Origin of the sequence: Streptomyces natalensis ATCC 27448 (assembly GCF_000935125.1) — a bacterium.
Taxonomy (GTDB): Bacteria; Actinomycetota; Actinomycetes; order Streptomycetales; family Streptomycetaceae; genus Streptomyces; species Streptomyces natalensis.
Genome location: NZ_JRKI01000010.1, coordinates 115,343 through 230,685 on the forward strand (window position 1 = coordinate 115,343; position 115,343 = coordinate 230,685).

At 71.5% G+C, this 115,343-nt stretch carries 100 protein-coding genes and 2 riboswitches (2 of these 102 running past the window's edge); of the genes, 67 read left to right on the top strand and 33 right to left on the bottom strand.

The window, feature by feature from the left end:
* The 4 genes from ctaC to SNA_RS08925 form a co-directional block, all read left to right on the top strand.
* Positions 1 to 498, top strand: partial view of an aa3-type cytochrome oxidase subunit II gene (gene ctaC, locus SNA_RS08910; RefSeq protein WP_030070034.1) — the 3' portion only. 465 nt of this gene lie to the left of the window's left edge; the window shows 498 of its 963 coding nt (coding positions 466-963); the start codon falls outside the window, past its left edge; the stop codon is at positions 496 to 498.
* Positions 495 to 2,228, top strand: a complete 1,734-nt coding sequence (gene ctaD, locus SNA_RS08915; protein ID WP_030070036.1) for an aa3-type cytochrome oxidase subunit I — start codon at positions 495 to 497, stop codon at positions 2,226 to 2,228. The genes ctaC and ctaD overlap by 4 nt, the downstream gene beginning before the upstream one ends.
* On the top strand, positions 2,225 to 2,623 hold the full coding sequence (locus SNA_RS08920) for a cytochrome c oxidase subunit 4 (protein WP_030070038.1): 399 nt from the start codon (positions 2,225 to 2,227) through the stop codon (positions 2,621 to 2,623). The genes ctaD and SNA_RS08920 overlap by 4 nt, the downstream gene beginning before the upstream one ends.
* A 168-nt stretch (positions 2,624 to 2,791) precedes the next feature.
* Positions 2,792 to 4,069 (top strand): L,D-transpeptidase, encoded by a 1,278-nt coding sequence (locus SNA_RS08925; RefSeq protein WP_198535004.1) that lies wholly within the window; start codon positions 2,792 to 2,794, stop codon positions 4,067 to 4,069.
* 41 nt (positions 4,070 to 4,110) lie between these two features.
* Here SNA_RS08925 and SNA_RS08930 read toward each other — a convergent pair whose 3' ends face one another.
* Positions 4,111 to 4,512, bottom strand: a complete 402-nt coding sequence (locus tag SNA_RS08930; protein ID WP_044364231.1) for a DNA-binding transcriptional response regulator — start codon at positions 4,510 to 4,512, stop codon at positions 4,111 to 4,113.
* A gap of 271 nt (positions 4,513 to 4,783) precedes the next feature.
* Between SNA_RS08930 and ctaE the strand changes: the two genes are divergently transcribed.
* From ctaE to SNA_RS08960, 6 genes are all read left to right on the top strand, one after another.
* The gene (ctaE, locus tag SNA_RS08935; protein WP_030070045.1) at positions 4,784 to 5,404 is read left to right on the top strand and encodes an aa3-type cytochrome oxidase subunit III; all 621 of its coding nucleotides are present in this window, start codon (positions 4,784 to 4,786) and stop codon (positions 5,402 to 5,404) included.
* A 91-nt stretch (positions 5,405 to 5,495) separates the two neighbouring features.
* Complete coding sequence (gene qcrC / locus SNA_RS08940) at positions 5,496 to 6,305, top strand: cytochrome bc1 complex diheme cytochrome c subunit (protein WP_030070047.1); 810 nt, start codon at positions 5,496 to 5,498, stop codon at positions 6,303 to 6,305.
* Complete coding sequence (gene qcrA, locus SNA_RS08945) at positions 6,302 to 7,363, top strand: cytochrome bc1 complex Rieske iron-sulfur subunit (protein ID WP_030070049.1); 1,062 nt, start codon at positions 6,302 to 6,304, stop codon at positions 7,361 to 7,363. The genes qcrC and qcrA overlap by 4 nt, the downstream gene beginning before the upstream one ends.
* The gene (gene qcrB, locus SNA_RS08950; RefSeq protein ID WP_030070051.1) at positions 7,360 to 8,997 is read left to right on the top strand and encodes a cytochrome bc1 complex cytochrome b subunit; all 1,638 of its coding nucleotides are present in this window, start codon (positions 7,360 to 7,362) and stop codon (positions 8,995 to 8,997) included. The genes qcrA and qcrB overlap by 4 nt, the downstream gene beginning before the upstream one ends.
* A gap of 173 nt (positions 8,998 to 9,170) precedes the next feature.
* Positions 9,171 to 10,235, top strand: a complete 1,065-nt coding sequence (gene trpD / locus SNA_RS08955; protein WP_030070053.1) for an anthranilate phosphoribosyltransferase — start codon at positions 9,171 to 9,173, stop codon at positions 10,233 to 10,235.
* 128 nt (positions 10,236 to 10,363) lie between these two features.
* A riboswitch (SAM riboswitch) is annotated at positions 10,364 to 10,481 on the top strand.
* A gap of 193 nt (positions 10,482 to 10,674) precedes the next feature.
* The gene (locus tag SNA_RS08960) at positions 10,675 to 12,045 is read left to right on the top strand and encodes an aminotransferase class V-fold PLP-dependent enzyme (RefSeq protein ID WP_044364233.1); all 1,371 of its coding nucleotides are present in this window, start codon (positions 10,675 to 10,677) and stop codon (positions 12,043 to 12,045) included.
* Positions 12,046 to 12,462: 417 nt separating this feature from the next.
* On the opposite strand, the gene SNA_RS08965 is transcribed toward SNA_RS08960, so the two are convergent.
* A complete protein-coding gene (locus SNA_RS08965) occupies positions 12,463 to 12,744 on the bottom strand; it encodes an Lrp/AsnC family transcriptional regulator (protein WP_030073164.1) in 282 nt (93 codons plus the stop codon).
* Positions 12,741 to 13,433 (bottom strand): rhomboid family intramembrane serine protease, encoded by a 693-nt coding sequence (locus SNA_RS08970; protein WP_030073166.1) that lies wholly within the window; start codon positions 13,431 to 13,433, stop codon positions 12,741 to 12,743. The genes SNA_RS08965 and SNA_RS08970 overlap by 4 nt, the downstream gene beginning before the upstream one ends.
* 238 nt (positions 13,434 to 13,671) lie before the next feature.
* On the opposite strand from SNA_RS08970, the gene SNA_RS08975 reads away from it, so the two are divergent.
* The 6 genes from SNA_RS08975 to SNA_RS09000 all read left to right on the top strand — a co-directional run bounded on the left by SNA_RS08975 (position 13,672) and on the right by SNA_RS09000 (position 20,793).
* Complete coding sequence (locus SNA_RS08975) at positions 13,672 to 13,911, top strand: hypothetical protein (RefSeq protein ID WP_030073167.1); 240 nt, start codon at positions 13,672 to 13,674, stop codon at positions 13,909 to 13,911.
* A gap of 18 nt (positions 13,912 to 13,929) precedes the next feature.
* Complete coding sequence (locus tag SNA_RS08980; RefSeq protein WP_030073169.1) at positions 13,930 to 15,303, top strand: NYN domain-containing protein; 1,374 nt, start codon at positions 13,930 to 13,932, stop codon at positions 15,301 to 15,303.
* A gap of 318 nt (positions 15,304 to 15,621) precedes the next feature.
* Positions 15,622 to 16,647, top strand: coding sequence for a C40 family peptidase (locus SNA_RS08985; RefSeq protein WP_030073170.1), 1,026 nt, complete (start codon positions 15,622 to 15,624; stop codon positions 16,645 to 16,647).
* Between the two features lie 261 nt (positions 16,648 to 16,908).
* Positions 16,909 to 17,982 carry a C40 family peptidase gene (locus SNA_RS08990; RefSeq protein WP_044364235.1) on the top strand — a complete coding sequence of 358 codons (1,074 nt, stop codon included), beginning with the start codon at positions 16,909 to 16,911 and terminating at the stop codon, positions 17,980 to 17,982.
* 164 nt (positions 17,983 to 18,146) lie between these two features.
* Positions 18,147 to 19,532, top strand: a complete 1,386-nt coding sequence (locus SNA_RS08995) for a hypothetical protein (RefSeq protein ID WP_044364236.1) — start codon at positions 18,147 to 18,149, stop codon at positions 19,530 to 19,532.
* A 118-nt stretch (positions 19,533 to 19,650) separates the two neighbouring features.
* Positions 19,651 to 20,793, top strand: a complete 1,143-nt coding sequence (locus tag SNA_RS09000; protein ID WP_030073175.1) for a glycosyltransferase family 4 protein — start codon at positions 19,651 to 19,653, stop codon at positions 20,791 to 20,793.
* A 400-nt stretch (positions 20,794 to 21,193) separates the two neighbouring features.
* On the opposite strand, the gene SNA_RS09005 is transcribed toward SNA_RS09000, so the two are convergent.
* Positions 21,194 to 22,990, bottom strand: coding sequence for an AMP-dependent synthetase/ligase (locus SNA_RS09005; RefSeq protein WP_044364238.1), 1,797 nt, complete (start codon positions 22,988 to 22,990; stop codon positions 21,194 to 21,196).
* 292 nt (positions 22,991 to 23,282) lie between these two features.
* On the opposite strand from SNA_RS09005, the gene SNA_RS09010 reads away from it, so the two are divergent.
* The 6 genes from SNA_RS09010 (at position 23,283) to SNA_RS09035 (ending at position 28,298) form a co-directional block, all read left to right on the top strand.
* Positions 23,283 to 24,059: a metallophosphoesterase family protein gene (locus tag SNA_RS09010; RefSeq protein WP_030071645.1), complete on the top strand. Its 777-nt coding sequence runs from the start codon at positions 23,283 to 23,285 to the stop codon at positions 24,057 to 24,059.
* Between the two features lie 168 nt (positions 24,060 to 24,227).
* Positions 24,228 to 24,707, top strand: a complete 480-nt coding sequence (locus SNA_RS09015; RefSeq protein WP_030071647.1) for an SRPBCC family protein — start codon at positions 24,228 to 24,230, stop codon at positions 24,705 to 24,707.
* Positions 24,708 to 24,709: 2 nt separating this feature from the next.
* Positions 24,710 to 25,924 carry an ArsA family ATPase gene (locus tag SNA_RS09020; protein ID WP_044364240.1) on the top strand — a complete coding sequence of 405 codons (1,215 nt, stop codon included), beginning with the start codon at positions 24,710 to 24,712 and terminating at the stop codon, positions 25,922 to 25,924.
* 63 nt (positions 25,925 to 25,987) lie between these two features.
* Positions 25,988 to 26,464: a DUF5304 domain-containing protein gene (locus SNA_RS09025; protein WP_044364243.1), complete on the top strand. Its 477-nt coding sequence runs from the start codon at positions 25,988 to 25,990 to the stop codon at positions 26,462 to 26,464.
* A 98-nt stretch (positions 26,465 to 26,562) separates the two neighbouring features.
* The gene (locus tag SNA_RS09030) at positions 26,563 to 27,504 is read left to right on the top strand and encodes an ROK family glucokinase (RefSeq protein ID WP_030071656.1); all 942 of its coding nucleotides are present in this window, start codon (positions 26,563 to 26,565) and stop codon (positions 27,502 to 27,504) included.
* Between the two features lie 74 nt (positions 27,505 to 27,578).
* Positions 27,579 to 28,298: an endonuclease/exonuclease/phosphatase family protein gene (locus SNA_RS09035; protein WP_044364332.1), complete on the top strand. Its 720-nt coding sequence runs from the start codon at positions 27,579 to 27,581 to the stop codon at positions 28,296 to 28,298.
* Between the two features lie 16 nt (positions 28,299 to 28,314).
* Here the strand turns inward: SNA_RS09035 and SNA_RS09040 are convergent, their stop codons facing one another.
* Entirely contained in the window at positions 28,315 to 28,887 is a 573-nt protein-coding gene (locus SNA_RS09040; RefSeq protein WP_030071659.1) for a hypothetical protein, read from the bottom strand.
* Positions 28,874 to 29,671: an alpha/beta hydrolase gene (locus tag SNA_RS09045; protein WP_030071661.1), complete on the bottom strand. Its 798-nt coding sequence runs from the start codon at positions 29,669 to 29,671 to the stop codon at positions 28,874 to 28,876. Before SNA_RS09045 ends, SNA_RS09040 begins: the two co-directional genes overlap by 14 nt.
* Positions 29,672 to 29,914: 243 nt before the next feature.
* Here SNA_RS09045 and SNA_RS09050 point away from each other — a divergent pair, with 243 nt between their 5' ends.
* From SNA_RS09050 to SNA_RS09070, 5 genes are all read left to right on the top strand, one after another.
* Positions 29,915 to 30,682: a lysophospholipid acyltransferase family protein gene (locus SNA_RS09050; RefSeq protein WP_030071662.1), complete on the top strand. Its 768-nt coding sequence runs from the start codon at positions 29,915 to 29,917 to the stop codon at positions 30,680 to 30,682.
* Between the two features lie 29 nt (positions 30,683 to 30,711).
* Complete coding sequence (macS, locus tag SNA_RS09055) at positions 30,712 to 31,986, top strand: MacS family sensor histidine kinase (RefSeq protein WP_078969781.1); 1,275 nt, start codon at positions 30,712 to 30,714, stop codon at positions 31,984 to 31,986.
* Between the two features lie 32 nt (positions 31,987 to 32,018).
* Positions 32,019 to 32,663, top strand: a complete 645-nt coding sequence (locus SNA_RS09060; protein ID WP_044364333.1) for a response regulator — start codon at positions 32,019 to 32,021, stop codon at positions 32,661 to 32,663.
* Between the two features lie 210 nt (positions 32,664 to 32,873).
* The gene (locus SNA_RS09065; RefSeq protein ID WP_030071666.1) at positions 32,874 to 33,902 is read left to right on the top strand and encodes a 6-phosphofructokinase; all 1,029 of its coding nucleotides are present in this window, start codon (positions 32,874 to 32,876) and stop codon (positions 33,900 to 33,902) included.
* A gap of 153 nt (positions 33,903 to 34,055) precedes the next feature.
* Complete coding sequence (locus SNA_RS09070) at positions 34,056 to 35,072, top strand: 2-hydroxyacid dehydrogenase (protein WP_030071668.1); 1,017 nt, start codon at positions 34,056 to 34,058, stop codon at positions 35,070 to 35,072.
* Here the strand turns inward: SNA_RS09070 and SNA_RS09075 are convergent.
* Positions 35,038 to 37,029 (bottom strand): anthranilate synthase family protein, encoded by a 1,992-nt coding sequence (locus SNA_RS09075; protein WP_078969782.1) that lies wholly within the window; start codon positions 37,027 to 37,029, stop codon positions 35,038 to 35,040. The genes SNA_RS09070 and SNA_RS09075 overlap by 35 nt on opposite strands.
* A 305-nt stretch (positions 37,030 to 37,334) precedes the next feature.
* Here SNA_RS09075 and SNA_RS09080 point away from each other — a divergent pair, with 305 nt between their 5' ends.
* Together SNA_RS09080 and SNA_RS09085 are read left to right on the top strand one after the other, a co-directional pair.
* Complete coding sequence (locus tag SNA_RS09080; protein WP_198535012.1) at positions 37,335 to 38,678, top strand: class II 3-deoxy-7-phosphoheptulonate synthase; 1,344 nt, start codon at positions 37,335 to 37,337, stop codon at positions 38,676 to 38,678.
* 171 nt (positions 38,679 to 38,849) lie between these two features.
* The gene (locus SNA_RS09085) at positions 38,850 to 39,131 is read left to right on the top strand and encodes a (2Fe-2S)-binding protein (protein WP_044364248.1); all 282 of its coding nucleotides are present in this window, start codon (positions 38,850 to 38,852) and stop codon (positions 39,129 to 39,131) included.
* Positions 39,132 to 39,176: 45 nt separating this feature from the next.
* On the opposite strand, the gene bfr is transcribed toward SNA_RS09085, so the two are convergent.
* On the bottom strand, positions 39,177 to 39,653 hold the full coding sequence (gene bfr / locus SNA_RS09090; protein ID WP_030071678.1) for a bacterioferritin: 477 nt from the start codon (positions 39,651 to 39,653) through the stop codon (positions 39,177 to 39,179).
* Between the two features lie 155 nt (positions 39,654 to 39,808).
* Between bfr and SNA_RS09095 the strand changes: the two genes are divergently transcribed.
* Positions 39,809 to 40,432: a sulfite oxidase-like oxidoreductase gene (locus SNA_RS09095; RefSeq protein ID WP_030071679.1), complete on the top strand. Its 624-nt coding sequence runs from the start codon at positions 39,809 to 39,811 to the stop codon at positions 40,430 to 40,432.
* Between the two features lie 14 nt (positions 40,433 to 40,446).
* On the opposite strand, the gene SNA_RS09100 is transcribed toward SNA_RS09095, so the two are convergent.
* The 5 genes from SNA_RS09100 to thiO form a co-directional block, all read right to left on the bottom strand.
* On the bottom strand, positions 40,447 to 41,346 hold the full coding sequence (locus SNA_RS09100) for a deoxyribonuclease IV (RefSeq protein WP_030071681.1): 900 nt from the start codon (positions 41,344 to 41,346) through the stop codon (positions 40,447 to 40,449).
* Positions 41,347 to 41,414: 68 nt separating this feature from the next.
* Positions 41,415 to 43,358 (bottom strand): Stk1 family PASTA domain-containing Ser/Thr kinase, encoded by a 1,944-nt coding sequence (pknB, locus tag SNA_RS09105; protein WP_044364249.1) that lies wholly within the window; start codon positions 43,356 to 43,358, stop codon positions 41,415 to 41,417.
* A gap of 459 nt (positions 43,359 to 43,817) precedes the next feature.
* A complete protein-coding gene (locus SNA_RS09110) occupies positions 43,818 to 44,654 on the bottom strand; it encodes a thiazole synthase (RefSeq protein WP_044364251.1) in 837 nt (278 codons plus the stop codon).
* Positions 44,655 to 44,663: 9 nt separating this feature from the next.
* Positions 44,664 to 44,888 (bottom strand): sulfur carrier protein ThiS, encoded by a 225-nt coding sequence (gene thiS, locus SNA_RS09115; protein WP_030074050.1) that lies wholly within the window; start codon positions 44,886 to 44,888, stop codon positions 44,664 to 44,666.
* 64 nt (positions 44,889 to 44,952) lie between these two features.
* The gene (gene thiO / locus SNA_RS09120; protein WP_198535005.1) at positions 44,953 to 46,170 is read right to left on the bottom strand and encodes a glycine oxidase ThiO; all 1,218 of its coding nucleotides are present in this window, start codon (positions 46,168 to 46,170) and stop codon (positions 44,953 to 44,955) included.
* Positions 46,168 to 46,280: riboswitch (TPP riboswitch) on the bottom strand. (Overlaps the previous gene by 3 nt.)
* A 307-nt stretch (positions 46,281 to 46,587) precedes the next feature.
* On the opposite strand from thiO, the gene SNA_RS09125 reads away from it, so the two are divergent.
* The 5 genes from SNA_RS09125 (at position 46,588) to SNA_RS09145 (ending at position 51,355) form a co-directional block, all read left to right on the top strand.
* The gene (locus SNA_RS09125) at positions 46,588 to 47,829 is read left to right on the top strand and encodes an NAD(P)/FAD-dependent oxidoreductase (RefSeq protein ID WP_030068162.1); all 1,242 of its coding nucleotides are present in this window, start codon (positions 46,588 to 46,590) and stop codon (positions 47,827 to 47,829) included.
* Positions 47,830 to 47,943: 114 nt separating this feature from the next.
* Positions 47,944 to 48,309: an Rv2175c family DNA-binding protein gene (locus tag SNA_RS09130; protein ID WP_030068163.1), complete on the top strand. Its 366-nt coding sequence runs from the start codon at positions 47,944 to 47,946 to the stop codon at positions 48,307 to 48,309.
* Between the two features lie 83 nt (positions 48,310 to 48,392).
* Positions 48,393 to 49,043 carry a thiamine phosphate synthase gene (gene thiE / locus SNA_RS09135; RefSeq protein ID WP_030068164.1) on the top strand — a complete coding sequence of 217 codons (651 nt, stop codon included), beginning with the start codon at positions 48,393 to 48,395 and terminating at the stop codon, positions 49,041 to 49,043.
* A gap of 148 nt (positions 49,044 to 49,191) precedes the next feature.
* Complete coding sequence (metF, locus tag SNA_RS09140) at positions 49,192 to 50,109, top strand: methylenetetrahydrofolate reductase [NAD(P)H] (protein WP_030068165.1); 918 nt, start codon at positions 49,192 to 49,194, stop codon at positions 50,107 to 50,109.
* Between the two features lie 37 nt (positions 50,110 to 50,146).
* Positions 50,147 to 51,355 (top strand): hypothetical protein, encoded by a 1,209-nt coding sequence (locus SNA_RS09145; protein ID WP_030068167.1) that lies wholly within the window; start codon positions 50,147 to 50,149, stop codon positions 51,353 to 51,355.
* A 53-nt stretch (positions 51,356 to 51,408) separates the two neighbouring features.
* Here the strand turns inward: SNA_RS09145 and SNA_RS09150 are convergent, their stop codons facing one another.
* From SNA_RS09150 to SNA_RS09170, 5 genes are all read right to left on the bottom strand, one after another.
* Entirely contained in the window at positions 51,409 to 52,914 is a 1,506-nt protein-coding gene (locus tag SNA_RS09150; protein WP_198535006.1) for a phytoene desaturase family protein, read from the bottom strand.
* Positions 52,915 to 52,924: 10 nt separating this feature from the next.
* Complete coding sequence (locus SNA_RS09155) at positions 52,925 to 53,542, bottom strand: DUF4126 domain-containing protein (protein WP_044364255.1); 618 nt, start codon at positions 53,540 to 53,542, stop codon at positions 52,925 to 52,927.
* Positions 53,543 to 53,910: 368 nt separating this feature from the next.
* Positions 53,911 to 54,525: a TetR/AcrR family transcriptional regulator gene (locus tag SNA_RS09160; RefSeq protein WP_030068173.1), complete on the bottom strand. Its 615-nt coding sequence runs from the start codon at positions 54,523 to 54,525 to the stop codon at positions 53,911 to 53,913.
* A gap of 35 nt (positions 54,526 to 54,560) precedes the next feature.
* Positions 54,561 to 56,768, bottom strand: a complete 2,208-nt coding sequence (locus SNA_RS09165) for a YhgE/Pip domain-containing protein (protein WP_030068174.1) — start codon at positions 56,766 to 56,768, stop codon at positions 54,561 to 54,563.
* On the bottom strand, positions 56,740 to 57,639 hold the full coding sequence (locus SNA_RS09170; RefSeq protein WP_044364257.1) for an ATP-binding cassette domain-containing protein: 900 nt from the start codon (positions 57,637 to 57,639) through the stop codon (positions 56,740 to 56,742). The genes SNA_RS09165 and SNA_RS09170 overlap by 29 nt, the downstream gene beginning before the upstream one ends.
* Before the next feature lie 260 nt (positions 57,640 to 57,899).
* Here SNA_RS09170 and SNA_RS09175 point away from each other — a divergent pair, with 260 nt between their 5' ends.
* From SNA_RS09175 to SNA_RS09185, 3 genes are all read left to right on the top strand, one after another.
* Positions 57,900 to 58,430, top strand: coding sequence for an SAV_6107 family HEPN domain-containing protein (locus tag SNA_RS09175; protein ID WP_044364258.1), 531 nt, complete (start codon positions 57,900 to 57,902; stop codon positions 58,428 to 58,430).
* A gap of 260 nt (positions 58,431 to 58,690) precedes the next feature.
* On the top strand, positions 58,691 to 59,446 hold the full coding sequence (locus SNA_RS09180) for a methyltransferase (protein ID WP_030068180.1): 756 nt from the start codon (positions 58,691 to 58,693) through the stop codon (positions 59,444 to 59,446).
* A gap of 308 nt (positions 59,447 to 59,754) precedes the next feature.
* On the top strand, positions 59,755 to 60,147 hold the full coding sequence (locus SNA_RS09185; protein WP_030068181.1) for a DUF3040 domain-containing protein: 393 nt from the start codon (positions 59,755 to 59,757) through the stop codon (positions 60,145 to 60,147).
* A 298-nt stretch (positions 60,148 to 60,445) separates the two neighbouring features.
* On the opposite strand, the gene SNA_RS09190 is transcribed toward SNA_RS09185, so the two are convergent.
* From SNA_RS09190 to SNA_RS09205, 4 genes are all read right to left on the bottom strand, one after another.
* Positions 60,446 to 62,857, bottom strand: coding sequence for a transglutaminase TgpA family protein (locus SNA_RS09190; protein WP_044364259.1), 2,412 nt, complete (start codon positions 62,855 to 62,857; stop codon positions 60,446 to 60,448).
* Positions 62,858 to 62,974: 117 nt separating this feature from the next.
* Positions 62,975 to 64,351 (bottom strand): DUF58 domain-containing protein, encoded by a 1,377-nt coding sequence (locus SNA_RS09195; protein WP_044364260.1) that lies wholly within the window; start codon positions 64,349 to 64,351, stop codon positions 62,975 to 62,977.
* Positions 64,351 to 65,373 carry an AAA family ATPase gene (locus SNA_RS09200; protein ID WP_044364262.1) on the bottom strand — a complete coding sequence of 341 codons (1,023 nt, stop codon included), beginning with the start codon at positions 65,371 to 65,373 and terminating at the stop codon, positions 64,351 to 64,353. Before SNA_RS09200 ends, SNA_RS09195 begins: the two co-directional genes overlap by 1 nt.
* A 154-nt stretch (positions 65,374 to 65,527) precedes the next feature.
* Positions 65,528 to 66,127, bottom strand: a complete 600-nt coding sequence (locus tag SNA_RS09205) for a beta-class carbonic anhydrase (protein ID WP_030068191.1) — start codon at positions 66,125 to 66,127, stop codon at positions 65,528 to 65,530.
* 418 nt (positions 66,128 to 66,545) lie between these two features.
* Here SNA_RS09205 and rsmH point away from each other — a divergent pair, with 418 nt between their 5' ends.
* From rsmH to SNA_RS09285, 16 genes are all read left to right on the top strand, one after another.
* Entirely contained in the window at positions 66,546 to 67,511 is a 966-nt protein-coding gene (gene rsmH, locus SNA_RS09210) for a 16S rRNA (cytosine(1402)-N(4))-methyltransferase RsmH (protein ID WP_078969783.1), read from the top strand.
* The gene (gene ftsL / locus SNA_RS09215) at positions 67,508 to 68,050 is read left to right on the top strand and encodes a cell division protein FtsL (RefSeq protein ID WP_030068193.1); all 543 of its coding nucleotides are present in this window, start codon (positions 67,508 to 67,510) and stop codon (positions 68,048 to 68,050) included. The genes rsmH and ftsL overlap by 4 nt, the downstream gene beginning before the upstream one ends.
* Positions 68,051 to 68,058: 8 nt before the next feature.
* On the top strand, positions 68,059 to 70,098 hold the full coding sequence (locus SNA_RS09220) for a peptidoglycan D,D-transpeptidase FtsI family protein (protein ID WP_044364338.1): 2,040 nt from the start codon (positions 68,059 to 68,061) through the stop codon (positions 70,096 to 70,098).
* An 18-nt stretch (positions 70,099 to 70,116) separates the two neighbouring features.
* Positions 70,117 to 71,946, top strand: coding sequence for a Mur ligase family protein (locus SNA_RS09225; protein WP_044364265.1), 1,830 nt, complete (start codon positions 70,117 to 70,119; stop codon positions 71,944 to 71,946).
* A 62-nt stretch (positions 71,947 to 72,008) separates the two neighbouring features.
* Positions 72,009 to 73,442 carry a UDP-N-acetylmuramoyl-tripeptide--D-alanyl-D-alanine ligase gene (locus SNA_RS09230; protein ID WP_030068198.1) on the top strand — a complete coding sequence of 478 codons (1,434 nt, stop codon included), beginning with the start codon at positions 72,009 to 72,011 and terminating at the stop codon, positions 73,440 to 73,442.
* Between the two features lie 5 nt (positions 73,443 to 73,447).
* On the top strand, positions 73,448 to 74,512 hold the full coding sequence (gene mraY / locus SNA_RS09235; RefSeq protein WP_030068199.1) for a phospho-N-acetylmuramoyl-pentapeptide-transferase: 1,065 nt from the start codon (positions 73,448 to 73,450) through the stop codon (positions 74,510 to 74,512).
* A 2-nt stretch (positions 74,513 to 74,514) separates the two neighbouring features.
* The gene (gene murD / locus SNA_RS09240) at positions 74,515 to 75,948 is read left to right on the top strand and encodes a UDP-N-acetylmuramoyl-L-alanine--D-glutamate ligase (RefSeq protein WP_030068200.1); all 1,434 of its coding nucleotides are present in this window, start codon (positions 74,515 to 74,517) and stop codon (positions 75,946 to 75,948) included.
* 56 nt (positions 75,949 to 76,004) lie between these two features.
* Positions 76,005 to 77,354, top strand: coding sequence for a putative lipid II flippase FtsW (gene ftsW, locus SNA_RS09245; protein WP_030068201.1), 1,350 nt, complete (start codon positions 76,005 to 76,007; stop codon positions 77,352 to 77,354).
* 6 nt (positions 77,355 to 77,360) lie between these two features.
* Positions 77,361 to 78,452 carry an undecaprenyldiphospho-muramoylpentapeptide beta-N-acetylglucosaminyltransferase gene (murG, locus tag SNA_RS09250; protein ID WP_030068202.1) on the top strand — a complete coding sequence of 364 codons (1,092 nt, stop codon included), beginning with the start codon at positions 77,361 to 77,363 and terminating at the stop codon, positions 78,450 to 78,452.
* Positions 78,453 to 78,474: 22 nt separating this feature from the next.
* Positions 78,475 to 79,287, top strand: a complete 813-nt coding sequence (locus tag SNA_RS09255; protein ID WP_030068203.1) for a cell division protein FtsQ/DivIB — start codon at positions 78,475 to 78,477, stop codon at positions 79,285 to 79,287.
* Between the two features lie 283 nt (positions 79,288 to 79,570).
* Positions 79,571 to 80,806, top strand: coding sequence for a cell division protein FtsZ (gene ftsZ / locus SNA_RS09260; protein ID WP_044364267.1), 1,236 nt, complete (start codon positions 79,571 to 79,573; stop codon positions 80,804 to 80,806).
* Between the two features lie 13 nt (positions 80,807 to 80,819).
* Positions 80,820 to 81,578, top strand: coding sequence for a peptidoglycan editing factor PgeF (gene pgeF / locus SNA_RS09265; RefSeq protein WP_030068207.1), 759 nt, complete (start codon positions 80,820 to 80,822; stop codon positions 81,576 to 81,578).
* A gap of 3 nt (positions 81,579 to 81,581) precedes the next feature.
* Positions 81,582 to 82,304 carry a YggS family pyridoxal phosphate-dependent enzyme gene (locus SNA_RS09270; protein WP_030068208.1) on the top strand — a complete coding sequence of 241 codons (723 nt, stop codon included), beginning with the start codon at positions 81,582 to 81,584 and terminating at the stop codon, positions 82,302 to 82,304.
* Between the two features lie 130 nt (positions 82,305 to 82,434).
* A complete protein-coding gene (locus SNA_RS09275; protein ID WP_030068210.1) occupies positions 82,435 to 83,055 on the top strand; it encodes a cell division protein SepF in 621 nt (206 codons plus the stop codon).
* A 67-nt stretch (positions 83,056 to 83,122) separates the two neighbouring features.
* A complete protein-coding gene (locus SNA_RS09280) occupies positions 83,123 to 83,416 on the top strand; it encodes a YggT family protein (RefSeq protein WP_044364269.1) in 294 nt (97 codons plus the stop codon).
* A gap of 49 nt (positions 83,417 to 83,465) precedes the next feature.
* Positions 83,466 to 84,584, top strand: a complete 1,119-nt coding sequence (locus tag SNA_RS09285) for a DivIVA domain-containing protein (RefSeq protein ID WP_030068212.1) — start codon at positions 83,466 to 83,468, stop codon at positions 84,582 to 84,584.
* Between the two features lie 226 nt (positions 84,585 to 84,810).
* Here the strand turns inward: SNA_RS09285 and ileS are convergent, their stop codons facing one another.
* Complete coding sequence (ileS, locus tag SNA_RS09290) at positions 84,811 to 87,954, bottom strand: isoleucine--tRNA ligase (RefSeq protein ID WP_030068213.1); 3,144 nt, start codon at positions 87,952 to 87,954, stop codon at positions 84,811 to 84,813.
* Positions 87,955 to 88,505: 551 nt separating this feature from the next.
* On the opposite strand from ileS, the gene SNA_RS09295 reads away from it, so the two are divergent.
* The 4 genes from SNA_RS09295 to SNA_RS09310 all read left to right on the top strand — a co-directional run bounded on the left by SNA_RS09295 (position 88,506) and on the right by SNA_RS09310 (position 92,844).
* A complete protein-coding gene (locus tag SNA_RS09295) occupies positions 88,506 to 89,264 on the top strand; it encodes a TraR/DksA family transcriptional regulator (RefSeq protein WP_044364272.1) in 759 nt (252 codons plus the stop codon).
* Between the two features lie 150 nt (positions 89,265 to 89,414).
* Positions 89,415 to 90,017, top strand: coding sequence for a signal peptidase II (gene lspA, locus SNA_RS09300; RefSeq protein ID WP_030068215.1), 603 nt, complete (start codon positions 89,415 to 89,417; stop codon positions 90,015 to 90,017).
* A 165-nt stretch (positions 90,018 to 90,182) separates the two neighbouring features.
* Positions 90,183 to 91,124, top strand: coding sequence for an RluA family pseudouridine synthase (locus SNA_RS09305; protein ID WP_044364339.1), 942 nt, complete (start codon positions 90,183 to 90,185; stop codon positions 91,122 to 91,124).
* Positions 91,125 to 91,248: 124 nt separating this feature from the next.
* A complete protein-coding gene (locus tag SNA_RS09310; protein ID WP_030068216.1) occupies positions 91,249 to 92,844 on the top strand; it encodes a Na+/H+ antiporter in 1,596 nt (531 codons plus the stop codon).
* 20 nt (positions 92,845 to 92,864) lie between these two features.
* Here the strand turns inward: SNA_RS09310 and SNA_RS09315 are convergent, their stop codons facing one another.
* Positions 92,865 to 93,950 (bottom strand): mechanosensitive ion channel family protein, encoded by a 1,086-nt coding sequence (locus SNA_RS09315; protein ID WP_030068217.1) that lies wholly within the window; start codon positions 93,948 to 93,950, stop codon positions 92,865 to 92,867.
* A gap of 101 nt (positions 93,951 to 94,051) precedes the next feature.
* On the opposite strand from SNA_RS09315, the gene SNA_RS09320 reads away from it, so the two are divergent.
* Complete coding sequence (locus SNA_RS09320) at positions 94,052 to 94,657, top strand: dienelactone hydrolase family protein (protein ID WP_030068218.1); 606 nt, start codon at positions 94,052 to 94,054, stop codon at positions 94,655 to 94,657.
* Between the two features lie 4 nt (positions 94,658 to 94,661).
* Here SNA_RS09320 and SNA_RS09325 read toward each other — a convergent pair whose 3' ends face one another.
* The 5 genes from SNA_RS09325 to SNA_RS09345 all read right to left on the bottom strand — a co-directional run bounded on the left by SNA_RS09325 (position 94,662) and on the right by SNA_RS09345 (position 100,804).
* A complete protein-coding gene (locus tag SNA_RS09325) occupies positions 94,662 to 96,305 on the bottom strand; it encodes an alkaline phosphatase D family protein (protein ID WP_030068219.1) in 1,644 nt (547 codons plus the stop codon).
* Between the two features lie 133 nt (positions 96,306 to 96,438).
* Positions 96,439 to 97,383, bottom strand: a complete 945-nt coding sequence (locus tag SNA_RS09330; protein WP_044364273.1) for a thioredoxin domain-containing protein — start codon at positions 97,381 to 97,383, stop codon at positions 96,439 to 96,441.
* A gap of 254 nt (positions 97,384 to 97,637) precedes the next feature.
* Positions 97,638 to 98,492: a thioredoxin domain-containing protein gene (locus SNA_RS09335; RefSeq protein WP_030068221.1), complete on the bottom strand. Its 855-nt coding sequence runs from the start codon at positions 98,490 to 98,492 to the stop codon at positions 97,638 to 97,640.
* A 108-nt stretch (positions 98,493 to 98,600) separates the two neighbouring features.
* Positions 98,601 to 99,254 carry a hypothetical protein gene (locus tag SNA_RS09340; protein ID WP_030068222.1) on the bottom strand — a complete coding sequence of 218 codons (654 nt, stop codon included), beginning with the start codon at positions 99,252 to 99,254 and terminating at the stop codon, positions 98,601 to 98,603.
* Between the two features lie 215 nt (positions 99,255 to 99,469).
* Positions 99,470 to 100,804: a DUF2252 domain-containing protein gene (locus SNA_RS09345; RefSeq protein WP_044364274.1), complete on the bottom strand. Its 1,335-nt coding sequence runs from the start codon at positions 100,802 to 100,804 to the stop codon at positions 99,470 to 99,472.
* A 224-nt stretch (positions 100,805 to 101,028) separates the two neighbouring features.
* On the opposite strand from SNA_RS09345, the gene dnaE reads away from it, so the two are divergent.
* On the top strand, positions 101,029 to 104,574 hold the full coding sequence (gene dnaE, locus SNA_RS09350; RefSeq protein WP_030068223.1) for a DNA polymerase III subunit alpha: 3,546 nt from the start codon (positions 101,029 to 101,031) through the stop codon (positions 104,572 to 104,574).
* Positions 104,575 to 104,661: 87 nt separating this feature from the next.
* Here the strand turns inward: dnaE and SNA_RS43125 are convergent, their stop codons facing one another.
* Entirely contained in the window at positions 104,662 to 104,832 is a 171-nt protein-coding gene (locus tag SNA_RS43125; protein WP_198535007.1) for a hypothetical protein, read from the bottom strand.
* Positions 104,833 to 105,128: 296 nt separating this feature from the next.
* Here SNA_RS43125 and SNA_RS09355 point away from each other — a divergent pair, with 296 nt between their 5' ends.
* The 4 genes from SNA_RS09355 (at position 105,129) to SNA_RS09370 (ending at position 109,299) form a co-directional block, all read left to right on the top strand.
* Positions 105,129 to 106,436, top strand: coding sequence for an NYN domain-containing protein (locus SNA_RS09355; RefSeq protein ID WP_044364275.1), 1,308 nt, complete (start codon positions 105,129 to 105,131; stop codon positions 106,434 to 106,436).
* Between the two features lie 61 nt (positions 106,437 to 106,497).
* Positions 106,498 to 107,508, top strand: coding sequence for an ABC transporter ATP-binding protein (locus SNA_RS09360; RefSeq protein WP_420823462.1), 1,011 nt, complete (start codon positions 106,498 to 106,500; stop codon positions 107,506 to 107,508).
* Positions 107,509 to 107,524: 16 nt separating this feature from the next.
* Positions 107,525 to 108,430 carry an ABC transporter permease gene (locus SNA_RS09365; protein WP_078969784.1) on the top strand — a complete coding sequence of 302 codons (906 nt, stop codon included), beginning with the start codon at positions 107,525 to 107,527 and terminating at the stop codon, positions 108,428 to 108,430.
* Positions 108,431 to 108,522: 92 nt separating this feature from the next.
* Positions 108,523 to 109,299 carry an ABC transporter permease gene (locus tag SNA_RS09370; protein ID WP_078969785.1) on the top strand — a complete coding sequence of 259 codons (777 nt, stop codon included), beginning with the start codon at positions 108,523 to 108,525 and terminating at the stop codon, positions 109,297 to 109,299.
* 41 nt (positions 109,300 to 109,340) lie between these two features.
* On the opposite strand, the gene ybaK is transcribed toward SNA_RS09370, so the two are convergent.
* The 3 genes from ybaK to SNA_RS09385 form a co-directional block, all read right to left on the bottom strand.
* Positions 109,341 to 109,838 carry a Cys-tRNA(Pro) deacylase gene (gene ybaK / locus SNA_RS09375; RefSeq protein WP_030068230.1) on the bottom strand — a complete coding sequence of 166 codons (498 nt, stop codon included), beginning with the start codon at positions 109,836 to 109,838 and terminating at the stop codon, positions 109,341 to 109,343.
* 84 nt (positions 109,839 to 109,922) lie between these two features.
* Positions 109,923 to 110,669, bottom strand: a complete 747-nt coding sequence (locus SNA_RS09380) for an LON peptidase substrate-binding domain-containing protein (protein ID WP_030068231.1) — start codon at positions 110,667 to 110,669, stop codon at positions 109,923 to 109,925.
* Between the two features lie 125 nt (positions 110,670 to 110,794).
* The gene (locus tag SNA_RS09385) at positions 110,795 to 112,396 is read right to left on the bottom strand and encodes a hypothetical protein (protein WP_044364276.1); all 1,602 of its coding nucleotides are present in this window, start codon (positions 112,394 to 112,396) and stop codon (positions 110,795 to 110,797) included.
* 246 nt (positions 112,397 to 112,642) lie between these two features.
* On the opposite strand from SNA_RS09385, the gene hisD reads away from it, so the two are divergent.
* The 3 genes in view from hisD to hisB are tightly spaced (at most 8 nt apart) and all read left to right on the top strand, a layout consistent with a single transcriptional unit that may run on beyond the window.
* On the top strand, positions 112,643 to 113,989 hold the full coding sequence (gene hisD / locus SNA_RS09390) for a histidinol dehydrogenase (protein WP_030068234.1): 1,347 nt from the start codon (positions 112,643 to 112,645) through the stop codon (positions 113,987 to 113,989).
* 8 nt (positions 113,990 to 113,997) lie between these two features.
* Complete coding sequence (locus SNA_RS09395) at positions 113,998 to 115,104, top strand: histidinol-phosphate transaminase (protein ID WP_420823464.1); 1,107 nt, start codon at positions 113,998 to 114,000, stop codon at positions 115,102 to 115,104.
* Positions 115,101 to 115,343, top strand: the 5' end (the start) of a protein-coding gene (gene hisB / locus SNA_RS09400) for an imidazoleglycerol-phosphate dehydratase HisB (RefSeq protein ID WP_030068236.1). 351 nt of this gene lie beyond the right edge of the window; the window shows 243 of its 594 coding nt (coding positions 1-243); the start codon lies at positions 115,101 to 115,103; the stop codon falls past the right edge of the window. The genes SNA_RS09395 and hisB overlap by 4 nt, the downstream gene beginning before the upstream one ends.

Below are 115,343 nucleotides of genomic sequence, written 5' to 3' on the forward strand. Positions count from 1 at the left end.
AACGTGGACGGCAACAACAAGACCACCGGGATCAATTCTCCCGAACTCTCTGCCATCCCGGACAAGTGGAAGAAGTCCGCTCCGGCCGGTGCCGAGGGCGTCTACGACACGGGCAACCCGGCGACGAAGAACCCGCAGACCGGCAACCCGGGCCCGACCCTGTGGCTGCCGAAGGGCGAGACGGTTCAGTTCGTCCTCACGTCGCGTGACGTCATCCACTCCTTCTGGGTGATCCCGTTCCTGATGAAGCAGGACGTGATCCCGGGCCACACCAACGTCTTCGAGGTGACCCCCAACAAGGAGGGCACCTTCATGGGCAAGTGCGCCGAGCTGTGCGGCGTCGACCACTCCCGGATGCTCTTCAACGTCAAGGTCGTCTCCCCGGCTAAGTACCGGGAGCACCTGAAGGACCTGGCGAAGAAGGGCCAGACCGGATACCTGCCGTCGGGCATCAAGCAGACGGATCACGCCAGGAATGCGGAGACGAAGAACACGTGAGCATCCTCAACGAACCTCAGGGTGCCGCCGCCGAGACGGCTCCGGCAGCACCGCCCGTACGCAAGAAGCAACCGGGTATCGCCGCGGTCAAGTGGCTCACCACCACCGACCACAAGACCATCGGCACGATGTACCTGGTCACGTCGTTCGCGTTCTTCTGCGTCGGCGGCCTGATGGCGCTGCTCATGCGCGCCGAGCTGGCCCGCCCCGGTGAGCAGATCATGACGAACGAGCAGTTCAACCAGGCGTTCACCATGCATGGCACGATCATGCTGCTGATGTTCGCCACCCCGCTGTTCGCCGGTTTCGCGAACTGGATCATGCCGCTCCAGATCGGCGCGCCCGACGTGGCGTTCCCGCGGCTGAACATGTTCGCCTACTGGCTCTACCTCTTCGGCTCGCTGATCGCGGTGGCCGGCTTCCTCACCCCGCAGGGTGCGGCCGACTTCGGCTGGTTCGCCTACTCCCCGCTGTCGGACGCGGTCCGCTCGCCGGGCGTCGGCGCCGATATGTGGATCATGGGTCTGGCCTTCTCCGGCTTCGGCACCATCCTCGGTTCGGTCAACTTCATCACCACGATCATCTGCATGCGTGCGCCTGGCATGACGATGTTCCGGATGCCGATCTTCGTGTGGAACGTGCTGCTGACCGGTGTGCTGGTCCTGCTGGCCTTCCCGGTCCTGGCCGCCGCGCTGTTCGCCCTGGAGGCGGACCGTAAATTCGGTGCCCATGTATTCGATGCCGCAAATGGCGGCGCATTGCTCTGGCAGCATCTTTTCTGGTTCTTCGGGCATCCCGAGGTCTATATCATCGCCCTGCCGTTCTTCGGCATCATTTCCGAGGTCATTCCGGTGTTCTCCCGGAAGCCGATGTTCGGTTACATCGGTCTGATTGCGGCGACGATTTCGATTGCCGGTCTTTCGGTCACGGTGTGGGCGCACCACATGTATGTGACCGGCGGTGTGCTGCTGCCGTTCTTCTCCTTCATGACGTTCCTGATCGCGGTCCCGACCGGTGTGAAGTTCTTCAACTGGATCGGCACGATGTGGAAGGGCTCACTGTCCTTCGAGACGCCGATGCTGTGGACGATCGGCTTCCTGATCACCTTCACCTTCGGTGGTCTGACCGGTGTCATCCTGGCCTCGCCGCCGATGGACTTCCACGTCTCCGACTCGTACTTCGTCGTGGCGCACTTCCACTACGTCGTCTTCGGCACGGTCGTCTTCGCGATGTTCGCCGGCTTCCACTTCTGGTGGCCGAAGTTCACCGGCAAGATGCTGGACGAGCGCCTCGGCAAGATCACGTTCTGGACGCTGTTCATCGGCTTCCACGGCACGTTCCTCGTCCAGCACTGGCTGGGCGCCGAGGGCATGCCGCGCCGGTACGCCGACTACCTGGCGGCCGACGGCTTCACCACGCTGAACACCATCTCGACGATCAGCTCGTTCCTGCTGGGCCTGTCGATCCTGCCGTTCTTCTACAACATCTGGAAGACCGCCAAGTACGGCAAGAAGGTCGAGGTCGACGACCCCTGGGGCTACGGCCGTTCGCTGGAGTGGGCGACCTCCTGCCCGCCGCCGCGGCACAACTTCCTCACCCTGCCGCGTATTCGCTCCGAATCCCCGGCGTTCGACCTGCACCACCCGGAGATCGCGGCCCTCGACGCGCTGCACAACGGTCACGGCGCGGATGACAAGTCCCTCGCCGGCGGCAAGGAGGCGGGCAAGTGAAGATCCAGGGCAAGATGTTCATCTGGCTGAGTGTCTTCATCCTCGCCATGGCGGTCGTCTATGGCGTGTGGTCGAAGGAGCCGGCCGGTACCACCGCGCTCTTCCTGGCGTTCGGCCTGTGCATCATGGTCGGCTACTACCTGGCCTTCACGGCCCGGCGGGTCGACGCGGGTGCCCAGGACAACGAGCACGCCGAGGTCTCGGACGACGCCGGTGAGGTGGGCTTCTTCAGCCCGCACAGCTGGCAGCCGCTCTCCCTGGCCGTCGGTGGCGCGCTCGCCTTCATGGGCGTCGTCTTCGGCTGGTGGCTGCTGTACTTCTCCGCCCCGGTGATCCTGGTGGGTCTCTTCGGCTGGGTCTTCGAGTACTACCACGGCGAGAACCGCACCCAGTAGGACGCGGACACGCCGTACACGGCGGGCCCGGACACCCGATCAGGTGTCCGGGCCCGCCGTCGTTTCCGGCGTGGCGGCTTGCCTTTCGGGTCAAGAATGTCTCCCGCGCGCACCCCGTTTGCAGTCATCCAGCGCGCCGCAAGAGGTGGTTCTTCATATTTTTGGGGCATGAGTACCAGACCTCGAACCCGGACGGTGCTGAGCTGCGGCCTCCTGATAGTGCCCCTTGCGGTGAGCGCCACCGCCTGCGGGGACTCGACGTCGCAGCCGCTCTCCGCCAAGCCCTACGACGCGGCCGACCAGATCACGGCCAACACCCCGGACGGCAAGCAGAAAGCGGACCCCGACAAGCCGCTTGAGGTCTCCGTCAAGGGTGACGAGGCGCGGATCACGGACGTGACCGCCACCGACTCCTCCGGCCGCTACATCCGCGGCGAACTCAGCGCCGACGGCAGGCGCTGGAGAACCACCGTGCCACTGGCCGCCGGCACCCGCTACACGGTGCAGGTCAGCACCGAGAACGAGGACGGCGCCCCCGGCCGCAAAACCCTCGTCGTCCACACCACGGACAACAACGACGACCGACTGCGCGTCACCTTCGGCCCCGACACCGGCGAATACGGCGTCGGCCAGCCCGTCACCGCCGAACTCAGCAGGGACGTGACCGACCCCAAGCAGCGGGCCGTCGTCGAAAGCGCCCTGAAGGTGGACTCCATCCCGCGGGTCGAGGGCACCTGGCACTGGATCGACGGCAGGAAACTGCACTTCCGCCCCAAGGACTACTGGCCCGCGCACGCCACCATCGCCGTCCACAGCAACCTGGCCGGCCTCAAGATCGCCCGGGGGCTCTACGGCGGCCCCGCCAAGCCCGTCCGGCTCACCACGGGCGACGCGGTGGAGGCCATCACCGACGCCGCCGCCCACCGGATGACGGTGCTGCGCAACGGTGAGGAGATCAACACCATCCCCGTCACCACCGGCAAGCCCGGCTTCTCCACCCGCAACGGCGTCAAGGTCGTCCTCGGCAAGGAGAGCTTCGTACGGATGCGCTCCTCCACCGTCGGCATCTCCGCCGGGAGTTCGGACTCCTACAACCTGCCGGTCTACTGGGCCACCCGGGTGACCTGGAGCGGCGAGTACGTGCACGCCGCCCCCTGGTCCGTCGGCTCGCAGGGCGCCGCCAACGTCAGCCACGGCTGCACCGGCATGTCCACCGGCAACGCCCGGTGGTTCTTCAACCACGTCCGCGTCGGCGACATCGTCAAGGTCGTCAACAGCTCCGGCGACACCATGACCCCGTTCGACAACGGCTTCGGCGACTGGAACATGCCCTGGAAGGAATGGCGGGCCGGCAGCGCCCTGAAGACCAAGGGCTCCAGCACCACAGGAGCCGCCGAGCGCCGGCCGGACTCCTCCGCCGACGCCCGGCTCCGCCCCGAGCTGTGAAGGCTCCCCAGCGGCCGCACAGCCGCTCGTGGGGCGCCGGCTCAGACCTGGACGAGTGCCCTGCGGCGCAGCAGCGAGGCCAGGGCGTCCGCGAACGCCACCGGGTCGAGGGGATGGGTCACGGCCGCGTCCGCGCGGCTCCAGGTGGCCAGCCAGGCGTCCTGCGGGCGGCCGATGAGCAGCAGGACGGGCGGGCACCGGAAGATCTCGTCCTTGATCTGCCGGCACACGCCCATCCCGCCCGCGGGCGCGGTCTCGCCGTCCAGGACGCAGACGTCGATCCCGCCCTGCTCCAGGGCCGCCAGGACGGCCGGAGCGGTGGCGCACTCCAGGATCTCGATCTGGGGGACATCGGCGGCGGGCCGCCGGCCGGCCGCCAGCCGGACCTGCTCGCGGGTGTGGGCGTTGTCGCTGTAGACCAGGACCGTGGCGGTCGGCTGCATCGTTCCTCCAGCTTGTCGGCGGGCCGGCTTCGGGGTCGATCGTTGCGCGGATGCTACTCCCGTACCAGGTGCCCGCAGGAGGGTTCGTACCGCTTCGCGCGCTGACCGATGCGGCGTCAGGACCGCTGCGCGGACGGCCCGGCGGGCCCGGGGCGACCGGCCGCGTCCCCCCTTCGGGCGACCGCCGCGACGACCCCCGCGAGCAGGCCGTACGGCCTTGACACACCGAACGGCACCCCCCGGAGTGAGGGCGGGATAAGCGACCGACATAATGTCGGTCGTGGCGACAGCAACGACAGTAGAAACCGGGCACGCGCACCCGTCGGTCAATCGGCCGAACCTCACCAGCGTCGGAACCATCATCTGGCTGAGTTCCGAGCTGATGTTCTTCGCGGCCCTCTTCGCGATGTACTTCACCCTTCGATCGGTGACCGGCGAGGCGTATTGGAAGGAATCGGCCAGTGCGCTGAATCTTCCGTTCTCCGCGACCAACACCACGATCCTGGTGCTCAGCTCCCTGACCTGCCAGCTCGGCGTATTCGCCGCCGAGCGCGGTGACGTCAAAAAGCTCCGCGCGTGGTTCGTGGTCACCTTCGTCATGGGTGCGACCTTCATCGGCGGTCAGGTCTTCGAATACACCGAACTGGTCAAGCACGAGGGCCTCTCGCTCTCGTCCGGCCCGTACGGCTCGGTGTTCTACCTGACCACCGGCTTCCACGGACTGCACGTGACGGGCGGACTCATCGCCTTCCTGCTGGTCCTGGGCAGGACGTACGCGGCCAAGAGGTTCACCCACACGCAGGCCACCGCGGCCATCGTCGTGTCCTACTACTGGCACTTCGTCGATGTCGTCTGGATCGGCCTCTTCGCCACGATCTACCTGATCCGGTAACTGATCCGGTAACCGGTCCCCGACCGGATACGCATTACCGACAGACATAGCCAAAGCATCGACGCAGAAGATCCTGACACCGGGGTAATCCGTGAAAAAGCTCTCCGCACGACGGCGCCATCCACTGGCGGCGCTCGTCGTCCTACTCTTCGCGCTGGCGGTCACTGGGGGGCTGTACGCCGCGTTCGCGCCGGCGGACAAGGCTCAGGCCGATGACACCGCCCAGTCCCTTGCCATCAAGGAGGGCAAGAAGCTCTTCGCCGTGGGCTGCGCCAGCTGCCACGGCACCGGCGGTCAGGGCACCTCCGACGGCCCCAGCCTGGTGGGCGTCGGTGCCGCAGCCGTCGACTTCCAGGTCGGCACCGGCCGTATGCCCGCCCAGCAGCCCGGCGCCCAGGTGCCGCGGAAGCGGAACATCTACACCAACGCCCAGATCGACCAGCTCGCGGCCTACGTCGCGTCGCTGGGCGCCGGCCCCACCGTGCCGGACAAGCAGCAGTACAGCGCGGCCGGCGCGGACGTCGCCAAGGGCGGCGAGCTGTTCCGTACGAACTGCGCCCAGTGCCACAACTTCACCGGCAAGGGCGGCGCGCTGACCAACGGCAAGTTCGCACCGACCCTTGAGGGCGTGGACCCCAAGCACATCTACGAGGCCATGGAAACCGGCCCGCAGAACATGCCCTCCTTCGGCGACGGCTCCCTGTCGAAGGAAAACAAGAAGGACATCGTCGCGTACCTCGGCGCCGTCAACGGCGATGAGTCGGCGAGCCCCGGCGGCCTGGAACTCGGCGGTCTCGGTCCGGTCACTGAGGGTCTCTTCGGCTACATCTTCGGCCTGGGCGCGCTGATCGCAGTCGCCATCTGGGTCGCAGCCCGGACTACGAAGGCCAAGAAGTCATGAGTGAGACTGGACGACACGAAGACGTGCCAGAAGAAACCCTTCCCGAGCGGGAGACGGCGCACGAAGGCGCGGTGGCGACGGCGGAGAACCCGTTCGCCGACCCCGGTCTGCCCGAGCACGAGCACCGCGCGCAGGACATCGACGAGCGGGCCGCCAAGCGCTCCGAGAACACCGTCGCCCTGCTGTTCCTGGTGTCGATGCTGGCCACGGTCGGCTTCATCGCCTCGTACGTGACGATCCCGATCGACAAGATCGTCTACATCTGGCCGATCGGCCACATCAGCGGCCTGAACTTCGCGCTGGGCCTCACCCTCGGTGTCGCGCTCTTCTGCATCGGCGCCGGCGCGGTCCACTGGGCCCGCACCCTGATGTCGGACGTGGAGGTCGCCGACGACCGCCACCCCATCGAGGCCGCCCCCGAGGTCAAGGCCAAAGTCCTGGCGGACTTCAAGCTGGGCGCCGAGGAGTCGCAGTTCGGCCGGCGCAAGCTGATCCGCAACACCCTGTTCGGTGCCATGGCGATGGTCCCGCTCTCCGGTGTCGTACTGCTGCGTGACCTCGGCCCGCTGCCCGGGACCAAGCTGCGCACCACGAACTGGAAGAAGGGCGTCCGCCTCGTCAACCAGTCCACCAACCTTCCGCTGCGTCCCGAGGACATCGCGGTCGGCTCCCTGACCTTCGCCAAGCCCGAGGGCCTGGAGGAGGACCAGGAGGACTTCAACGAGAAGATCGCCAAGGACGCCCTGATGCTCGTGCGGATCCAGCCGCAGGACATCAAGGACAAGGACGAACTGTCCTGGTCGCACGAGGGCATCGTGGCCTTCTCGAAGATCTGCACCCACGTGGGCTGCCCCATCAGCCTCTACGAGCAGCAGACCCACCACGTGCTCTGCCCCTGCCACCAGTCGACGTTCGACCTCTCTGACGGCGGCAAGGTGATCTTCGGTCCCGCCGGGCACGCCCTGCCGCAGCTGCACATCACGGAGAAGGACGGTTTCCTGGAGGCCGCGAGCGGCTTCGGTGAGCCCGTCGGCCCGAGCTTCTGGGAGCGCGGATGAGTAACGAGACAAGCGCGACCACCACGCGCCGCGGCCCTGCGCCGCGGGGCGAGCGGATCGCCGACTGGGCGGACGGCCGGCTGGGCATCTACAGCCTCGCCAAGGCCAATATGCGCAAGATCTTCCCGGACCACTGGTCCTTCATGCTGGGTGAGGTCGCGCTCTACAGCTTTGTCATCATCATCCTGACCGGTGTCTATCTGACGCTGTTCTTCCACCCGAGCATGGCCGAGGTGACCTACCACGGTTCCTATGTGCCCATGCAGGGAATCCGGATGACCCAGGCCTTCGAGTCGACGCTGGACATCAGCTTCGACGTCCGCGGCGGCCTGCTCATCCGTCAGATCCACCACTGGGCCGCGCTGGTCTTCCTGGCCGCGATGATGGTCCACATGATGCGGGTGTTCTTCACCGGCGCCTTCCGCAAGCCGCGCGAGGTCAACTGGCTGTTCGGCTTCCTGCTGTTCGTGCTGGGCATGTTCACCGGCTTCACCGGCTACTCGCTCCCCGACGACCTGCTCTCCGGCACCGGCGTGCGGTTCATCGAGGGCGTCATCCTGGCGATCCCGCTGGTCGGCTCGTACCTCCAGATGTTCATCTTCGGCGGCGAGTTCCCCGGCCACGACATCATCGCGCGGTTCTACACGGTCCACGTGCTGCTGCTGCCCGGCATCATGCTCGGCCTGCTGGTCGCGCACCTGATCCTGGTCTTCTACCACAAGCACACGCAGTTCCCGGGCGCCGGAAAGACCAACGAGAACGTCGTCGGCATGCCCCTGCTGCCGGTCTACATGGCCAAGGCCGGAGGCTTCTTCTTCCTGGTCTTCGGTGTGATCTCGGTGATCGCCGCGATCGCCAGCATCAACCCCGTGTGGGCCATAGGGCCGTACCGGCCGGACCAGGTCTCCACTGGTGCGCAGCCGGACTGGTACATGGGCTTCGCCGAGGGTCTGGTCCGTGTCATGCCGGGCTGGGAGTGGAACTTCTGGGGCCACACCGTCAACTTCGGTGTGCTGATCCCGATCGTGATCTTCCCCCTGGTCCTGGTCGCCATCGCCGTCTACCCGTTCGTCGAGTCCTGGGTACGGGGCGACAAGCGCGAGCACCACATCCTGGACCGCCCGCGCAACGTTCCCACCCGCACCGGCTTCGGTGTGGCCTGGCTGGTCGCGTACTTCGTGATGCTGATCGGCGGCGGCAACGACCTGTGGGCGACGCACTTCCACCTGTCGATCAACTCGATCACCTGGTTCGTCCGGATCGCGTTCTTCGTCGGGCCGGTGCTGGCCTTCATCGCCACCAAGCGGGTCTGCATGGGCCTCCAGCGCCGCGACAAGGACAAGGTGCTGCACGGCCGCGAGTCCGGCATCATCAAGCGCCTGCCGCACGGTGAGTTCATCGAGGTCCACGAGCCGCTCGACCAGGAGAAGCTGCACATGCTCACCCAGCATGAGCAGCCCGAGCCCTACGAGCTGGGCCCGGAGGTCGACGAGAACGGCGTCCGCCGCAAGTTCACCCGCGGGCAGAAGCTGCGCGCGAAGCTCTCCAAGGGCTACTACGGCGAGGACAACGTCATCCCCAAGCCGACCGTCGAGGAGTACAAGGAGATCACCAGCGGCCACGGCCACCACTGATCACCGCAGCGCCTTGAGGCGCAGGTAGTACGCCACCCAGAGGGCCCCGTCCGTCCCCCAAGCTCTCGACTTCGCTCGAGCAGGGGGGACCCCCACCGGACGGGGCCCTCCGGCGTGCCCCGGGCTCGATAGGGTGAACGGCAGAGGCACCAGACAAACCAGGAGCGTGGACCATGAACGTTGTGACCCCGGTGGGCGGCGACAGCGTGGCGGCCCACACCTGGCCGGCCATCCTCAACGCCCTGCTGGACGGCCGTGACCTCGCCGCCGACGACACCGCCTGGGTGATGGACAGGATCATGCGGGGCGAGGCCAGCGACGCCCAGATCGCCGGCTTCGCGGTGGCGCTGCGGGCCAAGGGCGAGACCGTCGCCGAGATCTCCGGGCTCGTGCGCACCATGTACGCGCACGCCCGGCTGATCGAGGTGCCCGGCCCCAGCGTGGACATCGTCGGCACCGGCGGCGACGGCGCCAAGACCGTCAACATCTCCACGATGTCCTCGATCGTGGTGGCCGGCACCGGCGCCAAGGTCGTCAAACACGGCAGCCGCGCCGCGTCCTCGGCCAGCGGCGCCTCCGACGTCCTCGAAAAGCTCGGCGTCAATCTCGACCTCAGCCCCCGGCGGGTCACCGAGGTCGCCGAGGAGGCGGGCATCACCTTCTGCTTCGCGGTGAAGTTCCACCCCGCGCTGCGCCATGTCGCCAACGCCCGCGCCCAGCTCGGCATCCGCACCACCTTCAATGTGCTGGGCCCGCTGACCAACCCCGCCCGCGTACGGGCCCAGGCCACCGGCGTCGCCGACGCCCGGATGGCGCCGATCCTGGCCGGGGTGCTCGCCGAGCGCGGCTCCTCGGCGCTGGTCTTCCGCGGCGACGACGGGCTGGACGAGCTGACCACCACCGCCACCTCGCGGGTGTGGGTGGTCCGCGACGGCACGGTCCGCGAGGAGGGCTTCGACCCCCGCGACGTGGGCATCGGCCTCGTCCCGGTGGAGGCCCTGCGCGGCGCCGACGCCTCGTACAACGCGGACGTGGCCCGCCGTCTGCTGGACGGCGAGACCGGCCCGGTGCGCGAGGCGGTCCTGCTCAATGCGGCGGCGGCCCTGGTGGCGCTGCATCCGTCCGGGGCGCCGCTGACGGAGCAGATCCGGGCCGGCATCGAGAAGGCCGCCGCGGCCATCGACTCGGGCGCGGCCAAACGGGCCCTGGAGCGGTGGGTGGCGGCCAGCAACGCCTGAGGCGCCGTGCGCCGGCCGTGACGCCCGAGCCGTGACGCACGGCCGTCACGCAGAGTGTGACGCAAGCCCCTGTCCGGTATCCGGACCGGGGCTTGCGCGCGCATTGCCGTATGGCATGATGCAGCTCAGGTCACGAGTGACAGCGATGTAGGCCCCGGCCCGCTGTCCGGCAACCCTCCGTCCGTGGCGGGGTGCCCCGGGTGATGACCAGGCCGCAGGCAGCGAGGTCTGCGGCAAGCGCGGATCCCTCGCCAGGGATCCTGGTCCTCGAGGGAGCCCTTCCGTGATGCAGCGAATGCGATAGGGGCCTACGGCCCCGCTTCTCCGCCTCTTCCTCTTCAACCGCTGCGGCCGTTCTGCGTGCGCCTCTGTGCACCTCCGCCGGCGCCTCCGCGTACCCGTCCGCAGCGAATTCGCTTACCTCTCACGGGAGTTCGCCATGTCTGTCTCCGCCGTTGCCGCCGACCGTTCCGTTTGTGCCCCGCTGCCGGTTCTGGGCCGAGATGTCCTCGTCCCGCTGGTGACCGGCGGCGAGGCCGTCTACGCCGCGCTCGACTACGCCGCCAGCGCCCCCGCCCTCCAGCGCGTCTGGGACGACGTCGCCGCCTACGCCCCGTACTACGGCAGCGTCCACCGCGGCGCCGGATACCTCTCGCAGCTGTCCACCGACCTCTTCGAGAACAGCCGCACGACCATCGCGGACTTCCTCGGCTGCCGCGCCGACGACCAGGTGGTCTTCACCCGCTCCACCACCGACTCGCTCAACCTCCTCGCCGCCGTACTCCCGCAGGGCACCCGGGTGTTCGTCTTCGAGACCGAGCACCACGCCTCCCTGCTGCCGTGGGAGCAGCGCGCCGGCGTCGAGGTCACCTACCTCAACGCACCGCGGACGCACGGCGAGGCCGTCGACACCCTGGAGAAGGCGCTGGCCGAGCGCGAGCCCTGCGGCCCGGCGCTGGTGTGCGTGACCGGCGCCTCCAACGTGACCGGCGAGCTGTGGCCCGTCCGGGAACTGGCCGCCGCGGCCCATGCGCACGGAGCCCGGATCGTCCTGGACGCCGCTCAGCTCGCCCCGCACCACCCCCTGGACATCGCCGAACTGGACGTCGACTGGGTCGCCTTCTCCGGCCACAAGCTCTACGCGCCGTTCGGCGCCGGGGTGCTGGCCGGGCGCGCCGACTGGCTGCGGTCGGCCGACCCGTACCTGGCGGGCGGCGGCGCCAGCCGCAAGGTCTCGCGGCGTACGGACGGCGGCGTGGACGTCGAATGGCACACCACCGCGGCCCGCCACGAGGCCGGTTCGCCGAACGTCATCGGCGCCTATGCCATCGCCTCCGCCTGCCAGGCCCTGACCGAGGCCGGGTTCGACACCCTGGTCGCCCGCGAGCGGGAGCTGATCGCCAAGGTTCGTGCGGGGCTGGCCGAGGTCCCCGAGGTCAAGGTCCTCTCCCTCTTCGGCGACGACGCCCCGCGGGTGGGCGTGCTCTCCTTCGTCGTGGACGGCTGGAACAGCTCCCACTTCGCCGCCGCCCTCTCCGCCGAGTACGGCATCGGCGTCCGCGACGGCCTCTTCTGCGCCCACCCCCTCGTCCGCACGCTCCTCGGCAGCGAGCCCCAGGACCCGGGCGAATGCGGCGCCCCTGAGGCGGCCCCCGGCGAGCGCTCCCTCAACGCCATCCGCGTCAGTTTCGGCGCGGGCACGCCGGACGAACACGTCGACCGCTTCGTCCGGGCGGTGAAGGAACTGGTGACGGACGGCGCGCGGTGGAACTACCGGACGGAGGACGGGCGTTGCGTGCCCGCCGCGTAGCGGGGTTTTCTCCCCACGTTTTCGGCCATCCCGCCGCGGTTTCTTCTCGCCGTTGCGCCTGCGGCGGGCGTGGGTTGTACGGGTGCGGTGCCACGCCTCCGGACTTCGTCCTGCGGCGCGGCCCCTCCCGTGGGTGGGGGGAAGGGGCCGGTGGGGGCGTGCGTCGTCTGTCCGTTTCCGTATGACTCGACGGACATGCGGCACCCGACCGCCCACGTGTACCCCCACTGTTTTTCTCCCACCCCCAACGGGGAGGGGCCGGGCCGCAGGACGAAGTTCGGAGGCCCGGTCCCGCAGCCGAACAGCCCCGCGCAAGCGGCAACGCCCGCCGCAGGCGCAACGGCGGGAAAGCCACAACGTCGGCCCAGGCAAAGCGCAGCGGACGGGCGGGACAGCCGAAGACGTGGGGAGAAGACGCTACGCGTCTAGGCCAATAGAGAACGCGGCCTCAAGGTCATGCTGCGAATACGTGCGGAACGCAATGTGCGTCTCCGTGGACGCGACCCCGGGAATCTTGCTGATGCGGCCGGGGATGACGTCGGCCAGATCGTCGTGCTTCGCCACGCGAACCATCGCGATCAGGTCGTGCGCGCCGGTGACGGAGTAGACCTCGCTGACGCCTTCCAGCGCGGCGATCTTCTCGGCGATCTCCGGGATCTGGTCCACGCTGGTCTTGATGAGCACGATCGACGTGATCACGGCTGGCTCTCTCCCTCGGTCGCCGGTTCGCTTCCCGGTTCGTTCCCCCTGGTGGACCCCACACTATCCCTCCCGTAGCGGGCCCATGCGTACAGGAAGCCGAGGGCGAAGCCGACGACATGGGCGAGGTAGGCGACGCCGGGACCGCGCGGGTCGTCCTGGGCGGACTGCCACTGGAGGACGAACCAGAAGAGCAGCACGATCCAGGCGGGGAAGCGCAGGGGGAGGAAGAAGAGGAAGGGGAAGACGCTGGTGACGCGGGCCCTGGGGAAGAGGTAGAGGAAGGCGCCGAGGACGCCGGAGATCGAGCCGGAGGCGCCGACCAGGGTCTGCGGGGAGCCCGCGTGTGCGGCCGCGTAGCCGAACAGGGCCAGATAGCCGACGATGAGGTAGAAGGCGGTGAAGGCGAACCGCCCCATCCGCGTTTCCGTCATCCCGCCGAAGACATACAAGAACAGCAGGTTGCCGAGCAGATGCAGCCAGCCGCCGTGGATGAACAGCGCGGTCAGCGGGGTGAGCAGGGCGTGCGGTGAGCCGCTCCACAGGTCGAGCGGGATCACGCCCCAGCGCGCGAAATACGCGGTCTGCGCCTGGGCCAGCGCCTGGCCGTGACCGTACATCTGGTTCAGTCCGGAGGCCGGGCCGACCACGAAGATCACGCAGCACAGCGCGATCAGGACATTCGTCATCCGCGAGAAAACCGCCGCCAGGGAGCGGACGGGATGCGGTGGCCGGGGGATACCCGGGAACAGGGACGGCGCCGTCATGAAGTGATCATGGCTTAATGCGGGCATTCGGGACAGAGTGCCTCGCCGCGTCCCGCCTCCTGGGCGGGGCCCGCACCGGCCCCCCGTCAGGCCGTAGGGTTGCAGTCAGTACCTTGCGTAACCTTGCGCACTTTCGCAGCCCGAAAGAGAGGACGGCATGATGGGTGTTCCCATGCCGACGGTCGAGACCCGGTGGCGCTGCACGCTCTGCGGCAATCTCACCAGGTTCGATGTCACCCGCCGGTCCAAGGTGGTGGAGTACGTGCACCTGGATCTGGCCGGGGAGCCGAAGGTGGAGGAGCGCGAGGTGCTCAGTGAGAGCATCGAGTCCGTGCGCTGCCGCTGGTGCAACGCGGTCGACCAGATCGAGCTGGTGGACCGGCCGGGCGCGAGCGCCTGAGATCGGAGCGAGCAAGCCGTGGTGGAGCGTCCGGAAAGGGAGCAGGGAGCGGCGTACGCCGACGCATCCGAGGGTGCCGTCGACGACGTGCTCGACCGTCCGCTGCCCGAGGGCGTACGGCGCCGGGTCGTGGCGCTCACCGCGGAGTCCTTCGGCGCGCTGACCGTCACCGAACTGCCACCCCCCTTGCGGCAGTACGCCCGTTTCACCCCGACTCGTCGCGCCAAGTTCGCGGGGAATGCGATGGCCGCGGCGCTGGAGAGCGATGCGGTCTTCCGGCAGCGGATCGCGGGCAAGCTGCGCGAGGCCCAGCCGGAGCTGGCCGCGGCGCTGGAGGACGGCACCCCGCCCGCGGCCGCCGATCCGCTCGATGTCGCGGCGGCCGCTTATGTGCTGCGCCCCGAGGGCTGGGTCAAGCTCGTCGCGGCGGCCGGCGAGGAGGCGCAGCGGGCGCGTGCCGAGCGGGCCGGCGAGGAGGCCGAGCGGGAGCTGGCGCGGCTGCGCGAGGAGCTGGCTCAGGTACGCGGCGAGGCGCGCGGCGACGTCGAGCGGGTACGGGCGGATCTGGACGCGGCCCGTAAGGAGAACGAGTCGCTCCAGCGCAAACTGCGCAGTGCGCTCAGCGATGTCAAACGCGGCGAGGCGGCGGTGCGCAAGGCCGATGCCGCGCTGGAGGCGGTGCGTTCCCGGAGCGCGACCGAAAAAGCCCTTGCGGACAGCGAGCTGCGTCGGCTCAAGGCCCGTATCGCCGAGGCCGAATCGGCGCTGGAGGCCAGCCGGCGGGCCGCCCGCGAGGGCCGTAGCGTCGAGGACATGCGGGTGCGCCTGCTGCTGGACACGGTGCTGGACGCCGCCCAGGGCCTGCGCCGCGAACTGGCCCTGCCGCCCGCCAGCATCCACCCCGCGGACACCGTCGAGGCGGTCGCCCCGGGCCGGATGACGCCCAAGGACATCGCGACCCGGGCGCTGTCGGAGATGGACCCGGCGCTGCTCGACCAGCTCCTGGCGCTGCCGCAGGCGCATTTGGTGGTGGACGGCTACAACGTGACCAAAACCGGCTATCCGACCATGCCGCTGGACAAGCAGCGGCTGCGGCTGCTGGGCGGGCTCGCGGTGCTGGCCGCGCAGACCGGTGCCGAGATGACCTGTGTCTTCGACGGTGCGGAGCTGGCGGCGCCGGTGCTGCTCGCGCCGCCGCGCGGGGTGCGGGTGCTGTTCAGCAAACCGGGCGTGACGGCCGATGAATTGATCCGCCAGCTGGTACGGGCCGAGCCGCCCGGCCGCCCGGTCGTCGTGGTCTCCACCGACCGGGAGGTGGCCGACGGCGTCGCCAAGGCGGGCGCCCGTCCGGTGGCATCGGCCCTGCTGCTCAAGCGACTTGCCCGGACCTGACGGTTTTGCACCCTCCGGTGCCCATCCCGCCCGGAAAATCGCTTGCGTTCCTCCCACCTTCCGTATCGCAGCGTCAAATGGCGCTTACTGCCTGTGTGATGTTGGTAAAGGATGGGGATGGTGGCGCAGTTTTTTCCCGTGGGGATTTGAAGCGATCACAACTCGGTTACTAAGGTCGGGCACCGAACCTTCATATTGGTGATCATCCAACCGGGGTGGTCAGTGAAGGTACCGCCGAGTCCGCGGCGTTCGCGCGGAGCCGGGGCTTTGTCCCCCCACTTCCCGGTAGGCGGCTGGAGGAAGAAGGAGCTCGCCCCCGTGGCGTCCCACCGTCGACCCAAGCAGCCGAGCCGTACGCGCGTCACCGTGCTCACCGCGACCGCGGCAGCGGCCGTCGCCCTCTCCTCGCAGGCCGCCCAGGCCACGCCCAAGCAGGACAAGAAGGACGTCAAGGCCCAGGTCGACAAGCTCTACGCGCAGGCGGAGCAGGCCACCGAGAAGTACGACGGGGCCAAGGAAGACCAGAACAAGCTCCAAAAAGAGGTGGACCGCCTCCAGGACAAGGTCGCCCGCGGCCAGGAGGAGCTCAACACCCTCCGCAAGAGCGTGGGCGCCGTCGCCTCCGGCCAGTACCGCAGCGGCAGCATCGACCCCTCGGTCCAGCTCTTCCTCTCCGGAGACCCGGACACCTACCTGGACAAGGCCTCCACCCTCGACCAGCTCAGCGGCCACCAGGCCCAGGAGCTGAAGACCATCGCGGACAAGATGCGTCAGCTCGCCCAGGAGCGCGCCGAGGCCGCGGCCAAGATCAAGGACCTCTCCGAGACCCGTAAGGCGCTCGGTGCGAAGAAGGACGAGATCCAGGCCAAGCTCAACAAGGCGCAGCAGCTGCTGAACTCCATGACCGCCAAGGAGAAGGCGGCCATGGAGGCGGCGCAGCAGCGCGCCAACCGCGACAACAGCCGGGCCGACCTCGGCAACGACGCGCCCGCCTCGCCGCGCGGTGCGGCCGCCCTGTCCGCCGCCCAGTCCAAGATCGGCTCGCCCTACGTCTGGGGCGCCACCGGCCCGTCCTCCTTCGACTGCTCGGGCCTGACCTCCTGGGCGTACCAGCAGGCCGGCCAGACGATTCCGCGCACTTCCCAGGAGCAGGCCAACGCCGGTACCCGGATCGGCTCGGAGAGCGCCCTCAAGCCCGGCGACCTGGTGCTCTTCTTCGGCGACCTGCACCACATCGGCCTCTACGCGGGCAACGGCATGGTGCTGCACGCCCCGCACACGGGCGCCTCGGTGCGCTACGAGTCGATCAACAACATGCCGTTCCAGTTCGGAGTGCGGGTCTGACGTACGGGCCCTGCCGTCCGAACGGGCCCAACCTCCCGCCCGAACGGGCGAATTGCGGCCCCCGCCGCTGACTTCCCGCCCCGCCGGTGACCTGCACAGTCACCGGCGGGGCGGCGTTGTGGGGACGGCAACGGGTCTTTGGCCGCCGCCTACCGGCGCGGTTACTGTCCTGCCCTCGCGGCCGCGAGGCACCGTCCGCCCTCCCGGGCGGCAGCGGCCGCGAGCAGGGGGGAGACCCCCGCCGGAAGGAGTGCGCCACCCGTGGGCTCCCATCGCCGTACCTCCCAGGCAGGTCCCGCCACCCGCACCGGTGTCACCGTCGTCTCGGCGGCCCTGGCCACCGCTGCGGCCGCACTGTCGGGCACACCGGCCTCGGCCGACCCCGTCGAACGGCCCGCCACTGGCCGGGACGCGGCCGCCGCCCGGCTCGGCACGCTCTTCGAACAGGCCGAGCGGGCCACCGAGAAGTTCAACGGCGTCGCCGAGGCCACCCGCGCACTGCGCGCGGAGGTGGCCCGCCTCCAGGACCGCACCGCCCGCGCCCAGCAACGCGTCAACCGGCTGCGCACCCGGCTCGGCGCCCTGGCCGCCGCCCAGTACCGCGGCGGCGGCATCGACCCCACGGTGCGGCTGCTGCTGTCCGAACGCCCCGACAGCTTCCTGGAGAAGGCCGCCGCGCTCGACCGGATCACCAGCAGCCAGGCCGGTGAGCTGCGCGAGCTGCGGGCCGCGCAGCGGGAGCTGGAGCAGCAGCGCCGGGTGACCGCGGCGAAGCTGGCGGACCTGGTGGCCGGGCGCCGCAACGTGGCCCGTCACAAGAAGGACGTCCGGCGCCGGCTGACCGCCGCCCGGAAGCTGTTCCATGCGCTGCCGCCGGGCGCCCGCGCGGCCTTCGACCGGACCTCGCGCGGCGACGGCCGTGACCCGATGCTGCCCGGGCTCGCCGACCTCTCCGGTCTGTCCGGCCTGCCCGACGCCGCCGCGGCCTCCGGACGGGCCGCGGCGGCCGTCGCCGCGGCCCGCGCCGCCGTCGGCTCCCCGTACGCCTGGGGCAGCAGCGGCCCCGGCTCCTTCGACTGCTCCGGACTCACCCAATGGGCCTACGGGCACGCCGGAGTCTTTCTGCCGCGCACCTCACAGGGCCAGCGCGGCGCCGGCCGGCAGGTGCCGGTGTCCCAGATGCAGCCCGGTGACCTGGTCATCTACCGCTCCGACGCCAGTCATGTCGGGATGTACGTGGGGGACGGAAAGGTCGTCCACGCGCCCTATCCCGGCGCCCGGGTGCGCTACGACCCGGTCGGCATGATGCCGGTCGCCGCCATCACCAGGCCGTGAGAACCCGCCGGGGAACGGGCGGAGAACCCGCCGGGGAAGGTACGGGAAACCGGTGGGGAACGGGGCGCGAACCGGCGGCGGCCCGGACGGCGGCCCGCGCGGATGCGGCCTGATCGGCCGCCCAGCGTTTTTGCGCCGCGCGGGCCGCACTTACGATCAGCGGCATGTCACGTCAGCGGGCGGGACGGCGCCGGCCGTCGCGGACCGGGGCGGCAACCCGTGCCGTCCCGCTCCTCGCGCTGCTCGTCCCGCTGGGCGGCTGCGCGCCCCAGGCCCCGCCGGGCGACCGCTACCCCGGCATCCAGCAGATGCTCGACGCCCGCGCCCGCGCCGTCCGCCACGGCGACACCGCCGCCCTCCTGGCCACCGTCGACCCGTCCGCCACGGCCTTCCGCGCCCGCCAGCGCCGGCTGATCGCCAACCTCGCGGCGGTCCCCGTCACCGACTGGCGCTACGAGCTGCTCTCCACCGACGCCTTCGCCCTCCCGGGCGGCCCCCGCGGCCGGATGGCGGCCAAGGTGCGGCTGAGCTACCGCCTGCGGGGCTATGACACCGCACCGGTCACCTCCCTCCAGTACCTCACCCTGACCGAACGTGCCGGCCGCTGGCGGATCTCCGGCGACACCGACGGCGCCGCCGTGGGCCGGCCCGGCACCCGTCAGCTGTGGGACCAGGGCCCGGTACGGGTGGTGCGCGGCCGGCACAGCCTGGTGCTGGGCGGCGCCGGGGACCCGGCGCGGCTGCGCGATCTGGCGAACCAGGTGGACGAGGCGGTACCGGCCGTCTCCGACGCCTGGAAGGGCCGGTGGTCGGGCACGGTGGTGGTGGAGGCCCCGGACACCGTCGGCCAGATGGCACAGCTGCTGGGCAGCGGCGACGGCGACGGGTACACGGGCATCGCGGCCGTCACCACCGGGGAGGCCGGCGCCTCCGCGACCGCGCCCGCGGACCGGGTGATCGTCAACCCCGAGGCGTACCAGGAGCTCAACGCCCTCGGCCGGGAGGTCGTCCTCACCCACGAGACCACCCATGTCGCCACCCGTACGGTCACCACCGCGGCCACCCCGCTCTGGCTCTCCGAGGGCTTCGCCGACTGGGTCGCCTACCGCGACGTCCCCGACAAGGCGGCCACCACCGCCCCCGAGCTCTCGCACGCGGTCGCCGACGGCAAGACCCCCGACAGCCTGCCCACCGACGAGGACTTCGGCTTCCAGGCCGGCGCGGACCGGCTGGCGAAGGCGTACGAGGGCGGCTGGCTGGCGTGCCGGATGATCGCCGACAAGTGGGGCGAGGCCAGGCTGCTCGCCTTCTACCGGGCCGCGGGCCGCACCGGGACCGAGAGCGCCTCGGGACGCCTGGGGCCGCCCCTGGAGGCCCTCCAGGCCGCCCACCACCCCCGCCCGCACCGTTCGCCCGGCTCGGCCCCCGCCCACGACCGCCGCCCGGAGCGGGCCGAGCGGCTGGACCGGGCGATGCGGGACCAACTGGGCGTCGGGCTGGCGGAGTTCACGCGGGAGTGGCGGGAGTACGTCGAGGGGCAGCTGCGGTGAGCGGCGGGCGGCCGCTCCCGGGGGCGGCGGTGGCGCTCGCCGCCGGGCGGCGAGGCGGTACTGTCGGCCGGAACCGGCCTGCCGTGGCCGCGCCCGCGACCCCGCCGAAAGACCCACCGTGCACAAGACCCTGATCGTCACCAACGACTTTCCGCCGAGGCCCGGCGGCATCCAGGCCTTCCTGCACAGCATGGCACTGCGCCTGGACCCCTCCCAGGTCGTCGTCTACGCCTCGACCTGGAAGCACACCGAGGAGGGCCGCGCGGCCACCGCCGCCTTCGACGCCGAGCAGCCGTTCACGGTGGTCCGCGACCGTACGACCATGCTCCTGCCGACGCCCCGGGTCACCCGCCGCGCCACCGCCCTGCTGCGCGAACACGGCTGTTCCTCCGTGTGGTTCGGCGCGGCCGCGCCGCTGGGCCTGATGGCCCCGGCCCTGCGGGCCGCCGGCGCCCGCCGCATCGTGGCGACCACGCACGGCCACGAGGCGGGCTGGGCGCAGCTCCCCGCCGCCCGGCAGCTGCTGCGCCGTATCGGCGAGGGCACCGACACCCTGACGTACCTGGGCGAATACACCCGTTCCCGGATCGCCGCCGCGCTCACGCCCGCGGCCGCCGCCCGTATGGTCCAACTCCCGCCCGGGGTCGACGAGAAGACCTTCCACCCCGACTCGGGCGGTGCGGCGGTACGGGCCCGCCTCGGCCTCACCGACCGCCCGGTGATCGTCTGCGTCTCCCGGCTCGTCCCGCGCAAGGGCCAGGACACCCTCATCGAGGCGATGCCCGCGGTGCTCGCCGCGGTCCCGGACGCGGTCCTGCTGATCGTCGGCGGCGGCCCCTACGAGCCGGACCTACGCGCGTTGGCCCAGGCGAAGGGCGTCGCCGGCTCCGTACGCTTCACCGGCGCCGTCCCCTGGGAGGACCTGCCCGCCCACTTCGGCGCCGGCGACGTCTTCGCCATGCCCTGCCGCACGCGCCGCGGCGGCCTCGACGTGGAGGGCCTGGGCATCGTCTACCTGGAGGCGTCCGCCACGGGCCTGCCGGTCGTCGCGGGCGACTCAGGGGGCGCCCCCGACGCCGTTCTCGATGGCGAGACGGGATGGGTGGTCCCGGGGGGTTCCCCGACCCCCACGGCCGAGCGGCTCGTTGCCCTGCTTCAGGATCCCGCCCTGCGCCGGCGGATGGGTGCGCGGGGGCGCGCCTGGGTGGAGGAGCGGTGGCGCTGGGACCTGCTCGCCGAGCGGCTGAAGCGGTTGCTTTAGCGCCCCACGTTTTCGGCTTCCCCGCCCGTCCGCTGCGCTTTGCCTTGGCCGACGGTTTGGCTTTCCCTCCGTAGCGCCTGCGGCGGGCGTTGCCGCTTGCGCGGGGCTGTTCGGCAGCGGGACCGGGCCTCCGAACTTCGTCCTGCGGCCCGGCCCCTCCCCGTTGGGGGTGGAGAAAAACCAGTGGGGGTGCACGTAGTCGATACGCGCACCCCCACCGGCCTTTTCACCCCCACTCACGGGAGGGGTCGCGCCGCAGGACGAAGTCCGGAGGCGTGGCACCGCACCCGTACAAACCCACGCCCGCCGCAGGCGCAACGGCGAGAGACTCCTACGGCGGGAAAGCCGAAAAAGTGGGGCCCAGGCAAAGCGCAGCGGACGGGTGGGGAGAAACCCCGCGCTACGCGCGGTATAGCGACTCGATTTCCTCCGCGAAGTCCTTCGCCACGACGTTCCGCTTCAGCTTCAGGGACGGGGTCACATGCCCCGACTCCTCCGTGAACTGCGTCGGCAGGATGCGGAACTTTCGGACCGACTCGGCCTTCGAGACGGCCGCGTTGCCGTCGTCCACCGCGCGCTGGACGGCGGCCAGCAGCTCGGGGTCCTCGGCGATGTCGGCCGGGGCGACATCGCCCCGGTGGCCGTGTTCCTCGGCCCAGCGGGGGAGGAACTCCTCGTCGAGGGTGATCAGCGCGCCGATGAAGGGGCGGCCGTCGCCGACGACCATGCACTCGGCGATCAGGGCGTGGGCGCGGATACGGTCCTCGATGACCGCCGGGGCGACGTTCTTGCCGCCCGCGGTGACCAGGATTTCCTTCTTGCGGCCGGTGATGGCGAGGTAGCCGTCCTCGTCGAGGGTGCCGATGTCGCCGGTGTGGAACCAGCCGTCGGAGAGGGCCTCTTTCGTGGCGGTGGGGTTGTTCCAGTACTCGGTGAAGAGGTGCTCGCCGTGCAGGAGGACCTCACCGTCGTCGGCGATCCGGACGACGGAGCCGGGCAGCGGCTGGCCGACCGTGCCGATCTTCTGGCGGTCCCAGGGGTTGAAGGCGGTGGCCGCACAGGACTCCGTCAGGCCGTAGCCCTCCAGGGCGGTGAAGCCGATGCCGCGGTAGAAGTGGCCCAGGCGCTCGCCGAGCGGGGCGCCGCCCGAGATGGCGTGGGTGGCGCGGCCGCCGAGGACGCCGCGGAGCTTGCCGTAGACGACGCGGTCGAAGACCTTGTACTTGAGCTTGAGGCCGAGCGAGGGGCCGCCCGCGCTGTCCAGCGCCCGGCTGTACTCGATCGCGGTGTCGGCCGCCTTGTCGAAGATCTTGCCCTTGCCGTCGGCCTGCGCCTTGGCGCGCGCCGAGTTGTAGACCTTCTCGAAGACGCGGGGGACGCCGAGGATCATGGTCGGCTTGAAGGACGCCAGATCGTCGGTGAGGTTCTTGATGTCCGGGGCGTGGCCGAGGCGGATGGGGGCCATCAGCGCGGCCACCTGCACCATGCGGCCGAAGACGTGCGCGATGGGCAGGAAGAGCAGGACGGACGCCTCGCCCGTACGGAACAGGGGGCGCAGGCGCTCGACGATGTTGCCGCACTCGGCGAAGAAGCTGCGGTGGCTGAGCACACAGCCCTTGGGGCGGCCGGTGGTGCCGGAGGTGTAGACGATGGTGGCGGGCGAGTCCGCATCGGCCATCGCGCTGCGCTCGTCGACCTGTTCGTCGGTGATGTCCTCGCCCGCGGCCCGCAGCCGGGAGACCGCATCCCGTTCGATCTGCCAGATGTTCTCCAGGTCCGGCAGCCGGTCGCGGACGGCCTCCACGGTGGCCTCATGCGCCGGGGACTCCACCAGACAGGCCACCGCGCCCGAGTCGCCGAGGATCCACTGGATCTGCTCGGCGGAGCTGGTCTCGTACACCGGGACGGTGATCGCGCCGGCGCTCCAGATCGCGAAGTCCAGCAGCGTCCACTCGTAGCGGGTGCGCGACATCAGGCCGACCCGGTCGCCGGGCTTGACGCCCGAGGCCATCAGGCCTTTGGCGACGGCGCGGACCTCGGCGAGGAAGGCGGTGGCGGTGACGTCCTGCCACCGGCCGTTCACCTTGCGTCCAATGACGGCAACATCCGGGTGCTGCGCGGCATTTCGGCGGATGAGATCCGTCAGATTGCCGTCGGCAGGGACCTCGTACAGGGCCGGAAGGCTGAACTCGCGCAAGGTGCTGCTCCTCATTGGCGCCGGTGCCACGACGCTGTGTGAACACCGGTTGCGGTCCATGATCTGCGGGGGAGTGGACTGCCCGGACGTTACCCACCGGTATCGCTTTTGGGATAGGGGGTTACGGCCAGATGTTTGATGCGTCACACGCTTTACAAGGGGATTACGACACGCCTTACGACACGCCTGGGGACTGCTCCGCGCAGACTAGTCCAGCACGATGCCGACCCGAAAGTAACCCCAGGTCGCGACCGCCCTCCCGGCATCTGCCCCGGGCATCTAGGGTGGCGCCATGCGTGTGCATGTGGTCAGTGACGTCCATGGCAACAGCAGCGGTCTGGCCGCCGCGGGAGAGGGTGCCGACGCCCTGGTCTGCCTCGGTGACCTGGTGCTCTTCCTCGATTACGCCGATTACTCGCGCGGCATCTTCCCCGACCTGTTCGGCGCCGACAACGCCCGCGCCCTGGTCGAGCTGCGCACCGCCCGCCGCTTCGAGGAGGCCCGTGACCTGGGGCGAAGGCTCTGGGGAGAGGTGACAGGGGCGGGCCGCAGCCGCGAGTCCGTCATCGAGGACGCGGTGCGAAAGCAGTACGCCGAGCTGTTCGCCGCCTTCCCCGCTCCTACGTACGCCACCTACGGGAATGTCGATATTCCGCGACTGTGGAAGGAGTACGCGGGGGAGGGCGTGACCGTCCTCGACGGGCAGCGGGTCGAGATCGGCGGCTGGGTCTTCGGGTTCGTCGGGGGCGGACTGGCCTCCCCCGCGCGCACCCCGTACGAGATCGGGGACGAGGAATACGCCGCCAAGATCGCCGCGGTGGGGGAGGTGGACGTGCTGTGCACCCACATTCCGCCCGAGGTGCCCGAGCTGTGCTACGACACCGTCGCGCGCCGCTTCGAGCGGGGAAGTACGGCCCTGCTGGAGGCGATTCGCGCCACCCGGCCCCGTTACTCCCTTTTCGGGCACGTCCATCAGCCGCTGGTCCGCCGGATGCGGATCGGCGCCACGGAGTGCGTCAACGTCGGGCACTTCAACGCGACGGGGACGCCGTATGTCCTTCAGTGGTGAATCCGGAGGCGGGGAGCGGATCCGGCCGCGCGTCCGCCGCTTCGCCCCCGCGCGGTAGCCTTCAGCAGCACAGACACGGAGTTGACGGGCTTTACGGGCTTGACGCGAGTCGGCGGACCCGGTCGGCGGACCGCGCATCGGCATGGAAGGCATGGAGGAGTCACGGCGATGGCCGAACACACCAGCTCAAGCATCACGATCGAGGCGGCGCCCGCCGAAGTGATGTCAGTGATCGCCGACTTTGACCGCTATCCGGAGTGGACCGGCGAGGTCAAGGAGGCGGAGGTGCTCGCCAAGGACGACCGCGGCCGCGCCGAGCAGGTGCGCCTGGTGCTCGACGCCGGGGCCATCAAGGACGACCACACCCTGGCCTACACCTGGACCGGCGAGAACGAGGTCGCCTGGTCGCTGGTCAAATCGCAGATGCTGCGCGCGCTGGACGGCTCCTACCGGCTCGCGGCGGTGCGCGGCGGCGCCGCCACCGAGGTGACCTACCGGCTCACCGTCGATGTGAAGATCCCGATGCTCGGGATGATCAAGCGCAAGGCGGAGAAGGTCATCATCGACCGGGCGCTGGCCGGTCTCAAGAAGCGCGTGGAGAGCGGGTCCGCCGAGGGTTCCGCCGCCGACGAGGGCAAGAAGCTCTGAGCGTGCAGACCCTCCTGTTCACCGGCCCCGGCGGCGCGGGCCGCACCACGCTCGCCGCCGCGACCGCCCTGGCCGGCGCCCGGCGGGGAGCGCGCGTCCTGCTGCTGACCACCGGCGGCGAGACGGCCGAGGCCGTACTGGGCACGGCGCCGGCCGCGGATGCCGCGACCCCGATAGCCCCCGGCCTGCACGCCCGCCGCATCGACTCCGGCGAGCGCTTCCGCCAGGAGTTCCTCGCCTTCCAGGAACGCGCCGGAGCCGCCCTCGATCTGCTCGGCGCCGCCCCCCTGGACGAGGACGAACTCACCGAACTCCCCGGCTCCGAGCCCTTCGCGCTGCTGCACGCCCTGCGCACCGAGCACGCCTCGGGCGCCTGGGACCTGCTCGTCCTCGATATGCCGCCGGCCGCCGAAACGATCCGGCTGCTCGCCCTGCCCGCCCAGGTCCGCCGCTATCTGCGCCGCCTCCTGCCGCCCGAACGCCAGGCCGCCCGCGCCCTGCGCCCGGTGCTCGCCCAGCTCGCCGGGGTCCCGATGCCGGCCCAGAAGCTGTACGAGGCCGCCGGCCGCTGGGAGCACGAACTCGCCGCCGTCCAGCGGGTGATCGAGGCGCCGGGCACCCGCGTCCGCCTGGTCACCGACCCCGGCCCCCTCGCGCTGGCCCAGCTGCGGGCGCTCCGCGCCGGGCTGGCCCTGCACGGCCGCCACACAGACGCCATCGTCGTCAACCGGCTGCTGCCCACCGGCTCCGCCGACCCGTTCCTCGCCGGCCTCTCCGGCAGTCAGCAGACCGCCCTGAAGGCGCTGCGCGAGGAATTCCCCGATGTGCCGGTGCACGAGGTGCCGCACCTGGGCCGCGACCCGCAGGGCGTCGACGAACTGGACGAGCTGATCGACGGGCCCGCCGGCGAGATCGGCGACACCGGGCCGGGCGGCGACTCCTGGACCATGGAGGACCGCCTCGCCACCGACGGCATCCTGCTGTGGCGGGTCCCGCTGCCCGGCGCCCGCCGCGAGGGCCTCGGCCTGGTGCGCCGCGGCGACGAAATCGTCGTCACCGTCGGCCCCTTCCGCCGCATCCGTACGCTGCCGTCCGCGCTGCGCCGCTGCTCGGTCTCCGGCGCCGGACTGCACGGCGGCGTCCTCGACATCCGCTTCACCCCCGACCCCGGACTGTGGCCCCAGAGCGGTGCGGCCGGCCCCGGGGAGAGTTCCTGAACGGCGTACCACCATTCGGGTAACGTCGGGAGTAGCCCGCCGCTGGAGTCCACGGAGACCACCATGAGTGATGCCACCGAGCGCCCCGCCGACCGTACGGACGGCCACGACGCCGATGCCTGGGAGACCGCCTGCGCCGAGGACCTCGCGGCGGAGCAGGCCCGCCGCCGCGGCCAGTACGGCCCGCCGCCGGGCAGCGCCGCCGACGAGCTGCGCAAGCTCGCCGAGGCCGTCACCGACAAGCTCGCCGGGATCCAGCTGCCCGGAGCCCTGGGCGGCATCGCCGCACAGAGCGCCGTCAGCCAGCTGTTCCGGCAGGCCAAGGCCGCCGTCGAGCCGGTCATCGAGCGCAACCCCGATGTCTTCGACCATCTCGCCGCGGCCGGATCCGAACTCCTCGCCGCCTACCGCTCCGCCGTCGAGCGCAGCGAACGCCGCTGGACCCGCGACGGGACGGACGGGCGCCCCGAGGGCCGCTCCACCGACCCGCGCGACGACGACGGCGGCCCCACCGGCACCGAGCGGATCGACCTCGACTGACGTCCCGCCCCCGTCAGCGGCGACGAGGACACGGAAGGCGGTCCCTCCTCCGGTACGGTTGATCCCGGCGGGGAGCCGAGCGAAAAACTGAGGGACACATGGGACTCACCATCGGCGTCGACATCGGCGGCACGAAGATCGCGGCCGGCGTGGTCGACGAAGAGGGCTCGATCCTTGAGACGTGCCAGGTACCGACCCCGCAGGCCACCGACGCCCTGACCGAGGCGATCGCGGACGCGGTCCGCACGGTCGGCAGCGGCCACCAGATCGAGGCGGTCGGCATCGGCGCGGCCGGCTATGTCGACGAGAAGCGGGCCACGGTCCTCTTCGCGCCCAACATCGACTGGCGCCACGAGCCGCTCAAGGACAAGGTCGAACAGCGCGTCGGCCTCCCCGTGGTCGTCGAGAACGACGCCAACGCCGCGGCGTGGGGCGAGTACAAGTTCGGCGCCGGACAGGGCCACAGCGACGTCATCTGCATCACCCTGGGCACGGGCCTGGGCGGCGGCATCATCATCGGCAACAAGCTGCGCCGCGGCCGCTTCGGCGTCGCCGCGGAATTCGGCCACATCCGGGTGGTGCCCGACGGCCTGCTGTGCGGCTGCGGCAGCCAGGGCTGCTGGGAGCAGTACGCCTCCGGGCGCGCCCTGCTGCGCTACGCCAAGCAGCGCGCCTTCGCCACCCCCGAGAACGCCACGGTGCTGCTCTCGCTCGGCGACGGCACCCCCGAGGGCATCGAGGGCAAGCACATCAGCGCCGCCGCCCGCCAGGGCGACAAGGTCGCCATCGACTCCTTCCGTGAACTGGCCCGCTGGGCCGGTGCGGGCCTGGCCGACCTCGCCTCGCTCTTCGACCCGTCCGCCTTCATCGTCGGCGGCGGCGTCTCGGACGAGGGCGAGCTGGTCCTCGACCCGATCCGCAAGTCCTTCCGCCGCTGGCTGGTGGGCAACCAGTACCGCCCGCACGCCCAGGTCCTCGCCGCCCAGCTCGGCGGCAAGGCCGGTCTGGTGGGCGCGGCCGACCTGGCGCGCCAGGGCTGAGAGGCGCGGTGGCTGAGCACCCCCGACTTCTCGCGAGCGCCACCGGCGAGGGCCCTGCGCCCGACACCGGTGACGTGAGCGGCTCGGCGGTCATCCGGGTGCTCAGCTACAACATCCGCTCGCTGCGCGACGACCGGGCGGCGCTGGCCCGGGTCCTCCGTGCCTGCGCCCCCGATCTCGTCCTGGTCCAGGAGGCGCCGCGGTTCTTCCGCTGGCGCAAGGCCGCCGAGCGGCTGGCCCGTTCCGCCGGGCTGGTCTACGTCACCGGCGGCGCCACGACCGCCGGCCCGATGATCCTCTCCACGCTGCGCGCCCATGTGGAGCGCACCGAGGACATCCTGCTGCCGCGCACCCGCGGCCTGCACCAACGCGGTTTCGCGACCGCAGTGGTGCGGATCGCCGGTGCCCGGCTGGGCGTGCTCAGCTGCCATCTCAGCCTCGCCGACGCGGAGCGCCACGCGCAGGCCGGGCTGCTGCTGGAGCGGCTGGTGCTGCTGGACGCGCCGTACGCGGTCGCGGGCGGGGACCTCAACGACCGTCCGGACGGCCGGAGTTTCCGGCGGCTGGCGGGCGCGCTGACGGACGCCTGGGCGGCCCGGCCGCGGGGCGGGGAGATGACCTCCACGCCCCGGGAGCCGTATCAGCGGATCGACGCGGTCTTCGTCAGCGAGGGCGTCGAGGTGCTCGGGTGCGGGGTCCCGCACGGGCTCCCCGGAGTGCGGCAGGCGGACCTGGAGGCCGCCTCCGACCATCTGCCGGTGCTGGCGACCCTGCGGGTACCGGCCGCGGCCTAGGGGGCTCAGTGGCGGCTCACACCACCGCGCCCCCGCCCGGCAGGTCGTCGTCGTCCCCGCCGTCGTTCTTCATCCGGCCGACCAGCGTGGCGAAGCCGCCGAGGAAGCCGCCGATGCCGAGGACGGCGATCCACCACGTCACCGGCTGCTGGATGATCACCATCGCCACCAGCAGCAGCGGCCCGCCCAGTACGGCGATCCAGGCGAACTTCGTGGTGACGTCCGCCTGGGGCAGCGGGGGCGGCTCGGGCGGGGTGAAGTGCCCCTCGTCCGTTGCGTCGAAGTCGTCGTCGGACGCCTCGGCGGCGGACCAGTCGCGCGGGCCCACACCGGGCGCGAAGACGATGAACGAGCCCGGACGCGCGCCCGCGGCGCCCTTGCCGGTCTTGGTGTCCGTACCGGCCGGGCCCTCGTCCATGGCGTCGTCCCCCGCTTCGTCCCCCGCGTCGCCCTTGTCCGGGCCCGTCCTCGCCGGGCGCTCGTCCGCCGTCGGGAACTCCGGCTGCTCGCCGTAGCCCGCGACGATCTCGGCCCAGGCGGCCTCCTCGTCCAGCGGATCCCGGGGGTCGCGGGGGCTACGCTCCGCCACGGGCCGCCGCCTCCTCCGCGGCGCCGCCCGGCGCCGCCTCGGCCGCGAGCCGGGTGATGAAGGCGACCGTCTCCGCGCCGATCTTCTCCGCGTCGTGGTCGAGCGTGGCGACGTGGTAGCTGCGCTCCAGCAGCAGATGCCGCACGTCCGTGGAGGACACCCGGGCCAGGATCCGCTCGGAGTCCGCGGGCGGTACGACATGGTCCTGGGGGCTGGTCATCACCAGCAACGGCTGGGTGACGCCGGGCAGTTCGGAGTCCACCTGCTGGAAGAAGCGGCGCAGCGAGTAGGCGGCGTGCAGCGGCACCCGGTCGTAGCCGACCTCCTCGGCGCCCGGCTTGGCGATATCGCTGGCGATGCCCTTCGTGGTCCGTACGAGATGCCGCAGCACCGGAAGCAGCCCGGCCGCGGCATCATGGACCTTGTTGGCAGGGTTGACCAGGGCCACGCCGCTGATCGCGGTGCCGTGCCGGGCGGCCAGGCGCAGCGCCAGTGCGCCGCCCATCGACAGGCCGCAGACGAAGACCTTGGTGCAGCGCTCGGTGAGCGCGCGCAGCTCGCGGTCGACCTCGGCGTACCAGTCCTGCCAGGTGGTGATCTGAAGGTCCTGCCAGCGGGTGCCGTGCCCGGGCAGCAGGGGCAGGGCGACGCTGAGCCCCTGGTCGGCCAGATGCTCGGCCCAGGGGCGTACGGACTGCGGGGAGCCGGTGAAGCCGTGACAGACGAGCACGCCGACCTCTCCGCCGTCACGGCGGAACGGCTCGGCTCCGGGAAGGAGCGGCACCGGGGAACTCCGATCGATAAAGGGGCCTGGTGGGTTACCTCAGCGTACGCGGAGCGACGCGGAGCGGATAGATCCGGCGGCCACCGCGCGGCTCGGGTGTGCCCCACCCGGCCCGGCCGTTGGGCCCGCGCCCCATTCCGCACCGGATCGGGCCGTCGCAGCCCCGCCGCGGCAAGCGGGGGGCCGGGGCAGGTTAAGGTCTTTGCGTCACACACAGGAGGCAGTCGGTTGATCTACGGCGCAATGAAGTTTTCCATCGGCGGGTCGCTCAAGCTTGCGTTCCGCCCCTGGGTGGAAGGCATCGAGAACGTTCCCGCCGAGGGTCCGGCGATCCTCGCGAGCAACCATCTGTCCTTCTCGGACTCCTTCTTCCTGCCCGCGGTGCTCGACCGCAAGGTCACCTTCATCGCGAAGTCCGAGTACTTCACCTCCCCGGGGATCAAGGGCAAGCTGACCGCCGCGTTCTTCAAGGGCGTGGGCCAGCTGCCCGTTGACCGCTCGGGTGCCCGCGGCGCGGGCGAGGCGGCCATCAAGAGCGGCATCGAGGTGCTGGAGCGCGGTGAGCTGTTCGGCATCTACCCGGAGGGCACCCGCTCCCCGGACGGCCGGCTCTACCGCGGCAAGCCGGGCGGTCTGGCACGGGTCGCGCTGGCCACCGGGGCGCCGGTCATCCCCGTGGCGATGATCGACACCGAGAAGGTGCAGCCCCCCGGCAAGATCGTGCCGAAGATGATCCGGCCGGGCATCCGTATCGGCAAGCCGCTGGACTTCACCCGTTACCAGGGCATGGAGGGCGACCGCTTCATCCTGCGGTCGGTCACCGACGAGGTCATGTACGAGATCATGAAGCTGTCCGGCCAGGAGTACGTCGACATCTACGCGACAGCGGCCAAGCGGCAGATCGCCGACGCGGCGAAGGCGGCGGAGGCGCACAAGAAGGCGGAGGCGGACGCCAACAAGGCGGCCGGCAAGCCCGCCGAGACGGGGAAGGCCGAGGCGGCCGGGGCCTAGCGGCGCCCGGCGAGGGGTGGGGGGCCGGCATGACGGATGCCGATATAGGGACGGTGAGCGGCGCCGCCAGGCGCCACGGCAAGCGCCCGCCAAGGGTGTTGCGGATGTCCGTCGAGCTGCCGCTGTGGCGGGCGCTCACCGGCTACCGCATCCTCACCCTCGGCTACGTCCTGTGCCTGTTCGCGCTCTCCTACCAGCAGTACGCCCATCCGCTGGGCGCCGCCGCGTACATGGCGGCGCTCACCGTCTGGATGGGCTTCACCTGGCGGTGCACCACCTCCGCGGAGCGCTGCACCCGGCACTTCCTGCTGGCCGACCTCGGCTTCGCGGTCGGCGGGATCCTGCTGACGCCCCTGGTGGACACCCACGCCCGCATCATGGACGGCGGGCCCACGCTGCCCTCCATCTGGACGGCGGGCGCGGTCCTGGGCTTCGCGATCAAGCGCGGCTGGCGCTGGGCCGCGGTGGCCTCCGCCCTGGTGGCGGTCACCAACCTCGCCGAGCGCCAGGACCTGGCACGCGACACCATCCACAACGTCGTCCTGGTGTGGGTGGCGAGCGTCGCCATCGGCTATGTCGTCGAGGTCGCCCGCGCCAGTGAGCGCACCCTGGCCCGCGCCCTCCAGATAGAGGCCGCCACCCGCGAACGTGAGCGGCTGGCCCGCGACATCCACGACAGCGTGCTCCAGGTGCTGGCGATGGTGCAGCGGCGCGGCGCCGCGATCGGCGGCGAGGCGGCCGAACTGGGCCGGATGGCCGGCGAACAGGAGGTCGCGCTGCGCACGCTGGTCTCCGGCGGGCTGATGCCGCAGCGCACCGCGCAGCCGCCGGTGCAGCCCGCCGCGGCCCCGGTCACCGCCGCGCCGCGCACGCCGGACGGCGGCCCGTGCGACGTCCGCGCCCTGCTCGCCCCGTACGCGGGCGCCGGCGTCACCTTCTCCGAACCCGGCGCCCCGGTGGAGCTGCCGGGTGCCGCCGCGGCGGAGCTGGCGGCCGCTGTCGGTGCCGCGCTGGACAATGTACGGGTCCACGCCGGGGCCGGTGCCCAGGCGTGGATCCTGGTCGAGGACGAACCGCAGGCGGTGATCGTCACGGTCCGCGACGACGGCCCCGGCATCCCCGAGGGCCGCCTCGCCGACGCCGAGCGCGAGGGCCGCCTCGGGGTGGCCCTGTCGATCCGCGGCCGGCTGCGGGAGCTGGGCGGCCGCGCCGAGTGGATCTCGGTCCCCGGCCAGGGCACGGAAGTGGAGTTGACGGTTCCCAAGGGCACGCAGCCCAAGGGCAGGGGGAAGGCGAGAGCGTGAACGACCGGACGGGCCCCACGGGCCTGAAGGTGATGGTGGTCGACGACCACCCGATGTGGCGGGACGCGGTCGCGCGGGATCTGGCCGAGGCCGGGTTCGAGGTGGTGGCGACGGCCGGCGACGGCCTCCAGGCGGTGCGCCGGGCCCGTGCCGCCGCACCCGATGTGCTGGTCCTCGACCTCAATCTGCCGGAGCTGCCCGGCGTCCAGGTGTGCAAGGAACTGGTCGGCTCCCTGCCGGGGCTGCGGGTGCTGGTGCTCTCCGCCAGCGGTGAGCACGCCGACGTCCTGGAGGCCGTCAAATCCGGTGCGACCGGCTATCTGCTGAAGTCTGCGAGCACCGGGGAACTGCTCGACGCGGTGCGCCGTACGGCCGTCGGCGACCCGGTCTTCACCCCCGGCCTGGCCGGTCTGGTCCTGGGCGAATACCGCCGCCTGGCCACCGAACCGGCCCCCGCCACACCGGACGAACCGGGCGCCCCGCAGCTGACGGAGCGGGAGACCGAGGTGCTGCGCCTGGTGGCCAAGGGCCTCTCGTACAAGCAGATCGCCGAACGCCTGGTCATCTCGCACCGCACGGTGCAGAACCACGTCCAGAACACCCTCGGCAAGCTCCAGTTGCACAACCGCGTGGAGCTGGTGCGCTACGCCATCGAGCGCGGCCTGGACGACGCGTAGGGCCGGTCGAGGGCCTGCCCGATGGCGCGTGCACCGCCAGGGGTTCCCCTCGTACGAGTGAATGCCGTGCCGTCAACTCACCTGTACCGCCACGAAATCGACAGGTGCCCCATCCCGGAGTGACCTGGATCACCATTAGCGTGACCGCGTCTGCTCATACACGTCATGCACGGCCGTGCGCGGCCGTCGACACGGGATGTAGGTGAAGCGATGCGGGTCGGAGTACTCACCGGCGGCGGCGACTGCCCTGGTCTGAACGCGGTGATCCGGGGCGCCGTCCGTAAGGGCACCCAGGAATACGGATATGACTTCGTCGGCTTCCGGGACGGCTGGCGCGGCCCGTTGGAGGGCAACACCGTGCCGCTGGACATCACGGCGGTCCGCGGGATCCTGCCGCGCGGCGGCACCATCCTCGGCTCCTCGCGGACCAATCCGTTCACGGAGGAGGACGGCGTCCGCCGGATCAAGGACAATCTCGCCAAGTACGAGGTCGAGGCGCTGATCGCGATCGGCGGCGAGGACACCCTGGGGGTCGCCACCCGGCTGTCGGGCGAACACGACGTGCCGTGCGTCGGCGTCCCCAAGACCATCGACAACGACCTGTCGGCCACCGACTACACCTTCGGGTTCGACACCGCCGTAGGCGTCGCCACCGAGGCCATCGACCGGCTGCACACCACCGCCGAATCCCATATGCGGGTCCTGGTCGTCGAGGTGATGGGCCGGCACGCCGGCTGGATCGCCCTGCACTCCGGCCTGGCCGGCGGCGCCAATGTCATCCTCATCCCCGAGCAGCGCTTCGACATCGGCGAGGTCTGCGGCTGGATCGAATCCCGCTTCAAGGTCCGCTACGCGCCGATCGTGGTCGTCGCCGAGGGCGCGATGCCCAAGGACGGCCAGATGGTCCTCAAGGACGACTCCACCGACTCCTTCGGCCATGTCCGGCTCTCGGGCGTGGGCGAATGGCTGGCCAAGGAGATCGAGTCCCGCACGGGCAAGGAGGCCCGGACGACGGTCCTCGGGCACACCCAGCGCGGCGGTACGCCCAGTGCCTTCGACCGCTGGCTGGCCACCCGCTTCGGGCTGCACGCCATCGACGCGGTCCATGACGGCGACTTCGGGAAGATGGTCGCGCTGCGCGGCACCGACATCGTCCGCGTCCCGATTGCCGAGGCCACCGCCAAGCTGAAGACCGTCGATCCGGCGCTGTACGCGGAGGCGGGGGTCTTCTTCGGCTGAGGTCCGTCGGCCGGGGATTCTCCGGCCGACGGGGAGGGGCCGCAGGCCGGTGTTCCACCCGGCGCCGCGCGCCCATGGGCCGTATATTCGCCGTACGCGACATATACGGCCCATTGCGCGTATACGGGGCAAACCGTACCGGCGGGAGAGAACGTGGAGATCGTCGCCTTCGGGGTGCAGGCGGATGAGCGGGCGCCGCTGGAGAAGGCTTTTGAGGGCCGTCACCAGGTGCGCAGCCTGGGCGTCGTCATCAACCGCGACACCGCCCCGATCGCGCACGGCTACGAAATCGTCAGCTCCAGCGTCAACGGCGACCTCGGCGCCGACGTGCTCCAGACCCTCGCCGCCGGCGGCACCAAGATGATCACCCAGCGCTCCACCGGCTTCAACAACATCGACCTGGAGGCCGCGGCCGACCTCGGCATGACCATCGGCCGGGTCGCGGACTACTCCCCGTACGCGGTCGCGGAGTTCGCCTGGGGCCTCGCGCTGGCCGTCAACCGCCGGATCGTCCTCGCCGCCCACCGCACCCGGAACTTCGACTTCCGGCTGGACGGGCTGATGGGCCGCGATCTGCGCGGCCGTACCGTGGGCGTGCTCGGCACCGGAAGGATCGGCGAGGCGTTCACCCGGATCGCCCACGGCTTCGGCATGCACCTCCTGGGCTGGGACATCGCCGAGAACCCCAACTGCCTCGCGCTGGGCATGACGTACGCGGACAAGGAGCGGCTGTTCGCCGAGGCCGACCTGATCAGCCTGCACGTCCCGCTGGTGACGGCGACCCGTCACCTCGTCGACCGGGCCGCGCTGGCCGCGATGCGCAACGAGGCGATCCTGATCAACACCAGCCGCGGCGGCCTGGTCGACACCGCGGCCCTGGTCGGCACCCTCAAGACCGGCAAACTCGCCGGCGTCGGACTGGACGTCTACGAGGAGGAGTCCGGGATCTTCACCTTCGACAAGTCCCTCGACGTCATGGACGACGACATCCTCGCCCGCCTGATGACCTTCCCGAACGTGCTGGTCACCTCGCACCAGGCGTATTTCACCCGGGACGCGGTCGGCCAGATCATCGACGCCACGGTCGGCAACGTCGAGGACTACCTGGCCCACCGCACCAACGAGAACATGCTGGTCACACAAGGACAGCCGCGAGCAGCCGAGCGGTGATCGCGGCGCCGTCCAGGGTCAGCACCGACTCGGGGTGGAACTGCACGCCCGCGAAGCCGGGACCGCGCAGCGCATGCACGTCCCCGGTCCGCGGATCGCGGCTCAACTCGATGCGGTGCATGGCCAGTTCGGCGGCCGTGGACTCGTCGCAGCGGGCCGTGAAGGTGTTGTAGAAGCCGACCGTCTCCGTGCGCCCGAAGAAGTCGATCCGCTCCTGCGCGCCCTGGAAGGGCACCTCCTTGCGGACGATCTCCAACCCCAGCTCGCCGGCGAGGAGTTCATGGCCCAGGCACACGCCGAGCAGGCCCACCCGTCGCCCGCCACCACCCTTCGCGGGAAGCGCTCCGCGCTGCTGTGCTGAACGGTGTTCGCGCAGCAGGTCGGCGGCGAGCGCCCGCAGCGTCCGCATCTTGGGGTCGGCGGCGTCGGACGGGTTGCCGGGGCCGGGGCCCAGCACGACCGGGCCCTCATGGGCGAGCGCGGCCGTACGCAGCCCCGGCTCGTCGTAGCGGCGCACCGAAACCGTCAGCCCCGAGGTGCGCAGCAGATGCGCCAGCATCGCGGTGAAGGTGTCCTCGCCGTCGATGACCAGCGCATGGCCGCGCAGCGCGGCGATCGGTGCGGTGGTCTGCATCCGCAGCCAGAAGGGGGCCAGATCGGCGCGGCGGGCGTCCAGCGCCGCCTGGACCCGAGGGTCGTCGGCCAGCCGGGGCGGCGCGGCGTCCGCCGTGCGGCCCCCGCCCCCGCCCGCCGGAGCCTTGCGCACACCGAGCGCGGCGAGCACCCCCGCCGCCTTGGCGTGCGTCTCGGCCACCTCGCCCGCCGGATCCGAACCGCGCACCAGGGTCGCCCCGACCGGCACCCGCAGCCGCCCGGCCGCATCGATGTCGGCGGTGCGGATGAGGATGGGGGAGTCGAGGGTCTGGGCGCCGCCGGCATCGCGCCCGATGAGCGCCAGCGCGCCCGCGTAGTAGCCGCGGCCCGCGCCGTCCCGTCCGAGGGGCTCGTGGCGCTCGATGACCCGGCAGGCGTTCTGTACGGGCGACCCGGTGACCGTCGCCGCGAACATCGTCTCCTTGAGCACCTCCCGCACATCCAGCGACGACCGCCCGCGCAGCTCGTACTCGGTGTGCGCCAGATGTGCCATCTCCTTCAGCCGCGGCCCGATCACCACGCCGCCCATGTCGCCGACGGTGCACATCATCTTCAGCTCCTCGTCGACGACCATGGAGAGCTCCTCGATCTCCTTGCCGTCCGCGAGGAAGCCGAGCAGATCGTCGGCGGTCGGTCCGCCGGCCGGATAGCGGTACGTCCCGCTGATCGGATTCATCACGACCGTGCCGCCGCTCATCCGCACATGCACCTCGGGACTGGCCCCGACCAGCGTCCTCTCCCCGGTGTGCACCACGAACGTCCAGTACGCGCCGCGCTCGGCGACCAGCAGCCGCCGGAACAGGGCGAGCGCATCGGCCCGGCCGAAGTCCTGGATCGCGCCCTCGAAGGTCCGCCGGATGACGAAGTTCGCGCCCTCGCCGCTGCCGATCTCCTCCCGGACCACCCGCCCGACGATCTCGGCGTACTCCTCGTCGGACACATCGAAGGCCCCGTCCGCCACCCGCACCTCATGCGCCGGGAGCTGTGCCAGGGCCTCGGCGAGCGGCACCTCGCAGCGTTCCTCGGGAGTCAGTGCCAGCAGCGGGGTGCCGTCGTCCCGGACGTCGAAACCGCGCTCCCTGATCTGCCGGAACGGCACCAGGGCCAGGCCCTCGGGAAGGTCGGCGAGCCGGTCGTAGGAGGCGACCGGGCCGGTCAGGACCTCCACCGTGTCCTGATCCCGGCCGGGGGTACGGCGGCGCAGCAAAGCAAAAGGAGTCTGCTCGTAGAGCAGTCGGCCGAGGGCGGTGGCGGGCGACGGGCGGGCGGGGCGGTCGTCGGCGAGCAGCTCGGTCAGATGCATGGTCCTCGTCCTTCTCACTCATGGGAGGGGGGAGGGACGGCCTGCCGTACATACGCCGAAGGCCGCCCCTGGGGCGGCCTTCGCGGAGTCTGTGGTGTGCGCGCGAATCAGTGGGCCGCCGGAGAAGCGGTCCACCACCAGGTCATGTTCATGGCTGTCGGCGCGTGCATGGGGGGCACCCTACCCGACGGCGCCGCCGATGCCGGGTCGGCGGCTTCGTTGCGGTGGTGTGTCCACGGGCCGTCTCACACTCCGGTCGACGTGCTGGACCCCCGTCGGGACCCCGTAATGTGGTGTTCGTGACCGTGAACGCTGAAACCCACGCCGGTGGCAACACCTGGCGAGACCTGCCCGCGGCGCAGCAGCCTGACTGGCCGGACCAAGAGGCTCTGCGCGATGTGATCGCGGAGCTCGAGTCCTATCCGCCGCTCGTCTTCGCGGGCGAGTGCGACCAGTTGCGTGAGCGCCTGGGAGCGGTCGCCCGTGGTGAGGCGTTCCTGCTTCAGGGCGGCGACTGCGCGGAGGCCTTCGACGCCGTCTCCGCCGAGCACATCCGCAACAAGCTCAAGACGCTCCTCCAGATGGGCGCCGTCCTCACCTACGCCGGGTCCGTCCCGGTGGTCAAGGTCGGCCGGATCGCCGGCCAGTACAGCAAGCCGCGCTCCAAGCCCACCGAGACCCGCGACGGCGTGACGCTGCCGACCTACCGCGGCGACTCCGTCAACGGCTTCGAGTTCACCGAGGCGGCCCGGATCCCGGACCCGCAGCGGCTCAAGCGGATGTACAACGCCTCCGCCGCGACCCTCAACCTGGTGCGCGCCTTCACCACCGGCGGCTACGCCGACCTGCGGCAGGTGCACGCCTGGAACCAGGACTTCGTGAAGTCCTCGCCCTCCGGTCAGCGCTACGAGGCGCTGGCCCGCGAGATCGACCGCGCGATGAACTTCATGAACGCCTGCGGGGTGGACCCGGAGGAGTTCCGTACCGTCGAGTTCTACGCCTCCCACGAGGCGCTGGTCCTGGACTACGAGTCGGCGCTGACCCGCGTGGACTCGCGCACCGGCAACCTCTACGACGTCTCGGGCCACATGGTCTGGATCGGCGAGCGCACCCGGCAGCTGGACGGCGCGCACATCGAGTTCGCCTCCCGCATCCGCAACCCGATCGGGGTCAAGCTCGGCCCGACCAGCACGGTGGAGGACGCGCTCACCCTCATCGAGCGCCTCGACCCCGAGCGCGAGCCGGGCCGGCTGACCTTCATCACCCGCATGGGGGCGGACAAGGTCCGCGACAAGCTCCCCCAGCTGGTCGAGAAGGTCACCGCCTCCGGCGCCCAGGTGGCGTGGATCTGCGACCCGATGCACGGCAACACCTTCGAGGCGGCGTCCGGCCACAAGACCCGGCGCTTCGACGACGTGCTGGACGAGGTCAAGGGCTTCTTCGAGGTCCACAAGGGTCTCGGCACGCACCCGGGCGGTATCCACGTCGAGCTGACCGGTGACGATGTCACCGAGTGCGTGGGCGGCGGCGACGAGATCTTCGTCGACGATCTGCACCAGCGCTACGAGACCGCCTGCGACCCGCGGCTCAACCGCAGCCAGTCGCTGGACCTGGCGTTCCTGGTGGCGGAGATGTACCGCGACCAGTAGGGCCCGGCCGTATACGCCGATGGGGCGCGGATCCTGTGATCCGCGCCCCATCGGCGTATCCGCGCATTGTCGCCGTCCCGCGGGCCAGGTAAGGTAAGGGTTACCTCACTCAAGATCGCGGGCCCGACGGGACCGCCGTGAGCCGGGGCATCCCTACGGAGGTGAAACCGCGTGTACGTCTGCTCATGCTTCGGGATCACCGAGCAGCAGGTCCGCGAACACGCGGGCACGGGCGCCTGCACGCCCCGCCAGATCGCCTCCGCCTGCAAGGCCGGCACCGACTGCGGCAACTGTGTACGCCGTATCCAGCAGCTGCTCGGCCGTGGCGCATGCCCGCGCCGTGAGCTCATCGACAGCGGCAGCCCCGAGCCCCTGGGCACCACGGCCGCGCCTGCGCCGCCGGTCGCGGAGGTGGCCGCAGTGGTGCCCGTGGCGCTCCAGGAGGCCGCGTAGCCCCGCCGGTGAGCCCGGCCCGTACGGCCGGCCCGGACCGTACGGTCAGCTCGGCTGCTCGATCAGCTGGGCGATGTAGAGCGCCTCGCCGAGTTTCTCCACCAGCTCCAGCTGGGTGTCGAGATAGTCGATGTGGTGCTCCTCGTCCGCGAGGATGTCCTCGAAGATATTCGCCGAGGTGATGTCGCCCTTGGTGCGCATGATCTCGATTCCGCGCTTGAGCCGGTCGATCGCCTCGACCTCGATCTGCCGGTCCGCCTCGAACATCTCGGTCACGGTCTGGCCCACGCGCACATGGAACAGCCGCTGATAGTTCGGCAGCCCTTCGAGGAAGAGAATGCGGTCCGTCAGGACCTCCGCATGCTTCATTTCGTCGAAGGACTCGCTGCGCGTGTACTTCGCAAGCTTCGGCCAGCCGAAGTTCTCCTGCATCTTGGCGTGCAGGAAGTACTGATTGATCGCGGTCAGTTCGGCAGTCAGCTGCTCGTTGAGGAATTCGATGACCTCGGGGTCGCCCTGCATGGCTGCGGGCTCCTTCCGCGCGGGAACTGGGCAGGTGCCGCGCATCCTCGCACCGCGCGGAGCGCACAGTCCAGTAAGTTCACGCTTAGTACGAGTTGCCCGAATCCTTCCCTCCCTGGTCATCGGCACCCCTCACGGTCTGACACCATGGAGGCATGGGTCAGCCGCACAGCCGCGAAGAGGGGCATCCACAGCTGCCTCCGGGGCAGCGTCTGCAGCGGGGCTGGCCGGTGACGCATTACGGTCCGGTCCCCAAGTTCCGCCCCGAACGCTGGGAGTTCCGCGCCTTCGGCGCCACCAAGGACGGCGGAAAGCACTGCTGGACGCATGAGGAATTCACGGCCCTGCCGTATGCCACGGTCGTCGCGGATATGCACTGTGTCACGAAATTCAGCATGCTGGGCGCCGAATGGGGCGGGGTCCGCACCCAAACGATCCTGGACCTCGCGCCGCCCGCGCCGGACGTCACGCATGTGATGGTGTGGGCCGAGTACGGGTTCAGTTCGAATCTGCGGCTGGACGATTTCGCCGCCGAGAACTGCATCTTCGCCACCCACCGCTCCGGCGAACTGCTCACCGCCGAACACGGTTTTCCGGTCCGGCTGATCGTGCCCCAGCTCTATGCCTGGAAGGGCCCCAAATGGGTCCGTGGCATCGAATACATGACGGCCGACCGCCGCGGATTCTGGGAAGAACGCGGCTATCACAATCTCGGCGACCCCTGGCGCGAACAGCGCTACTCGTACCAGGAGGAACCGGGGGAGGGCCCGGAGCTCTGAGCCCCGGGCACCCCTCACGCGGCGCCCGGCGCCCGCAGCTCCTTCAGGCGCGCCACATCCGCCGCATGCCCCTCCTTGCCGCCCGGCGTCTCGATGACCAGCGGCACGCCGTCCGTCGCCGGATGGCGGAACAGCTCGGCGAACGGGTCCGCGCCGATGTGACCGGCGCCGATGTTGGCGTGGCGGTCCTTGTGCGCGCCCACCACGTCCTTGGAGTCGTTGGCGTGGATCAGCTTCAGCCGCCCCTCGCCGGTGACCTCCACCAGCTCGTCCAGCAGCGCCTTCATCCCGCCCGGCGCCGCCATGTCGTGACCGGCCGCGAAGGCGTGGCAGGTGTCCAGACAGACCCCGAGCCGGGCGTGGCGGTCAAGGACGTCGAAGTACGGGCCCAGATCCTCGGCCAGCGAGCACAGCGAGGCGCCCTGCCCGGCCGTGGGCTCCAGCAGCAGCCACGGGTCGTCGTCGTGCGTCAGCTCGTCCAGCAGCGGCCGCATCCGCTCCCGTACCTGCGCCAGCGCCTCGGCGCGCGGCCGTCCGCCGGTCGCCGAGCCGGTGTGCACCACCACCCCGAGCGCACCGATCTCCCGCCCGCGCCGCAGCGAGTGCCGCAGCGACGCCACCGACTTCTCGACGGTCGCCTCGTTGTGCGACCCGAAGTTGATCAGATACGGGGCATGGACGTAGACCGGGATGTCCTCCTGCGCACAGGCCGCCCGGAAGACCTCGTCCTGGGCCGGGGTGCCGGGCGGGGTCGCCCAGCCGCGCGGATTGGCCACGAAGACCTGCACGGTCTCGGCGCCCATCTCACGGGCGTAGGGAAGGCCGGTCCTCGCCAGGCCGCCGGCCACCGGCACATGGCCGCCGACCGGATTACGTGCGCGGGCGCGCTGCCCGTCGTGCTCGGCTGTACTCACGCTCCCAGGGTGCCAGGTGCGCCGCGGCGGCCGTCCCCCGGGACGGCCGCCGGACACCTGCACGGCACCTACAGGGCGCCCTTGAGCCTGATGGTGATCGTGCTGCCCTTGGGAGCCTGCTGATCACCCTCGACGGACTGGCTTTCGACCACGTCCTGCGGGAAGAGCCACGGCTTCTTCACCTCGACCTGGAACCCGGCATCCGTCAGCGCCTTCTTGGCGTCCGCCGTGTTCTGGCCGGTGACGTCCGGGACGGTGACCATCTGCGGGCCCTTGGAGAGCGTGAGGGTGACCGTGTCGCCCTTGCCGAGCGGGGTGGCCGCGCCCGGTGACTGCTGGGCGACGGTGCCCTTGTCCTCCTCGGAGAACACCGGCTGGTCGGCGAACTCGACCTTGAAGCCCTCCCCGCGCAGCGAATCCACCGCATCGGCGCGGTCGTCGCCGACCACATCCGGTACGGAGATCTCCGAACCCCGGCTGACGGTCAGCGCCACCGCCGTGTCCGGATGCCGCTTGGTGCCCCCGGCCGGGTCCGTACGGATCACCGACCCCTTGGCGACGTCATCGTTGAACTCGCGCCGCACGGTGGACGGTTTCAGCCCCAGATCGCGCAGCCGGCGCTTGGCGTCGGCCACCGGGGTGCCCGACAGATCCGGAACGGTCACGATGTCCGGGCCGCGCGAGACGGTGATCGTGACCGTGCCCGTACCGCGGATCCGCTTGCCCGGTCCCGGATCGGTCTTCATCACATGGCCGCGCGCCACATTCGCGCTGAAACCGCGCTCCACCTTCACGCCCAGACCGTCGTCGCGCAGCGTCTTGACGGCCTTGGCCTGCGGCATGTCCAGGACGGCGGGGACGGTGGTGAACTGGCCGGCGCTGACGTACCACACGCCGGTGCCCACGCCGAGGACCAGCAGGACCGCCGCGACGACGGCGAGGAGCTTGTGCCGCTGCACCAGCCCGCCGCGCGGCGCCGCCGCGGCGGGCGCCGGGCGCAGCCGGGTGGTCTGCTCCGCGGGCGGGACCTCCAGGAGGCTGGTGCGGTTCAGCTCCGCCTCGTCCGGCAGCGGCGCGGCGCCGATCCGCGGCAGGACGTCCGTGCGCTCGGTGTCGCCGGCGGGCACCGCGTGGGCCTGCGGCGGCACCACGTCCAGCTGCTCGTCGGTCAGCGCGCTGCGGACCGCGCGGGCCTGCGACAGCAGCGCCACCGCGTCGTACGGGCGCCGCTGCGGGTCGCGGGCGGTGGCGCCCACGACGAGATCGTCCAGCTCCGGCGCCAGCCCCGGTACGAAGGCGGACGGCGGCGGAACGTCCTCGTGCAGATGCTGGTAGAGGATCTGCGCCGCGGTGCCGCCGGTGTGCGGTTTGCCGCCGGTGAGCATCTCGTAGAGCACCACACCGCAGGCGTAGACATCGACCCGGGCGTCGGCGGTGCCGTGCTCCATCTGCTCGGGCGCGAGATAGGAGACGGTGCCCAGAACGGAGCCGGTCGAGGCGGTGGTGTTGGTGTCCACCGCGCGCACCAGCCCGAAGTCGGCGACCTTGACCCGGCCGTCGTCGCCTATCAGGACGTTCTCCGGCTTCATGTCCCGGTGGACCAGCCCGGCGCGGTGCGCGGCCCCCAGGGCGGCGAGCATCGGCTCGAGGATGTCCAGGGCGGCCCGCGGCTGGAGGGCGCCCCGCTCGCGCAGCACATCGCGCAGGGTGCACCCGGCGACGTACTCCATCGCCAGATAGACGTACGTACCGTCGGTGCCCTGGTCGAAGACGCCCACCACATTGGGGTGCGACAGCCGCGCGACCGACTTCGCCTCCCGGATGAAGCGGTCCACGAACGCCGCGTCGGTGGCGAGGCTCGGGTGCATCACCTTCAGCGCGAGCACGCGGTCGAGCCGGGTGTCCAAGGCCCGGTAGACCGTCGCCATGCCGCCTGCGGCGATGCGCGCCTGGATGCGGTAGCGGCCGTCGAGCAGCTGGCCCTCTAGCGGGTCCTGAAGGGTCGTATCCACCCGCCCGAGTTTAGGCCCCACGTTTTTGTCTGCGGCGCCGCGGATCTTCTCGCCGTTGCGCCCGTCCGCTGCGCTTTGCCTGGGCCGACGGTTGTGGCTCTCCCGCCGTTGCTCCCCCAGCTAACGCTGGGAGGTACCCCCAGCGGCGGGCGTAGGTGTTTCGGGTGCGGTGCCACGCCTCCGGACTTCGTCCTGCGGCCCGGCCCCTCCCCGTTGTGGGTGGGAGTAAATCCGTGGGGGACCTGTGGGCGGTTGGGTGCCGCTCGTCGCGACATACGACGCTCGCCCCCACTGGCCTCTTACCCCCCACCCATGGGAGGGGCCGCGCCGCAGGACGAAGTCCGGAGGCGTGGCACCGCACCCGAAACACCTACGCCCGCCGCTGGGGGTACCTCCCAGCGTTAGCTGGGGGAGCAACGGCGACAAACCCCCACGGCGGGACGGCCGACAACGTGGGGCCTAAAACGCTGGGCGTTCGGGGTCAAGCGCCGCCACGCCGTCCTCCGGCGAAGAGGCCAGGGCGAAGTGCCGCCGGGGAATCCGCCCCGCGCGGTACGCCAGGCGACCGGCCACAACGGCATGCCGCATGGCCGCGGCCATGCGGCCCGGTTCCTGGGCCCGGGTGACCGCCGAGGCCAGCATGACGGCCGCACACCCCAGCTCCATGGCCAGCGCCGCGTCGGAGGCGGTGCCCGCGCCCGCGTCCAGGATGACCGGGACGCCCGCCCGCTCGGTGATCAGCTGGAAGTTGTGCGGATTGCGGATGCCCAGCCCGGAGCCGATCGGCGAACCCAGCGGCATGATCGCCGCGCAGCCCGCGTCCTCCAGCTTGCGGGCCAGTACCGGGTCGTCGTTCGTATAGGGCAGCACCGTGAAACCGTCGTCCACCAGGGTCTCGGCGGCGTCCAGCAGCTCGATCGGGTCCGGCAGCAGGGTGCGCTCGTCGGCGACGACCTCCAGCTTGACCCAGTCGGTGCCCAGCGCCTCCCGGGCCAGCCGGGCGGTGAGCACCGCCTCGCCCGCGGTGAAGCAGCCCGCCGTATTGGGCAGCACCCGGATCTTGTGCCGCTCCAGTACGGAGAGCACCGAGCCCTGCACGGTCGGGTCCAGCCGCCGCATGGCGACCGTGGTCAGCTGCGTACCGGAGGCGAGCAGCGCACGCTCCATGACGTCGAGGCTGGGGGCGCCGCCGGTCCCCATGATCAGACGGGACTCGAAGGTGGTGCCGGCGATGGTGAGGAGGTCGTCCGCCGGGTGGGCGGCCGGTGCCGGGGACGTGGTGAGGTCGGAGGCCATCTGCGCGGATCAGCCTCCCTGGACCGCGGTGAGCACCTCGACGCGGTCGCCGTCGCCGAGCGGGGTGGCGGACCACCGGGTGCGCGGCACCACGGTCTCGTTGACCGCGGCGGCCACGCCGGAGGGCGCCCGGGTGAGGGTGGCGACGAGACGGTCCAGGGTCAGGTCGCCGGGGATCTGCCGGGCCTCGCCGTTGACGGACACCGAGACGGTCGGGCCACTGGGGGCGCTCATGCCGAAACCTCGCTTCGCTCGGCCCCGCATTCGCGAGGCGCGCACCTCCTGATGGCTCGCTCGCTCATACGGGCTGCTCCTCTGGGACGCGGGCGCGCTCGGCCCGTGGGGCGGGGAAGCGCGCGGGGGAGAACGGGCGGGCCTCTTCGGGCAGGCTCCCGGTGGCCAGCAGCTCGGCCATCGCCTCGCCGGTGACCGGGGTCAGCAGGACGCCGTTGCGGAAGTGCCCGGTGGCCAGGTGGAGGCCGGGTAGCGCGGTCGGGCCGAGCAGCGGCGCATTGTCGGGCGAGGTGGGCCGCAGCCCGGCGCAGGTCTCCACGAGCGGCAGCTCGGTCAGGCCCGGGACCAGCTCGTGCGCGTCCCGCAGCAGCTCGTAGACGCCGCCCGCGGTGACGGTGGTGTCGAAGCCCAGTTCCTCGCTGGTGGCGCCCAGCACCAGCTCGCCGCTCTCGCGGGGCACCAGGTAGAGCGGATTGCCGCGGACGACGGCCCGTACGGTGCGCGAGAGGAACGGGGGGCTCCCGGCCGGCGGCACCGGCAGCCGCAGCCGCAGCACCTGGCCCTTGACGGGCCGCACCGGCGGCAGCACCTCCGGGGGGACCCCGGCCAGCCGTCCGCTCCAGCTGCCCGCGGCCAGCACGGTCTGACCGGCCGCCAGGCGGGCGCCGCCGGCGAGTTCGGCGCCGGTGGCCCGTCCGCCCTCGACCGTCAGCCGCACCGCCTGCTCCCGGTGGAAGACCACCCCGGCCCGCTCACAGGCGATCAGCAACGCGCTCGCCAGGAGGCGCGGATCGACCTGATGGTCGCCGTCGACCCGGAGCCCGCCGCGTACCCCGGGGGCCAGCATCGGCTCCAGCCGGCGGCACTCGCGCCCCGTCAGCCACTGCGAGTCCAGCCCGGAGCGGGTCTGGAGGGCATGCAGGTCGCGCAGAAAAGCGCGGTCGTCGGCGTCCAGTGCCACGGCCAGGGTGCCGCAGGGCCGGTAGCCGATCCGCTGCCCGCTGGCCTCCTCCAGTTCGGCGGCGAACTGCGGATAGCGCCGCGCGGAGGCGAGATTGAGGCCGAGCAGGGTTTGCTCGCCGTAGTGCAGCTCGGTCACGGCGGCCAGCATTCCGGCCGCCACCCGGGCGGCCCCGCCACCGGGCGCCGGATCGGCCACCACGGTGTGCAGCCCCCGGCCGGCCGCCCGCCAGGCGGTGACCAGCCCGATGATGCCGCCTCCGATGACGAGCACATCGGGGTGCCCGGCTGCTGGTCGCGATGATGTCGCGGATGGATGCATGGGCGTCCAGCCCCTCCCTTCGCCGGCATGACCCGGATCAGGTTCGTACGGTCGGAGGCCGGCCAGCCTCCCTCTCAGCCCGGTGCGTCCGGGCTCCCGCGAGTGCGTGTACCCGTCACCCTAGTACGGGCCCGCAACACGCCGTAAGGGAGCGCCCCGGGGCCGCCCGCCCGCGTCACCGTCCGTGACGCTGTGTCAGAGATCTCGCTGCGGGCTGCTCCCGGCTGCCTTCCCGTCGTCCCCCGCCGTCCTAGAGTGAGTGGGTGAACGAGCGAAGCGAGCGAGCCATCAGGAGGTGCGCGCCTCGCGAATGCGGGGCCGAGCGGAGCGAGGTTTCGCCATGAACGAGCGAAGCGAGCGAACCATCAGGAGGTGCGCGCCTCGCGAATGCGGGGCCGAGCGGAGCGAGGTTTCGGCATGAGCGAGCAGCGGACGTCCTTGCAGGCCCCTGACCACACACGCCGCGTGCTGATCGCCGGCGCGGGCATCGCCGGGGTGCAGACCGCGGTCGCCCTGCGCGAACAGGGCTGGCGCGGCGCGATCACCCTGCTCGGCGACGAGCCCCACCAGCCCTACGACCGCCCCCCGCTGTCCAAGGCCCTGCTGCTCGGCAAGGCCGACGGCGCTGCCTTCGACGTCGACTTCGCGGGCCTGGGCATCGATCTGCACCTCAGCCGCCCGGTATCCGCGCTGCGCCCCGGCGACCACGAGGCCGACACCGCAGAGGGCCCGGTCCCGTACGACTACGCGGTGATCGCCACCGGGGCCGAACCGGTGCTGCTGCCCGGCAGCGAGGGCATGCCCGGCGTCCATCTGCTGCGCACCCTGGACGACGCCGAGCGGCTGCGTCCGGTGCTCGCCGCGCAGCGCCGCATCGTGGTGGTCGGGGCGGGCTGGATCGGCGCGGAGTTCGCCACCGCGGCGCGCGAGGCGGGCTGCGCGGTCACCGTGGTCGAGGCCGCCGAGCGCCCGCTGGCCGGGGCGCTGCCCGCCGAGGTCGCCGCCCATATGACCTCCTGGTACGCGGATGCCGGCGCCGAACTGCGCACCGGCACCGGCGTCGCCGCCGTGGAACCGGGCGCGGTCGTCCTCGCCGACGGCACCGTCCTGCCCGCCGACGCCGTGGTCGTCGGCATCGGCGCCCGCCCCGCGACCGGCTGGCTGGCCGGCTCCGGCGTCGCCCTCTCGCATGAGAACGGCTCCGTACTGGCCGACGAGCAGCTGCGCGCCTCCGTCCCCGACGTCTACGCGGTCGGCGACTGCGCCTCCTTCCCCTCCGCCCGTTACGGCCGCCGGCTGCTGATCCACCACTGGGACAACGCCCTCCAGGGGCCCCGTACGGTCGGTGAGAACATCGCCCGTGGGGCGGCGGAGGGCGTGGTCTACGACCCGGTCCCGTATTTCTGGTCCGAGCAGTTCGGGCGGTTCGTCCAGTACGCGGGCCATCACCAGGCCGCCGACGAGATGATCTGGCGCGGCGACCCGGCGGGCGCCTCCTGGTCGGTGCTGTGGCTGCACGAGGGACGGATGGTCGCGCTGCTGGCCGTCGGCCGGCCCAGGGATCTGGCCCAGGGCCGCAAGCTCATCGAGAAGGGCGCCGCCCTCGACCGCGACCGGGCCGCGGACGCCGCGCTGCCCCTGAAGTCCGCGGTCCTCTAGGGCGCGGTCCTCCAGCCAGGACGCGCCAACGGATGTCACCCTCCGGTGTGCCCCGCAGACCCTGATGGCGAGGCCCGGCTACCGACTGTCAGTGCGAGGTGGCAGGCTTGTCCTGTGACCGAGATTGACGCAAACATCGATGGACTCGTCCCCGCCTGGCTCACCCTCCCCGACATCGCCGAAAACATCGGCGTCGAGGTGACGCGCGTGCGGCAGCTGGTCAAGGAGGGCCAGCTGATCGCGGTGCGCCGCGGCGAGAACCGGGTGCTCCAGGTGCCCGCCGACTTCATCAAGGACGGCAAGGTCGTCAAGGGACTCGTCGGCACCCTGACCCTGCTGCGCGACGACGGCTTCGCCGACGACGAAATGCTTGAGTGGCTCTTCACCCCCGATGAGACCCTGCCCGGGACCCCGGCGCAGGCGCTGCGCGAGAATCGCGGCACGGAGGTCAAGCGCCGCGCCCAGGCGCTCGCCGTCTGACGCCGCACCCTGATCCGTAACCGCACCGGGGCGTGCGGACCGAGCCCGGTCCGTACGCCCCCGACCTGGGGGGAAGACGCCCGATGACCACCGCACGACAGGCCCTCGCCGACGCCCGGCTCTATCTGTGCACGGACGCCCGCACCCGCCAGGGCGATCTGCCGCAGTTCCTGGACGCGGTGCTCTCCTCGGGCGTGGACATCGTCCAGCTGCGCGACAAGGGCATGGAGGCCGGCGAGGAGCTGCGCCATCTGGAGGTCTTCGCGGACGCCTGCCGGCGGCACGGCAAGCTCCTGTCCGTGAACGACCGCGCGGATGTCGCCCACGCCATCGGCAGCGAGGTGCTCCACCTGGGACAGGGCGATCTCCCCGTCCCGGCCGCCCGCGCGCTCCTCGGCCCCGACGTCCTCATAGGCCGCTCCACCCACGCCGAGGCCGAGGTGGACGCGGCGCTGACCGAGCCGGGGGTGGACTACTTCTGCACCGGCCCCTGCTGGCCGACCCCCACCAAGCCCGGCCGTCACGCTCCCGGCCTCGGCCTGGTCCGTTACGCCGCCGCCCGCGCCCCCGAGCGCCCCTGGTTCGCCATCGGCGGTATCGACGCCGGCAATCTCGACGAGGTCCTGGAGGCCGGCGCCCGCCGGGTCGTGGTCGTCCGGGCCCTGACCGAGGCCGACGACCCCGCCGCGGCCGCCGCGGATCTGGCGAAGCGGATCCGCTCCCGGGACGTCTAGCCGGGGAGCCCGGTGTGCCGTCCGGCGAAAGGCGGATGCGCCGCCGCAGTGACGGTTTCCGGACGTTCCGTGGCCGGGAAAATGTCCAGCCCGTGGACAAAAAGCGCCACTGGTTGGTATGTGCCGAGGCTCTGGTTAACCTGCCGGTATGGCCCTAGGTACAGCTTCCACCAGGACTGATCGGGCGCACACCGTGCGCGAACTGCTCGCTTCCGGCAAGCAGTCCTATTCGTTCGAGTTCGCCGCCCCGAAGACCGAGAAGGGCGAGCGGACCCTGTGGAACGCCATTCGCCGGATCGAGGCCGTCTCCCCGACCTTTGTCTCCGTGACGTACGGCGCCGGCGGCACCTCCCGTGAGGGCACGGTCCGCGCCACCGAACGCATCGCCACCGACACCACCCTGACCCCGGTCGCCCACCTCACCGCCGTCAACCACTCCCTGGCCGACCTGCGCAACATCATCGGCCAGTACGCCGACGCCGGTATCCGCAACATGCTCGCGCTGCGCGGCGATCCGCCCGGCGACCCGATGGGCGAGTGGATCAAGCACCCGGAGGGCGTCGGATACGCCGCCGAGCTCGTCCAGCTGATCAAGGAGTCCGGCGACTTCTGCGTGGGCGTCGCCGCCTTCCCCGAGATGCACCCCCGCTCGACGGACTGGGACGCCGACGTCCGGCACTTCGTCGACAAATGCCGGGCCGGCGCCGACTTCGCCATCACCCAGATGTTCTTCTACGCCGAGGACTACTTCCGGCTGCGCGACCGGGTCGCCGCGGCGGGTTGCAGCACGCCGATCATCCCCGAGATCATGCCGGTGACCAACGTCCGCCAGATCGAGCGTTTCGCCCAGCTCAGCAACGCCGCTTTCCCGCCCGAGCTCGCGGACCGCATCATGGCGGTCAAGGACGATCCGGCGGCGGTACGCTCCATTGGAATCGAGTACGCCACGGAATTGTGTGCGAGCTTGATGGCCGAGGACATTCCGGGGCTGCACTTCATTACCCTGAACCACTCCACGGCGACCCTGGAGATCTACGAGAATCTGGGGCTGCACCAGCGGTCCTGAGCAACGGTGGCCGGACAGCGGCGGAAGAGGGGCGTATATGGGATGGACGATCCTCTACATCGCGTTCGGCCTGGTCGCCGTCTGGCTCCTGGCCGAGGTCCTGCTCCAGAACAAGGCGCGGCTGCGCTGGCGGCTGCTGGCTTTCGTGGGATTTCTCGGTGTGGTCGTCGGCGTCCTGCTGCCCCAGGTGATCGTCATCGGAGTGGGCGTGGCCGCCTTCGCCGTCGGTCAGACCAATGTCACGCTCTCCTTCCGGCGCGGTTTCACCACCGGCTGGGCGCTGCGAACCAAACCGGCCGAGAAGGGGCGCCGCCGGGCCCGCTCCGGCGGCGCGCCCGCCGTCGAACCGGCCCTCCAGGTCTCCGATCTGGAGGCGGGGCCGGTCACCGACGACCCGGCCCGCGACGAGGACGACGAGAATGTCTTCGCGGGTGCGCATGCCTTCCAGGGCCAGGACGGCTACGCCGCTCAGAGCGGGTACGCGGGCCAGGACGCGGTCTACGGCGCGCAGGGCTCCTACGGCGAGAGCCCCTACGACCCGTCCGGGTCCTATGAGGCGGCGGGGTCGTACGGGGGCCAGGAGGCGTACGCGTACGGAGGCCAGGGGCCGTACGGGAACGAGAGCGGCTATGGCGCCTCCGCCGAGGGCACGTACGCCGGCCAGAACTCCGCCTCCGACGCGACGGTGTACGCCCCCCAGCCGATGCCCGACGAGACCGGGCAGTACGGCATATACAGCCCGGACGCCCGCGCCGGGCAGCCGCAGCCCGGCTACTCCGACTACCCCGGCTACGACCCGTACGGCACCGCCCCGGGCGCGGCCCCGGGCGCCGTGGACGGCGACGCCAACGGCTATGGCTACGGCGGCGGTTACGGCCAGGGCGCGCCGGGTCAGAACGCCTACGCGGACGCCTACGCCGACCCGTACGCGGGGTACGGCGACGGCACGGACCAGGGGCCGGTGGCCGCCTACTCCGACCCGTACATCGGCGCCCAGCAGTACGGCGCGCCCTACGACCCGTACGCACAGCCCGACCCGTACGCGCAGCCCGATCCCTACGGCCAGGCGCCCTACACCGCCGGGCAGTACGACGGCGTGGGCCAGAACCCGGGCGAGGGCTACTCCCAGACACCGCCGGGCGGGTCCTGGGTGCCGCAGCAGCGCGACGGTGAACTCCCGCCCGAGCAGCAGCCGTACCCGCCCTATCAGCAGCAGGGCTACGACGAGCAGCACTACCGCTACTGACGCGCCATCCGGGACGGGCCCCGGCCGCGGGCCGCGCTCTCAGGCGGAGCCGCTCAGGTGGAGCCGCTCCAGTCGTCCCCGTTGACGATCAGACCCGCCACGATCGCGCCGGACATCCCGGCGTGTGCCGGACCGCCGCCCGGATGCGCGCGGCCACCGACCGCGTACAGGCCCGGTATCCGGGTGCGGTTGCCGGGCCGCAGACAGCGGCCGCCTTGGCCCGCGAGCGCCGGCGCGGGCAGCCACTCGTCGTCCGCGGGCGGCAGGACCTCCCGCCATCGCACCCGCTCGCGCAGGCCCGGGACGGCGGCCTCGGCAGCCTCGGTCATCCGGTCCGCGGCCGCCTCGACGGCCGCGGCGTCCGCGCCGCAGGGGACCGGCACCGCCGCCGACAGCGTCACCGCCTCGTGTCCGTCGTCGGGCCGGGACGTGGGGTCGTCGGGGCGCAGCACCGTGACCGTCGGCCGCTCGGGAAGCCCCCGCACGCCGCCGTCCCCGAACACGGCGGCCAGCTCCGCGGCACGGTCGGCCGGATGCACGACCGTCCGGTGCACCGCCTGCGCGGGCCGCGCCCCGCGCAGCGCCAGGCAGACCGTCAGCCGCCCCGCGGCACGCCCCCCGGACAGGGCCTGGGGCCGTACGTCGTCCGCTCCGTAGGGATCGCTCCCCTTCAGCAACGCCGGGAGCCGCGCCGGGTCGATGCCCGCGACCACGGACTCCGCCTCCGCCACCCGGCCGTCAGCCAGCTCGACGCCCGACGCCCGGCCCTCGCGCGCCACGATGCCGGTCACTTCCGCACCGAAGGCGAACTCCACCCTGCGCTCCCGGCAGCGCTCGTACACCGCCTCGGCCAGCGCCCGCATCCCGCCGCGCGGATACCAGCTGCCGAAGGTCTGCTCCATGTACGGCAGCACCGCCGCGCTCGCCGGGGCGGTGCGCGGGTCGAGGCCGTAGGCCAGCGCATGGCTCTCCAGCAGGGCGATCAGCCGGGGGTCGGCCAGCTCGCGGCGGGCGATCCCGTCGAGGGTGGCGGTCGTGGGGCCCTTGCCGCGCCCGAACAGCCCCCGCCTGCGCACCGCCGGATACGGATCGCGGCCCAGCACCCGCCGGTCCCGCCACAGCGGCTCCTCCAGGAGCGGGCGGCGGGTGGCGTCCCAGGCGTCCCGGGCGCGGTTGATCAAGGCGCTCCAGCGCTCGCCGGCGCCCTCGCCCAGCGCCTCGTCCAGGGCCGCGAGCACCCCGGCGCGCGAGGCGTTCGGCAGCGAGACGGCGGTGCCGTCGGCGAAGACATGGCGGCTCGCCGGATCGACCTGGGCCAGCGCGATACGGCTCTCCAGCGGCTCCTTGCCGGTCTTGAGGAACAGATCGCGGTAGACGGCCGGCAGATGCAGCAGACCGGGCCCGGTGTCGAAGCCGAAGCCGTCCCGCTCGAAGCGCCCGAGCGCGCCGCCGTACGTCGCCCCGCGCTCGTACACCGCCACCTGGTGACCCGCAACGGCCAGCCGGGCAGCGGCCGCCATCGCGCCCATCCCGGCGCCGATCACCGCAATCCGTGCCATGTCCGTGACCTTATCCGGCGCCACTGACAACGCCCGCGGCCAGGCGTTTCTTCTCCTCCCGCCGCTCGCGGCGGCGGCGCAGGAAGCGGCGGATCCGCGACCACAGGAAGATCACCGTCGCGATGCCGCCGATCAGCAGCACCGCCGCGATCCCCGCCGCGATCACCGGGTGGAAGAGGGCGAAGGCGATGAGGCCGGCGACGCCGAGGTCCTCGGCCAGGCTCAGCAGGATGTTGCTCGCGGGCTCCGGCGAGGTGTTGACCGCGATCCGCATGCCCGCCTTGACCAGATGGCTCAGCAGCGCCGTGGAGCCGCCCACCGCGCCCGCCGCCAGCTGGGGCAGCGATCCGTCGTGCCCGGCCAGCAGCGCCGCCACGACGCCGCCCGCGACGGGCCGGATCACCGTGTGGACGGCGTCCCAGACCGAGTCCACGTAGGGGACCTTGTCGGCGACCGCCTCGCACACGAAGAGGACCGCGGCGATGATCAGGACGTCGGGGCGCTCCAGCGCGGCGGGCACCTCGTGGGTGACGCCGGTGGCGCCCAGCAGACCGAGCAGCAGGACCACGGCATAGGCGTTGATCCCGCTCGCCCAGCCGCTGGTGAAGACCAGAGGGAGTACGGACACGCAGGAGATCGTAGACGGGCGGCGCGCCGTACCGGGCGGCCAGGGGGGGCGCAGGGCACGGGTGCTCACGGGTGAGTATCCGTACTCAGGCGGCGAGATGAGTAGGTACGCGGATGGGCCGGGGGCCGCCGGGAAGGAAGAGTGGGCACCACGGAAGGGACGCGGCGCCGCACCGCCGACACGGGGCGGCGGAACGGCGCGGCTCCCGGCCGTGACGGGGGAGCACGGGGGAAGTACGGGGGAAGTACGGGGGAGCACGGGGGAAGCGCTGTCCTGGTCGGATCGATGGGGGAACGATCCGCGCCAGGGCAGCGCGTTTTTTGTGTGCGGGGCCTTGGCCACCGGGGGGGGCGGCCCGGCCCCCGGACCTATTCCTGGCGGCCGGTCACCCTCCCTTGCAGCAGCCGCGACAGCGCCGCGTGCACCTCGTCCAGCGACCGGTCCGGCTGGTAGGACTGCCAGTCCAGGGCGGCCACCAGGACCATCCCGAACAGCGCCGAGGCGGTCAGCGGGACGTCGATCTCCTCGCTCAGCTCACCGGCCAACACCGCCTCGCGCAGCACACCCTCCACCACGGTGATGGCCCGCCCCCGCACCACCATCAAGGTGGACTGCCAGGCGCGGTTGGTACGCCACAGTTCGGCGACGTAGAGCTGGGTGAGCGCCGGGTAGGCGGCGATGAACTCCAGTCCGGCCCGGATCATCGCGTCCAGCGCGTCGATCCGGGTGCCGCCGCGGCCGGTCACCTCGTCGGCCGCGTCCTGCAAGGAGGCCGCCAGCAGCTCGATGCCGTGCCGCAGCAGCTCCTCGAAGAGGACGTTCTTGCTCGCGAAGTTGTAGTAGACCGTGCCCTTCGCGACGCCGGCCCGTTCGGCGATCTCGTCCACCGTGGTGGAGGAGAAGCCCTGTTCGGCGATGAGGGTGACCGCGGCCTCGAAGAGCTTGCGCCTGGTGGCGTCGCGGCGAGAAGTGGAGCTGTCCATGGGGGCGATTGTGCCGCTCCGCGCGGCCCGCCCGCTCACAGGCTCAGCTCCGGGTGGAGGTCCTTCATCCGCACCACCTGGCGGCCGCGGGCCGCCAGAGTGGTCAGCGCGAGCGCGCCCACGGTGAAGGCGGCCAGCACCGCACTGCCCTGCCATACGGGCGCGAGGTCGCCCCCGGTGATCAGCCGGCGCAGCCCCGCGACGATGTAACTCATCGGCAGATAGGGGTGGATGGCGCCGAAGAAGCCGGGGCTGGTCTGCACCGGGTACGTACCGCCCGCCGACGTCAGCTGGAGCATCAGCAGCGCCAGCACCAGGATCCGGCCGGCCGGACCGAACTTGGCGTTCAGCCACTGCACGATCGCCGAGAAACACGCCGTGACCAGGACGAGGAAGCCGAGCGTACCGGCCGCCCTGGCCATCTGGAGGCCGAGCGCGAAGTGCAGTACGGACATCAGGGCCGCGGTCTGGAGCACCCCGATCCCGGCCACCGGCAGCCACCCGGACACCGCCACCCGCCAGGAGGAGGCGCCCATCGCCAATGCCCTCCGGTTGAGCGGCTGGATCAGCATGTACGCCACCATGGCGCCGACCCACAGGGACAGCGGGATGAAGTACGGGGCGAAGCCGGTGCCGTAGTTCGGCGCCTTGTGGGCGGCGTCGGAGGCCAGCTGCACCGGGTCGGACATCACCTTGGTGCGGGCGTCGCGGGCCTTCTTGCCGTAGTCGGGGATCTGCCGGGCACCGTCGTGCAGCCCGCCGGCCAGCTTCTGCGAGCCGTCGGAGAGCTTGAACAGGCCGCCGTCGAGCGTCTGCGCGCCGTCCTTGAGCTTGCCCACACCGGAGTCGAGGTCGCCCATCCCGTTGGCGGCCTGGCCGGTGCCGTCGTGCAACTGGTGCGTGCCGTCGTCCAGCTGCCGTGCCCCGGAGGCCAGCTGGGCGTTGCCCGCGGCCAGTTTGCGGGCGCCCGCGGACACCTTGTGCGCACCGTCGTTGAGAGCGTTGATCTTCTTGACGGCGGCGTCCATGTCCCGGCCCATGGTGGGCCCGTGCTTGGCCAGTTCGCTCGCCAGGGAGTGCAGCGTGTCCAGGTCCCGGCCGAGCTGGTCGAGGTTCTTCTGGTCGTGGACGTAGCCGCTGACCCGCTCGGCGGCGTCCGCCGCGGTCGCCGCGTCGTCGTTGATCTTCTTCAGTTCGCCGCAGGTGGGATCGAGGCTGATCCCCGTCTCGCAGTGCAGCCGGTAGTACGTGGCCAGGTGGTCGGAGACGCCGCGCGAGAGCTGCGCCCCGGTGGCGGCCGCGCCGGGCAGCCTGTCCAGGTTGTCGCGCAGAGCCTGCGAACCGTCGGCGACCAGCTGGGCCGCCTCGCCGATCTCCCTGCCGTGCGCCCGCACGAAGGGGCCCACCTTGGCGTCGAGGTCGTTGACGGTGTCGGCGAGCTGCTGGGTGCCCTGCGCCACCTGGCCGGAGCCGTCGGCCAGTTGGCGCGCTCCGCCCGCGGCCGTACCGGCGCCGTTGGCCAGATCCGTACTGCCCCGGCTGAGCCGTCCGGCGCCCGCGTCCAGGTCGCCCAGTCCCTTGACCAGGCGACCGCTGCCGTCCTTGGCGGTGCCCAGCCCGTCGGCCAGCTTGCCGCTGCCGTCCTTGGCCTTCCCGAGGCCGTTCTTGAGCTTGTCGGCGCCCTCGGCGGCTTCCTCGGTCTTCCCGTGCAGCGTCGAGAACGAGACAAAGATCTTGTCGAAGAAGGTGCGCGCGGACTTCTCCGAGGCCGCCGAGCGCACTTCGGAGAACACCGTCCGGGAGATCTGCCCGACGATGTAGTTGTTCGCGTCGTTCGTGCGCACCTTGAGGGCGCCGGTCTCCGGGTGGTCACCGGAGCTGGAGGCGATCCGCTTGCTGAAGTCCGCGGGGATGGACAGCGAGAGGTAGTACGTGCCGTCCTCGACGCCCCTGGCGGCCTCCTTGGCGTCGACGGGGCGCCAGTCGAAGGTGTGGCTCTCGCCCAGTCCGTCGACGATGTTCTCGCCCGCCGAGATCCGCTTCCCGTCGACGTTCGCGCCCTTGTCCTGGTTGACCAGCGCGACGGGTATCTTGTCGAGCCGCCCGTAGGGATCCCAGAAGGACCACAGGTACAGCGCGCCGTACAGCAGCGGCAACAGCAGCAGCGCGGCCAGTGCGGCGCGCGGCAGCTTCCCCCTCCCGAACCGCTTCAGCTCAAGCGCGGCCAGCTTCGGCGAGCGCATCGGCCGCCCCCTCCTCGTTGTCGTCCCTGTCGTCCGCGTCGTTCTGCGGGGCGGCCTGCTCCGGGGCGTCCGTCTCCGGTGCGGCCCCGCCCGTTACGGCATCCGCATCGCCCACCACGGTCTTCGGCCCGTCCGGTACGGCCTCGGGCGGGCCGGTGCGCACCAGGACCACTTCCCCACCCGCGGCCCCGTCCGTGCCGTCCGCCGGCGGCTCGCTGCACACCGCGAGCACGGTCGTGCCCGCCGCCGCAAGGCCGCGCAGCATCGCCCAGGCCCGGCGCCGTTCGTCGTCCGACAGCTTGAGATCGGTGTCGTCCACGGCCAGCAGCCGCGGGCCGCCGATCAGCGCCAGCGCCACGGACAGCCGCAGCGCCTCCAGCCGCTCCAGATCGCGGACCGAGGTGCGGATCCCCTTGGGCAGCGTCTCCAGGTCGAGCCCGGCGGCCTCCAGCGCGCCGTCCACCAGGGCGCGGGCCTCGGCCCGACGCTCCTGCCGGGGCCGCAGCAGCGCCCGCAGCGAACCGCCGAACCGGCCCTGGAGCAGGGCGCGTTCGCGCAGATGCTCGCCCACCGTCAGCGCCGGGTCGAGCTCGGCGACCCCGGGTACGTGGGCGAGCGCGGTGACCGAGCGGACCGCGGCCATCTTCCTGGGCAGCGGCAGACCGCCGATCTCGGCGGTACCCTCGGCGGACGTCATCCGCCCGGTGAGCGCGAGCAGCAGACACGTCCGCCCGGAACCCGACGGTCCCTGGACGGCGATCAGCGAACCGGGCGCCGCCGTGATGCCGATGTTCCGGAACGCCCAGCCGCGGGGGCCCTTGACGCCGAATCCCGTGGCCGTGACCGCCGCCCCGCGCGGGGTGCTGTCCACGATCCTTCCCCTCCTCGGACTGTGCTTGAACTGACCGGTCAGTTCAAAAGTATCGGGTGCCGTACCGCCGGTACGCAAGGGGGTGGGGAAAACAGCCGCCGAATTCGTGCGCGTCCGCCGCGCCTACGCCGCCGCATCGTCCGCTTTTCGGGGAAAGTGCAGGTCAGCGCCGATTGTCAGTGGTGCCCCTCACGATGGGGTCATACGGTCCCGAATCGCCATTCGGTCCCGAACCGGCAGGCGACGACAGGAGGTTCGTCATGGCAGCTCGTCCCCGCGTGGGCAGCTCCGCTGCGTACGGTCCCCCGAACGATGTCCACCCCGTCCTGCGGCGGGCGGCAGCCCCGCCCGCGGCCCTCGATCTGCTCACCCAGGCCCGCCAGGGCCTCGACGAAGCACAGACCCTCGAGACGCCCAACGAACGGTTCGCCACTGCCCATCTGGCCGCCCTGCGCACCGCGGCCGCCGTGCTCGCGGTGCGCGGCCGGCCCGAGACCACCGTCCGCCGCCGGCAGCGGATACGCAGCGCCTGGGAGGTGCTGCCCGAGGTCGCGCCCGAACTGTCCGAATGGAGCGCCCTGTTCGCCGCCGGAGCCGAACGCCGCGCCAGGGCCGAGGCGGGCATAGCCGGCGCGGCCGGCCGCCGCGAAGCCGACGACCTGCTGCGGGACGTGGCGATGTTCCTGCGCCTGGTGGAGCGGATGCTGCTGCTCCAGCCCGCGCTGCCGCCGCAGCGGGCGGGCGGTCCGGCGGCGGGGGAGGAGGGAGCCGCCCGGCGCCGGGCGGGCTGATCCGGGGCGGCCCCGGGGCCCGGGCGGGCCGATGCGGCCCGTGCCGGGCTTCCGGCGGGCCGCCGGGGGCTTGTCCGGGCTTCGGGCGGCGGGCCCCGGCGGGCTTGTGCCGGGCCTCGGGCGGGCGCGCGCGGGTGCCGCGGCGGCGCGGGCGGCACGCGGGCGGCAGGCGGCACGGCTCCGCAGGCCACGCACCCCGCGGGACGGAATAGGGTGGTGGACGACTGGACGTTCATGCCCCCGCCGAGGAGCCATCCGCCGTGTCTGACCCGCTGCGCCCCCGCGCCTCCCTCCGTACCGCCGTGGTCTGGGAGGTCCTCAAGGACGCCCTGGAGCGCCGGGTCAAAGCCGCCGGCCGCGACGCCCTGGACGTCCTGGACACCGGCGGCGGCACCGGCAACTTCGCCGTCCCGGTCGCCCGCCTCGGCCATCGCGTCACGGTCGTCGACCCCAGCCCCAACGCCCTCTTCGCCCTGGAGCGGCGGGCCGCCGAGGCAGGGGTGGAGGACCGCGTGCGCGCCGTCCAGGGCGACGCCCACGGCCTGTTCGACGTCGTCGAGCGCTCCGGCTATGACGCCGTGCTGTGCCACGGCGTCCTGGAGTACGTCGACGACCCGGCCGAGGGCGTGCGGCACGCCGTCGACGCGCTGCGCCCGGCCGGCACCCTCAGCCTGCTCGCCGCGGGCCTGGGCGGCGCCGTCCTCGCCCGCGCCCTGGCCGGTCACTTCACCGAGGCCCGGCACGCCCTCACCGACCCCGCCGGAAGCTGGGGCGAGGGCGACCCCGTGCCGCGCCGCTTCACCGCCGCACAGCTGACCGACCTGGTCGCCGCCACCGGCCTCACGGTCGGCGCGGTGCACGGCGTGCGGGTCTTCGCCGACCTGGTCCCCGGTGTGCTGGTCGACACCGAGCCGGGCGCCGTGGACGCCCTGCTCAAGCTGGAGGCGGCCGCCGCGGAGCAGCCCGCCTTCCATGCCGTGGCCACCCAGCTGCACGTCCTGGCCGAGCGCGACTGAGCCGCCCCCCCGGGTCGGCACCCGGCGGCCGCCGACGGCCCGTCGCTGACCCGTGCGAGCTGCACGATTACCGCGTGCTGTCGGTCACGGACCACCCGATCGGCCCCTTCTCCCCGTATGATCGGGGTACGACGTTCCGGCATGACGGAAGGGCGGGTGGGGAATGCAGGCAGCATCACACCGGCCGCCGTGGCGGCCCGGAGCGGTGAACTGGCGTTGAGGGGCGGGTTTCACGGGGGCGAATCCCTGCCTATCCTGAAAGGGTCGCACCCCGGTCGCCCCCCGCGACCGACGAGTAGGAGGACTCCGTGCCGCTCTCGGAGCACGAGCAGCGCATGCTCGAGCAGATGGAGCGAGCGCTGTACGCCGAAGATCCCAAGTTCGCGACAGCGCTTGAGGGAAGCGGGCTGCGTACGTACACCCGGCGACGGGTCTACCAAGCGGTCGCGGGCTTCCTGATCGGTATCGGCCTGCTCATGGCCGGCATGGTCGTCCCGCTGATCTGGGTCAGCGTGGTGGGCTTCCTCGTCATGCTCGGCTGCGCGGTGCTGGCCGTCACCGGATGGCGCAAAGCCCCCAAGCCGGGTGAACAGCAGTCCTCCTCGGGCGGACCCGCCCGCCGTCAGACCCGGCAGCGCCGCTCGATGATGAACCGCATCGAGGACCGCTGGCAGCGCCGCCGCGACGAACAGGGCCACTGAGCCCCACCGCCCCCCGCTCGCCGGACACTTCACCGGACTCCGCGCGGCCACCCGACAGGATCGGGCGGCCGCGCCGCAGTGTGTACGGGGCCGGACGACGGGCCGGGAGCCGGGCTCCGCGTACGCCGGGCAGGGCGCGAGGACCCGAACGGCCGCCCACGGCCCCCGCCCGCGCCGGCGTTCGTCCGTGGCCCTCGTCCGTCCGTAGCCCTCGTCCGTCCAGGGTCCTCGTCCGTCCGGAGACCTCGCCTGCGTCGGCGTCCGCCCCGCGGCACACGCCGGCCCTGCCCCCTGCCCCCTACGCGCGCTGCCGTCCCGGCCGCAGGGCCGATGCCGCGCGGCGGGCCGCGGTGACCGGGGCGCTGGTGCGGCAGCGGGTGGCGAAGGCCGTCCAGCGGGCCGAGCAGGCCTGGACGAGACGGGCCGCGGAGCGCGGCGCGAGCCGGGCGCGCAGCCGCAGGGCGCGGGTGGCCGCCGTGTGCAGTCCGGCGTGGACCCGCTGGACGTCGGTGGTGAGACCGGACACCGGGTGCGGCTGCGGGGCGTACAGCGTCTGCTCGACCGCCGCGGCCATGCGGCGGGCGGCCTCGGCGGCTTCCCCTTGCAGTTCCCCGATGCGAATGATCCGGGCGGCCGCCCTGCGCGGCGTCAGCGATTCGTCCGGCAGGATCCCGAAGTCCCAGGCCGTGTCCAGCAGCTCCTGCCAGGCGGGCAGGGGGTCCGTTGCCGCGTCACCGCCCGCCAGCCATCGGGAGCGTATCCGCAGCCGCCACAGCAGGGGCACGCAGAGCAACAACGCGACGAGCAGCGCGGCCAGGCCGATGGCCAGGACCGGCCAGAGGGCGGGGCCACCGGCCGTGGGTCCGGCGCCGGGTCGGGCGGGAGCCGCCGCACAGGACGTCCCTGAGCCCTGCCGCCCCTCACCGGGGGCGCAGCTCGGGGCCGTGGACGGGGCGTGCGGCGCTTCGGCGGACGGTGCGGGCCGGGGAGCGGGGTCAGTGGGATCGGCTCCGGCCGATCCGTGGTCGCGGTAGGTGTAGTCGGGGACGCTGCCGCGGCTCGGGGTCGGTTCGAAGCGGGTCCAGCCGATGCCCTGGAAGTACAGCTCGGGCCAGGCGTGCGCGTCCTTGAGGCTGACGGAGGTGGTGCCGTCGGACTGCGGGGTGCCCGGCGTGAAGCCGACCGCTACCCGGGCGGGGATCCCCAGCGTCCGCGCCATCGCCGCCATCGAGAAGGAGAAGTGGACGCAGAAGCCCTCCCGGTCCTTCAGGAAGCGGGCGATGGCCTCGCTGCCGCTGCCCGCGTTGACCTGAGTGTTGTAGGTGAAACCACCGTTGAGCGAGAACCAGTCCTGGAGGTCGACCGCCTTGTCGTACGCGGTGTGCGCGCCGCGGGTGACCGCGAGCGCGGTCCGGTGCACCACCGAGGGCAGCGAGGCGGGGACCTTGGTGTACTCGCGGACCAGCCGGGCGGGCGGCCGCGGGGCCGCGGCCAGCTGTTTCGCGGTCGGCCGCACCTGAAGGCTCTCGACCTGGTACTGCACCCCGCGGGTGGTCTGCCCCCGGTCGCCGACCAGGGTGCGTCCGGCGGGCTCGAAGCGCCAGCGCCCGGCGATGTCCACCCGGGAGGCGGGGTAGGGGAGCGGCAGCCAGTTCTGGGCGTACCAGTCGGCGGTCGAGACGGAGGTGTTGACCGTGGTGGTGGGCACCTCGGCGGACAGGCCGGGCGGTCCCGGCAGCCGGTCGGGGACATCGGTGACGGTGCGTTCGGACGGCCTCCAGGCCGCGCCGTCGAACCGGTCCAGGGCCACTATCCGAAGATACAGATCGCTGGTGTCCCCGGTGGTCGTGCGGTAGTTGAGGACTTCCTTGTCCTCCGGCTGGTTGAGGCTGTTCTGCAACGAGACCAGCGGATTGACCGCGGAGATCGTGCCGCCCCCGCCGCCGGGGCCTCTGCCGTCGCCGGGCGGGCCGATCAGCCCGCCGCCCAGCGAGGGCAGCGCGGCGGGCACCACCAGCGCGATCCCCAGGGCCAGCGCGCCGATCCGGCGGCCGGTACGCACCGGGGGCGGGGCGCCGCCCGCGGAGCCGAAGCCGCCCGGCCGGGCCGGGCCCGTCCCGCCGAAGACCCGGCCCCACTGGGAGAGCCGGTCGCGGCCCTCGGCGAGCAGCAGCATCAGATAGCCGGCCGCCGCCACCAGGAACCACAGCCAGCCCGCGCCGCCCTGGGACAGCCCGGCCGCCACCGAGTACAGCGCGAGCAGCGGCAGCCCGGCGGGGGCAGCGCTGCGGTAGGTGGCCGCCAGCGCGTCCACCACCAGGCCGATCAGCAGCACCCCGGCCACCAGCAGCAGCCGGATGCCGGGGGTGGCCGGCGCCGGGGTGGCGTAGCGGCCGGCGTCCCGTACGCCCTCGTGGACCAGCCGGGCGAACTCGGTAACGGCGTCCGGTCCGGGCAACAGCCCGAGGACCGCCCGGTCGTGGACGAAGCACACGGTCAGCAGCAGGACGGCGAGCAGCGCCTGCGCCGCGATGGTCAGCGGTCTGGCCAGCGGCACCCGCCGCATCAGCGCGCCCGCACCGCTGACGACTGCCAGCAGGATCGCGGCCGGCACCAGCCAGTCGAAGGGCTGCACCAGCGGCAGCAGTGCGCAGGCCGCGCACAGCGTCGCCATCGCCGCGCACAGCGCCAGTCGACCCCGACCGCTCATGCCGACACCTCGCTTCGCTCGGCTCCGCATTCGCGGAGCGCGCACCCCCTTCTGATGAGCTCCCTGTGCTCGCTCATGCCGACACCTCGCTTCGCTCGGCTCCGCCCGTCCGTGCCCTCATGCCCCGCCTCCCGCCGTGGCGCCGTCCGGTGCGGGCCGCTCCGGGCCCGCCCCGGCGTGGTCGGCGGCGCACCGCCACAGATCGGCGAGTGAGCTGTCGGCGGTCACCGGCAGCGCCGTCCAGCCCGCCTTGCGCAGCATCAGCACCCGCTCCGCCACCGGCAGCTGGTCCGACGCGAACCGGATCCCGCCGGGGCCGGTCAGCCACGCATCCCCGTCCAGGACGAACGCCACCGCCGCGCCGCAGCGCTGCCGTATCCGCCCCGCGACCGCCGCCTGCTCCTCGTCCAGATCGCCGAAGAAGCCGACCAGCAGGCCCTCCTTGCCGCCGCGCAGGGCGTCGTATGCGGCCGAGAGCCCGCTCTCCTCGGAGGGCTCCAGCACCGCGAGGGTGTCCAGCAGCAGGCCCGCCGTGTCAGCGGACGCGGCGGCGCCGGTGCCGTCCAGGCCGGGCACCGGGCTGCCGGTGTCGGTCAGCAGCCGCACCGAGAAGCCCCGCTCCAGCAGATGGACGCCCACCGATGCGGCGGCGGTGACGGCCCATTCGAAGGCCGCTTCGGGACCGGCTCCCTCGTGCGCCTGTACCCGGGTGTCCAAAAGGACCGTGCAGCGCGCCTTTTGGGGCTGTTCCTCCCGGCGCACCATCAGCTCGCCGTGGCGTGCGGTCGACCGCCAGTGGACCCGGCGCAGATCGTCGCCGTGGCGGTAGCCGCGGGGGATGATGTCGTCCTCACCGGCCAGCGCCAGGGAGCGCTGCCGACCGTCGCCGTAGCCGGGGGTCTCGCCCGGTGGGCGGACGGGCGGCAGCGGCTCGGTGCGCGGCACCACCATCAGGGTGTCGGCGGTGCTGAAGGAACGGGCCAGCTCGCACATGCCGAACGGATCGGACAGCCGCAGCTGGAGCGGCCCCAGCGGATAGCGGCCGCGCAGATCGGACCGGACGCGGTAGGACACCTCCCGCCGGCCGCCGGCCTCCACCCGGTCCAGCACGAAACGCGGCCGCGGCCCCAGGACGTAGGGCACCCGGTCCTGGAGCATCAGCACCCCGGTGGGCAGCCGGGAGACGTTCTCGATCCGCAGCCGGACCCGGGACTCGCCGCCCGCCGGCACCCGGCCGGGCGTCAGCGTACGGCTGCCCGTGACGCGGTGCCGGGTGCGGTGCAGTACCAGGACGCACACCAGCGGCAGCGCCGCCAGCAGCAGCCCGACCCGCAGCAGATCCGCCTGCCCGAGCAGGAACGAACACACCGCCGCGGCCACCCCGGCCGCCAGGAACGATCTGCCGCGCGTGGTCAGCCCCCCGAGCGCCGCCCGCAGCCCCGCCCGCTGCGGCGTCCCCTCGTGCCCCGCCCCGAAGCTCCCCCCGTCGGACATCACAACCCCCGTACTCCGGGCGGCTGCTGGCCGCGGCCCGGCCGCCACTGCGGCGAGGACGGATCGGGGACCGGCGTGCGGTGCAGGATCTCCAGCACGATCTGCTCGGCGGTACGGCGGTTCAACTGGGCCTGTGCGGTGGGCAGCAGCCGGTGCGCGAGCACCGCGGCGGCCAGCGACTGCACATCGTCCGGCAGCGCGAACTCCCGCCCCGCCAGCGCCGCCGCGGCCTTCGCGGCCCGCACCAGATGGAGCGTGGCCCGCGGCGAGGCACCCAGCCGCAGCTCGGGATGGCTGCGGGTGGCCGCCACCAGGTCCACCGCGTATCGGCGGACGGCTTCGGCGACATGGACCGTGCGCACCGCGTCGATCAGCTTGACGATCTCATCGGCGTGCGCGACCGGCTGGAGGTCGTCGAGCGGGGAGGCGCCGCCGTGCACGTCCAGCATCTGGAGCTCGGCCGCGGCGCTGGGATAGCCGATCGAGACGCGCGCCATGAAGCGGTCCCGCTGCGCCTCGGGCAGCGGGTAGGTGCCCTCCATCTCCACCGGGTTCTGCGTCGCGACGACCATGAAGGGGCTGGGCAGTTCATGGGTCTGCCCGTCCATCGTCACCTGGCGCTCCTCCATCGACTCCAGCAGCGCCGACTGGGTCTTGGGGGAGGCGCGGTTGATTTCGTCGCCGATCACGATCTGGGCGAAGACCGCGCCGGGCTTGAACTCGAACTCCCGGCGCTGCTGGTCGAAGATGCTGACCCCGGTGATGTCGGAGGGCAGCAGATCCGGGGTGAACTGGATCCGCCGCACCGAACAGTCGATGGAGCGGGCCAGCGCCTTGGCAAGCATGGTCTTGCCCACCCCCGGCACGTCCTCGATGAGCAGATGGCCCTCGGCCAGCAGCACCGTCAGCGCGAGCCGTACGACCTCCGGCTTGCCCTCGATCACACCCTCCACCGAACGGTGCACCCGCTCCACCGTGGCGGTCAGATCTCCCAGGCCCACGCGGTCGTCGTACGTCGTCACTCGGCCCTCCCCGGCCCTTCCCCAAGCACTGGTCACCCACGCATTCTTGCTGTCCGCGCGGCTTCGCGTCATGGCCTGTGGATAACTGGGGGTGATATGTCCGGTGCGTCCGGGGCGTTCGGGGCCGGGGGTGTCAGTCGGCTTGGCCGGATCCTTACGGCCGGGGATCGATCTCCCGCAGCAGGCCCGTCGTCACATCGAAGACGAAGCCCCGGACATCGTCCCGGTGCGGCAGGAAGGGCGAGGTACGCACCCGCTGCATGGACTGCCGTACGTCGTCGTCGAGGTCCTTGAACGCCTCGACCGCCCAGGTGGGCCGCTGTCCGACCTCGGCCTCCAGCTCATGGCGGAAGTCCTCGGTCAGGCTGAGCAGACCGCAGCCGGTGTGGTGGATCAGGACGACCGAGCGGGTGCCCAGCGCGCGCTGGCTGATCGTCAGCGAGCGGATGATGTCGTCGGTGACCACGCCGCCCGCGTTGCGGATGGTGTGGCAGTCGCCGAGCTCTAGGCCCAGCGCGGCGTGCAGGTCGATACGGGCGTCCATACAGGACACCACCGCGACCTTGAGGACCGGCCGGGCGTCCATCCCGGGGTCGGTGAAGTCGGTGGCATAGTGGCGGTTCGCCTCGACGAGGCGATCGGTGACCGTCCCCGGGCTCTCGGCCTTCGCCGAGTGGGGAGGACCGCTCTCACCGGCGCGGGCGGCGGCGCGGTCGGCGGACGGGGGCAGCGGCTGCGACGCAGGTATGGGCATGCCTTCACGGTAATGGGCAACACCCGTTCCGGTCGCGTGTGAGGACGGGCATAGGGGTCAACATCACTCCGTGTGAGGTAACCCACAGTGATGACGGACATGCCTCTGTACGGGTGAACGACCGGTCCGCCAAACCCGTCGCGGGACGCGCGGAACCGGTTGATTGACCGGGGCAGCCGGTGGACTAAAGTGGCGCGAAGTGGGAGGCGTGACGCTCTCCTTGGATCCCGAATCCCTCGCGTGCGATGCGTCGCACGTACGGCTCGGCCTCCTCCCGCTCCACCGGTACTTCCGACGCCACTTCCCCGTCGCCGGAGGACCACTTCCCCTTCAGAGCGGGCGGGGACCAAGCGGTACGTACGGCACCCCCCAGCCAACGGCCGGGGACCCACCTGCCGCCCACCCCATCGGAAGAGGCATGAGTAACTCCCGGCACGTACCCGTCATGCTCCAGCGGTGTCTGGACATGCTCGCCCCCGCGCTCGCCGAGCCCGGAGCGGTCGTCGTCGACTGCACCCTCGGCCTCGGTGGGCACAGCGAGGCGCTGCTCGCCACCTTCCCCGAGGCCCGGCTGATCGCCCTGGACCGCGACCCGTCCGCCCTGAAGCTCGCCGGCGAGCGGCTGGCCCCGTACGGCGAGCGCGCCACCCTGGTACACGCCGTCTACGACGAGCTGCCCGAGGTCCTGGACCGGCTCGGGACCCCGCGCGTCCAGGGCGTCCTCTTCGACCTCGGCGTCTCCTCCATGCAGCTGGACGAGGCCGAGCGCGGGTTCGCCTACGCCCAGGACGCCCCGCTGGACATGAGGATGGACCAGTCGACCGGCATCAGCGCCGCGGACGTCCTCAACACCTACGCCCCCGGTGAGCTGGTGCGGATCCTGCGCGCCTACGGGGAGGAGAAGCAGGCCAAGCGGATCGTCTCGGCGATCGTGCGCGAGCGTGCCAAGGAGCCGTTCACGAACAGCGCGCGGCTGGTCGAGCTGATCCGCGACGCGCTGCCGCAGGCCGCCAAGCGCACCGGCGGCAACCCCGCCAAGCGCACCTTCCAGGCGCTGCGCATCGAGGTCAACGGCGAGCTGGCCTGTGTGGAGCGGGCCATTCCGGCCGCGGTCGAGGCGCTGGCGGTCGGCGGCCGGATCGCCGTGCTCGCGTACCACTCGCTGGAGGACCGCCTGGTCAAGCAGGTCTTCGCGGCCGGCGCGGCCACCACCGCGCCGCCCGGACTCCCGGTGGTCCCCGAGCGCTACCAGCCGCGCCTGAAGCTGCTGACCCGCGGCGCGGAACTGCCGACGGACGAGGAGATCGCCGAGAACCGCCGCGCGGCCCCCGCCCGGCTGCGCGGCGCCGAGCGCATCCGCGAGAACGTCGAGGACCGCGCATGAAGGCCCGGGGGCGGCCGCCCCGGAGACCCGGACGGCTGGCCGCGCTGCTTCCCGCAGGCGCCGGCACCGCGGCCCGCACCCCCTTCGTCCTGCTGATCGTCGTGCTGCTCGGCTCCGGGCTGATCACCCTCCTGCTGCTCAACTCCGCCCTGAACCAAGGGTCGTTCGAGCTGAGCAGGCTGGAGAAGAAGACCGACGACCTGACGGACGAACAGCAGGCGCTGCAACAGGAGGTGGACGGCTACTCCGCGCCGGACGCCCTGGAGAAGCGCGCCCGGAAGCTGGGGATGGTGCCCGGCGGCAATCCGGCGTTCCTGATGCCCGACGGGACGGTACGCGGCAAGCCGAGCGTGGCCACGGGCGAGGAGACGGCGCTGAGCGCGCCTGCCGAGCCGTCCCGGCCGGGCCTGACGCCCTTCGCGGACCCGTCCGCCACCCCGTCCCCCGCGGCCCCGGCCGCACCCGGCACCTCCGCCCGGCCCACGCCTCCCGGGCGCGCCGCCGCGGACGCTCCCGCCCCGACGACCCACGGCAGGTGACCGGCGGCATGACCGAGCCCAGGCAACCCCGCCGCCGCGTCCCGCGCCCCGCCCGGCCCGGACCCGCGGCGGGCCGTGGCGGCGCGCCGCGCCCGGCGGCCGGCAGGACCACGGCCCGGGCCGCGAAGTCCGCAGCCCCCTCCGCCGCGAAAACCGCCGCCAGGCCCGCCGCCCCACGCACCGCCCCCCGGCAGTCCGCCCCCCGGCCCGCCGCCGCGCTCCGCCTGGGCAGCCCGCGCCCCCGGCTGCGCCTGGTCTCGCTGGGGCTGACGGTGGTACTGCTCTCCTTCGTCGTACGGCTCTTCCAGGTGCAGGCCGTGGACGCGAGCGCGTTCGCCGCCAAGGCCAACGAGAACCGCTATGTCCCCGTCAAGCTGGCCGCCGAGCGCGGTGCGATCACCGACCGGGACGGCGTGGCGCTGGCGGCCACCGTCGACGCGTACGACATCACCGCCGACCCCAGCCTGCTGACGTCCGAGCGGACCGGCATCGACGACGCCCCGCAGCGCGCCGCGAAGCTGCTCGCGCCCCTCCTCCACGAGGACCGTGCGACCCTCGCCGCCAAGCTGGCCCAGCGCAAAACGCGCTATGTGCTGCTCGCCCGTCAGCAGACCCCGCAGGTCTGGAAGCGGATCAAGGACCTCCGTAAGACGCTGGACGCTGCGGCCGCCGTCGCACCCAAGCGCGCGCCCCGCCCCGACGTCCTGGTCGGGATCTTCGCCGACAAGCACAGCAAGCGGGTCTACCCCAACAAGGACCTGGCCTCCGGCGTCCTCGGCTTCGTCAACAGCGCAGGCAAGGGCAGCGGCGGAATAGAGGCCCTGCTCGACAGGAAACTCGCCGGCAAGGACGGCAAGCTCGTCTACGCCCAGTCCGGCGGCCGCCGGGTGCCCACCGCGGACGTCCAGGAGCACCCCGCCGTGCCCGGGACCGACGTCCGGCTGACCCTTGACCGCGACATCCAGTGGGCGGCGCAGCAGGCCATCACCGAGCAGGTCAGAAAATCCGGGGCCGACCGCGGCTACGTCGTCGTCCAGGACACCCGCACCGGCGAGATCCTGGCGCTGGCCAATGCGCCCGGCTTCGACCCCAATGACGTGGCCAGGGCCGACCCCGAGGCGCTGGGCAACGCCGCGCTCACCGATGCGTACGAGCCCGGCTCCACCAGCAAGCTGATGTCGATGGCCGCCGTCCTACAGGAGGGCGTCGCCACCCCGGCCACCCGGGTGACCGTGCCCAACCGGCTGCACCGCGGCGACCGGCTGTTCGCCGACGACGTCGATCACCGCACCTGGTATCTGACCCTCAACGGGGTGCTCGCCAAGTCCAGCAACATCGGCACGATCCTGGCCGCCGGCCAGTTGGGGAAGACCCAGGCCGAGGCCAACCGGGTGCTCTACTCCTACCTGCACGCATTCGGCATCGGCAGGCCGACCGGACTCGGCTTCCCCGGGGAGACCGACGGCATCCTGGCCAGGCCGCAGGACTGGAACACCTCGCAGCAGTACACCATCCCCTTCGGCCAGGGGCTGTCCCTCAACGCCGTCCAGGCCGCCTCCGTCTACTCCACCATCGCCAACGGCGGCGAGCGGATCGTCCCCTCGCTGATCAGCGGCACCACCGGCCCCGACGGCCGCTTCGCCCCCGCCGCGCGGCCCGAGCGGACCCGCGTGGTCAGCCCGAAGACCGCCGCCACGCTGGCCGCCATGCTCGAATCGGTGGTCGACGACAAGGAGGGCACCGGCCCCCGTGCGAAGATCGACGGCTACCGGGTCGGCGGCAAGACCGGCACGTCCAACCGGGTGGACCCCAAAACCGGCCGCTACCGTGGCTACACCGCCTCCTTCGCCGGTTTCGCCCCCGCCGACAAGCCCCGCATCACGGTCTACTGCGCCGTCCAGAACCCCACCGTGGGGAGCTACTACGGTGGCCGGGTCTGCGGCCCGATCTACAAGCAGGTCATGGCGTTCGCGCTGAAAACCCTCCAGGTTCCGCCGACCGGCGCCCGGCCCCCGCGCCTGCCGGTCACCTTCAAGCCAGGCGAATGAAATCGAGGCACCACCGCCGTGACGACCCTCACCACCAACGGCACCCCCGACCCGGAAAACGGCTCCCGCACGCGGCCCTCACTTCGCCCCGGGCCCGGCGGGCCCGGTACGCTCACCGCCGTGTCACAAGCTGATCAGTCCCCGAAACCCCCGACGACGGAGGAGGGCGGCCCCGGCAGATATCCGGGTGCGCCCCGTCCCGAGCAGGTCCGCCCCACACCCCTGGCGGACCTGGCCGGACAGCTGGGTATTCCAGCACCGGACCATGCCTCCTCCGGTGCGGGCACCGGCTCCACCGGAGCGGCTGACGCCGCGCAGCCTGTCATGGTCACCGGCATCACCCACGACTCCCGTGCGGTACGCCCCGGTGATCTCTACGCCGCGCTGCCCGGCGCCCGTCTGCACGGCGCCGACTTCGTCGCCCAGGCCGCCGACCTCGGCGCCGCCGCGATCCTGACCGACCCGACCGGCGCCGCCCGCGCCGCGGAGACCGGCCTGCCGGTCCTGGCCGTGGCGGACCCGCGCGCCCGGATGGGCTCCCTGGCCGTCTCGATCTACGACGCCCCGGGCGAGGACCTCCTCCAGATCGGCATCACCGGCACCTCGGGGAAGACCACCACCGCGTACCTCATCGAGGGCGGCCTGCGGGCCGCGGCCGCGAAGGAGAGCGACGAGGGGGGCCTGCGCGAAGCGCAGTCGGACAAGGGCGGTGGCGGGCGACCGGTGGGCGGGCTGACCGGCCTCATCGGCACGGTGGAGACCCGGATCGGCGACGAGCGCCTCAAGTCCGAGCGCACCACCCCCGAGGCCACCGACCTCCAGGCGCTGTTCGCGGTGATGCGCGAGCGCGGCGTCACGGCGGTCGCCATGGAGGTCTCCAGCCATGCGCTGGTCCTGGGCCGGGTCGACGGCTGCGTCTTCGACGTCGCGATCTTCAACAACCTCAGCCCGGAGCACATGGAGTTCCACTCCGGCATGGAGGACTACTTCCAGGCCAAGGCCCGGCTCTTCACCAAGGCCCGCAGCCGTGCCGGCGTCGTCAACCTCGACGACGAGTACGGCAAGCGGCTGGCCGGGGGCGAGTCCGAGGTCCCGGTGACCACCTTCTCCGCCGAGGGCCACCCGGACGCGGACTGGCGCGCCGCCGACGTCGAGGTCGGCACCCTCGGCTCGACGTTCACCGTGCACGGCCCCCAGGGGCAGACGCTGCGCGCCGCCTCCCCGATCCCCGGCCCGTTCAACGTCGCCAATGCGCTCGCCGCGATCGTCTCGCTGATCGCCGCCGGGATCGACCCGCAGACCGCCGCCGACGGCGTCGCCGCGGTCCCCGGCGTCCCCGGCCGCCTGGAGCGCGTCGACGCCGGCCAGCCGTATCTCGCGGTCGTGGACTACGCCCACAAGACCGACGCCGTCGAATCGGTCCTCCGCGCGCTGCGCAAGGTCACCGACGGCAAGCTGCACGCCGTCCTCGGCTGCGGCGGCGACCGCGACCCGCACAAGCGCGCCCCCATGGGCGCCGCGGTCGCCCGCCTCGCCGACACGGCCATCCTGACCTCCGACAACCCGCGCACCGAAGATCCGCTCGCGATCCTGGCGACCATGCTCCAGGGCGCCGCGGAGGTGCCGGTGCACGAACGCGGCACGGTGCTCCTGGAGGAGGAGCGGGCCGCCGCCATCGCCGCGGCCGTCGCCCGCGCCGAGCCCGGCGACACCGTCATCGTCGCGGGCAAGGGCCATGAGCAGGGCCAGGACATCGCCGGAGTGGTCCGTCCCTTCGACGACCGCCAGGTGCTCCGCGAGGCCATCGAGGCTTCCATGAAGTCACAGCAGCCGAACCACCAGGGATGACACACCGCCATGCGCGCACAACCCTTTGACTGGCACCCTCTGCCCGACGCCGGGGGTGACCTGTGATCTCCCTGTCCCTCGCCGAGATCGCCGGCATCGTCGGCGGAGCGATGCACGACATACCGGATCCCGGCGTCGCGGTCACCGGTCCCGTCGTGATGGATTCCCGCCAGGTACGGCCCGGCGGGCTGTTCGTCGCGTTCGCCGGTGAGCGCGTCGACGGCCACGACTTCGCCGCCCAGGTGATCGAGGCGGGCGCGGTCGCCGTCCTGGCCGCCCGCCCGGTCGGCGTGCCCGCGATCGTCGTCCCCGACCAGGTCGCCGCCCTCGGCGCGCTCGCCCGCGCCGTCGTCGCGCGGCTGGGCACCAAGGTCGTCGCCCTGACCGGCTCGGCCGGCAAGACGAGCACCAAGGACCTCATCGCCCAGCTGCTGCAACGGCACGGGCCGACAGTTTGGCCGGAAGGCAACCTCAACAACGAGATCGGGCTGCCGCTGACCGCGCTGCGCGCCGAGGCGACGACCCGCCATCTCGTCCTGGAAATGGGCGCCCGCGGCGTCGGCCACATCCGTTATCTGACCGAGCTGACCCCGCCGGAGATCGGTGTGGTGCTCAACGTCGGCACCGCCCACATCGGCGAGTTCGGCGGCCGGGAGCGGATCGCCGAGGCCAAGGGCGAACTGGTCGAGGCGCTGCCCGCGCACGGCATCGCGGTGCTCAACGCCGACGATCCGTACGTCAGCGCCATGGCCGCGCGGACCAAGGCCCGTACGGTCTTCTTCGGCGAGGCCGAAAATGCCGATGTGCGCGCCGAGAATGTCCGGCTCACGGAGCTCGGACAGCCCGCCTTCACGCTTCGCACACCCTCCGGGTGCAGCGATGTGACCATGCGGCTGTACGGTGAGCACCACGTGTCGAACGCGCTCGCCGCGGCCGCCGTCGCCCATGAGTTGGGCATGCCCGTAGACGAGATCGCCACCGCGCTCTCCGAAGCCGGCACGCTCTCCCGCTGGCGGATGGAGGTCACCGAGCGCGCGGATGGCGTGACGGTCGTCAACGACGCCTACAACGCGAACCCCGAGTCCATGCGAGCGGCGCTGCGAGCGCTGGTCGCGATGGGCACCGCCGCCAAGGCGAAGGGCGGTCGTACGTGGGCGGTGCTCGGTGAGATGGCCGAGCTCGGCGAGGACTCGCTCGCCGAACACGACGCGGTCGGACGCCTGGTCGTCCGGCTCAACGTCAGCAAGCTCGTGGCGGTCGGCGGCAGGGAAGCGGCCTGGCTCGACATGGGCGCCAAGAACGAGGGTTCGTGGGGTGAGGAGTCGGTGCACGTGTCCGACGCGCGGGCGGCGGTCGACCTGTTGCGCAGCGAGCTGCGGCCGGGAGACGTCGTGCTGGTGAAGGCGTCCCGGTCGGTGGGGCTGGAGCGGGTCGCCGCAGCATTGCTGGACGACGAGGGCGTTGTGGCCTGCGAGGGTGGAGCCGCGACCCGATGAACTCGATGAAGCAGATCCTCTTCTCCGGAATGATCGGGCTCTTCCTGACCCTGATCGGCACTCCGCTGCTGATCAAGCTGCTGGCCAAGAAGGGGTACGGGCAGTTCATCCGCGATGACGGCCCGCGCACCCACGGCAGCAAGAAGGGAACGCCCACCATGGGCGGTATCTCCTTCATCCTGGCCACGATCATCGCCTATGTCGTGACGAAGGTGATCACCTCCAGCGATCCGACCTTCTCCGGCGTTCTGGTCCTCTTCCTGTTCGCGGGCATGGGCCTGGTCGGCTTCCTCGACGACTACATCAAGATCGTCAAGCAGCGTTCGCTGGGCCTGCGGGCCAAGGCCAAGATGGCCGGCCAGCTGATCGTCGGTATCGCCTTCGCGGTGCTCTCGCTGCAATTCGCCGACCTGCGCGGACAGACCCCGGCCTCGGACCGGCTGTCCTTCACCCAGGACTTCGGCTGGCAGATCGGCCCGGTGATCTTCGTGATCTGGGCGCTGTTCATGATCCTGGCGATGTCCAACGGCGTGAACCTCACCGACGGCCTCGACGGTCTGGCCACCGGCGCCTCGGTGATGGTCTTCGGCGCGTACACCTTCATCGGCATCTGGCAGCACCAGGAGTCCTGCGCCAACCAGATCACCGCGGGACCGGGCTGTTACGAGGTCCGCGACCCCCTCGACCTCGCGGTCGTCGCCTCGGCCCTGATGGGTGCCTGCTTCGGCTTCCTGTGGTGGAACACCTCACCCGCCAAGATCTTCATGGGGGACACCGGCTCGCTGGCCCTGGGCGGCGCGCTGGCCGGCCTTGCGATCTGCTCCCGTACGGAACTGCTGCTGGCCATCCTCGGCGGTCTCTTCGTCCTGATCACCATGTCCGTGGTCATCCAGGTCGGCTCCTTCCGCCTGACCGGCAAGCGGGTCTTCCGTATGGCGCCACTTCAGCATCACTTCGAGCTAAAGGGGTGGTCGGAAGTCCTTGTGGTGGTCAGGTTCTGGATCATTCAGGGCATGTGCGTGATCGTCGGACTCGGCATCTTCTACGGCGGCTGGCAGGCGGCGAAGTGACCATGCAGGGCCCGCAGGACTTCGCCGGCAGGCACATCACCGTCGCCGGCCTGGGCGTGAGCGGCATCAGCGCCGCCCGCGCCCTGGCCGGCCTCGGCGCCCAGGTCACGGTCGTGGACGGCGGCAGCGGCGACAAGCAGCAGGCCGCCGCCCGCGAGCTGGAGGCGGAGGCGATCACCGTCCGCCTCGGCGACGGCGAAACCCTGCCCAAGGGCACCGACCTCATCGTCACCTCGCCCGGCTGGAAGCCGGACAGCCCGCTGTTCGCGGCGGCCGCCGAGGCCGGGGTGGACGTGGTCGGCGACGTCGAGATCGCCTGGCTGCTGCGCCCGCCCGGGTCGGCACCCTGGCTCGCGGTCACCGGCACCAACGGCAAGACCACGACCGTACGGATGCTGGCGGCCATCCTGGAGGCCGAGGGCCTGCACACCGCCGCCGTCGGCAACATCGGCACCCCGATCGTCGACGTGGTGCTCGGCAACGGGCAGGACGGGGCCGAGCCCTACGACGTCCTGGCCGTCGAACTCTCCAGCTACCAGCTGCACTGGGCGCCCTCCGTGCGCGCCCACTCCGCGGCCGTCCTCAACCTCGCCCCCGACCACCTCGACTGGCACGGCTCCATGGCGGCCTACGCGGCCGACAAGGGCCGCATCTACGAGGGCAACACCATCGCCTGTGTCTACAACGTCGCCGACCCCGCCACCGAGGAGCTGGTCCGGGCGGCCGAGGTCGAGGAGGGCTGCCGGGCCATCGGCTTCACCCTGGGTACCCCCGGCCCCTCGGAGCTGGGCGTGGTGGAGGGCATCCTCGTCGACCGCGCCTTCGTCGCCGACCCGCAGGCCGCCCAGGAGCTGGCGGAGATCTCCGACCTCGCCTCGCCCGCCCCGCACAACATCGCCAATGCGCTCGCCGCGGCGGCGCTGGCGCGGGCCTTCGGGGTGCGCCCGGCCTCCGTACGCGAGGGGCTGCGCGCCTTCAGGCCGGAGCCGCACCGTATCGAGCACATCGCCGACGCCGGCGGGCTGACCTACATCGACGACTCCAAGGCCACCAACACCCACGCCGCCGAGGCGTCGTTGGCGGCGTACGAGCACATCGTCTGGATCGCCGGCGGGCTCGCCAAGGGCGCGACCTTCGACGAGCTGGTGCAGAAGTCGGCGAAGCGGCTGCGCGGAGCGGTGCTGATCGGCGCCGACCGGGAGCTGATTCGCGAGGCGCTGGCGCGACACGCCCCCGATGTCCCGGTCGTCGACCTCGACCGGACCGACACTGGGGCGATGTCCGAGGCCGTACGGCAAGCGACCCGGCTCGGCAGGCCCGGCGACACCGTTCTGCTGGCCCCGGCCTGCGCCTCGATGGACATGTTCGTCAATTACAACCAGCGGGGCGACGCCTTCGCCGCTGCGGTCCGTGAGCTGACCGCCGAGGAAAACTAGCCGCTCCCCGCCGTCGTCGGCGTACCGCGGCGCGCGCACCTGTGGAGGGGACGAGGATGACGGCCCGATCGGCCAAGGCTGTGTCCCGACGGCCCCCGCGACCGGCCCGTCGTACCTCCACCGTGCGCCCGCCGCGCCCCGGCGGCGGCCCCAGACGCCTGTACACCCGGCTGCGGCGGGCCTGGGACCGGCCGCTGACCGCCTACTACCTCATCCTCGGCGGCAGCCTGCTGATCCTCGTCCTGGGACTGGTGATGGTCTACTCGGCCTCCCAGATCAAGGCGCTCCAGTCCGGCCTCGCCCCGTCGTACTTCTTCCGCAAACAGCTGCTCGCGGCGGCCATCGGCGGAGTGCTGCTGCTGGCCGCCGCCAGGCTGCGGGTGAGGCTGCACCGGGCGATGGCGTATCCGCTGCTCGTGGGGTCGGTGTTCCTGATGTGCCTGGTGCAGATTCCGGGCATAGGGGTCTCGGTCAACGGCAACCGGAACTGGCTCAACCTCGGCGGGCCTTTTCAGATGCAACCGAGCGAGTTCGGCAAACTCGCCCTGGTGCTGTGGGGCGCCGATCTGCTGGCCCGCAAGCAGGGGAAGAAGCTGCTCACGCAGTGGAAGCAGCTGCTGGTGCCGCTGACCCCGGTCGCCTTTCTGCTGCTCGGGCTGATCATGCTCGGCGGCGACATGGGCACCGCGATCATTCTCACGGCGATCCTCTTCGGACTGCTGTGGCTGGCCGGCGCCCCCACCCGGCTGTTCACCGGCGTCCTCGGCGGCGCCGTGGCCATCGGCGCGCTCCTGATCCTCACCAGCGCCAACCGGATGTCCCGCCTGGCCTGCATCGGCGCCACCGATCCGGGCCCCGGCGATCAGTGCTGGCAGGCGGTCCATGGCATCTACGCCCTCGCCTCCGGCGGATTCTTCGGTTCCGGCCTGGGCGCAAGTATGGAAAAATGGGGTGAACTCCCTGAACCGCACACCGACTTCATCTTCGCCATCACCGGGGAGGAACTGGGTCTGGCGGGGACGCTGTCGGTGCTCGCCCTCTTCGCGGCTCTAGGCTATGCGGGTATCCGCGTGGCCGGACGCACGGAGGACCCCTTCGTGAGGTACGCAGCGGGAGGCGTGACCACCTGGATCATGGCGCAGGCCGTGATCAACATCGGTGCGGTGCTCGGTCTGTTGCCGATCGCCGGAGTCCCGCTCCCCCTGTTCTCCTACGGGGGCTCCGCCCTGCTGCCGACGATGTTCGCCGTCGGACTGCTGATCGCCTTCGCGCGTGACGAGCCCGCGGCGCGTGCGGCACTGGCCGCGCTGGCCGAGCGGAAGCCGGGTTTCGGCAGAAGGTCGGCCGGGGTGAGATGGAAGACGATGAGACGGCGCGTTATGGGACGGCCGTCCGGAGAGCGGTGAATTTCGGTGCATGTCGTACTCGCCGGTGGGGGGACCGCCGGCCACATCGAGCCCGCGCTCGCCCTCGCGGACGCCCTGCGCAGGCAGGACCCGACCGTGGGGATCACGGCCCTCGGCACGGAGCGGGGTCTGGAGACCCGTCTGGTGCCCGAGCGCGGCTATGAGCTGGGACTGATCCCGGCCGTACCGCTGCCACGCAAACCCACCCCCGAGCTGATCACCGTCCCCGGGCGGCTGCGCGGCACGATCAAGGCCGCCGAGCAGATCCTGGAGCGCACGAAGGCGGACTGCGTCGTCGGCTTCGGCGGCTATGTGGCGCTGCCCGGCTATCTGGCCGCCAAGCGGCTCGGGGTGCCGATCGTCGTCCACGAGGCCAACGCCCGCCCCGGCCTGGCCAACAAGATCGGCTCGCGCTACGCCAAGTTCGTCGCCGTCAGCACCCCCGACAGCAAGCTGCGCGGCGCCCGCTATGTCGGCATCCCGCTGCGCCGCACCATCGCCACCCTGGACCGCGCCGCGGTCCGCCCCGAGGCGAGGGCCGCCTTCGGGCTCGACCCGAACCTCCCCACCCTCCTGGTCTCCGGCGGTTCCCAGGGCGCCCGCCGGCTCAACGAGGTCATCCAGGCCGCCGTCCCCGCGCTCCAGCGCGCCGGCATCCAGGTCCTGCACGCGGTCGGCCCGAAGAACGAACTGCCGCAGGTGGACAACATGCCCGGGATGCCGCCGTACGTCCCGGTACCGTACGTGGACCGGATGGATCTGGCGTACGCCGCGGCCGACATGATGCTCTGCCGCGCGGGCGCCATGACGGTCGCCGAGCTGTCCGCCGTCGGGCTCCCGGCCGCCTTCGTCCCGCTGCCCATCGGCAACGGCGAACAGCGGCTGAACGCCCAGCCGCTGGTCAACGCCGGCGGGGGCCTGCTGGTCGACGACGCCCAGCTGACCCCGGAGTGGGTGCAGTCCCATGTGCTCCCGGTGCTCTCCGATGCGCACCGGCTGTACGAGATGTCCCGCGCGGCCTCCGAGTTCGGCCGCCGGGACGCCGATGAGCTGCTGGTCGGCATGGTGTACGAGGCGATCGCCCAGCAGCGCAACTAGCGACGAGCAAAGGCAGGGGAGCGTGGCCGGATCCAGAACCGCCCGGCGCGGCGACGAGAAACGGCCCACCGGCCCGCCCCCCGCCTCCGCGCCCCGTACGTGGCGATTCGCCCGGCTGGGCGCCCCGTTCGACACCCCACGCCGTCGGCTGGCACTGGCGCTGGTCCTCGTCCTGGGACTCGGCGGCTTCGCCACCTGGGCCCTGTACGGGTCGGACTGGCTGCGGCTGCGCCACGTCAAGGCCACCGGCACCACGGTTCTGACGCCGGATGAGGTGCTGGCCGCGGCGCGCGCTCCGATAAACGCACCGCTGGCCTCGGTGGACACCGACGAACTCGCCCGTCGGATCCGGGACCGGCTGCCGAGGGTCAAAAACGTTGCGGTGGTGCGGTCCTGGCCGCACACCATCGGTCTGAAAGTGACGGAAAGAACGCCACAACTGGCGTTGCGATCGGGCGGAAACTACCGCGAAGTGGACCGTGACGGCGTCTCCTTCGCCACCGTACGGACCCTTCCCCGGGGCGTTCCCCTTCTGGAAATGGCCGTTTCCGATTCCCCGAGTCTGTCCCGTTTCGGAACCGACCGCTTGCGTCATGCGGCCGCGGACGCCGTCGCGGCACTCCCCGGCGCGGTGCGCAAGGATGTCCGCACGGTCCGCGTGGCCTCGTACGACTCCCTCACCCTGGAGTTGACGAGGTCTCGCACGGTCGTGTGGGGCAGTCGCGAACAGGGCGCGGAGAAGGCAAGGGTGCTCACCGCGCTGCTGAAAGCCGCGGGTGAGGCGCGCCACTTCGATGTCTCGGTGCCCAGCGCCCCTGCTGTATCGGGGAGTTGACGTCCGTAGCCGCAGGCCAGCACCCTGGATGGCTACGACTATGGGTGATCACATAGGGTGAAAAGAAAAACGGGAGGTTCGGCGTGTTCGTTGAACGCGCGCACCTTGTCGACTTAGTGTCTCGTTCCAAAGGGACTATGGAACCAAGGAACACGGGCACAGGTAACCCTAAACTTGAGGTTTAGGGTTCGGGTCGGCAGTACGGACCGTCCCATCGGCATCAGTCGGCGTCCACACGGAATGTGAGACGGCGACACGTAACTCGAGGCGAGAGGCCTTCGACGTGGCAGCACCGCAGAACTACCTCGCAGTCATCAAGGTCGTCGGCATCGGCGGCGGTGGCGTGAACGCCATCAACCGGATGATCGAGGTCGGGCTCAAGGGCGTCGAGTTCATCGCGATCAATACCGATGCGCAGGCGCTGCTGATGAGCGACGCCGACGTCAAGCTCGACGTCGGCCGCGAAATGACGCGCGGACTCGGCGCCGGCGCCAACCCGGACGTGGGGCGCAAGGCGGCCGAGGACCACCGCGAGGAGATCGAGGAGGTCCTCAAGGGGGCCGACATGGTCTTCGTGACCGCGGGTGAGGGCGGCGGCACCGGCACCGGCGGCGCACCCGTCGTCGCCAACATCGCCCGCTCGCTGGGCGCCCTGACGATCGGTGTGGTCACCCGGCCGTTCACCTTCGAGGGCCGCCGTCGCGCCAACCAGGCCGAGGACGGCATCGCCCAGCTGCGCGAAGAGGTCGACACCCTCATCGTGATCCCCAACGACCGGCTGCTGTCCATCTCGGACCGCCAGGTGAGCGTGCTCGACGCGTTCAAGTCCGCGGACCAGGTGCTGCTGTCGGGTGTCCAGGGCATCACCGACCTGATCACCACCCCGGGCCTGATCAACCTCGACTTCGCCGACGTCAAGTCCGTGATGTCGGAGGCCGGCTCGGCCCTGATGGGCATCGGCTCGGCGCGCGGCGACGACCGTGCGGTGGCCGCCGCGGAGATGGCGATCTCCTCGCCGCTCCTGGAGGCGTCCATCGACGGCGCCCGCGGCGTCCTGCTCTCCATCTCCGGCGGCTCCGACCTCGGTCTCTTCGAGATCAACGAGGCCGCGCAGCTGGTCAGCGAGGCGGCACACCCCGAGGCCAACATCATCTTCGGTGCGGTCATCGACGACGCCCTGGGCGACGAGGTCCGGGTGACGGTCATCGCCGCGGGTTTTGACGGGGGGCAGCCGCCGGCCCGTCGCGACTCGGCGGCGAGCGGGCTGACGTCGGCCAAGCGCGAGGAGCCGGCCCCGGCCCCGAGCCGTCCGGCCACCCCGCCGGAGCCGCGGACCTCCTCCTTCGGGGGCCTGGGCTCGGTGCCCGTACGGGACGAGGAGCCGGCCCCGGCCGAATCGTCGTCCTCGCTGGGCGAGGTCTCCGCCTCCCCGGCCAGTGGAGCGCAGGTTCCCCCGGCCCGCCCGTCGTACAGCGACAGCGCGGCCGAGGAGCTCGACGTCCCCGATTTCCTGAAGTGACCGCAGTACCGAAGTGATAGGGCACCAGCACCACGTAAGCGGCGCGCACTTCGCCTTCACCGACAGGTGGGGCGGGGTGAGCGCCGCTCCGTATGATCAGCTCAATCTGGGCGGCGCGGTCGGTGACGACCCCGCGGCGGTGCGTACCAACCGCGCCCGCGCCGCCGCGGAACTCGGCCTCGACCCGGCCGCGGTGGTCTGGATGAACCAGGTCCACGGCCGCGATGTCGCGGTGGTCGAGGGCCCCTGGAGCACCGGCCACATCCCGTGTGTGGACGCGGTGGTGACCGCGCGTGGGGGCCTGGCGCTCGCCGTACTGACCGCCGACTGCACTCCGGTGCTGCTCGCCGACCCGGTCGCCGGGATCGCCGGGGCCGCGCACGCCGGCCGGCCGGGCCTGGTCGCCGGGGTCGTACCGGCGGCCGTCGAGGCGATGGAGAAGCTGGGCGCCGAGCCCGCGCGGATCATCGCGTACACCGGGCCCGCGGTCTGCGGCCGTTGCTACGAGGTGCCCGAGGCGATGCGCGCCGAGGTCACGGCCGTGGTGCCACAGGCGTGGTCGACGACAAGTTGGGGCACCCCGGCGGTGGACGTCGGCGCAGGGGTACGGGCCCAGCTCGCCGCCGCGGGCGTGCCGGCCGCCGAGGTATCTCCCGTGTGCACGCTGGAATCCGCGGACCATTTCTCTTATCGGCGCGACCGCACGACGGGGCGGCTCGCGAGTTATGTCTGGCTTGGGGGCACTTCCCGGCCGCAGGCTGGGGGAGGCTGAGCCATGACGGACGTACGCAGAGCCCAACTGTCCGACAACCTCGCGCGGGTGGAGGACCGTATCGCCGCCGCCTGCGCCGCGGCGGGCCGGGCGCGCGACGAGGTGACCCTGATCGTGGTCACCAAGACCTACCCGGCCAGTGATGTGCGGCTGCTCGCGGAGCTGGGGGTGCGTCATGTCGCGGAAAACCGTGATCAGGATGCGGCACCGAAGGCGGCCGAATGTGCCGATTTGCCTCTTACTTGGCACTTCGTCGGTCAATTGCAGACGAATAAAGTCCGGTCAGTTGCCCGTTATGCCGGGATGGTCCAGTCGATCGACCGACTCCGTCTGGTGACCGCCCTCTCCAAGGAGGCGGTGCGCACCGAACGGGAGCTGGGCTGCCTGATCCAGGTGGCACTTGACGCCGAGTCAGGTCAGCAGGGCGACCGCGGCGGGACCGCACCGGACGCGGTGCCGGCGCTGGCCGAGGCGATCGCCGGGGCCCAAGGTCTGCGGCTGGACGGTGTGATGACCGTCGCGCCGTTGAGCGGACCGTATGCCGGGCGGCAACTCGCCGCATTCGAACGACTCATGGAAATCTCAACCGACCTGCGCGCCACCCATCCTGCTGCCAACATGGTGTCAGCAGGCATGAGCGCGGACCTCGAGGACGCCATCAGGGCCGGAGCGACACATGTACGCGTCGGCACTGCGGTACTCGGAGTCCGACCACGGCTCGGGTAACGTCGCGAAGCAAGTCGGACCACAGCACAAAATATGGTCATTCCCGCCAAAAGGCGGCGGGTAGACCGAAATGTGGATCCAAGGCGACCGGTGACGGGGCCGATCCACCACAGAGCGGAGGACGCAGAGAATGGCCGGCGCGATGCGCAAGATGGCGGTCTACCTCGGCCTCGTGGAGGACGATGGGTACGACGGCCGGGGTTTCGACCCCGACGACGAGTTCGAGCCCGAGCTTGATCCGGAGCCGGAACGGGGGCGGCGTCAGCAGCACCAAGTACCGGCCGAGACACGCCCGGAACGGGAGGAACCCGTCCGGGTCGTGACACCTCCGGCGCAGCGCGAGCCTGCCCCGGTCGCCGCGGAAACCGGACGACCCGCCCGAATCGCCCCCGTGGCATCCATCACACCCGACCGCCCGAATCTGGAGAAGAACGCACCGGTGATCATGCCCAAGGTTGTGTCCGAGCGGGAGCCGTACCGCATCACGACGCTTCACCCCCGGACCTACAACGAAGCCCGTACCATCGGGGAACACTTCCGTGAGGGCACTCCGGTGATCATGAATCTCACGGAGATGGACGACACCGACGCGAAGCGACTTGTCGACTTTGCTGCGGGTCTAGTCTTCGGTCTGCACGGCAGCATTGAGCGGGTGACGCAGAAGGTGTTCCTGTTGTCGCCTGCTAACGTCGATGTCACGGCGGAGGACAAGGCCCGAATCGCAGAGGGCGGGTTCTTCAACCAGAGCTGAGACGCAACACCGGGCACACCAGGGCCTAACCGGCCAAACGGGACCAAAGGGGAGAGGGACGCGCGAGATGAGTGTCTTCGGGCAGGTGATCTACATCGCGCTGTACTGCTTCCTGATCGTCTTGATCTTCCGTCTGGTGATGGACTACGTGTTCCAGTTCGCCCGTTCATGGCAACCCGGCAAGGCGATGGTGGTCGTTCTGGAGGCCACCTACACTGTCACCGATCCGCCACTCAAGCTTCTGCGGCGGGTCATTCCGCCGCTGCGTCTCGGGGGCGTGGCGCTCGACCTGTCCTTCTTCGTATTGATGATCATCGTCTACATCCTGATCACCGTTGTGAGGTCGGTGTTGTTGGTGTGAACGATACGGTCTTGCCGATTGCCGACGACTACGTTGAGGTGAAGTAGAGATGCCGTTGACCCCCGAGGACGTGCGGAACAAGCAGTTCACGACCGTCCGCCTCCGAGAAGGCTATGACGAGGACGAGGTCGATGCCTTCCTCGACGAGGTTGAAGCAGAGCTGACCAGGCTGCTCCGGGAGAACGAGGACCTGCGCGCCAAGCTGGCCGCTGCTACGCGCGCCGCCGCGCAGAACCAGCAGCAGCAGGGCCTGCGCAAGGGACCCGACCAGCAGCAGGAGCAGCAGCAGCGAGGCGGGGCACCTGTGCCCGCCGCCATATCCGGTCCGCAGCCGGTCCCGCCGCAGCAGCAGGGGATGGGTGGCCCGCCCCAACTGCCCGGTGGTGCACCGCAGCTGCCTCCAGGTCCCGGTGGCCACGGTCCCGGTCCGCAGGGCCCGCACGGCCCCGGTCCGATGGGCCCCAACGGTCCGATGGGCGGCCCGCTCGGCGGCCCCGGCGGACCGCAGCAGCTTCAGCAGGGCGGCCAGCAGGGCGGCCCCGGCGGTGACAGTGCCGCCCGTGTGCTGTCGCTGGCGCAGCAGACCGCCGACCAGGCGATCGCGGAGGCCCGTTCCGAGGCCAACAAGATCGTCGGCGAGGCGCGCAGCCGCGCGGAGGGTCTGGAGCGGGACGCCCGCGCCAAGGCCGATGCGCTGGAGCGGGATGCGCAGGAGAAGCACCGCGTCGCGATGGGCTCGCTGGAGTCGGCCCGCGCCACGCTGGAGCGCAAGGTCGAGGACCTGCGCGGCTTCGAGCGCGAGTACCGCACGCGGCTGAAGTCCTACCTGGAGAGCCAGCTGCGTCAGCTGGAGAACCAGTCGGACGACTCGCTGGCTCCGCCGCGGGCCCCCGCGACCGCCGCCCCTTCGCTGCCGCCGTCCCCGTCGATGGCGTCGGCCGGTGCCGGCACCATGGGCGGAAACCACACCATGGGGGGCAACCACACCATGGGTGGCGGTCAGCCGATGGGCAACGGCTCCGGCGGCGGTCCGTCCTACGGCGGTCAGCAGCAGATGTCCCCGGCGATGACCCAGCCGATGGCACCGGTGCGTCCGCAGGGCCCGTCCCCGATGGGCCAGGCGCCGTCCCCGATGCGCGGTTTCCTGATCGACGAGGACGACAACTGACCTTCGCCTGACAACGCGGAGTCGGCAATCAAGGGCCGGGCCCCGAGGGATTCCCTCGGGGCCCGGCCCTTTGCCCGGCCCTGTTTCGCGACACCGGGGACGTAGGGCGGACAGGCCCTGACCCCCCCGGAGGCGGAAACGGCGAAGCCCTCTGGGCAGTGCACGGCGAAGCCCCCGGCACCTCGCGGATGCCGGGGGCTTCGTGCCGCCGTGGCGGCCGTGGCGCTTACGCCTTGTGCAGGTGGAACGTCAGGCCCAGGCTCTCGTCGGTGAAGGCGGGGCCGAAGGAGCCGTCGGGCTCGCCCTGGGCGTAGTCCGTGGCGAGGACCTCGTCGGAGATCAGGCCGGCGTGGTCGGTCAGCGCCGTCCGCACGTCCTCGTCGGTGGCGGTCCAGCGCAGGGCGATCCGGTCGGCGACGTCCAGACCGCTGTTCTTACGGGCCTCCTGGATGAGCCGGATCGCGTCGCGGGCCAGGCCCGCACGGCGCAGCTCCGGGGTGATCTCCAGGTCCAGGGCGACCGTGGCGCCCGCGTCGGAGGCCACCGACCAGCCCTCGCGCGGGGTTTCGGTGATGATCACCTCGTCGGGGGCCAGGGAGACGGTCTCGCCGTCGACCTCGACCGACGCCGTACCGTCGCGCAGCGCGAGCGACAGCGCCGCGGCGTCCGCCGCAGCGACCGCCTTGGCGACCGCCTGGACGCCCTTGCCGAACCGCTTGCCCAGGGCACGGAAGTTGGCCTTGGCGGTGGTGTCCACGAGGGATCCGCCGACTTCCGAGAGGGAGGCGAGGGAGGAGACGTTCAGCTCCTCGGCGATCTGGGCGCGCAGATCGTCGGAGAGGTCGGCGAAACCGGCCGCACCGACCAGCGCCCGCGACAGCGGCTGACGGGTCTTGACACCGGACTCGGCGCGCGTGGCCCGGCCCAGCTCGACCAGCCGGCGCACCAGCTGCATCTGCGCGGACAGCGCCGGGTCGATGGCCGAGGCGTCGGCGACCGGCCACGACGAGAGGTGCACCGAGTCCGGGGCGTCCGGGGTGACCGGGACGACCAGGTCCTGCCAGACCCGCTCGGTGATGAACGGGGTGAGCGGGGCCATCAGGCGGGTGACGGTCTCGATGACCTCGTGCAGCGTGCGCAGCGCGGCCGGCTCGCCCTGCCAGAAGCGGCGGCGCGAGCGGCGCACGTACCAGTTGGACAGGTCGTCGACGAAGGACGACAGGAGCTTGCCGGCGCGCTGGGTGTCGAAGGACTCCAGGGCCTCGGTGACCCCCTCGACCAGGCTGTTCAGCTCGCCCAGCAGCCAGCGGTCCAGCAGCGGACGCTCGGCCGGGGCCGGGTCGGCCGCGGACGGCGCCCACTGGGACGTGCGGGCGTACAGCGCCTGGAAGGCGACGGTGTTCCAGTACGTGAGAAGGGTCTTGCGGACCACTTCCTGGATGGTGCCGTGGCCCACCCGGCGGGCCGACCACGGGGAGCCGCCGGCCGCCATGAACCAGCGGACCGCGTCCGCGCCGTGCTGATCCATCAGCGGGATGGGCTGGAGGGTGTTGCCCAGGTGCTTGGACATCTTGCGGCCGTCCTCGGCCAGGATGTGGCCCAGGCAGACGACGTTTTCGTACGACGACTTGTCGAAGACGAGGGTGCCGACGGCCATCAGGGTGTAGAACCAGCCGCGGGTCTGGTCGATGGCCTCCGAGATGAACTGCGCCGGGTAGCGCTTCTCGAAGAGCTCCTGGTTGCGGTACGGGTAGCCCCACTGCGCGAACGGCATCGAGCCCGAGTCGTACCAGGCGTCGATGACCTCCGGGACGCGGGTGGCCGTGAGCGAGCAGCCCTCGGTGGTGCAGCCGAAGGTGATCTCGTCGATGAACGGGCGGTGCGGGTCCAGGCCGGACTGGTCGGTGCCGGTCAGCTCGGTCAGCTCGGCGAGCGAGCCGACGCAGGTCAGATGGCCCTCCTCGCAGCGCCAGATGGGCAGCGGGGTGCCCCAGTAGCGGTTACGGGACAGCGCCCAGTCGATGTTGTTGTTCAGCCAGTCGCCGAACCGGCCGTGCTTGACCGACTCCGGGTACCAGTTGGTGTTCTCGTTCTCGCGGAGCAGGGCGTCCTTGACCGCGGTGGTGCGGATGTACCAGGACGGCTGGGCGTAGTAGAGCAGCGCGGTGTGGCAGCGCCAGCAGTGCGGGTAGCTGTGCTCGTAGGCGACGTGCCGGAAGAGGAGGCCGCGGGCGTCGAGGTCGGCGACGAGGGTCTCGTCGGCCTTCTTGAAGAAGGCGCCGCCGACCAGCTCCAGCTCCTCCTCGAAGGTGCCGTCCGGGCGGACCGGGTTGACCACCGGCAGGCCGTAGCCCTTGCAGGTCTTCAGGTCGTCCTCACCGAAGGCCGGGGCCTGGTGGACCAGACCCGTACCGTCCTCGGTGGTGACGTACTCGGCGTTGACGACGAAGTTGGCGCCGTCGAGGGCCACCAGGGAGAAGGGGCGCTCGTAGGCCCAGCGCTCCATGTCGCGGCCGGTGAAGGACTGCCCGGTGGCCGTCCAGCCCTCGCCCAGCGCCTTCTCCAGCAGCGGCTCGGCGACGACCAGCTTCTCGCTGCCGTCCGTCGCGACCACGTACGTGACGTCGGGGTGCGCGGCGACGGCGGTGTTGGAGACCAGGGTCCAGGGCGTGGTCGTCCAGATGAGGAGGGACGCCTCGCCGGCCAGCGGGCCGGAGGTCAGCGGCAGACGGACGAAGACCGACGGGTCGACGACGGTCTCGTAGCCCTGCGCCAGCTCGTGGTCCGACAGGCCGGTGCCGCAGCGCGGGCACCAGGGGGCGACGCGGTGGTCCTGGACCAGCAGCCCCTTGGTGAAGATCTCCTTCAGCGACCACCAGACCGACTCGATGTAGTCGGGGTCCATGGTGCGGTACGGGGTGTCCAGATCGGTCCAGTAGCCCATCCGGGTCGTGAGCTCGGCGAAGGCGTCGGTGTGCCGGGTCACCGACTCGCGGCATTTGGCGTTGAACTCGGCGATGCCGTACGCCTCGATGTCCTTCTTGCCGCTGAAGCCCAGCTCCTTCTCCACGGTCAGCTCGACCGGCAGGCCGTGGCAGTCCCAGCCGGCCTTGCGGTCGACGTGGTAGCCCTGCATCGTGCGGAACCGGGGGAAGACGTCCTTGAAGACGCGGGCCTCGATGTGGTGGGCGCCTGGCATGCCGTTCGCGGTCGGCGGGCCCTCGAAGAAGACCCACTCGGGTCGTCCCTCGGACTGCTGGAGGGTGCGGGAGAAGACCTTCTGCTCCTGCCAGAAATCGAGCACGGCGTGCTCGAGGGCGGGGAGGTCTACCTGTGCGGGTACCTGGCGGTACTGGGGCTGCTGACTCATCGGGGGCTTCCTCCGGCGGACACCACGTGCGTTCTCCGTCCGGAGGGACGAGAGCCTGGGCTCCCGCGGTACCACCCTCCTTGGCGGCGTCGCTGACACCGCCCCCTCATTGGGGTCGCGCTGCCGGTTCTACTTGCCCTGGGTGGCCCGAGGCCCGTGGGCGGAGCCCACTGTCCAAAGCTTTCTTCCGGCGACTCCGGGGTGATCTTCACGCTGCGCACACCCCCGGGCTCGCACCGTCCCCGGGTCGCTGCTGGCTGCGTACGACGCTACTCGTCCCATCAATGCCTGTCGCGTGGCCCAGTGTACGGGGCCGCGCCGACAGCGGCCGACCGGTTTTCCGGGCGGACCCGAATGGCCAGATGCCGGTGGGTGGGTGTGCGGGGCGGGCAGCGGGGCACAACGCAGGCAGACCGGGCCCGCGGACGAGGGCGGCCGGGTCCCGCCGGGCGGTGCGTCCCGTTGCCGCGTGCCGTGTGGCGATTTATCGTTCCCGTCACGATTCGCGTACAAGCTCACATACGCGCACAAGATGTGAAGGGGTCGCGGCCATGGTGGCGAAAAAGACCGCCGCGCAGACGAGCTCGACGCCTGCCGATGAGGCCGATGAGGCCGTCGCGAAGCGGCCCGCCTCGACGAAAACGGTTCCCCGGACGGCGAAGAAGGCGAAGCCGGCGGCCGAGGACGCCGGCGGCGCGAAGGACGCCACGCCGCGCAAGCCCGTGGCGAAGAAAACCGTGGCCAAGAAGGCCGCGGAGAAGAAGACGGTCGCGAAGAAGGCGGCGGCGAAGAAGCCCGCCGCGGCGCCCGCGAAGAAGACGGGAGCGCAGACGGTGGAGGCGAAGAAGACGGCGGCGCCCGCGGCGCATGCCATGGATGGCGCGGTCCCCCCGGCCCGCGCGGCCGCGACGCCCGGTGAGCTCGCCGTACGGCCCGGCGAGGACCCCTGGACCCCGGCGGAGGTCGCCGAGGCCCGGACCGTCCTGCGGGAAGAGGTGGGGCGGCTGAACGGGGAGATCACCGCGTCCGAGGACGCCATCGCCGGACTGATGCGGGACTCCGGTGACGGCGCGGGCGACGACGAGGCCGACACCGGCAGCAAGAACATCACCCGCGAGCACGAACTGGCGCTGGCCTCCAACGCCCGCGAGATGCTCCACCAGACCGAACGCGCCCTCGGCAGGCTGGATGCGGGCACCTACGGCCTGTGCGAGAACTGCGGCAGGCCCATCGGCAAGGCCCGGATGCAGGCGTTCCCCCGGGCGACGCTGTGCGTGGAGTGCAAGCAGAAACAGGAGCGGCGGGCGTGAGCCCGGTCCCTGCGGATCCGGCCCCCGGGGTACGGGCCCGGCCGGGGCCGGGCACGCCCCGTGACGCCCGCGACCGCACGGGTGTGCCGTACGCTCGTGACCGGTCAGGCGTGGCCTGACGGCCGATTCGAACGGGCTGAGGACGCACACGTGGCAGAGGCGGAACGCATCACCAGTACGCCGGAATCCGGGCCGGATTCCGAAGGGGGGCAGCCGGTGGAGCAGGAGGACAGGACCGAGGAGACGGCCGAGCAGAAGACCGGCCGGGGCGGGCGGCGGATCCGCGCGCTGCTGCTGGTCGCCGCCGTGGTCTACGCGCTGGACCTGAGCAGCAAGCTGCTGGTCGTCGCCAAGCTGGAGCACCATGCGCCAATCGAGGTGATCGGCACGCTGCTCCAGTTCAATGTGATCCGCAACCGCGGCGCCGCGTTCAGCATGGGCGAGGCGCTGACGATCTTCCTCACGATCATCGCGGCGACGGTGATCGTGGTGATCGCCCGGATCGCGCGCAAGCTCTACAGCCTGCCCTGGGCCATCGCGCTCGGCCTGCTGCTCGGCGGCGCCTTCGGCAACCTCACCGACCGGGTCTTCCGTTCGCCGGGCATCTTCGAGGGCGCGGTGGTCGACTTCATCGCCCCCGCGCACTTCGCCGTCTTCAACCTGGCCGACTCCGCGATCGTCTGCGGCGGCATCCTGATCGTGTTCCTGTCCTTCCGCGGTCTGGACCCGGACGGGACAGTGCACAAGGACTGACGGCGCCGGCCTCCACCAAACCGCACCATCAACGGCTCCTGCCCCGGCCGGCCCCGATGCGGGGTGCCGCGGCTGGAGGCGCTGGTTTCCGTCAAACCGCACCATCAACGGCTCCTGCCCCGGCCCGCCCCGATGCGGCGTGCCGCGGCTGCCATACTCCTAAAGGTGAGCACGATTCCCGAGATCCGCACCCTGCCCGTACCGGACGGCCTGGAGGGCGAGCGCGTCGACGCCGCACTCGCCCGTATGTTCGGTTTCTCCCGGACGAAGGCGGCCGAGCTCGCCACCGCCGGAAAGGTCCGGGTCGACGGCTCCGAGGTGATGAAGTCCGAACGGGTCTCCGGCGGCGCCTGGCTGGAAGTGGAGATGCCACAGGCCGCACCGCCCGTGGAGATCGTCGCCGAGCCCGTCGAGGGCATGGAGATCGTGCATGACGACGACGACATCGTGGTGATCGTCAAGCCGGTCGGCGTCGCCGCGCACCCCAGCCCCGGCTGGAGCGGGACGACCGTCATCGGCGGCCTTGCCGCGGCCGGCTACCGCATCTCCACCTCCGGCGCCGCCGAGCGCCAGGGCATCGTCCACCGCCTGGACGTCGGCACCTCCGGCCTGATGGTCGTCGCCAAGTCCGAGCGGGCGTACACGTCCCTGAAGCGGCAGTTCAAGGAGCGCGTCCCCGACAAGCGCTACCACTCCCTGGTCCAGGGCCACCCGGACCCGATGAGCGGCACCATCGACGCCCCCATCGGCCGCCACCCGCAGCACGACTACAAGTGGGCGGTCACCGCCGACGGCAAGCCCTCGGTCACGCACTACGACCTGATCGAGGCGTTCCGGGCGGCCAGCCTGCTCGACATCAAGCTGGAGACCGGGCGTACCCACCAGATCCGGGTGCACATGGCCGCCCACCGCCACCCCTGCGTCGGCGACCTGACCTACGGCGCGGACCCCACCCTCGCCAAGCGCCTGGGCATCGGCCGGCAGTGGCTGCACGCCGTCCGGCTGGGCTTCGAGCACCCCTCGGACGGGCAGTGGGTCGAGTTCGCGAGCGCCTACCCCGACGATCTCCAGCACGCCCTCGACACCGTGCGCGACGAGAGCAGCTGACACCCCGGGCTGACTCCAGGGCTCCAGGGCGGACACCCGGGGCGGACACCGGGGCGGATCGGCCCGTCATGGCACGCTTGGGACGGAAAGTGACCGAATCCGACCCTTCCGGAGCGTTACCACCGTGGACCAGTTGGCTCTGCTGTTCTTCCTGCTGCTCGGAGCCGTGGTCATGGTGCCGGTCGGCGACCGGCTGGGGCTGCCGCCCCCGGTGCTGATGACGCTCGCCGGCGCGGTGCTGGCGCTGCTGCCGTTCGTGCCGAACGTCGATGTCCCGCCCGAGTTCATCCTGCCGCTGGTGCTGCCGCCGCTGCTCTACGCCGCCGCGCAGCGCACCTCCTGGCGGCAGTTCACCGCCAATATCCGGCCGATCTTCCTGCTCGCCGTCCTGCTGGTCTTCGCGACCACGGCGGCGGTGGCGGCGGTCGCCCAGGCGGTGGTGCCGGGTATGCCGGTCGCCGCCGCGGTGGTGCTGGGCGCGCTGGTCGCCCCGCCCGACCCGGTGGCCGCCACCGCGGTGGCCGGAAAGCTGGGGCTGCCCCGCCGGATGGTCTCCATCCTGGAGGGCGAGGGGCTGTTCAACGACGTCACCGCGATCGTGCTGTACCACGTGGCGCTGGCCGCGGCGGTCGGCGGCGCGTTCTCGCTGCCCGCCGCGGCCGGTTCGCTGGTGCTCTCCGCGGTCGTCGCCATAGTGGTGGGGCTGGCCCTGGGCTGGGTCACCAACAAGCTGATGGGCCTGCTGGGCGATCCCACGCTCCAGATCGGGCTGACGCTGCTGGTGCCGTTCGTGGCCTATGTGATGGCCGAGAACTTCCACGGATCCGGGGTGCTGGCCGTCCTGACCACCGCGCTCTTCCTGGCCGAGTACGCCGTCGACGCCGACGACGTGCTGGGCCGGCTGGCCGGCTACACCTTCTGGGAGATCGTCGACACCCTCGTCACCGGCGTCGCCTTCGGGCTGATCGGACTGGAGCTGCACACCATCTTCGGGGCCGCCGCCGGGCGCTGGGGCGCGATGCTGGGTGCCGGGGCCGCGGTGGTCGCCGTCGTCGTCGCCGTACGGCTGGTGTGGCTGCTGCCCGCGGCCTGGCTCGCCAAGCGGATGCACCGGCTGCGCGACTACGACGAGGACATCCCGATGAGCTGGCGGGAGACCCTGATCGTGTGGTGGTCGGGCATGCGCGGGGTGGCGTCCGTCGCCCTGGCGCTGGCCATTCCCTTCACCACCGACGCGGGTGCGCCGTTCCCCGCCCGCGACGAGATCCTCTTCATCGCCTTCGCCGTGGTGCTCACCACCCTGCTCGTCCAGGGGCTGACCCTGCCCCGGCTGGTGCGTGCCCTGGGAGTACGGGCCGACGAGGATGCGCCCGACGCGATGGAGCGGGAGCTGGCGATCCGGGTGATCAAGGCGTCCAAGCGGCGGCTGAAGGAGATCATGGAGGTCGAGGAGCTGTCCGAGGAGGTCCGCGACCAGCTGGCCCGCCGGGCGTACGACATCGGCGCCCGGATCGCCCCGGAGATCGTCGACGACGAACGGCGCGAGCTGTTCGAGAAGCGCCTCGGCCGGCTGAAGAAGGTGCAGCGCATCCAGGGCGAGATGCTCTCGGCCGCCCGGCACGAGGTGCTCGCGGCCCGCAGCGAGCCGGGCGCCGACCCGGAGGTCGTCGACCGGGTGCTGCGCCATCTGGACATGCGCAGCCTGCGCGGCACGCCCTGACGCGGCGCCCGGTCAGCGGTTCAACGCGCCGGGCCCGCATCCTCGTCGTCCCTGGTCAGGGCGTGGTCACCCAGTGGCGCGGGCGCCGTGGCGATCCGGGGCAGCGCATAGGCGTGCTCGGTGCGCAGCCACTCGATCATCCGCTCCCGCACCTGGCAGCGCACCGCCCAGATGCTGTCCGCATCGCGGGCGGTCACCAGCGCCCGGACCACCATCGTCGACGGCGTGGTGTCGGTGACCACCAGGCTCCAGGACCGGCCGTCCCAGTCCTCGCACTCCTGGAGGATCTCCAGCAGCCGCTGGCGCATCTTCTCCACCGGCGCGCTGTGGTCGAGGTGGAAGAGCACCGTGCCGGTCATCTGTGCTCCGCCGCGCGACCAGTTCTCGAACGGTTTGCCGGTGAAGTACGAGACCGGCATGGTGATCCGGCGCTCGTCCCAGGTCCGTACGGTCAGAAAGGTCAGGGTGATCTCCTCGACCGTGCCCCACTGTTCGTCCACGACGACGGTGTCGCCGATGCGCACCATGTCACCGAAGGCGATCTGGAGACCGGCGAAGAGATTGCCCAGCGTGGACTGGGCGGCGATACCGGCGACGATGCCCAGCAGCCCGGCCGAGGCCAGCATGGAGGCGCCGAACGCGCGCATCTCCGGGAAGGTCAGCAGCATCGCGGCCGCGGCGACTATCACGACCGCGGCCGTCACCACCCGCTGGATCAGCGTCACCTGCGTGCGGACCCGCCGCACCCGCGCCTGGTCCCGTGCGCCGGCCGCGTAGCGGGTGTACGCCGACTCGACGATGGCGGCCGCGGCCTTGATGAGCAGCCAGGCGGTGGCCGCGATCAGCACCAGGGTCAGCGCCCGGGCGATCCCCGTGTCGTGCTCCGCGACGACCGCGAGCCCGGTCTGGTCGTAGGCACCGCGCAACAGGGCCGCGCCCAGCACCACTTGAGCCGGCATCCGGCAGCGGCGCAGCAGGCCCCACAGGGGCGTCTCCGGGTGTGCGGCATCGATCCGGCGCAGGGTGCGGTCGGCGAGATGGACCAGGATGAGCGTGACCACGATCGCACCGCCGATGACGGCAATCGGGCGCAGCACGTCCTCCAGGGACACGGGCTTCCTCCTTGCTGTGGGGCCGTGGGTAACGGTCCTTTCGACCGTAGCTGGCACCATGGGACAGAGCGATACGACCCAGGGGAGTGATATCCGTGCCCGAGCCCAGCGAGCCCGCGACCGGCGGTTCTTCGACGATCGTCCTGTTTTCTTCGGTGTGCGGGGTGCGCCCCGCGGTGCATGCCGCGGCGGACCGGCTGCGCGCCGCGGGACACGAGGTGATCGTCCCCGACCTGTTCGACGGCAGGACCGCGGACTCGGTGGCCGACGGTATGGCCCTCAAGGAGGAGTTCGACAAGGACGACCTGCTCAAGCGGGCCGTGACGGCCGTGGCCCCGTACTCCGACCGCGGTCTGGTCTACGCCGGCTTCTCCTTCGGCGCCGCCATCGCCCAGAATCTGGCGCTGGCCGACGAGAAGACCCGCGGGCTGCTCCTGCTGCACGGCACCTCCGACCTCGCCGAGGGCGCCGCCGCCGACGATCTGCCCGTGCAGCTGCATGTCGCCGACCCCGACCCGTACGAGCCGCACGACTGGCTGACCGCCTGGTACCTCCAGATGCGCCGGGCCGGCGCGGATGTGGAGATCTTCCGCTACGCCGGCGCCGGCCACCTCTACACCGATCCCGGCCTGCCCGATTACGACGAGGAGGCGGCGGAGAGCACCTGGAGGGTGGCGCTGGGGTTCCTGGAGGGGCTGTAGGCCCTCAGGCCCCCACCGGCCCGTCCGCCCTCTCCATCTGCTGGGTGCCGCTGCGCGTCCGGTAGGAGCGCAGCGGCGCGCTGGTGGCGTTCGGGTCGGTTTTGTCGGAGACGCCGAAGTAATCCATCTGCGTGTGCTCGGCGGTGACGTCGAGGACGCCGTAGCCGTGCGAGTCCATGTCCAGCCACTTCACGTGGCGGTTGGCGGCGCGGATCGCGGCGACCCCGGCCAGCGAGACGGTGTGCGGGGCGACGTGCAGGATGTCGTCGACGTTGTCGGAGGAGACGGAGGTGACCACGAACTCCGTCGCCACCGGCTTGCGCTGCGGATAGGTCGCCGCCTCCACCGGCACATCGTTGGCCCAGGCCATGTGGATGTCGCCGCTCAGGAACACCGTGTTGTCGATTCCGCGGTCGCTGAGGTGGGTCAGCAGCTCGCGGCGGTCGTCGGTGTAGCCGTCCCACTGGTCGGTGTTGACGGCCAGGCCCTCCTTGGGGATGCCGAGGATGTCGGCCAGCGGGCCCAGCAGATGCGCGGGTATCGCCCCGAACGCCATCTGCGAGATCATCACCGAGGTGCCGACCAGCCGCCAGGCGGTGTCCGAGCGCGCAAGTCCCGTCTTGAGCCAGTCCAGTTGGGCCCGGCCGGTCATCGTACGGCCGGGGTCGTCCACCGCGCCGCTGCCCGGTTCGGCCTGCTGGTCGCGGAAGGACCGCAGGTCCAGCAGATGCAGATCGGCCAGGGTGCCGAAGCGCAGCCGCCGGTAGGTGGTCCCGGCGACGGAGGGGCGCACCGGCATCCACTCGAAGTACGCCTGCTTCGCCGCGGCCATCCGCCGCGCCCACGGGCCCTCGGTGGCCGGGGTGTGGTTGACCGCGCCGCCCTTCCAGGCGTTGTCGGCAAACTCGTGGTCGTCCCAGATCGCGATGACCGGGTGCGCGGCGTGCATCGCCAGCGCGTCCGGGTCGGTCTTGTGGACGCCGTGCCGGACGCGGTAGTCGGCGAGGGTGAGCAGCTCGTGGGCGGGGGAGTGGGGGCGTACGACGTACTTGAAGTCGGGGTATTCGCCGGACTTGTACTCGTAGAGGTAGTCGCCGAGGTGCAGCACCGCGTCCAGGTCGCGGCGGGCGGCCAGATGCCGGTACGGCGAGAAGTAGCCGGACTCCCAGTTGGCGCAGGAGACCACGCCGAAGCGGACGTTGCCGGGTGACGTGCCGGCGGCGGGCGCGGTGCGGGTGCGGCCGACGGGGGAGTGCTGTCCGTCGGCGGTGAAGCGGTAGTAGTACGTGGTGGCCGGGCGCAGGCCGCGGACGTCGGCCTTGACGGTGTGGTCGGCGGCGCTGGTGGCGGTGACGCTGCCGTGCGCCACGACGGTGGCGAAGCGCTCGTCCTTCGCCACCTGCCAGGCCACCTTCACGGCCGGTCCGCGGCCCGAGCCCGGGGTGGCCTCGTCGGTCGGGGTCACCCGCGTCCACAGCAGGATGCCGTCGGGCAGCGGGTCGCCGGAGGCGACGCCGTGCCGGAAGGGGCGGGGGCCGGGGCCGCCCTGGGCGTGTGCGGTGGCGGCGCCGGCCAGCGGGAGCAGCGCGGCGGTGGCGGCTACGGCCGTGACGGCGGAGCGGCGTGTGATGTGGTCATGATCGGTCACGGCCGATCACCTTACTGGCCAGTAGGTAGGTGGGGGTACCTCCCATGCCCTTAAGTAAATGGGGGAGGGGGGACCCTGCCCGGCTTACCCGGTAATGCGCCGACCCGTTCCCCCAAAGACCCCTTTACCGTGATCAGTTCTTGCCCGTGGGGTCCTTCTCGCCCTTGGCGATGCCCTGCCCGCCGTCCTTGCCCGAGCCCTTGCCGGAGTCCTTGCCGGTCCCCTTCCCCGGGGTCCTGGCCGGGCCGAACTCCTTGTCGATCATCTTCTTGAAGTTGTTCAGCGACTGCTGGTTGTACTGCGCCTGCGTCATCTGCTGCGTCGGGACGATCTTGTCCATCGCCAGCTTCTTGTCGCCGTGCATGAAGGTCGGTGTGCCCCGCACGCCCTTACGGCCGAAAAGCTTGGTCATCTCCATCGCCCAGCGGTCGTAGGTCCCCTTGGTGACCGCCGTCTCGAACGCCTTGTTGCCCTTGAGCTCCGGTACCTCGGCCGCCACCTTGAGCAGCGCCGAGTCCTTGGCGTAGACGTCCTCGCGCTCGTCGGGGTGGTTCTTGGCGGAGTACAGCGCCGTCTTGTACTTCAGGAACGCGTCCGGGCTGACGTTGAGCGCCGCACCCAGGGCGCTCAGCGCGTTCTTCGAGCCCTCGCCGCCCGACAGCCCGTCGATGAACGAGTACATCGTGTAGCGGACCTTGAACCGGCCCTCCTTGATGTCCTTGATCAGCTCCTGGCCGGTGCTCTGCTCGAAGCCCGCGCACGCCGGGCAGCGGACGTCTTCGAAGACCTCCAGCGTCTGGGCGGCCTTCGGATCGCCTATGAGGATCTCGGTGCCGTTCTTGCCCTGGGTATGGGCCGGTTCGACGAGCTTGGCCCGAGCGGCGGCCTCCCAGCCGGTGGGCTCGGTCAGCTTCATGATGCCGAAGCCGATACCGGCGGCCACCGCCAGCACGCCGACGACCGCGCCGCCGACGATCAGCTGGCGCCGCGTCCTCTCCTGCTTCTTCTGCCGCTCGCGCTCGGCGCGGATGCGTTCGCGGGCGGCGTTCTTGGCGGCCTGGCTGTTGCGCGTGCTCATGGGGGGGTTCCCGTTCCTCGAGGGTGGGCGTGCTCGTACGGTCCGGTCGGGCGACCGGACCGGCGGGGCGGTGACCGTTCGAGGGGGGCCGCGGCGCACTAGGCAGTGCACGAGGAGGGGGAGCAACGGGCGCATCACGGCCCGGTGTTCGCTTCGTCCCCTCCCTTGCATGCCGGGAGTCTGCCATGGGCACGGCAGACTCCCGGGTCAAGATTTGGCATCGGCATCCGCCTGGGCGCTGGTGCCGCGGTGGCTCAGTGCTTGAGCTCCTTGGCCACCATGGAGTTGAACTGCGCGACCGTGGAGGGCGCCGCGACACCCTGCGGGGTCTTGGTGCCGATCACGGTGTCGTTGACCTTGATGCTCGGCGTGCTGGTGACGTCCTTGTGCGAGTTGAAGTCGTCGGACATCGCCAGCGCCCACCGGTCGTAGGTGCCGGACTTGAGGTTCTTCTGGAAGGCCGCGTTGCCCTTGAGCGCCGGGACGGTGTTCGCGACCTTGAGCAGGTAGCTGTCGTCGGCGAACTTGTCCGGGCCGGTCTCGTCCGGGTGGTACTGCTTCGAGTACAGCGCGTACTTGTACTTCAGGAACGCGTCCGGGCTGACGTTGAGCGCGGCGCCCAGGGCGCTGAGCGCGTTCTTGGAACCGGTGCCCTGGAGGTTGGCGTCGAGGAACGTCCCGATGTGGTAGGACGCCTTGTACTTGCCGTCCTTGATGTCCTTCTCGACGGTCGCGCCGACGTTCTCCTCGAAGACCGCGCAGCCCGGGCAGCGCGGGTCCTCGAAGAGGCTGACGGTGTTCTTGGCGTCCGGCTTGCCGATGACGACGGTGGTGCCGTTGGTGCCGGAGGTGTTGGCGGGCTTGACGAGCTTTTGCTTGGCGACCTTCGCCCAGTCGGTGCCGCCGCCCGAGGAGACGCTGCCGGAGCTGCCGCCGCCGGCGTTGGCGACCGCCAGCCCGATTCCGCCGGCCACCGCCAGCACGCCGACGACCGCGCCGCCGACGATCAGCTGCCGCTTCGTCTTGTCCTTCTTCGCCTGCCGCTCGCGCTCGGCGCGCAGCCGCTCGCGGGCCGCCTGCTTGTTGGCCTGGGTGTTGCGATTGCTCATGACTGTTCCGCTCCGTCGAATCCGTCGAAGTCCGTGAAAGGGGTCCGTGCGTCCCGGCCCGTGCCGGGGGAGTGCCTGAGTGCGGTGGGGGCGCCGGGCGCCGGGGCCTCAGGCGGCGAGGGCGCAGGGAGGTCCACGGCGTACGACGCAGTGCACGAGCAGCGGGACGGCGCGGGCGGGCCGCGCGGAGCGTACGGGGGCGGGCGCCGGGCGGTGCGGGGCGGCGGTGGCGCCGACGACCGCGACGGCGATCAGCAGCGGGCGGACGGCGCAGGCGGCCACCGCGCCGAGCAGCTGCGTCAGCGCCGCCTCGCCGCGGCGCAGCCAGGCCGCGGCCAGCAGCCCGGTCAGCAGATGGGCGGCGAGCAGCAGCCAGGGGGCGGCGGGGGCGGCGTCCTGGGACAGCCGCAGGAAGGGCACACCGACGGCGCCGCCGCCGCACAGCAGATCCATCCCCAGCGAGCGCAGCGGCCCGGTGGCCGGGCCGCCGCCCTCCCCGTAACACATGTGCTGGCCGATGCTGAAGACCGTGTCGGCGGCCAGCTCCAGGGGGAGCAGCAGCGCGGCGATGCGCCAGTAGCCGCGCTCCCGCCCGGCCAGCGCATAGGCGAGGGCGAAGACGGCGGCGGAGAGCGCGGCGACGGTGGTCAGCGGCAGCGGCATACGGGACAGCAGCACATGGGACCCGGCGGACAGCGTCACGCACAGCGCGGCGAAGAGCGCCGCGCGCAGTGCCCGCAGGGGTGCCGCCGAGATGTCCATGGCAGCGAGTGTGCCACGGGGGCCGTGAAGGCCGCGCCCAAGGCGCCCGAACCCACAGAAATCTCACAAATCTCTCAGCATGCCCCTTACCGGCACAGTCCGCTGACCGGCACGGTCCGTACCGGGAGCCCGTCACGGCTTCCCGGTAGGGACCGACCGGTACGGACCGCCTGGTACGGACCGACGGATACGGACGGCCCGGTGCGGGAGGGGGCTCAGAGGCCGGGGATCCGCCCGTTGCGGAAGAGGTCCACGAAGATCTGGTGGTCGGCGCGGGCGCGGGCCCCGTAGGAGTGCGCGAAGTCCACCAGGAGCGGCGCGAAGCCGTCCTCGTCGGCCGCGAGGGCGGCGTCGATGGCGCGCTCGGTGGAGAACGGCACCAGCGAGTGGCCGCTCTCGTCGTCCGCGGCGGCGTGCATGGTGGCCGTCGCCCGCCCGAGGTCGGCGACCACGGCGGCGATCTCCTCCAGGTCGTCGATGTCCGACCAGTCCAGATCGACGGCGTACGGGGAGATCTCGGCGACCAGCTGGCCGGCGCCGTCCAGCTCGGTCCAGCCCAGCCACGGGTCGGCGTGGTCCTGGAGGGCGCGCTGGGAGATCACCGTGCGGTGGCCCTCGTGCTGGAAGTAGCCGCGGACCGCGGGGTCGGCGATGTGCCGGGAGACGGCCGGGGTCTGCGCCTGCTTCATGTAGATGACGACGTCGTTCTCCAGGGCGTCGCTGTTGCCCTCCAGCAGGATGTTGTACGAGGGCAGCCCGGCCGAGCCGATGCCGATGCCGCGGCGGCCGACGACGTCCTTGACCCGGTAGGAGTCCGGGCGGTCCAGGCTCGACTCCGGCAGCGTCTCCAGATAGCCGTCGAAGGCGGCGAGGACCTTGTAGCGGGTGGCCGCGTCCAGTTCGACGCTGCCGCCGCCCTCGGCGAAGCGCCGTTCGAAGTCGCGGATCTCGGTCATCGACTCCAGGAGCCCGAAGCGGGTCAGCGAGCGGGCGTCGCGCAGCGCGTCCAGCAGCGGCCCCTCGGCGGTGTCCAGGGTGAAGGGCGGCACCTCGTCATCCTTGGCCCCGGAGGCCAGCGCGTGGATGCGCTCGCGGTAGGAGGCGGCGTAGATCCGCACCAGGCCGGTGATCTGCTCGTCGCTGAGCGCCTTGGCGTAGCCGATCAGTGCCACCGAGGCGGCGAAGCGCTTGAGGTCCCAGGTGAACGGGCCGACGTACGCCTCGTCGAAGTCGTTGACGTTGAAGATCAGCCGGCCCGTGGCGTCCATGTAGGTGCCGAAGTTCTCGGCGTGCAGATCGCCGTGGATCCACACCCGGCCGGTGCGGTCGTCCAGGTAGGGACCGCTGTCCTTGCCGTCCTCCAGGTCCTTGTAGAACAGGCAGGCGGTGCCCCGGTAGAAGGCGAACGCCGAGGCGGCCATCTTCCGGAACTTGACGCGGAAGGCCGCGGGGTCGGCGGTGAGCAGCTCTCCGAAGGCGGTGTCGAAGACGGCGAGGATCTCCTCGCCGCGCTGTGCGGCGTCCGGTGCCGGGGCGTGCGGGGACGGCATCGCTGGGTGCCTCCTGATGTGCGGGAGATGTGCGGAAGAGGGGTAAGCGGATCCATGACGGATTGCGATCGATGAGTGTCCGCGATTGTTCGTTATGGATCTGCGAATGACAACGGGCGAGGCTACTCGGGAGTGCCCGCATCGATCACTCGGGAGCGGTCGATTGTCGGCGCGGAGTCGTAGACTTCGAGACCGCCGTACCGATCCTCTGGAGGTCCCTCGCCGTGGCCAAGCCGCCCTTCACGCACCTGCACGTCCACACCCAGTACTCGCTGCTGGACGGTGCCGCGCGGCTGAGCGACATGTTCACTGCGTGCAAGGACATGGGCATGACGCATATCGCCATGTCCGACCACGGCAACCTCCACGGCGCCTACGACTTCTTCCATTCGGCGAAGAAGGCCGACGTGACCCCGATCATCGGCATCGAGGCATACGTGGCCCCCGAGTCGCGCCGCAACAAGCGCAAGATCCAGTGGGGTCAGCCGCACCAGAAGCGCGATGACGTCTCCGGTTCCGGTGGTTACACCCACAAAACCATCTGGGCGGCGAACAAAACCGGTCTGCACAACCTCTTCCGGCTCTCCTCCGACGCCTACGCCGAGGGCTGGCTCCAGAAGTGGCCCCGGATGGACAAGGAGACCATCTCCCAGTGGTCGGAGGGCCTGATCGCCTCCACCGGCTGCCCCTCCGGCGAGCTCCAGACCCGGCTGCGCCTGGGCCAGTACGACGAGGCCCTGAAGTCCGCCGCCGAATACCAGGACATCTTCGGCAAGGACCGGTATTTCCTGGAGCTGATGGACCACGGCATCGAGATCGAGCGCCGGGTCCGCGACGGCCTGCTGGAGATCGGCAAGAAGCTCGACATCCCGCCGCTGGTCACCAACGACTCGCACTACACCTACGCCCACGAGTCCACCGCGCACGACGCCCTGCTGTGCATCCAGACCGGCAAGAACCTCTCCGACCCGGACCGCTTCCGCTTCGACGGCACCGGCTACTACCTCAAGTCCACCGAGGAGATGTACGCCATCGACTCCTCGGACGCCTGGCAGCAGGGCTGCGACAACACCCGCCTGATCGCCGACCAGATCGACGTCAGCGGGATGTTCGAAAAGCGCGACCTGATGCCCAAGTTCGAGATCCCGGAGGCGGGCTACACCGAGGTCACCTGGTTCAAGGAGGAAGTGCGCCGCGGTATGAACCGCCGCTTCCCCGGCGGCGTCCCCGAGGACCGCCAGCGCCAGGCCGAGTACGAGATGGACGTCATCATCCAGATGGGGTTCCCCGGCTACTTCCTCGTCGTCGCCGACTTCATCATGTGGGCCAAGAACAACGGCATCGCGGTCGGCCCCGGCCGTGGCTCCGCGGCCGGTTCGATCGTCGCGTACGCCATGGGCATCACCGACCTCGACCCGATCGAGCACGGGCTGATCTTCGAGCGGTTCCTCAACCCCGAGCGCGTCTCCATGCCCGATGTCGACATCGACTTCGACGAGCGCAGGCGCGTCGAAGTCATCCGGTACGTCACGGAAAAGTACGGCGCCGACAAGGTCGCCATGATCGGCACCTACGGCAAGATCAAGGCCAAGAACGCCATCAAGGACTCCGCCCGCGTGCTGGGCTACCCGTACGCGATGGGCGACCGCCTCACCAAGGCCATGCCCGCCGACGTCCTGGGCAAGGGCATCGACCTCTCCGGCATCACGGACCCCAAGCACCCCCGCTACAGCGAGGCCGGCGAGATCCGGGGGATGTACGAGAACGAACCCGACGTGAAGAAGGTCATCGACACCGCCAAGGGCGTCGAGGGCCTGGTGCGCCAGATGGGCGTGCACGCGGCCGGCGTGATCATGTCCAGCGAGCCGATCGTCGACCACGCCCCGGTCTGGGTCCGGCACACCGACGGCGTGACCATCACACAGTGGGACTACCCGCAGTGCGAATCGCTCGGCCTGCTGAAGATGGACTTCCTGGGCCTGCGCAACCTCACCATCATGGACGACGCCGTCAAGATGGTGAAGAAGAACAAGGGCGTCGATCTGGAGCTGCTGTCCGTACCGCTCGACGACCCCAAGACCTTCGAGCTGCTGTGCCGCGGTGACACCCTGGGTGTCTTCCAGTTCGACGGCGGCCCGATGCGGTCGCTGCTGCGCCAGATGCAGCCCGACAACTTCGAGGACATTTCCGCCGTCTCGGCCCTCTACCGGCCCGGCCCGATGGGCATGAACTCGCACATCAACTACGCCGAGCGCAAGAACGGCCGCCAGGAGATCACCCCGATCCACCCGGAGCTGGAAGAGCCGCTCAAGGAGACCCTCGGCCTGACCTACGGCCTGATCGTCTACCAGGAGCAGGTGCAGAAGGCCGCCCAGATCATCGCCGGGTACTCGCTCGGCGAGGCCGACATCCTGCGCCGCGTCATGGGCAAGAAGAAGCCCGAGGAACTGGCGAAGAACTTCGTGCTCTTCCAGGAGGGCGCGAAGAAGAAGGGCTTCTCCGACCAGGCCATCCAGGCCCTGTGGGACGTCCTGGTCCCCTTCGCCGGCTACGCCTTCAACAAGGCGCACTCCTCCGCGTACGGCCTGGTCACCTACTGGACCGCCTATCTCAAGGCGAACTACCCGGCCGAGTACATGTCCGCGCTGCTCACCTCGGTCCGCGACGACAAGGACAAGTCCGCGGTCTATCTCAACGAGTGCCGCAAGATGGGCATCAAGGTGCTGCCGCCGAACGTCAACGAATCCGAGGCCAACTTCGCGGCCCAGGGCGATGACGTGATCCTCTTCGGCCTGACCGCGGTCCGTAACGTCGGCCAGAACGTCGTCGACTCGATCATCCGCTGCCGCAAGGCGAAGGGGAAGTACTCCTCCTTCCCCGACTACCTCGACAAGGTCGACGCGGTCGTCTGCAACAAGCGCACCACCGAATCGCTGATCAAGGCCGGCGCCTTCGACGAGCTGGGGCACACCCGCAAGGGCCTGACGGCGCACTACGAGCCGATGATCGACAACGTGGTGCAGGTCAAGCGCAAGGAGGCCGAGGGGCAGTTCGACCTCTTCGGCGGGATGGGCGACGACACCGCGGACGACGGCCCCGGCTTCGGGCTGGACATCGAGTTCTCCGACGTCGAATGGGACAAGACCTACCTCCTGGCCCAGGAGCGCGAGATGCTCGGTCTCTACGTCTCCGACCACCCGCTCTTCGGCCTCGAACACGTCCTGAGCGACAAGGCGGACGCCGCCATCTCCCAGCTGACCGGCGGCGATTACTCCGACGGCTCCATCGTCACCATCGGCGGCATCATCTCGGGCCTCCAGCGCAAGATGACCAAACAGGGCAACGCCTGGGCCATCGCCACCGTCGAGGACCTGGCCGGCTCCCTGGACTGCATGTTCTTCCCGGCGACCTATCAGCTGGTGTCCACCCAGCTCGTCGAGGACACGATCGTCTTCGTCAAGGGCCGCCTCGACAAGCGCGAGGACGTCCCGCGGCTGGTCGCCATGGAGATGATGGTCCCCGACCTCTCGGAGGCGGGCACCAACGCCCCGGTGACGATCACCATCCCGACGGTCAAGGTCACCCCGCCGATGGTCGAGAAGCTCGGCGAGGTGCTCAGCAGCCACCGCGGCTCGACGGAGGTCCGCATCAAGCTGCTGGGCACCCGCAAGACGACCGTGCTGCGCCTGGACCGCCACCGGGTCACCGCCGACCCGTCCCTCTTCGGCGATCTGAAGGTGCTGCTGGGCCCGTCCTGCCTGGCGGGCTGAGCCGGGAGCCCGGGCAGGACCGTGTCATGCCGCGCCGAGGGGCGCGCCCGCAGCCGGGCGCGCCCCTCAACTCATACTCGAATCACGTCAGTTGTGGCCGAACCGCCGCTGATGCTTACGGGCGACATCGGCCGGGCTGCCCTGGGCGTGCGCCTGGGGCTGGGAGATGGCCTCGATGGTCGATTTCTCGGCCGCCTGCTGGCCGCGTTCGGCCGGACTGCTCTTCTGCTGCTTGCGTTCCTTCTTGCTCTTGGCCATGGCCGTGCCTCCTGAGGGGGATCCTGGATCGGGACCGGGATCAGAGTTACACGGCACGACAAAAGCCGCATTTCGGGCAATTACTGTGCGTGAGAGGGGGCGTGAGGCGCCGTATCCCGCCAATGCTCACCACTTGCACCGAACTTCCCCGCCGAATCCGCCACGCCGATGATCCAGACGGGGCAGATAACACCCGTACGGTCGGGCAGACTCGAGGGAAAGCCGAAGAGAAACTCGTGCCACGGGCCGAGCCGGGGGGCGTCCGGACTTCAGCACCTCAGGGAAGAGGGTGGAACGTGGATCGCTGCGTCGTCCTGGTGGACGCCGGTTATTTGCTGGGCGCCGCCGCGAGTCTGCTCGCGGGAGAGCCCGCCCGCGCCCGGATCACCGTCGATCACACCGCCCTCATCCAGGGCCTGCGCCAGCGTGCCGAGGCCGATACGGAACGGCCCCTGCTGCGCATCTACTGGTTCGACGGCGCCCCCGACCGCGTCCCCCAGCCCGAACACCGCAGACTGCGCGTGATGCCCCGGGTCACCGTCCGGCTGGGTGCCCTGACCCGCAGCGACGGCCGCTGGGCGCAGAAGGGCGTGGACGCCGCCATGCACGCCGAGCTGACCGAGCTCGCCCGCAACCGCGCCTGCTCCGACATCGTCCTGGTCACCGGCGACGGCGATCTGCTGCCCGGACTGATGTCGGCCAAGGAACACGGCGTGGCCGTCCACCTGTGGGCCGTCCAGGCCGCCGACGGCGACTACAACCAGTCCGAGGACCTGGTCGCCGAGGCCGACGAACGACGGGTGCTCGACCGGACCTGGATCACCCGCGCGGTACGTGCCAAGGAACTCGGCGGGCCCTGCGCCACGCCGCCCGCCCCGCGCCCCGAGATCGCCGCCATCCTCTCCGCCCCGCTGCCCGAGTCCGCCGTCGCCGCGGCCGCGGCGGCCGCCGCCGGCGCGGACTCCGACGGCCCCGCCCACGAACGCGGCGGCAGCAACGGCACCGCCCGCCCCGCCGCCGACGGCCGCGACGAGGCGAACGCCGGCCCGTCCGCCTCCGGGTCCTCCCGCGTCGTGCCCACCCCCAAGGACCTCGCCGGCCTCGGCCGCACCCACGCCGCGCCCCAGGGCAACGGAAACGGCAACGGCAACGGCAACGGGAACGGCACCCAGGTGCCCGCCCCCTCCGCCACCCTGCGCTGGTCCTCCGACAAGGGCTGGGCCGAACGCGGCCCCGTCGGCGAACCGTCCGAGACCGCCTCCCTGCCCACCCTCGCCCAGCTCACCAGCGCCGAACAGCGCTGGGCCGACCGCGAGGAGGACATCACCGCCGTCAGCGGCGACCCCTTCGAGGTCGGCCAGGTCTTCGCCCGCCGCTGGACCGACCGGCTCACCGACACCGCCCACCTCCAGCAGCTCTCCACCGAGTACCCCCGCATCCCGCACCGCATCGACGGCGAACTGCTGCGCTACGCCGCCCGCTTCGGCCTGCTCGCCCACAAGGACGACCAGATCGACGAACACGACCGCTACGCCATCCGGGCCGGATTCTGGCGCGAAGTCGATCTGCGCACGGCGGCCGAACACGCACCGGCCGGTGACTGAGTCCGTTCCCCCAGTGCCCCGCGGACCGGGGGCTCCTCCGGGCCGCGTACCCTCGTAGCTCGTGAGGACGGGCGCAAAACAGGTGGACCGCGGCGCGGCGGCATGCACGGTGCGGGACCTGGTCAAGACCTACCCGGCGGCGCGCGGGCGGCGCGGGGCGGACCGGGGGCCCGCCGTGCGCGCCAGCGACGGCATCAGCCTGGACGTACGGCGCGGCGAGATCTTCGGGCTGCTCGGCCCCAACGGCGCCGGCAAGTCCACCCTGGTACGCCAGCTGACCGGACTGCTGCGCCCCGACTCCGGCACCATCCGCGTCCTCGGCCACGACCTCGTACGCCACCCCGAACGCGCCGCCCGGCTGCTGGGCTATCTCGGCCAGGAGTCCACCGCCCTGGACGAGATGACCGTCGCGCTCGCCGTGGAGACCACCGGGCGGCTGCGCGGCCTGGACGCCGCCGGGGCCCGCAGCGCACGCGATGCGGTGCTCACCGAACTGGGTCTGACCGGCATCGCCGCCCGCCCCCTCAAGAAGCTCTCCGGCGGCCAGCGCCGGCTGGCCTGCTTCGCGACCGTGCTGATCGGCGAGCGGCCGCTGCTGGTCCTGGACGAGCCGACCACCGGGATGGACCCGGTCGCGCGCCGCGCCGTATGGGCCGCGGTCGACCGCCGCCGCGCCGAGCGGGGCGCCACCGTCGTCCTGGTCACCCACAACGTCCTGGAGGCCGAGAGCGTGCTCGACCGGGTCGCGGTGATCGACCGGGGCCGGGTCATCGCCTGCGATACGCCCGGCGGCCTGAAGGAACGCGTCGCCGACGAGGTCCGCCTCGAACTGGTCTGGCGCGACCGGCCGCCCCTGGACGTCGCCGAGGTCGCCGCCCTGCGCCCGGCCGCCCAGGTCTCCGGCCGCCGCTGGACCCTGCGCCTGCCGGCCGACGAGGCCCGCGCCGCGGTCTCGGCCGTGACCACCGGCCCCGCCTTCGCCGCCCTGGACGACTTCACCTTCGCCACGCCGAGCCTGGAGGACGTCTATCTCTCCCTCGGCGGCCGCGGCCAGGGGCTGGTCAAGGCATGAAGGGACCGGTCACGGCATGAAAGAGCGCACGGCGACGGGGGCGGCCAAGGGGGACGGCGCAGAGCACGAACACCAAGAAGGGCTGGATGACGGCGTGAGCGTGGTTCCCCCACAGGCGGCGGCTCCGGCCTCCCCAGGCACCGGAACGGGGCCCGACGACGAACCGGCCGCCCCGCTGGCGCCCCGCGCCCGGCTGCTGCCCGCGCTCGGCGCTGTCTACCGCGCCCAGCTCTCCCGCGCCCGGGTCGCCCGGATCCCGCTGCTGTTCGTCGCCACCTTCCAGTCCGTCGGGATCATGATCATGATGCGCGGGGTGGTCGACGGCGGCACCGAGGCCCGCTTCGTGGTCTCCGGCGCCAGCGTGCTGGTCGTCGCCTTCGTCGCGCTCAACCTCCTCGCCCAGTACTTCGGGCAGCTCCGGGCCGGCGGCGGACTCGACCACTACGCCACGCTGCCGGTGCCGCCGGCCGCCGTGGTGCTGGGCGCGGCCGCCGCCTACGCCTCGTTCACCGTCCCCGGCGCCGTGGCCACCGCCCTGGCCGGCGGCGTCCTCTTCCGGCTGCCGATGGCGCATCTGTGGGTGCTGGCCGCGGTGATCCCGCTCTCCGGCGCCGCGCTCTCCGGCCTCGGCGCAGCCCTCGGACTGCTCGCCCCCCGCCAGGAGATCGCCACGCTCTGCGGCCAGCTGGGCATGTCGGCCGCCCTGCTGCTCGGCGTCCTGCCGCCCGGCGGGATGCCCACGGTGATCGACTACGCCCGCGATCTGCTGCCCTCCACCTACGGGGTGGAGGCGCTCACCCGCAGCTTCGCGGCGCGCCCCGACTGGCTGATGGTCGGCGCCGACCTGGGCGTCTGCGCCGCCGTCGGCGTCCTCTCGCTCACCGCCGCGACCTGGGCGTACCGCCGCGCCGCGGCCCGCTGACGGCGGCCCTGGCGTCCCACCGACCTCTTTCATTCCTGCCCACCCTCCTCCCCTCTTCCCGCCCCGGCGCGCCGACCTGGCACGATGACGGGGTGACCGCACCGCTGACGCCACGCAACAACCAGCCGCCGAACGAGCCGCCGCACCACGGCCGGCCGCCCGCCGACGACGCGCCCAGCCCCTGGGCCGTGCCCGCCGCGGACCACGGGGCCACGGCCGAGGACGGCGGCCCCGGCCTCGCCCGCGAACTGCGCGAGGCCGCGATGATCGCGCTCGTCGTCGCGCTGTGCGGCCTGCTGCTCGGCGCGCTGTGGAACTGGCTCGCCCCGCACACCCCGCTGATCGCCGACACCAAGGCCGTCTATCTCAAGAACACCGAGGGCGAGGAGGCCATCGCCGCGGACGGCACCTTCATCCTGCTCTCGCTGGCCTTCGGCGCGCTCACCGCCGCGGCGGTCTTCCTCTTCCGCCGCCGGGGCGGCGTCCCGCTGGTGGTGGCGCTGGCCGTCGGCGGCCTCGTCGGCGCGCTGCTGGGCTGGCGGATGGGCATGTGGCTGGGCCCCGTCGCCGATGTCGCCGCCCATGCCAAACAGGTCGGCCCCGGCGTCACCTTCGACGGCCCGCTCCTGCTGGGCATGAAGGGCGCGCTCCTGGCCTGGCCGGTCGCCGCGACGCTGACCCACCTCGTGCTGACCGCCCTGTTCGGCCCGGCCGACCCGCAGCCGGCCGGGTACTGGCCCGCGGCGGACGGCACCGCGGCGCCGGAGGGCCCGGCCCCGTCGGACGGCAGCCCGGCACCCAGCGGGCAGGAACGTCCGGCACCGCACGAGCAGCAACGGCCGGGAGAAGAGCAGCCGCCGGCCCCCTGAGGGCCTTGGGGCCTTTCCGACCCTGACCCGTCGGACAGGCCCTAAGGGAGCCGGGCGATCGGCGCGAGCAGGGCACCCGTGAGCGTCACCAGGTCCGCGGGTGCCAGCTCGACCTCCAGACCGCGCCGGCCCGCCGAGACGCACACCGTCTCCCGGTCCTCCGCCGAGGCGTCGACGACCGTCCGCAGCCGCTTGCGCTGCCCGAGCGGCGAGATGCCGCCGCGGACATAGCCCGTGGCCCGCTCGGCCGCCGCCGGATCCGCCATCGCGGCCCGCTTGCCGCCCACCGCTGCCGCCAGCGCCTTGAGATCCAGCGAACCGGACACCGGCACCACGGCCACCGTCAGCGCCCCGTCCACCTCCGCCAGCAGCGTTTTGAACACCTGGTCCGGCGACACCCCGAGCGCCTCGGCGGCCTCCTCGCCGTACGAGGCGACGGCCGGGTCGTGCGCATAGGAGTGGGTGGTGAAGGCGACGCCCGCCTCGGTGAGGGCCACCGTCGCGGGGGTGCCCACGGATTTCCTGGACTTCTTCGCCAACGTCGTCGTGCCTCGCGTTCGTGCGTCGCGTTTCCTGCCCCGCGTTTCGTGCCCCGCGTCGGGCGGACCTGCCGGTGCGGGCGGTCAGTTGGGGCTGGTCGGCTGCCGGGTCAGGTCCACCGCCGGCAGCGACGGGAGCTTACCGAGCAGTGCCGACTCCTGGCGCAGCAGTGTCAGCTCCTGGCCGAGCCGGTCCGCGGTGTCGGGCGCCTCCAGCAGCCGCTGCTTGGCGGGTACGTCCAGCACGGCCGCGGCGGCGACCAGGTACGACAGCACCGACGGGTCGGCCGGCAGGTCCTGGCCGCTGGAGATCGTCCGCTCGTTCGCCCAGGCCAGCCGCTTCTGGTAGGTACGGAAGGCCCGTACGACCCCGGAGGCCAGCGCGCCCGCGCCCTCGCCGGGGTCCTCCTCCAGCTCCTCCGTCTCGGCCGTCAGATACGGCCCGGAGGCGTCCACCGACCGCAGCCGGAAACGGGTGGTGCCGGTGGCCAGCACCTCGTAGCCGGCGTCCGGGCCGGGCGATTTTTCGCGGATGGTGGCCGCGTCCGCGACACAGCCCACCGCGTGGAACGCCTGGATCGGATCGTCACCGAAGCCGGCCGCGGGCCCCTCGGCCGTCGGCAGCGTGGCGTCCGGCATGCCCTGCGCCGTCGGGGCGACCTCCCGGCCGTCCCGGATGGCGACCACCGCGAAGTGGCGCTCGTCCTCGGGCCGCTCGGCCAGATCGCGCATCATCGCTCGGTACCGCGCCTCGAAGACGTTCAGCGGGAGAACGAGCCCCGGGAACAGCACCGAGTTGAGCGGGAAGAGCGGCAGGCGCAGGGAGGTCACAGCCCGTAAGCCTAGAGCCTGTGGCCACGGAGCCACCCCCGCGGGTGGGCCGCAGGCATCACCGCCCCGCCCCACCGTGCGAAACCACCAACGGCTCCTGCCCCGGCCCACCCCGCCGTACGGGATTATTGCCGCCTCAACAACCGCGAGGCTCCGGCCGCCACCGTCGTGGCCAGTACCCAGCCCAGCATGATCAACACGGCCGCCACCCACTGCGCCCCGCCGCCCGGTTTCCACGCCGAGCCCTGGTTGAGGTCGATCACCGGGAGGAGGAGGTCGAGGGAGTAGAGATACGGGTTCCAGGGCGGGGCCTCGCCCTGTTTGAGCGGGGGCGGGGGGTACTCGGAGAAGTAGAGGGTGCCGAGGGCCCAGAGGATGGCCATCCAGACCGCGGCCCGGCCCGGACGGTAGCCGTACGCCACCGTCCAGTCCTGTAGGAAGCCCCATGTCTTGGCCGCCAGCGGCAGCGTCTCGCGGCGCCGTCGCTGTTTGGCCAGCAGCACCTCGCGGGCGTCGGCGTCCTCCCCGCTGGTGCGCAGCGAGGCGGCCAGCATCTCGTACGGCTCGGGCGCGTACTCCGGGGTCGCCGCGGCCACCCACTGGAGCCGCAGCGCCAGCGGGAAATGACCGCGCGGGATCAGCGTCTCGTAGGCGAAGCCGGCCATCCACAGCCCGCCCAGCCCCGGCCAGCTGGCCGATTTGTCGACGAGGTTGACCACCCGGGCGCCGGAGAGGATCACCCGCCCGCGCTGCGGCCGCTCGCACAGGAACCGCAGCTCGGGCGTCTGGATGCGGCGCAGCGACAGCTCCTGGTCGGACTCCATGAGGAAGCGGGCGTGTTCGAGATCGATGGCGTCGCCGAACCTCCCGTCGTCCAGCCGCATGCCGCCCTCGCATTCGAAGCGCTGCATCCGGGTGCCGCGCGTGGGGGTGACCGAGATGCCGTAGGGGGGAGTGGTGCCGCTGGAGAACGGGGAGTTCGCCAGGCCCGCGGCGGTCAGATACAGGGTGCGTTCCACGGTCAGCTGCGGGGCGTTCAGTGCGCGGCGGCCGAAGGGGTTGCTCAGCCGGCTGCCGCGCAGGCTCAGCGAGACGCCGATGGTGGCGCCGCGCAGCGACAGCTCGCCGTAGGACTCCAGCATCTCGGCCTGGAGGTCCTGGGCGACGGTCAGGCCGTCCGCCATGATCGAGCGGCCCTGGCGGTCCTTGTGCGCCACGACCTGATTGAGCATCAGGTCGGTGCCTATGTGGGCGTCGGTGAGCCGTATGCCGTTCTGCACCACACAGCGCGGCAGGTGCAGATCGCCCTCCGTCTGGAGCCGGGCGGCCTCCAGCCGGGGGATCGCGCAGTTCACCAACCGCAGGGTGGTGAACCGGCTCTCGGGCAGTACCACCTCGGCCTCGAACCGGCAGTCCCGCAGCTCGATGAATGGCTTGATCGTGCCGCCCGCAAGGTCGAGAGTGTCCGTGATGTACGCACCCGTGAGCTTGAGCGCCGAGACCCGCCCCGGCTGTGCGGCCGGCCCTTCGAGGAGCAGCAGCGCCAGCACCCGGGCCCGCACCCGCCGCTCGGGTCCCCACAGATGCTGTCCGTGCGGATCGTCGCGGGCCGGGTCCCCGATGTGCAGATCGCAGGTACTGCCGTTGCGGAAGGCCTGCCACATGCTCCATTCCGCCGATGTCAGCCGCAGGTCGGCGGGCGCATCGCCGTCTGCCGGACCGGTCACCTGGATCCCCCTTTCCCTGCCCCCGTGCCTCGCGTGGTCATCGCGGACGCATCCCCTGCATCCGTACGTCTGTACGGATCCCTTGCCCGGTCCGTGACCGGTTGAACACGCGCAGTGAGGGGTAACTCCGGTCAACTTCCCGCGGCCGGTACCGGCCCTTGCAGCGGGCGTCCGGCCGTGCCTCGCTGTGTATCACTGAGTGATACGGGCGGCCGGGCCCGAGATCGGGTCTGAGACACTGGGAGGGTGATCTCCCGAATCGATCTGCGCGGTGACGCCCTCCCCGAGGGCGGCGCCCTGCGCGACCTGCTGCCCCGTGCCGAGTTCGACGTGGAAGCCGCCCTGGAGAAGGTGCGGCCCATCTGCGAGGACGTACGCCATCGCGGCACCGCGGCGCTGATCGAGTACGCGCGGCGGTTCGACGGCGTCGAGATCGAGCGGGTGCGGGTCCCCGCCGAGGCGCTCAAGCGCGCCCTGGACGAGCTGGATCCGGCCGTCCGCGCCGCCCTGGAGGAGTCCATCCGGCGCGCCCGGCTCGTCCACCGCGAGCAGCGCCGCACCGACCACACCACCAAGGTCGTCCCCGGCGGCACGGTCACCGAGCGCTGGGTCCCCGTCGAGCGGGTGGGTCTCTACGTCCCCGGCGGCCGGTCGGTCTACCCGTCCTCGGTCGTCATGAACGTCGTCCCCGCGCAGGAGGCCGGCGTCGAGTCGCTCGCCGTCACCTCCCCGCCCCAGGCCGACTTCGGGGGGCTGCCGCACCCGACGATCCTGGCGACCTGCGCGCTGCTCGGCGTGGACGAGGTCTACGCGGCCGGCGGCGCCCAGGCGATTGCGATGTTCGCCTACGGCACCGAGGAGTGCCTGCCCGCCAACCTCGTCACCGGCCCCGGCAACATCTACGTCGCCGCCGCCAAGCGCCTGCTCAAGGGCCGTATCGGCATCGACTCCGAGGCCGGCCCCACCGAGATCGCCGTCCTCGCCGACGACACCGCCGACCCGGTCCACCTCGCCGCCGACCTGATCAGCCAGGCCGAGCACGACCCGATGGCCGCGGCCGTCCTGGTCACCGACTCCGTCGAGCTGGCCGACAGGACCGAGAAGGAGCTGGCGCCGCAGATCGCGGCCACCAAGCACGTCGAGGACCGCATCGTCCCGGCGCTCTCGGGCCGGCAGTCCGCCATCGTCCTGGTCGACGGCCTCGACGAGGGCCTGCGGGTCGTCGACGCCTACGGCGCCGAGCACCTGGAGATCCAGACCGCCGACGCCGCCGCCGTCGCCGCCCGGGTCCGCAACGCCGGCGCGGTCTTCGTCGGCCCCTACGCCCCGGTCTCGCTCGGCGACTACTGCGCCGGGTCCAACCACGTCCTGCCCACCGGCGGCTGCGCCTGCCACTCCTCCGGGCTGTCCGTGCAGTCCTTCCTGCGCGGCATCCATGTCGTGGACTACACCCGCGACGCGCTGGCCGAGGTCGCCCACCATGTGGTGACCCTCGCCGAGGCCGAGGACCTTCCGGCCCACGGCGCGGCGATCAAGGCACGTTTTGCCGAACTGAAGGACTGGGCCGACTGGAAGGTCCCGCAGAGCAAGTGAGCGAGCACGTGACCCGTATCGACGACCTCCCCATCCGGGACGAGCTGCGCGGCAAGTCCCCGTACGGCGCCCCCCAGCTGGACGTGCCGGTACGCCTGAACACCAACGAGAACCCCTATCCGCTGCCCGAACCGCTGGTGGCGCGGATCGCCGAGCGGGTGACCGAGGCGGCCCGCGAGCTCAACCGCTACCCCGACCGCGACGCGGTCGAACTGCGCACCGAGCTCGCCCGCTACCTCACCCGCACCGGCGGCCACCAGGTCACCAAGGACCAGGTCTGGGCCGCCAACGGTTCCAACGAGGTCCTCCAGCAGCTGCTCCAGACCTTCGGCGGACCGGGCCGCACCGCGATCGGCTTCGAGCCCTCGTACTCGATGCATGCGCTGATCGCCCGCGGCACGGGCACCGGCTGGATCTCCGGCCCGCGCAACGACGACTTCACCATCGACGTGGCGGCCGCCGAGCGGGCCATCGCCGAGCACCGCCCCCACGTCGTCTTCATCACCACCCCCAACAACCCCACCGGCAATGCCGTCCCCGCCGAGGCGGTCCTCGCCCTGTACGAGGCGGCCCAGGCGGCCCGGCCCTCGCTGGTGGTCGTCGACGAGGCATACGTCGAGTTCAGCCACGGCGACTCGCTGCTGCCGCTGCTCGACGGACGCCCGCATCTGGTCATCTCGCGCACGATGTCCAAGGCGTTCGGCGCGGCCGGGCTGCGCCTGGGCTATCTCGCCGCCGACCCCGCGGTCGTCGACGCCGTCCAGCTCGTCCGGCTGCCCTACCACCTGTCGTCCGTCACCCAGGCCACCGCGCTCGCCGCGCTGGAGCACACCGACACCCTGCTCGGTTACGTCGACCAGCTCAAGCGGGAGCGCGACCGGCTGGTCGCCGAGCTGCGCGCGATCGGCTACGACGTGACGGAGTCCGACGCCAACTTCGTCCAGTTCGGCCGCTTCGAGGACGCCCACGCGATCTGGCGGAAGATCCTCGACCGGGGCGTCCTGGTCCGGGACAACGGCGTACCGGGATGGCTGCGGGTGTCCGCCGGCACCCCGGCCGAGAACGACGCGTTCCTCGACGCGGTCCGAGATCTGAAGAAGGAGCTGAGCGCATGAACCGCGTAGGACGCGTCGAGCGCATCACCAAGGAGACGTCCGTCCTCGTCGAGATCGACCTCGACGGCACCGGGCAGGTCGACGTCGCGACCGGCGTCGGCTTCTACGACCACATGCTCGACCAGCTCGGCCGGCACGGTCTGTTCGACCTCACCGTCAAGACCGACGGCGATCTGCACATCGACACCCACCACACCATCGAGGACACCGCCCTCGCCCTGGGTGCCGCCTTCAAGCAG

Excerpts from the sequence above, each read along its gene's own strand:
- qcrB (WP_030070051.1), top strand. The coding sequence starts at position 7,360 with ATGAGTAACGAGACAAGCGCGACCACCACGCGCCGCGGCCCTGCGCCG.
- SNA_RS08930 (WP_044364231.1), bottom strand. The coding sequence starts at position 4,512 with ATGCAGCCGACCGCCACGGTCCTGGTCTACAGCGACAACGCCCACACC.
- SNA_RS09365 (WP_078969784.1), top strand. The coding sequence starts at position 107,525 with ATGAAAGAGCGCACGGCGACGGGGGCGGCCAAGGGGGACGGCGCAGAG.
- ctaE (WP_030070045.1), top strand. The coding sequence starts at position 4,784 with ATGTCGGTCGTGGCGACAGCAACGACAGTAGAAACCGGGCACGCGCAC.
- SNA_RS09280 (WP_044364269.1), top strand. The coding sequence starts at position 83,123 with ATGAGTGTCTTCGGGCAGGTGATCTACATCGCGCTGTACTGCTTCCTG.
- SNA_RS08960 (WP_044364233.1), top strand. The coding sequence starts at position 10,675 with ATGTCTGTCTCCGCCGTTGCCGCCGACCGTTCCGTTTGTGCCCCGCTG.
- SNA_RS09190 (WP_044364259.1), bottom strand. The coding sequence starts at position 62,857 with ATGAGCGGTCGGGGTCGACTGGCGCTGTGCGCGGCGATGGCGACGCTG.
- SNA_RS09345 (WP_044364274.1), bottom strand. The coding sequence starts at position 100,804 with ATGCCGTCCCCGCACGCCCCGGCACCGGACGCCGCACAGCGCGGCGAG.
- SNA_RS09010 (WP_030071645.1), top strand. The coding sequence starts at position 23,283 with ATGCGTGTGCATGTGGTCAGTGACGTCCATGGCAACAGCAGCGGTCTG.
- SNA_RS09050 (WP_030071662.1), top strand. The coding sequence starts at position 29,915 with ATGAAGTTTTCCATCGGCGGGTCGCTCAAGCTTGCGTTCCGCCCCTGG.
- macS (WP_078969781.1), top strand. The coding sequence starts at position 30,712 with ATGACGGATGCCGATATAGGGACGGTGAGCGGCGCCGCCAGGCGCCAC.
- ileS (WP_030068213.1), bottom strand. The coding sequence starts at position 87,954 with ATGAGTCAGCAGCCCCAGTACCGCCAGGTACCCGCACAGGTAGACCTC.
- SNA_RS08995 (WP_044364236.1), top strand. The coding sequence starts at position 18,147 with ATGTCACGTCAGCGGGCGGGACGGCGCCGGCCGTCGCGGACCGGGGCG.
- ftsW (WP_030068201.1), top strand. The coding sequence starts at position 76,005 with ATGACGGCCCGATCGGCCAAGGCTGTGTCCCGACGGCCCCCGCGACCG.
- qcrA (WP_030070049.1), top strand. The coding sequence starts at position 6,302 with ATGAGTGAGACTGGACGACACGAAGACGTGCCAGAAGAAACCCTTCCC.
- SNA_RS09285 (WP_030068212.1), top strand. The coding sequence starts at position 83,466 with ATGCCGTTGACCCCCGAGGACGTGCGGAACAAGCAGTTCACGACCGTC.
- SNA_RS09165 (WP_030068174.1), bottom strand. The coding sequence starts at position 56,768 with ATGCGCTCGCCGAAGCTGGCCGCGCTTGAGCTGAAGCGGTTCGGGAGG.
- SNA_RS09095 (WP_030071679.1), top strand. The coding sequence starts at position 39,809 with ATGGGTCAGCCGCACAGCCGCGAAGAGGGGCATCCACAGCTGCCTCCG.
- SNA_RS09145 (WP_030068167.1), top strand. The coding sequence starts at position 50,147 with ATGGGATGGACGATCCTCTACATCGCGTTCGGCCTGGTCGCCGTCTGG.
- SNA_RS43125 (WP_198535007.1), bottom strand. The coding sequence starts at position 104,832 with ATGGCCAAGAGCAAGAAGGAACGCAAGCAGCAGAAGAGCAGTCCGGCC.
- SNA_RS09275 (WP_030068210.1), top strand. The coding sequence starts at position 82,435 with ATGGCCGGCGCGATGCGCAAGATGGCGGTCTACCTCGGCCTCGTGGAG.
- SNA_RS09065 (WP_030071666.1), top strand. The coding sequence starts at position 32,874 with ATGCGGGTCGGAGTACTCACCGGCGGCGGCGACTGCCCTGGTCTGAAC.
- SNA_RS09060 (WP_044364333.1), top strand. The coding sequence starts at position 32,019 with ATGGTGGTCGACGACCACCCGATGTGGCGGGACGCGGTCGCGCGGGAT.
- SNA_RS09025 (WP_044364243.1), top strand. The coding sequence starts at position 25,988 with ATGAGTGATGCCACCGAGCGCCCCGCCGACCGTACGGACGGCCACGAC.
- metF (WP_030068165.1), top strand. The coding sequence starts at position 49,192 with ATGGCCCTAGGTACAGCTTCCACCAGGACTGATCGGGCGCACACCGTG.
- SNA_RS09340 (WP_030068222.1), bottom strand. The coding sequence starts at position 99,254 with ATGGACATCTCGGCGGCACCCCTGCGGGCACTGCGCGCGGCGCTCTTC.
- SNA_RS09195 (WP_044364260.1), bottom strand. The coding sequence starts at position 64,351 with ATGTCCGACGGGGGGAGCTTCGGGGCGGGGCACGAGGGGACGCCGCAG.
- bfr (WP_030071678.1), bottom strand. The coding sequence starts at position 39,653 with ATGCAGGGCGACCCCGAGGTCATCGAATTCCTCAACGAGCAGCTGACT.
- SNA_RS09030 (WP_030071656.1), top strand. The coding sequence starts at position 26,563 with ATGGGACTCACCATCGGCGTCGACATCGGCGGCACGAAGATCGCGGCC.
- SNA_RS08975 (WP_030073167.1), top strand. The coding sequence starts at position 13,672 with ATGGGTGTTCCCATGCCGACGGTCGAGACCCGGTGGCGCTGCACGCTC.
- mraY (WP_030068199.1), top strand. The coding sequence starts at position 73,448 with ATGAAGCAGATCCTCTTCTCCGGAATGATCGGGCTCTTCCTGACCCTG.
- SNA_RS08970 (WP_030073166.1), bottom strand. The coding sequence starts at position 13,433 with ATGACGAATGTCCTGATCGCGCTGTGCTGCGTGATCTTCGTGGTCGGC.
- SNA_RS09150 (WP_198535006.1), bottom strand. The coding sequence starts at position 52,914 with ATGGCACGGATTGCGGTGATCGGCGCCGGGATGGGCGCGATGGCGGCC.
- SNA_RS09015 (WP_030071647.1), top strand. The coding sequence starts at position 24,228 with ATGGCCGAACACACCAGCTCAAGCATCACGATCGAGGCGGCGCCCGCC.
- thiS (WP_030074050.1), bottom strand. The coding sequence starts at position 44,888 with ATGAGCGCCCCCAGTGGCCCGACCGTCTCGGTGTCCGTCAACGGCGAG.
- SNA_RS09125 (WP_030068162.1), top strand. The coding sequence starts at position 46,588 with ATGAGCGAGCAGCGGACGTCCTTGCAGGCCCCTGACCACACACGCCGC.
- ftsL (WP_030068193.1), top strand. The coding sequence starts at position 67,508 with ATGAAGGCCCGGGGGCGGCCGCCCCGGAGACCCGGACGGCTGGCCGCG.
- SNA_RS09205 (WP_030068191.1), bottom strand. The coding sequence starts at position 66,127 with ATGCCCATACCTGCGTCGCAGCCGCTGCCCCCGTCCGCCGACCGCGCC.
- thiO (WP_198535005.1), bottom strand. The coding sequence starts at position 46,170 with ATGCATCCATCCGCGACATCATCGCGACCAGCAGCCGGGCACCCCGAT.
- murD (WP_030068200.1), top strand. The coding sequence starts at position 74,515 with ATGCAGGGCCCGCAGGACTTCGCCGGCAGGCACATCACCGTCGCCGGC.
- SNA_RS09160 (WP_030068173.1), bottom strand. The coding sequence starts at position 54,525 with ATGGACAGCTCCACTTCTCGCCGCGACGCCACCAGGCGCAAGCTCTTC.
- SNA_RS08925 (WP_198535004.1), top strand. The coding sequence starts at position 2,792 with ATGAGTACCAGACCTCGAACCCGGACGGTGCTGAGCTGCGGCCTCCTG.
- rsmH (WP_078969783.1), top strand. The coding sequence starts at position 66,546 with ATGAGTAACTCCCGGCACGTACCCGTCATGCTCCAGCGGTGTCTGGAC.
- SNA_RS09270 (WP_030068208.1), top strand. The coding sequence starts at position 81,582 with ATGACGGACGTACGCAGAGCCCAACTGTCCGACAACCTCGCGCGGGTG.
- SNA_RS09220 (WP_044364338.1), top strand. The coding sequence starts at position 68,059 with ATGACCGAGCCCAGGCAACCCCGCCGCCGCGTCCCGCGCCCCGCCCGG.
- SNA_RS09330 (WP_044364273.1), bottom strand. The coding sequence starts at position 97,383 with ATGAGCACGCGCAACAGCCAGGCCGCCAAGAACGCCGCCCGCGAACGC.
- thiE (WP_030068164.1), top strand. The coding sequence starts at position 48,393 with ATGACCACCGCACGACAGGCCCTCGCCGACGCCCGGCTCTATCTGTGC.
- SNA_RS09075 (WP_078969782.1), bottom strand. The coding sequence starts at position 37,029 with ATGCATCTGACCGAGCTGCTCGCCGACGACCGCCCCGCCCGCCCGTCG.
- SNA_RS09175 (WP_044364258.1), top strand. The coding sequence starts at position 57,900 with ATGGCAGCTCGTCCCCGCGTGGGCAGCTCCGCTGCGTACGGTCCCCCG.
- SNA_RS09335 (WP_030068221.1), bottom strand. The coding sequence starts at position 98,492 with ATGAGCAATCGCAACACCCAGGCCAACAAGCAGGCGGCCCGCGAGCGG.
- SNA_RS09110 (WP_044364251.1), bottom strand. The coding sequence starts at position 44,654 with ATGGCCTCCGACCTCACCACGTCCCCGGCACCGGCCGCCCACCCGGCG.
- trpD (WP_030070053.1), top strand. The coding sequence starts at position 9,171 with ATGAACGTTGTGACCCCGGTGGGCGGCGACAGCGTGGCGGCCCACACC.
- SNA_RS09295 (WP_044364272.1), top strand. The coding sequence starts at position 88,506 with ATGGTGGCGAAAAAGACCGCCGCGCAGACGAGCTCGACGCCTGCCGAT.